The organism is Curtobacterium sp. MCJR17_020, from assembly GCF_003234365.2.
Taxonomy (GTDB): domain Bacteria; phylum Actinomycetota; class Actinomycetes; order Actinomycetales; family Microbacteriaceae; genus Curtobacterium.
The window spans coordinates 1,706,723-1,818,949 of the sequence record NZ_CP126260.1 but is presented as its reverse complement, the minus strand read 5'-3'; the positions used below and the strand labels follow the sequence as shown (position 1 = coordinate 1,818,949).

The window sequence follows — 112,227 nt, the reverse complement described above, 5'->3', positions numbered from 1 at the left end:
GCCGGACGCGTGCGCCAGGCGGAAGAAGCCGATGAGCCGGATCGGCATGAGGAAGAACGTCGACACGATGATGAACATCGGCAGGCGGAAGAAGTCACTCGGCTTCTCGGCCAGGTGGCGCATCTGCCGGATGGCCATGCTGAGCACCGACGAGACGACCATCAGGGCGGCGACGTACACGAAGCCCGTCGAGAAGCCGTACTGCGACAGGATGCCCTGGTACAGGTTCTCGCCCTGCCCGGTGAAGGCCCGGTAGATCCAACCGGCGATCACGCCGAAGAGCATGAACGGCAGGATGATGTCGGTGATGAAGAACGCCGCGAGCACCGGGGCGTGACCGAGCATCCACGGCAGCATGCGCAGCGTGTTGTACTGCGAGCCACGGGCCCAGCGGAGCTGCTGCTTGAACAGCTTCTTCACCTGCAGCGGAGCGTCCGTGTAGACCAGCGAGGTGTACTGGTAGACGGTCCGGTACCCCTCCTTGAGCGTGAGGTTCGTGAGCGTGCGGTCGTCGGAGACCTCGAGGAACACGCCCATGAACTTCTCGTGCATGAACTTGTCCATGACGCGCATCAGGATGCTCCGCCGGAAGGCGATCGTGCGCCCGGGCAGGCAGCCGATCTGCCCGAGGACGCTCTGCGCGGGCATCGAGTAGAGCGCACGCGAGTTCTCGAGCCAGTCGGCCCAGCGGGTGATCCAGCTGCGCTCGGGTTCGAGGATGCGCTGCCGGGTCGTGACACCGCCGACGGACTCGTCGGCGAACGGCTTGAGGAGCTCCTCGAGCGCGCCGGGGGTCCAGACGGTGTCCGAGTCGACGAGCACCGTGATGTCGCCGTTGGACATCTCGGTGCCGACCTTGACGGCGTTGCGCTTGCCCGGGATGGGCGTGTGCGTCCAGCGGACGAGCGGGGCGAACTCGTCGCAGACGGCTTCGAGCGCCTCGTTGCGGGCGCCGTTGATGACGACGATGATCTCGCCGGGTCGCTGCTCGACCATGCGACCGATGACGTCGCGGAACAGGTCGAGCGGTTCGTCCACGACCGGGACGACGACGCTGGTGGTGCCGACGAAGGTGCCGGTGAACGGGCGGTAGCGGGCGGAGATGACGACCTTGACCAACCAGAGCAACCAGATCACCGCGGAGTACACGGCGAACAGGTAGAACTCGGGGTGGCCTTCGACCATCTGCCTGATCTGCAGAATGAAGGTGAACACTGATCCCTGCTTCAACGTTCGAGGTGGAGATTCCGCGACGTTGGGGAATCAGGGTCGGTTCGGGTGACCCAATTGACGCAGAAACCTGAACCCCCGCGCAACGCGACCCCCGTCCGGGGGCGTTACGAGCGCGTTACGGGGTACACACTTGTCCCCATCTCCACCGAGACCGGTGGTCCCCCCTCGTGCTGACAGCACTCCTGCGGACCACCTGCCCGACATCGGCCGCCGGTACACCCGTGGACCGGGGCCGGGAGGCGCGGGTCGGCTCGGACGGAAACCCCCGGTCAGCAGGTGGTCGCGTGGCGTGTCGGGGGGCACCGGAAATGAGCGCCTGGAGGTCCGGTGGGAGTTCGGTCACGACGTGGTAACGGTACCGGCGCGGTCCGAACAGGGGTACGGCCGGCGTCGCAACGGGGGACACTGCGCGACACGGAGATTTAACCTCCGACGACTGCTCGGTTCCGTGCCGTGCGTGCGACCTCGGGCGTGTCGCCGCTGGGTCAGGCGCCGTAGAACTCGCGCTCGAAGACCTGTCGTGCACGCCGCGTGACGCCGAGGTAGTCCTCTTCCAGCTCGCTCGCCGAGCCGGGCGGGTACTCCATCAGCCGCGCGACGCCCTCGAGCTGGACGCGGTCGACGGGCAGGACGTCGGTCGTCTTCCCCGACCAGAGCACCAGCGCACTGCGCGTCCGCGAGGCGAAGCGCCAGGCCGCCCCGAGCCGCTCGCCGTCGTCGGCACTGATGAACCCGGCGGCCACGGCGCCGTCGAGCGCCTCGAGCGTCGAGGTCGTGCGGAGCGCGGGGACCTCGAGCGCGTGCTGGAGCTGCAGGAGCTGGACGAACCACTCGACGTCGCTGAGCGATCCGCGCCCGAGCTTCAGGTGGCGAGCCGGATCGGCCCCGCGTGGCAGCCGCTCGGACTCGACGCGGGCCTTGATGCGTCGGACCTCGCGCACCTCGTTCTCGTCGATCCGCTCCGGGTACCGCGTGCGGTCGGCCAGGTGCTCGAAGTCCCGGAGCAGCTGGGCGTCGCCGACTGCGCCGCGGGCACGGAGCAGCGCCTGCGCCTCCCACGTCAGCGACCACCGGGCGTAGTAGGCGCCGTAGGACTCGAGCGTGCGCGCCACCGGGCCGTTCTTCCCCTCGGGGCGCAGGTCGATGTCGAGGTCGAGCGGGTGGACGGTGTCCTCGGTGAGCCGGTTCAGCTCGCGCACGATGGTCTGTGCCGTGCGGGAGGCCACCTCGGTCGCCAGGTCCGGCGCGCGGTACACGTAGAGGACGTCGGCGTCGGAGCCGAAGCCGAGCTCGCGCCCGCCGTAGCGTCCCATCGCGATGATCCCGAACTCGAAGTCCGCGGGGGCGTCCCGTCGGGCGAGCGCGAGCGCCCCGGCGAGCGTCGCCTCGGTCACGTCGCTGAGTGCAGCACCCAGGGCATCCACGTCGAGGTGGCCGAGCACCGCGGCCATGCCGAGGCGGAGGGTCTCGCGGCGGCGCGCCGAGCGCAGCAGGCTGGCCGCACCGTCGACGTCGTTGCCGTGCCGCGCCGTCGTCGCGGTCATCTCGGCGAGCAACGAGTCCATCGGGCGGGCACGCAGGAGCGACTCGGGCTCGTCGAGCCAGGCGACGGCCTCGGGGAACCGCTCGAGCAGACCGGACAGGAACGCCGACTCCGACAGCACGGTGGTGAGCGAGTGCGCAGCCCCGGACGAGTCGCGGAGCATCCGGAGGAACCAGCTGGACTCCCCCAGGGTGTCGCTGAGCCGTCGGAACGCCAGCAGGGCCCGGTCGGGCGCCGGCCCCTCGGCCATCCACCGCAGGAGCACCGGCAGCAGGTTCCGCTGGATCGCCGCGCGTCGACTCGTGCCCTGTGTGAGCGCCCGGATGTGCCGCAGCGCACCGGGCGGGTCGACGAACCCGACGCCTGCGAGCCGGTCGACGACCTGGTCGTCGGTCAGCACGATCTCGCCCTCGGTCGTGGCGACGGCGGACAGCAGCGGACGGTAGAACAGCCGCTCGTGCAGGCCGCGGACCTCGAGCTTGACCGCACGCCACCGGGTCTCGAGGGCTGCGGCCGAGGTGGCCAGACCGCTCGACCGGGCGAGGACGCGGAGTTCTTCCTCGTCGGTCGGCATCAGGTGCGTCCGCTGTAGCCGGCGGAGCTGGATGCGGTGCTCGAGGACCCGGAGCAGCGCGTAGTCCGGACCGAAGTGGGCGGCCTCGGCGCGTCCGACGTACCCGGCGGCGGTCAGGGCGTCCATCGCCTCGAGGGTGGAACGGACCCGAACGGACTCGTCGTCACGACCGTGCACGAGCTGCAGGAGCTGCACGGTGAACTCGACGTCGCGCAGGCCGCCCGGACCGAGCTTGAGCTGCCGGTCGACCTCGCCGTCGGGGATGTGGTCGGTGACGCGCTCGCGCATCCGCTGCACCGACTCGACGAACCCGGGGCGCGCCGACGAGCTCCACACGAACGGTGCGACGGCCTCGGCGTAGCGCGCACCGAGGTCGGCCGAACCGGCGATCGGCCGTGCCTTGAGGAGCGCCTGGAACTCCCACGACTTCGCCCAGCGCTCGTAGTACGCGACGTGCGAGTCGAGCGTGCGGACGAGGGCGCCGTCCTTGCCCTCCGGTCGCAGGTTCGCGTCGACCTCCCACAGACCGGGTTCGGCAGCCAGGTCGGTGATCGCGTGGGTCGCGGCGATCGCGATCCGCGTCGAGATGAGGACGGCACGGTCGGTGCCGATGTCGTCGGTGGCCTCGGTGACGAAGATGACGTCGACGTCGCTGACGTAGTTGAGCTCGCGTGCACCGGCCTTGCCCATCGCGATCACCGCGAGCGGGGTCGCGGCGACGTCAGCGGCCGGGAACGGCACCTCGCGCCGGGCGACGTCGACCGCGGCGTCGAGCGCTGCCCCGGCCAGGTCGGCCAGTCCGGCAGCGACGGCCGGGAACGCCTCGGTCGGCGACGAGTGCAGCACGTCGTACAGGGCGATCTGCGCGAGGTGCCGGCGGTACCGCACCCGCAGGCACATCCGTGCGTCCTCGCCGGTGGCACCGTCGATCGCCTCGAGCAGGGACGCCGTGTACCGCTCCTGCGACCACGGCGCGACGACGGGCTCGAGCAGCAGTGCGAGCTCGGCAGGACGACGGTGCAGGAACTCACCGAGGCCGACGGAGGCACCGAGCAGGCGGATCAGCCGCTCCGTCGCGGCCTCGTCCGCCAGGACGGGGCGGAGTTCATCCGGAGCACGCTCCAACAGCCGTTCCAGCAGCCGCAGCGCGCCGTCGGGATCCGCGGTGATGCCCCAGAGCGCCGGGGTCCCGCTGACCGGCAGCGGCACGACGGAGCCGAACCGCGCCTCCAGGTCGGCGATCCGCTCCAGGCTCTCCGACAGCTCGGCGAAGCCCAGGCGGGCCAACTCGGAACGCGACGACGTCGTCCGACCGGTCATGTGGTGCGCTCGCTCAGAGGGCGCCGAGGTTGGTGTCGAGCTCGAACGGCGTGACCTGGTCGCGGTAGCGCTTCCACTCCTGGCGCTTGTTGAGGAGCACGAAGTTGAACACGTGCTCGCCCAGCGTCTCGGCGACGAGTTCGGAGTCCTCCATCAGGCTGAGGGCGTGGTCGAGGCTCGACGGCAGCTGGCTGTAGCCGAGGGCACGACGCTCGGCGTCGGTCAGGCTCCAGACGTCGTGCTCGGCCTCGGCCGGCAGCTCGTACTCTTCCTCGATGCCCTTGAGCCCCGCAGCGAGCAGCAGCGAGTACGCGAGGTACGGGTTCGCCGCCGAGTCGATGCCGCGGTACTCGATGCGCGAGGACTGCCCCTTGTTCGGCTTGTACAGCGGCACGCGCACGAGCGCCGAACGGTTGTTGTGGCCCCACGTCACGAAGGACGGGGCTTCGTCGCCACCCCAGAGGCGCTTGTACGAGTTCACGAACTGGTTCGTGACCGCGGTGATCTCCGGTGCGTGCTTGAGCACACCGGCGATGAAGTGCTTGGCGGTGCGGGACAGCTGGTACTCGCCGCCGGCCTCGTAGAACGCGTTCTGGTCGCCCTCGAAGAGCGAGACGTGCGTGTGCATGCCGGAACCCGGCTGACCGGAGATCGGCTTCGGCATGAACGTCGCGTAGACGCCCTGCTCGATCGCGACCTCCTTCACGACCGTGCGGAAGGTCATGATGTTGTCCGCCATCGTCAGTGCGTCGGCGTAGCGGAGGTCGATCTCGTTCTGGCCCGGGCCGGCCTCGTGGTGGCTGAACTCCACCGAGATGCCGAGGTCCTCGAGCATCCGGACGGAACGGCGACGGAAGTCGTGCGCGCTGCCGCCGGGGACGTTGTCGAAGTAGCCGGCCTGGTCGACGGGCTGCGGTCCGCCGTCCTTCCACTCGCGGCTCTTGAGCAGGTAGAACTCGATCTCGGGGTGCGTGTAGAACGTGAAGCCACGCTCGCTCGCCCGGGCCAGCGTGCGCTTCAGCACGTTGCGCGGGTCGGCGACGGCGGGCTGGCCGTCCGGCGTCGTGATGTCGCAGAACATCCGCGCGGTCGGGTCGACCTCGCCGCGCCACGGCAGGATCTGGAACGTCGAGGGGTCCGGGTGCGCGAGCACGTCGGCCTCGTACGAACGCGACAGGCCCTCGATCGCGGAGCCGTCGAACCCGATGCCCTCGGCGAAGGCACCCTCGACCTCGGCCGGGGCGATCGCCACCGACTTCAGCGTCCCGATGACGTCCGTGAACCAGAGTCGGATGAACTTGATGCCGCGCTCCTCGATGGTGCGGAGCACGAAGTCCGTCTGCTTGTCCATGCACGACCTTTCCGTGTATCGGGTGGCCGCGGGCGGGCCTCGTCCCAGGCTAGTGGTCCCGCGGCGTGCGCGGGGCCGTGCGACGCGTCAGTGGTCCGTCACCGTGCCATCGCAGGTCCGTCACTGGTCGTCGGCGTCCCACTTCTCGTTGTTCGCCGCGATCCGGTCGAGCGCGTGCTGCGCTTCCTCGCGCGTGTCGAACGGGCCGATGCGGTCGCGCTGCGGGGACTGCGGACCCTGCTCGACCTGGCCGGTCTTGTCGTTGAACCACCACTGGGACTCGATGCGTTCGTCGCTCATGTCGCCCACCGTACCCAGGTGACGGCCTGGAGGCCCGGTGCCGGTCCGCCGGACCGGCACCGGGCCTCCAGGCGGTCACGCCCACCCCGTCGGGCCGCACCGTGAGGCGGTTGCGCTCGGCGCGTCGCGCCGCGGCTAGAGTGGTCGGCATGCCCCGGGACGAACACGGACACCTGACCGCCGGCCGCATCTCCCCGCTCCGGACCGTCCCGAAGGACATCGAGCGCCCGGAGTACGTCGGCAAGGTCGAACCGCACGAGCACGGCCTCGGCGACACGTACTCCCCCGACGAGGTCGAGCGCATCCGCACCGCCGGCCGCATCGCCTCCCAGGCCATCGACGCCGTCGGCGCAGCGATCCGTCCCGGCGTGACCACCGACGAACTCGACCGCATCGGCCACGAGTTCGTCGTCGCACACGGCGCCTACCCGTCGACGCTCGGGTACCGCGGCTACCCGAAGTCACTGTGCTCGAGCCTCAACGAGGTCATCTGCCACGGCATCCCCGACGACACCGTCCTGCAGGAGGGCGACCTCGTCAACATCGACATCACCGCCTACAAGGACGGGATGCACGGCGACACGAACCGCACGTTCATCGTCGGGCAGGCGTCGCAGGAGGTCCAGGACCTGGTGACGCGGACCGAAGAGGCGCTCCGACGCGGCATCAAGGCCGTCGCCCCCGGCCGGCAGGTGAACGTCATCGGCCGCGCCATCGAGGCCTACGCGAAGCGCTTCGGCTACGGCGTCGTCCGCGACTACACCGGCCACGGTGTCGGTCGTGCCTTCCACTCCGGCCTGATCATCCCGCACTACGACGCGCCGCAGTACGACGACGTCATCGAGCAGGGCATGGTGTTCACCATCGAGCCCATGTTGACCCTCGGCGGGATCGAGGCCGACATCTGGTCCGACGACTGGACGGTCTCGACGCGCGACAAGTCGTGGACCGCGCAGTTCGAGCACACCCTCGTCGTCACCGAACGCGGCGCGGAGCTCCTCACCGTCTCCTGACCGGACACCCCTTCCTGACCGGGCACTCCGGCAGGCAACCGAAAGGCACGACAACCTCATGACCTCCCTCGCAGTCGGCGTCGACATCGGTGGTACGGGCATCAAGGGCGCGATCGTCGACGTCGCGTCCGGTGAACTGACCACGGACCGCATCAAGAAGGCCACCCCGGAGGGCGGGAAGCCCCACGACATCACCGCCGTCGTCGCCTCGATCCTCGACGAGCTCGCCCCCGCGGCCGACGTCCCCGTCGGCGTGTGCTTCCCCGCGATCGTGCGGGACGGCAAGACCATGTCTGCTGCGAACGTCTCGAAGAAGTGGATCGGCTTCGAGGCCGAAGCGCTGTTCGAGAAGGAGCTCGGCCGCGCGATCCACTTCGTCAACGACGCCGACGCCGCCGGGTTCGCCGAGCAGCAGTTCGGCGCGGCGAAGGGCAAGGACGGCCTGGTGATCGTCACGACGCTCGGCACCGGGATCGGCAGCGCACTCATCAACGACGGTGTGCTCATCGTGAACTCGGAGCTCGGACACCTGGAGATCGACGGTCATGACGCCGAGTCGCGCGCGTCCTTCGCTGCCAAGGAGCGCGACGACCTGTCGTGGAAGCACTGGGCGAAGCGCCTGCAGACCTACTACTCGACGCTCGAGGCCCTGCTCTCCCCCGAGCTCTTCGTCGTCGGCGGCGGCGTGTCGAAGCAGTACGAGGAGTTCCTGCCGCTGCTCGACCTGCAGGCAGAGATCATCCCCGCGACCCTGCGCAACAACGCCGGCATCATCGGCGCCGCGACCCTGGCTGCCCGCAGCGCCTGAGTCGTCGGTTCGAGCAGATCGCACACCGGCCCCCACCGGCCTGCACCGTGCGGCGTGGGAGTCGTTCGGAGCGGTCCGGCGCGCCCGGCCGCTGGCGCCCAGGTTCCACGACTCGCCGTCTGCGGTGCGCCGAGGTTCCACGGAGCCCCCTCGTGCGCGCCGACATGCCGAGATCTCGGAACCTCGGGGGCCGGGCCGGGCGGGGCCGGGCGGGGCCGGGCGGGGCCGGGGCACGGGCCGGGGCACGGGCGCGGGGCCGGTAGACTCGCAACTGCGAATGGGTCGGTGAGACGGTCGCGTCACTCCTCCGGGAGTGCCGAGGAACGTCCGGGCTCCACAGAGCAGGGCGGTGGGTAACACCCACCCGGAGCAATCCGCGAGACAGTGCCACAGAAAGCAGACCGCCGGCGGCAACGTCGGTAAGGGTGAAACGGTGGTGTAAGAGACCACCAGGGGTCCGGGTGACCGGATCCGCTCGGTAAACCTCGCCCGGAGCAAGGTCAGACAGAGGACGCTGAGGCTGCTCGCCGAGTCCTCGGGTAGACCGCTGGAGGCCGACGGCAACGTCGGTCCGAGAGAGATGGCCGTCACCGCCGTGCAAGCGGCGGGACAGAACCCGGCGTACGGCCGGCCCATTCGCCCCACTGCTCGTCGTCCGCTCCCTCGCACCGTGCGAGGAGCGGACGATTCCGTGCGGGGTTCCGTACTCCGTGCGGCGCCGGCCGCCTCTCACCGAGTACGGAACCTCGCACCGGACGGGCTCCTCGCACCGGACGGGCTCCTCGCACCGGACGGGCCCCTCGCACCGTGCGGGGCTCGCACCGTGCGGGCCCCTCGCACCGCGCGACCGCCGCGGCGCGCTACAGCCCCGACTCGGCCGTCCGCACCAGGATCGCGTCGCTGTCCGGGCACAGCACCACGTCGTCCGGCGCGGCCCGGCGGATGTCCTGCAGGTCCGAGTTGTTCAGCGCCACGCCCGACGCCGTCGACACCCCACCCTGCAGCAGCGACGCACCGAAACCGTAGCGGGCACGCTGCCGGTCGTAGAGCGCGAGCAGCTCGGCCGGCACCTTCGCGGCGACGTCGGCCCGGGCCTGCTCGGCAGAGGCGCGGTCGGACGACAACCGCGCGATCTCGGCGTCACGCTCGGCGACCAGGCCGGAGCGCGCTGCCTCGACGTCGGCGAGCTGGGCCTCGACGTCGCCGACCCGGGCGCGGAGCCCGTCGAGGTTCTCCATGACCTCGAGCTCGGCGGTCTCGAGGCCACCGATGCGGCGCTGGAGCGACTCGAGCTCGTTCTGCAGCCCGGTCGCGTCCTTCGAGTTCGACACGTTCTGCAGCATCGTGGTGTCGCGTTCGACGCGGGCCTGCGCAGTTGCGGTGTCTGACTCGAGACGGGCGAGTTCGCGTTCGGCGTCCTCGACGAGGCCGGTCGCGGCGACGAGTTCGCTGCGCAGCCCGGCCGCCTTGGTGCCGAGTTCGGTGAGCTGGTCGCCCTTCTGCAGCGACGTGATCCGGTGCGCGATGCGGGTGACGTCGTTGTCGAGTCGTTGGACGTCGAGGAGGATGACCTGGTCCTCGGGTGCTGCCTTCATGGTCAGACTCCTTCAGTGGGGGTGGTGGGTTCGGCCGCCGGCAGGACCGCGAAGTCCCACGGGTCGGTGCGGAGGTCGCTCACGGTGACCCGGACGCCGGCGGCGTCGCGCAGTTGCGCGGCCGCGACGTCGAGCCAGAGCCACTCGGTGGCCCAGTGCGAGGTGTCGATGAGTGCGGGGCCGCCGCCGAGCAGGGCCTGTTCGCGGAACTCGGACGCCGGGTGGTGGCGGAGGTCGCTCGTGATGTACACGTCGGCCGCGAGGACGGCGGGGTGCCCGAGCAGCGAGTCCCCCGCGCCGGCGCAGAGCGCCACGCTGCGCACGGGCTGGTCGAAGTCGCCGGAGACCCGCACGCCGGTCGCGGTGGGCGGCAGCAGGTCGACGAGCTTCCGCGCCAGTGCCCCGAGCGTGGTGCCCTCGGCGAGGACGCCGACGCGGCCGATGCCCGTCGCGGGGTCGGAGCCCGGGTCCGAACCGGGGTCGAGGGGGCGCTGGTCGGTCAGCCCGATGCGGTCGGCGAGCACCGCCGAGGTGCCGGTGGTGACGACGTCGGCGTTGGTGTGGGCCGCGATCAGGGCGCTGCCACCGCGCACGAGGGTCGCGAGGACGCTGCCCTTGTAGGTCGACTCGGCGATCGTCGTGACGCCGCGCAGCAGCAGCGGGTGGTGCGTGAGGAGGAGCCCGGCACCGAGCTCGACCGCTTCACGTGCGGTCGCGGGGACGGCGTCGACGGCCAGGTGGACGTGCTCGACGGTGGCGTCCGGGTCCCCGGCGACCAGTCCGACGGCGTCCCACGACTCGGCTCCTGCGGCGGGCCACAGGTCTTCGATCACGGCCTGGAGTTCGCGGAGCGTCGGCATCCGGTCAGTCTACCGAGGCGACCGCGTCGGCACCGGCAGCCGGTCCGCGCGGGGTGATCCGGGCCTCCCGGTCAGCGGCGACCGAGCGCACGGAGCAAGCCGGCGACGAGTCGCGACCACCAGCCGGCCCGGGCCGGCTCGTCGGTGTCGGTGCCGGTGTCGACGCTCACCGGTGCGGCCGACTCGACGACGGGAACGGCGATCGCGTCCGGCAGCACGACGGGCGTGCTCGCGGTCGTGCCCTGGTGGGCGGTGAGCGCGGCCGCGAACGCGGCACGGTCGATGACCGTCGGCCCGGTGGCGGGCTGGACGAGCGGCGTGGGTCGCGTGGTCGCAGACACCGGCGACACGGCCGGGAGGCCCAGCACCGGTCGCACGGGCTCGTCGCGTTCCGGGGCGACCAGCGCCACGGCCGGGGTCGCCGTGACGACGTCGGCTTCGGGTGCGGCTGCTGCCGCCGGTGCGGGGCGGACCACGGCCACCGCGGGAGCGGGGGCGCCGCCGGTCACGACGGCGACCGGAGTGGTCGCGCCACGGCGGGCGGCTGCACGGTCGCGTCGGTCCGACTCGGCGGCGGCGTCCTCGAGCAGGTCCGCGAAGACGGTCTGGGCGAAGGCGCGGGCTGCGGTGACCTCGGGGCCGTCCGCGCCGTCGACGGTGGCCTCCCAGGCGGCGAGCCGGGCGAGGTCCTCGTCGCGGCGACGGACCTCGTCCTCGAGCAGGACGATCCGCTCGATGGTGCTGCGACCGGTGGACGACGAGACCTCGATCGCGAGGTCCTCGATGCGCAGGGCGAGGCGCTCCGGAGGTTCGGGGAACGAGGGTGCGCAGACGGCGGCGTGCCGGGCACGGTCGCGGCGGAACGCGGGGGCTGCGGGCGCGGTGCTGGCTGCGGGCGCAGTGCTGGCTTCGGGCGCGGGGACTGCTGCAGCCGCGGTGCTGGGGTCCGGCGTCTGGACGGCGGTGGTGTCAGCCACGGCGCCGGGGCGCTGCACCGGGCCGGTGACGGGCGGGACCACGAGGTCCGCCACGTACGGCGTGCGCGTCGCCGGGGCGTCGCGGAGCCACTCCTCGACCTCGCGACCGAAGGGGTCGACGAGGGGGGTGCGTGCACCGGACTGGGTCTCCATGTCCGAAGGGTAAATATCGCGCGCGCCGGAACTGCGGACATCCGCGGTGTGTCGCCGGAATCCCTGCCATATCGCCCCGAACGTGAACGGCGTGTCGCCCGTCGCCCCGGGGCTCGGGTCAGAGCGTCTGCTCGAACGCTCCGAGGAGCTCCCGACCTGCGGCCCAGGTGCCGACACCGCTGGCGACGTTGACGTGGCCGAGCGGGCCGACCCGCAGCACCGCGGCACCCATCGTCTCCGCGAACGCCAGGGCACGATCGGCGGTGCAGTACGGGTCGTCGTCGCTCACCACCAGGCGGGTCGGAACCCGGGCCGCGGCGGTGCCGGCCGGGATCGGACGGGGCGCGGGGAACCCGGAGGCGGCGGCGGGGAAGCCGGGTGCCGCGGGGTCCGGCGGCGCGACGAGGAAGGCGCCGGCGACGGTGGGACCGGCGGTGTCCGCGGTGTCCGCGGCTTCTGCTGCGAGCCAGTCGGCGACGGCGAGCACCCCCAGGCTGTGCGCCACGAGCACCGGCGGTTCGGTGCACGAGGCGACCGCACGGGAGATGGCGTCCCGCCAGCCCTCCGGGTCCGGCTCACCCCAGGACGCCGGCGCGATGCGGACGGCGTCGTCGCCGTGCTCCCGCTGCCACACCGATTGCCAGTGCTCCGCGTCGGAGTTCCAGATCCCGGGCACGATCACCCACGGTCGACGTCTGCTCACCCGGGCAGCGTAGCGAACCCCGGACAGGGCTACCGCTGCAGGGTGTCGCGCGGGTACTCGGAGAAGCGCGCTGCGTACGCCGCCGAGAACCGGCCGAGGTGCGCGAAGCCCCACCGCATCGCCACGCTCGCCACGGTCAGGTCGCCCGCAGACGCACGGCGGAGCTCCTCCCGCACGCGGTCGAGACGGATCCCGCGGAGCATCGCGTTGGGGGCGGTGCCGACCTGCCGCTGGAACACCTGCTGCAGGCCGCGGACGCTCAACCCGACGTGCTCGGCGACGTCGGTGGTCGAGATCGGCGTGTGCGCGAAGGCGTGCATGTACTCGACGGCCTCGCGGACGCGACCCGTGGCGCCCTGCGGCAGGGGGACGTCCGGGGCCAGCAGCTTGTGCGGGAACGTCCGGAGCAGGGACTGGGCGGTCTCGCGTGCGACCTCGGCCAGGGCGAGGGGGCTGACGGAGGAACGGCCGAGGACGGTCTCGGCGGCGCGCTGCACCTGGGTGTTCCAGTTCCGAAGGTCCGCTTTCCGGGGCGTCGCCGTGTGGTCGAACACCAGCGGACCGGGCTGCTCCCCGTGGACCTCGGCGGCGATGCGCTCGAGGGCGGTCCGCTCGAACTGCACCAGGCTCTGCCGGACGTCGCGCAGGTCGAACGCGAAGGGGCGGCCGGTCGGGAACATCATCGGGGTGCCGGGTGTGAACGCGACCTCTTGCCGGCCGACGTCGACGCGCCCGCCGCCGTCCGTGGTCCACATGACGACGTACTCGTCGCGGACGTCCAGCTCGCCCTGCATGCGGGCGTCGAACCGGGTCGATCGGAACGACATCACGTCGTCGCCGACGACGCGGAAACGGTACGCGAACGGTCGCTCCGTGCGGGTCGCGGTGAAGCCCACACTGGCGTAGGCGTCCTCGTACATGTGCACGGCAGCGTCGAGATCGGCCCCCGACGTCTCGAAGCTGATCCTGGGATCCGGTTCGGCTGTCATCGCGCGAATCGTGACACGGCGGCCAGGAACCCCGGGAATCCTCCGCGGCACCTTGCGGATTGTGGCCCGCGGAGTGCGCGAGACGGACGAAGCGACGGTTCGCCGGGGGGTGATGCCGGTCAGTGACGGGCGCGCAGGACCGTCCACCGGTTCTCGTCGGCGATCCGCTCGTACCGCAGGTCGTCCACGACCATCCGGACCAGGGCGAGTCCGCGGCCGCTCTCGGCGAGTCCGTCGGGCAACTCGGCCGACTCGGTGTCGACGGTGGCGGCGACGCCGTCGTCGGAGAGCAGTGCGGCGAACCGGTCTGCTCCGATCTCGAGGCGCAGGCGGCAGGAGACGCCCTCCGGGCGTGTCCCGTGCTCGATCACGTTCGAGGTCAGTTCGACGATCGCGAGCTCGAGGGCCATCCGGTCCTCGACGGAGACCGAGGGTTCGTGCTGCCACACGCCCGCCAGGAACTCGTGCACGGCGGACACGTCGTCCGGCGGGCACGACAACGCGAGCGTGTGCTCGGCGGCCGAGGCGGTCATCACCAGTCGGTGACCGCAGCGTCCCCGTCGGGGTACGTGCGGAGGATCTTGTCGATGTTCGAGAGCTGCAGGACCATCTGCACCTGCTCGGACGGCGCTGCGATGCGGAGGTCGCCGCCCGCCTGCCGCGCGGTCTTCAGGCTGCCGACCAGCGCGCCGAGCCCGGACGAGTCCATGAACTCGACACCGGAGAGCTCGACCACGACGCGGGCACGTCCGTTGTCGACGACCTGCGCGACCGCCTCGCGGAACGCCGGGGCGGACACCATGTTGAGGCGCCCGCTGCACTCGAGTACCGCGGTGTCGGGCTGCGCTTCGTGTACGACGATGTCCATGCCGGGTGGTCTCCTCTGATCGGTGCGCCTTGCAACCAGCAACCTACCGGCTCTGCCGCGTCAGGTCCCGCTGCGGTCCCGACGCGTCGCGGTGACCTGCACCACGACGGCTGCAGCCATGAGTGCCGCCATGACCCCGCCCATCGCCAGTGCGGTCCCGCCGAGCGCGCCGGCGAGCGGTGTCCCGAGGCCGCCGATGCCGAACGTCAGGCCGCCCTGCAGGGCCGCCGCCGTCCCCGGGTGCGCCGCCCCGACGTGCTGCGTCCGGGTCATCGCCGCGGGCAGGACGAAGCCCCACGCGCCCGTCACGACCGCGAGGGCGCACCAGACCGGCACCGGACCGAGGCCGAGCAGCGCCGAGACGAGGACCGCCGCCGCGCCCGCGGTGCCGACGAGCAGTCCGACGGTGAGCAGGGAGTCCTCGGAGAACCGTCCGACGACCCGACCGAACACCAGCGTGGTGACGATCATCATCGAGGCGTTCGTGGCGAAGACCAGCGTGTACATGCCCTCGGAGAAGCCGAACTGGGTCTGGAACACGAACGAGCTGGTCGCGATGTACGCGAAGAACCCCACGGTGGAGAGCACCCCGCTCAGCACGTAGGCACGGAACCGCGGGATCGCCAGCAGTTCGCGGATGCGTCGACCGTTCGCGGCGAAGCCCACGCCCCCGCGTCGCTCCGGCGGCAGGGTCTCGCGGAACCGCAGCACCACCATCGCGAAGAACAGCGCGCCGAGCACCGCGAGCACGACGAACATGATCCGCCACGTGCCGAAGGTCAGCACGGCGCCTCCGGCCAGCGGCGCCACGACGGGGCCGATCGCGTTGATCGCGGCGAGCGTGCCGAAGACCTTCGCCATCCGGGTCCCGCTCGCCACGTCCGACACCATCGCCCGGCCGGCGACCGCTCCGGCCGCTCCGCCGAGCCCCTGGGCGATGCGGGCGAGGACGAGCGTGACGACGTCCGGCGCGAGTGCGCACCCGACCGAGGCGAGCGCGAAGACCGCGGTGCCGGCGACGAGCATCGGCCGCCGACCGACCCCGTCGCTGACGGGCCCGACGAGCAACTGCCCGACCGCGAAGGCGACGAGGAACGCCGTGAGCGACAGCTGCACGGCACCGGGGGTCGTGCCGAGGTCGTGGGCGATCTGCGGCAGCGCCGGGATGTACATGTCCGTGGCGAACGGCGACACCCCGACGATCAGGGCCAGCGGCACGATCGGCGGCAGGGTGGTCGTGGTCGGCTTCCGGGTGCGCTCCGTCGTCACGACCGACACGCTACGCGCACCCGAATCGATTCGACGGGGGTGCGGGGTGCGCTCAGGCGGACAGGAGGGCCGCGGCGGCACCGCCACGGGCCTCCTGTCCGCCTCGGCGGCGTCAGCCGGTGTTCTGCAGGCCGGCGGCGATCCCGTTCACGGTGAGCAGGAGCAGACGGTGGTCGGCGTCGGTCGGGTCGGTGCTGCCCGTCGTCCGGATGGACCGGAGCGCGCGGAGCTGCAGGTGCGACAGGGCGTCGACGTAGGGGCTGCGCAGGCGCACGGCCCGAGCCAGGACCGGACGGTCCTCGAGCACGTCGCTGCCACCCGAGATCCGCAGCACCCAGTCACGGGTCCGCGTCATCTCGTCGAGCACCTTGGCGGCGAGGTCGTCGCGGTCGGCGAGCTCGAGGTACCGGCGGGCGATGTGCTCGTCGGTCTTCGCGAGCGACATCTCGACGTTCTTGATCATGGCGCCGAACAACGGCCACTCGGCGTACGCGGCACGCAGGACGTCGACGTCACCGACCGCCTCGAGCGCGGAGCCGAGCCCGTACCAGCCGGCCAGGTTGATCCGCGCCTGGGTCCACGAGAACACCCACGGGATCGCCCGGAGGTCCTCGAGCGACTCGACCGACAGCCCGCGGCGGGCCGGGCGGGAGCCGAGCGGGAGCAGCCCGATCTCCTCCATCGGGGTGACCCGTGCGAACCACGGAGCGAACCCGTCCGCCTTGACCAGCTCGTAGAACGCGACGCGCGAGACGTCGTCCAGCTGCTGCGCGAGGTCGGCGAACCGGGTGGCCGCAGCGGCCGTGCGCGCCTCGTTGGACGGCGACGACGCGAACAGGGTGGCCGAGGCCATCTGCTCGAGGTGACGGGCCGCGATGTCCTGGTCGCCGTACTGCGCGAAGATGACCTCGCCCTGCTCGGTGAGCTTCAGGCGACCGTCGATCGATCCCGGCGGCTGCGCGAGGACGGCCTCGTTGGCCGGCCCGCCGCCGCGGCCGAGCGAACCGCCGCGGCCGTGGAACAGGGTGAGCTCGACCTCGTTGTCCCGCGCCCAGTCGGCGATGCGAGCCTGGGCGTCGTAGAGCGCCAGGTTCGCTGAGACCGGGCCGACGTCCTTCGACGAGTCCGAGTAGCCGAGCATGACCTCGAGCCGACGGCCGGTCGCGGCCAGGCGACGCTGGAACGTCTCGGTGCGGACGGCCTCGTCGAGGATGTCGACGCTGGCGTGCAGGTCGGCGAAGGTCTCGAACAACGGGATGACGTCGAGCACCGGCGCGGCCTCGGGCGAGCCGAGTGCGGCGACGGCGAGCTCGTGCACGTTCGCCAGGTCCGCCGCCGACTGCGTGAAGGACACGATGTACCGGCTGGCGGCACGGACCCCGTAGCGGTCCTGCAGGTCGGCGATGGTCCGGAAGACCGCGAGGACCTCTTCGGTGGTCTCGCTCAGCGCGCCACCGGCCCGGATCTCCGCCAGGGCCGTGCGGTGCACCTGCGAGTGCTGCCGGACCTCGAGCTCGGCCAGGTGGAACCCGAAGGTCTCGACCTGCCAGATGAGGTTCTGCAGCTCGCCGTTCGCCGGCCGGATCGCGCCGGCGGCGACGAGCGACGCCTGGATCGTGCGGAGGTCGGCGAGCAGGGCGTCCGGGCCGTCGTACGCGAGCGGCGTCGTGCCCTGCCTGGTGGCGTCGATGCGTGCCGCGACGAACAGCAGTGCGCGACGGTGCGTCTCGTTCGGGGCGCGGACGCCGATGCGCTCGGCGATGCCCGGGTCGAGCGACTCCTGCGCCGCCACGAGCGCGGTGAGCCCGGCGTCGGCCGGGGTGTCGCTCGCGTCGAGGGTCAAGGCACTGCCGATGCGGGTGGTGGCACGGGTGAGCCCGATCAGGATGTGCTCGGCAGCGATCTCCGCAGCCTGGCGCGTGATGTCGGCGGTCACGTGCGGGTTGCCGTCGCGGTCGCCACCGATCCAGGTGCCGAACCGCACGAACGCGGGCGCCGTCACCGGTGCACGTCCGGCGTCGTCACCCTGCAGCCGGTCGTCGAGCAGGCGGTAGACCTGCGGGACGATCTCGAACAGCGTCTGGTCGAAGACGCTCATGGCGGTGCGGACCTCGTCGAGCGGGGTCGGGCGCGTCGTGCGGAGCGGCGAGGTGCGCAGGAGCGTCGTGATCTCCTCGAGCAGCCGTCGCTCGTTCTCGGCACGCGCGGTGGCGTTCTTCGCGCGGTCGCGCTCGTCGATGAGGTCCGTGATGCGCCGCACGCCCGTGGTCACGGCACGACGGCGGGCCTCGGTCGGGTGTGCGGTCAGCACCGGGTGGAACCGCAGCGTCCGGAGTCGCTCGGCCGCCTCGGCCTCGCCGACCTCGGCCACGAGTTCCGCGTAGGTCGCCGGGAACGAGTCGCCGGCCAGGCCGCCGTCGTCGCCGCGCTGCCGGAGCACCCGCACGCGGTGGTGCTCCTCGGCCAGGTTCGTGAGGTGGAAGTACGTCGTGAAGGCCTGCGCCACCGCTTCGGCGCGCTCGGCCGACATCGCGGACACGAGGGTCTGCGCACGGGCAGCACCCTCGGCGTGGTCGCCCTCGTAGGCGTCGATCACGGCCGCACGCAGTGACTCCACGTCACGCAGCAGCTCGTCGCCACCGTTCTCGCGCAGCACCCGGCCGAGCAGGTTGCCGAGGTAGCGCACGTCGGCGCGCAGGTCACTGTCGACCGCGCCGCTGACGTCGTCCCGAGCGCGCTCATGGCGCGCCGATCCGTCGATCGCCGTCATGGGGTCCTTTCGGGGTCGTCCGGGAACACCGTCCCGGCTCCGAGCAGCGTATCGGCCCGCGGCCACCCGTGACGTCGACCGTCCGGACGGACCAGCGGGCACGGCACCCGGAACGCGAACGCGCGCAGCGCGAGCCTGCGGGGGGGGGACGCCGGGATCGCGACGCGTGGCGGGAGCACCCCTGCAGTTGCGACGCGGTCCACGATCCCGGCGGGTCTGTGGTCGGCGCGGATCGACTCGGATCAGCGCGGATCGGATCGGTTCGGTTCGGTTCGGCTCAGCTCGGTTCAGCGAGCTGGGCCTGCGCGGCGGAGTGGACCTCGACGATCTGCACCCGCGCCGAACGGCGGTCGGTCAGCGGCGACGTCCAGGGCACGATGACCTGTTCCTCGTCGCCGTCGTCGAGCCGGGCGAGCCAGACACCGGCGATCGCGTCGATCTCGGTCATCGTCGCGGCCACGGCGGTCGCGGCCCCGTTCGCGCGGACGATCGCCAGGTTGTCGACCGCGTGGTCGGCGTTCATGTGCCGGAGGATCGCTCGGCGCGCCTCGTCGTCGAACGGCTCGGTCACGCGGTCACCGCCACGTCGCCGGCGCCGTCGGTCACCGGACGACGCCGGGCGTCGAGCCCCTCGAGCAGGCCGTTGTTGAGCGAGTACGCCAGTTCGACCTCGGCGATCACCCGCTCCTGCTCGTCGGCCGTCCAGGGCGCGGCGTCGAGCTGCGCGCGGTAGGTGTCCTTGAAGGCACTCGGGTCCGCGACCTGGTCGAAGATGTAGAAGAGGACGCCGTTCGTGTCGAAGCCGAACTGGTCGGAGAGCATCCGACCGATCATCTGCCCGCCGGACAGGTCACCGAGGTACCGCGTGTAGTGGTGCGCGACGAAGCCGCCCGGCCACTCGGCCGCGACCTCGTTGAGCCGCCGCACGTACGCCGTCGTGGCGGGGAGCGGGCAGACCAGCTCGGACCAGTCCGGGCCGATCAGGTACTCGAGGTCGGCGCGGATCGCCGGCATCCGGGTGAGCTGCGAGGTGACGAACGGCGCCGCCACCGGGTGGTCCGTCATCCGCTCGGCCGCACGTTCGAGGGCGTCGTAGACGAACGAGTACTGTCCGAGCAACGCCGCGTAGTCGGCGACGTCGCACTTCCCGCCGAGCAGGTCGTGCATGAAGCCGTTCCCGGCCGAGGAACCGTGCGAGCGACGCGTGCGCTTGCGCAGCAGCTCGGAGAACGGGATGACGGTCGTGTCCATGAGGTAAGGCTAACCTTAGTTCGACAAACGTCAAGCAGGAGAGAGGACGCTCGTACCGATGAGCTCCAAGCCCAAACGCCCCCAGCACGTCTTCGTCGTCGCCCGCACCGAGCGACTGTCGCCCCACATGGTGCGCGTCCACCTCGGCGGACCGGCCTTCGACGACTTCGTGGGCACGGCCGACCCGGACAAGCTGGCCGCCACCGACAAGTACGTCAAGCTCCTGCTCGCCAAGCCGTCGCTCGGCCTCGAGCCCCCGTACGACCTCGAGGAACTGCGCGAGACGCTGCCGAAGCAGGACCGACCGGCCCGCCGCACGTACACGGTGCGGGCCGTCGACCACTCGGCGAAGACGATCGCCGTCGACTTCGTCGTGCACGGCGACGACGGGCTCGCCGGGCCCTGGGCCGCAGCGGCGCAGCCCGGCGACAAGCTCGCGCTGTCCGGTCCCGGCGGCGGCTACGCGCCCGTCGACGACCCGGACGTCACCCACGTCCTGCTCGGCGACGACAGTGCCCTGCCGGCCATCGGCGCCGCGCTGGAGTCGATGTCCGACACGGCCACGGGCGTCGCCCTGGTCGAGGTCGCCGGCCCTGCCGACGAGCAGGACATCGCGCACCCGGCGGGGGTCGACCTGCGGTGGCTGCACCGCGACGCCACCGGCGCCCAGCCGGGCACGCTCCTGCTGGACGCGGCCCGGGCGCTCCCCCGTGCCTCCCGGCCGGTCCAGGTGTTCGCACACGGCGAGCGGACCGCGATGAAGGCGATCCGTCGGCTGCTGCAGGACGACTGGGGGCTCGAGAAGCGCGAGATGTCGCTGTCGGCCTACTGGGCGCTCGGGCGCGGTGAGGACCAGTTCCAGGAGGAGAAGCGCGAGCCGGTCGGCGTGATCTTCACCGACTGACGGGTCTCGGCCTGCACGGTTCTCCCCAGAGCGGTTGCGAGGGGAAGCGGAAACGGGCGTACCTGGTCGTTCCGACCGACCAGGTACGCCCGTTTCCGGCAGGTACGCACCGGCCCGGCGCGGGTGCGCAGGTGCGCAGGGCGGACGGGAGGCCCGGGGCGCGTCGGTGGGTCCGGCTAGCGTTCCGGACATGGTCACCTCGTCGTGCTGCGTGCCGGGTTGCGCAGGCCCCGCTGCGGACGCGCTCACGGGCGTGCCCCTGTGCACGACGCACGTCACGCTGGTGACCGAGTTCGCGGCCGAGCACGTCGGCGTCGAGGACGCCCTGCCGGGGCCGTGCCCGGTGTGCGGCGCCCGTGTCGGGGTACGGTTGCCGACGGCGTTCGTCTGCGCACGGTGCGAGTGGCGGTGGGGCGACGTGCCCGACGGTGACCTCGCTCCCCCGCGGGTCGACGTCGTGTACTACCTGCGGATGCGCGACGACTTCGGCGACCGGGTGAAGATCGGCACGACGATGAACCCGAGGCAGCGGCTGGCCGTGATCCCGCACCAGGACCTGCTGGCGTTCGAGCGGGGCGACCGGTCGCTCGAACGCCGGCGGCACGCGCAGTTCGCGGCCACCCGGTTCCCCGGCACCGAGTGGTTCCGGGCGACACCGGAGCTGCTCGCGCACGCCGCCGCCGTCGGCGCCGGTGTGGACGACCCGTGGGACCTGCACGCCCGGTGGACGAGCGAGGCGCTCGCCCTGCGCGGCTGACCGAGCGGGCCCGAGAGCGTCCGCGCCGTCGGCCCGCCCACGCCGTCAGCCCGCCCACGCCGGTCAGGCCGCGCGGAGCATCCGGTCGGCGGTGCGCAGGGACAGCGCCATGATCGTCAGCGCGGGGTTCGCGATGACGGCGCTCGGGAACACCGAGTTGTCCGCGATCCACAGGTTCGGGACGTCCCACGAGCGGCCGTCCGGGTCGACGACCGAGGTCTCGCGGTCCGTGCCCATACGGGCCGTGCCGATGGTGTGTGCGGTGCGCTCGAGGACCCGGATGTCCTTGCCTCCGGCAGCCTCGACGATGGTCGTCATGGTGCGGACCGCGTGGCGGCGGATGGCGTCCTCGTTCGCGCCCGGGGTGAACGAGACCCGGGCGCGTGGCACGCCGTGCTCGTCGACCTCGTCCGCGAGGACCAGCCGGTTGTCGTCGTAGGGCACGCACTCGGCGTTGATGCCGACGCCCGCCGAGTGCGGGTAGTCCTGCAGCGCCCGCACGAGCTCGGCGCCGCGCAGACCGCCGCCCCGGATGAGCGTGTTGGCGAAGGTCTGCGGCTGCACGCCGAGGCTCTGGATCAGGTACCCGCCGGCGAAGTCCGCGTCGGCGGGGCGCACGAAGTCCTCGGTGATGATCGACGACGGGTAGCCGCGGTAGGACCGCATCGACTCGTCGAACCGCGCCCAGACCTGGGTGGCGCCGTGCGCGGTGAAGTTGCGGCCGACCTGGTCGTTGCTGTTCGCGAGCCCGGTGTGCAGCAGCAGGCGCGGGGTCTCGATGCCGCCGGCGGCGAGCACGAGGGCACGGCAGCGCTGCCGGTGTTCGCGGCCGTCGTGGGTGTACAGCACGGCGCTGACCTCGCCGGCGGCGTCGAGCTCGATGCCGTGCACGAACGAGTCCGGCCGGATCTCGGCGCCGAACGCCACCGCGGCGGGCAGGTAGGTCGTGTCCATCGAGACCTTCGCGCCGTTGCGGCAGCCCTGGTGGCACGACCCGCAGGAGACGCAGGCGTGCCGCAGGCCGTGGTGCTCCTGGTGGCGGTCCTCGGTGGTCAGCCCGACGGGGGCGTCGGTCGCGGTGATGCCGGCGGCCGCTGCCCCGCGCATCATCATGTCCGACGAGGCATTGCGCGCCGGCGGACGCATCCGGTAGCGGCGCGACGGGTCCCACGGGTAGTGCTCGGGTCCGGCGACCCCGACGTCGTGCTCGACCTGCTCGATCCATTCGGTGAGCTCGGCGTGGCTGATCGGCCAGTCCTCGCCGACACCGGACGCGGAGCGGAGCGACAGGTCGTGCGTGCTCGGACGCGGGGTGAACGCGCCCCAGTGCAGCGTCGAACCACCGACCCCGGTGCCGCTGTTGTTCGGGCCGAACGCCGTCGGTGCGCCGCCGCCACTCAGCCGCTCGTCCATCCAGTTGATGTCACCGGGGGCGGCGACCTCGTCGGGCACGTGGTCGTCCGGCTCGGTGTTGCGACCGGCCTCGAGGGCGACGACCCGCAGGCCACGTCGGGCCAGGGAAGCCAGCAGGGGCGCTCCGCCGGCTCCGGTGCCGACGACCACCACGTCGACCACCTCGTCCGTGCCGTACGTGCGCTGTCCGTCGAGTCTCATCGTGCTGCTTCCGTCGTCGTGGTGCCGTCGTGGGTGTCGTCGTGGGTGTCGTCGTGCGTGTCGTCGCGGGTGCGCTCGCGGCGGTCAGGTGCCGCCGGTTCCCAGGCCTCGCGCTGGTCGGCGGCGAGCAACTGGAAGCCCTGCTTGCGGACGCCGTCGCCCCCGTTCGCGAAGCCGTCGAAGTCGATCGCCGCCATCGTCGCGGGGTGCGCGAGCCAGTGCTTCACGAGGTCGACGCTGGCGTCCTCGTACCAGGCGCGCAGCTGCTCGGCGTCCAGCACGGCGTCGTGTCCGGCATCGGGCACACCCTCGGCACGGTACCGACCGGCGGCCACGTCGCGCAGGGCGCTGTTGAGCACGCCGTCCTGTGCCGGGCCGGCCAGCATGTCGAGCGCTGCCCGGTACGCCTCGAGGTCGGTGGGCATGCCGTCGACGCGCCATCCGTCACCGAGCCCCGCGGCGAGCTGGTCGTCGACGCGCAGGGCGAGGTCCACCTGACCGTCGCCCGGCTGCGGCACGACGATGCGCGCGACCGCACGGAGGGTGTCGAGTTGCCGAGCAGTGAGCGCTCGCGGCTCGGCGGTCGGGTCGTCGGGCAGCGCGCGGGCCGCCAACAGGGAGCGCATGCGGGCGCTGACCCGCGGCGAGGCGATCACGCGCGCGAGCTCCATCGGGACCGCGGGCGCCCCGGCGAACCGGCGGGTCCAGAAGTCGCGGATGCGGTCCGCCACCGCCTCGGGCTGCTCCCACGGCAGCAGGTGGGCAGCTCCCTCGACGACGTGGAGCTCCGAGTCGGGCCAGTGCGGCAGCGTCAGGCGACGCTGTGCCTCGGCGTCGAGGTCGCCGTCCTCGGCACCGGCGAGCACGAGCGCCGGCACGGGGTTCGGGGCCGCGTCGGACCAGTCCTCGCGGCTGCCACGCGTGAGCCACGCCGTCCACGCGCCGGGGTCGGCACGCTCGACGTCCTGCACGGCCGTCGTGTGCCGCTCGGGTGCCAGGGTGGACGCGGTGTTCGCATCGACGAACTCGGCGGCGTGGGCGGCACTGATCGGGCCGTCCGCCGCCCAGGACAGCATCGCGGCGCGGCGGTCGTCGTCCATCGGTTCGGGCGCCAGCGGCGAGGCCGCCAGCAGCACCACGGCGCGCAACCCGAACAGGCCGTTCGCGCCGGACATCGTGCGGTCCGCGACGACCGTGGCGACCTTGCCGCCCATGGAGTGACCGACCAGTACCCACTCGCTCGCGCCACTGGCGCCGATCGCGCGCTCGACGAGCACGGCCATCTCCTCGACGGTCGTGCCGGACGACGCCGGGCTGCGGCCGAAGCCGGGCAGGTCGATGCCGATGAGTTCGAGGTCGTCGCGGATCAGGGCGCGCCGGAGCAGGGCGAACTCCTCGGAGCTCGCACCGAGGGCGTGGAGGCAGAACGCAGGGGTCACTCCTCTTGCCTACCGGTCGCTCCGCGGTGGACCCAGGCGGGGTGTACCCCGTCGGCCGGTCTTGTCCCCCGATCGGTCACCGTGCGTACGCGTCCACGAAGAGGTCCCCACGGATCTGCCGCAGGGTGTCGGCGAGCCGATCGACGGTCCGGCCGGAGATGCCGAACACCTGCAGGTCGTACGGCCCGAGCGCCGGCAGGCGTCCGGTGCGGATGCGCACGACCTCCCAGCCGACGGCGCGGACGGCGCGGTCCTTCCTGCGGTCGGTGTCCTGCCGCGGGCCGACGTGCTCGAGGCCGTGGCGGCCGGTCGAGTCGTACTCGATCGCGACGCGCAGCTCCGGCAGGATGATGTCCGGCCAGACCTCGACGTGGTCGAAGAACGGCCGGTCGAGGCGGATCGCGGAGTGGTCGTAGGTGAACGCGAACCGGTCGGACAGTGCGGCACGCAGCTCGGCCTCGACCGCGGAGGCCGTCGCCGGGGCGCAGACGCTCGTGAAGGACTCGCCCGAGGGCAGCCGCGGAGTCTTCGGGCAGATCGTGCGGGGCACCGGCTGGCTCGGACGTCGCGGCGTACCGAGCACCGGTCGACGTGCGCGCGTGCGGCTCGAGGCGACGGCACCCGCCGGGGTCCCGCGGGAGGGCGCTGCCGGCAGGGTCTGGCGACCGGTGGCCCGGACGACCCGCTGCGGGACCGGCACCTGCGACGGCCAGTCGGACGGCAGGACCGGCCAGCGCTGGGGCTGCGCCTGCACCGCGCACTCCGGGCACCACACCGAGCGCCGGCGTTCACGACCCGGTCGGGACCGCTGTTCGGCCGGCGTGGCGACGAAGACGTGGCCGACGTCGCACTCCCACGTCAGCAGGACCTCGGCCGCCGGCGGGACTTGGGTCAGGACGACGCCGTGGTTCCAGTCCGGGTGGTACTGCCGGATGAGCACCGGGTACGGCGCCCAGTCGGCGCGGAACTGTCCGACGGCGTAGGGAACGGCCTCGCCGCGCGACCACTGTCGGCGGCGCCACCACGCGTCAACGGGTTCGGCCACGTCCACACGCTAGGCACCGCCACCGACACTGCGGCAGACCGGGGTGTGCTCAGCCCGCGAGGGCCTGCTTCGCGGAGGCGACGAGCGCGTTCGCATGGCCGTGGCCGAGCCCGTGCTCGGTCTTCAACCAGGCCACCACCTGCATGTGCGGGTGGTCGTCGAGCTGCTCGGCGACCAGGTCGAGCCACTCCTGGACCGGGCGGCCGGAGGTCTTCTCGATGCTCGGGAAGTACGACGCCGGTCCCTCCGGCTTGCTGCCGTCCGCCGGGGACGCCGGAGCGGTCACGCGGTGCGCTGTCATGGCAGAACAGTACTGCGCACCCGGCGTCACGGAACGTCATGCGCGCGGCGACTGTGACGCAGCGTTCCGCCCCGTAGCGATGTGTTTCGCGGTGCGTTGTCCAGGTTCCGCGACCCTTCTACGGTCGCGACATGACCGACACCAGAACGGGACTGCCCCGCGACGCGACCAGCGCCGTCGCCGGCACCGACGGGGTCGACGCGACCGGCGTCGACCACGCGGCCGGAACGCCGGGCGCACCACGGGCCTCCCGGCCGACCGTCGCGCCCGACGCGACCGACACGTCCGTCGACGCCGCCGGACGCGCCGCACTCGACCGACCCGTGCTCCCGCTGCGGCACCCGCTGCGCTGGATCGCCGCGGCCGTCGTACTGGTGGTGCTCCTGAACTTCGTCGAGACGCTGTTCACGAACGAGTCGTGGGGCTGGCCGGCCGTCGGGAAGTGGCTGTTCAGCCCGGCGATCCTGACCGGCCTGCAGCTCACACTCGTCGCGACGGCGCTGAGCGCGGTCATCAGCTTCACCGGCGGCATCGTCGTCGCGATCGCCCGGCTCTCGCGCAACCCGGTGTTGTCCGGGCTGGCGTGGGGGTACGTCTGGCTGTTCCGTTCCGTGCCGCTCATCCTGGTGCTCGTCTTCCTGTACAACCTCGGGTCGCTGTACCCGACGATCGGGATCGGGATCCCGTTCGGGCCGCAGATCGAGGTCACCACGGCCAACGTCCTCGGCGACCTGGCCATCGGTGTGATCGGCCTGAGCCTGAGCGAGATCGCCTACGCGTCCGAGATCGTCCGCGCCGGCGTGCTCGCCGTCGACCACGGCCAGCACGAGGCCGCGCAGGCCCTCGGGCTCCCCCGACGCCGCCAGTTCGTGCGGGTGATCCTGCCGCAGGCGCTGCGGTCGATCGTGCCGGCGTTCGTGAACCAGGTCGTCGGGCTGCTCAAGGCGTCGTCGCTGCTGTTCTACGTGTCGCTGCTCGACCTGTTCGGCGTGGTGCAGAACCTGTCCAGCACCTACCCGACCGACATCATCCCGCTGCTCGTCGTCGCGACGCTCTGGTACCTCGCGCTCACCAGCGCGGTGTCGGTCGTGCAGTACTACGTCGAGCGGTGGACCGCCCGCGGCTCGGTCCGGGCGTTGCCGCCCACGCCGTTCCAGCGGGTGCGGGACGCCGTGCGTCGCGGCTCCGGACGTGGGCCGGGACGGCCTGGAGGCCCGGATCGCGCCCGGCAGGCCGCCTCCGCCGCGCGCGGGGTCGCGTCCGGCCCCGGTTCCACCATCGACGACAGGACCATCTGATGAGCGCAGCGATCAGCATCCGCGGAGCCGTCAAGGCGTTCGGCGACACGGTCGTCGTCGACGGTGTCGACCTGTCGTTGCCGTCCGGCAGCGTCACCGTGGTGCTCGGCCCCTCGGGGTCCGGCAAGTCCACGCTGCTGCGCGCGATCAACCACCTCGAACCGCTCGACCGCGGCGTCGTCACGGTCGGCGGCGAGACGATCGGCGTCCGGCTCCGGACCGGGCGCGACGGGGTCCCCCGGTACAAGGAACTGCCCGAGCGCCTGATCCTGCGGCAGCGGTCGCGGATCGGGTTCGTGTTCCAGCACTTCAACCTGTTCCCGCACCTGACCGCGCTCGAGAACGTGGCCGAGGGGCCCATCGCCGCTAGGGTCCCCCGTGCCGTGGCGCGCGACCGTGCGGCGGCCCTGCTCGAGCGCGTCGGACTCGGCGACCGTGGCGACACCCGGCCGCGGCAACTCTCCGGCGGGCAGCAGCAGCGCGTGGCCATCGCGCGGGCGCTGGCGCTCGAGCCGTCGGTCGTCCTGCTCGACGAACCGACCTCGGCGCTCGACCCGGAGCTCGTCGGCGAGGTGCTCGGGGTCATCCGGGGGTTGGCGGACACGGGCACCACGCTCGTCATCGTCACCCACGAGATCGCCTTCGCCCGCGAGGTCGCCGACCACGTCGTGTTCCTCGACCACGGCCGGGTCGTCGAGCAGGGCTCCCCCGCCCAGGTGCTCGACGATCCGCAGCACGCTCGCACGCGGGACTTCCTGTCCCGCGTGCGCTGACGCCGTCCCCTCGACGTTCCTTCTTCCCCTTCCACCCGATCCCAGGAGAACCATGTCCCCCACCACCCCCGCACGCTGGCGGAACCGCGCCGGAGCCCTCGTCCTCGCCACCGGAGTCGTCGTCGCCCTCGCCGGGTGCGCCACGTCGGCGACGGCCGGCTCCGGCTCCGGCTCTGGCGCGTCCGACGGCACGGTCACGATCGGCGCCGCGTCGAACGGTGCCGCCACCGAGACGAAGGTCACGGTCGACGCGGACGAGAAGCTGCACGACGAACTCCCCGCCTCGATCAAGAAGTCCGGCAAGCTCGTCGTCGGCATCGGTGCCCTGCCCGCCGGGTTCCCGCCGCTCGCGTTCACCGGCGACGACCAGAAGACGCTCACCGGGTCCGAACCCGACCTCGGCCGGCTCGTCGCCGCGAAGCTCGGCCTCGAGGCCCAGGTGCAGAACGCCACGTGGGACAACCTGTTCGTCGGGATCGACGGCGGCAAGTACGACGCCGGGTTCTCGAACATCACGGTGACCGAGCAGCGCAAGGAGAAGTACGACTTCGCCTCGTACCGTCAGGACAACCTCGCGCTGCAGGTGCCGGAGGACTCCTCGTTGACGTTCGACGGCGACCCGTCCGTGCTCGCCGGCAAGACCGTCGCGGTGAGCTCGGGCACCAACCAGGAGCTCATCCTGCTCGGCTGGAAGGCCGACCTGGCGAAGCAGGGCAAGACCATCACGATCAAGTACTACCCGGACGGCAACGCCGTGAAGCTGGCGCTCGACTCCGGCAAGATCGACGCCTACTTCGGGCCGAACCCGACGGTCGCGTACCAGAACACGTTGAGCGCGGACGGCGCGAACCCGACGAAGACCGCGGGCACGTTCTCCGGCGCGGGCGGGGACCTGCAGGGGCTCATCGCCGCGACGACGAAGAAGGACAGCGGGCTCGCCGAACCCATCGCGGACGCCATCGACGAGCTGATCGACGACGGCACGTACGCGAAGTGGCTGGGGGCGTACAACCTGTCGAACGAGGCCGTGGAGCACTCCGAGGTCAACCCCGAGGGGCTGCCGCTCGACGCGAGCTGAGCCGGGTCAGCCGGGTCGGACTCGGCTCATCCGACGCGGAACGACTCCCTCGATGTCGCACGACGTCGAGGGAGTCGTTCTGTGCGCGCGGGGGTGGTCGGCGCCGATGCGGAACGACATCGTCGACGTCGGACGACGACCACGGTGTCGCTCGTTGCGCGTGCATCGTCCGACAGTCCACGAGGTGATCGACGCGTGCGTCGTCGGAACATGCACACGCACTCGATGCATGCGCAAAGGACGACGATCCACCTGACGATCAACGGGTGGATCGTCGGAACATGCACGTGCACCGACCGCTCGGGCCGCACGGGCCCCGACGCCGACCCCGACGCCGAACAACATTGTCGACGTCGCACGACGACCACGATGTCGCTCGTAGCAGGCGCCACTGGTTGCACGCGCGCACGAACGACGAGCCCGATGTCGTGCGACATCGAGCTCGTCGTTCCGGGTCGACACGGACCAGTACGGTCAGCGCACCCCGGCACCCACGCCAGCCCCCGCACGCGCAGCACCAGCACCAGCACCAGCACCAGCGTCACCACCTGCAGCACGCGCCGCCCACTCCGCCGCGAGCAGCTCGTACGAACGCACCCGGGCGTCGTGGTCGTGCGTGATCGTCGTCACCAGGAGCTCGTCCGCGCCCGTCGCCCGCTGCAGGACCTCGAGGCGGTCCGCGACGGCCGCAGCGTCGCCAACGAACCGGGTGGCGAGCCGATCGGCGACCGACCCTGCCTCCGCCGCAGCGAGCGGCGTAGCACGTGCCGCGGACGGCGTCGGGTACTCGATCGCCCCGACGCCGGAGCGGATCGAGTGCACCCACTCGGCGTACCCGAGCGCCAGCTCCGCGGCCTCGGCCTCCGTGCGCCCGACGACGACGTCCGCCGACACGATGACGTGCGGTACGTCGAGCACCCCAGGGCGGAACGCGTCGCGGTAGGCCTGCACCGACGCCAGGACCGTGCCGGGCGATGTGTGGTAGTTCGCGCCGTAGGGCAGTCCGAGTGCTCCGGCGACCCGGGCGCTCTCGCCGCCGGTCGACCCGTGGATCCACAGTTCGACGGACGCTCCTGCTGCCGGCGGTGCCTCGACGACGGCGCCGTCACGCGACCAGGTGCCGGCGAACAGCGCCCGGATGAGCGACAGCTCGCCCTCGAACCGGTCGACGTCACCGGGGACGCGTCCGAGCAGCTCCCCCTGCAGGGCGAACCGGCTGCCCGGTGCGATGTGGAAGTCGAACGGCGCGGGTACGAGCAGTCCGTCGACGACCTCGTCCGAACGGGGCGCGAGCGACGGCGGCTTGGGGGTACCGGGTGCCGGCGCCCCGGAGCGGCCGAGCCCGAGGTCGATCCGCGGCCCGTACAGCGCAGCGAGGGTGCCGAAGGTCTCGGCGATCTGCAGCCCGCGGACGTTGCCGACGAGCGTGGCCGCACTGCCGACCCGGATCGTCGACGTGGCCGCGGCGACCGCTCCGATCACGATGGTCGGCGCGCTGCCCGCGACACCGGGGTTGAGGTGGTGCTCGGCGAGCCAGTAGCGGGCGTACCCGGCACGTTCCGCGGCGACGGCCAGGTCGACGGTGCGGTGCAGCGCCGTGGCTGCTGACGACCCGGCGGTGACCGGCACCAGGTCGAGCACCGAGAGCGGGACCTGTCCAGCGGCGCTCACGAGGCGTCCTTCCACGCGCCGGTCAGCTGGTCGAGCCGGGTGTCGGCGCCGAAGACGATGCCGTGCACGTCCGTCGCCGGCGCGATGATGCTGGTGAGTTCGTGCACCGGGACGAAGTCGACCTGGGACGCGACGCGCTGCTGGATCTCCCCGAAGGTGGCCGACCGGTCGGACGCCGACGACTGCGACAGCTCCTTCGTGAAGAGCGCGTCGAGCGTCGTGTCCGACGCACCGATGGACTGGGCACCCGAGCTGGAGAACTTCGACCGCAGGACGTCACCGTCGGCGCGCGAGCTGTTGTCCCACGACAGGTCCCAGTCGCCGCTCGTCAGGTTGGCGAGGTACTGCGGCACGGTGCCGCTCTCGAGGGTGACGCCGACGCCGATCTTCTTCAGCTCCTGCTGGATGAGTTCGAGCGAGGTCTGGTTCGGCCCGAAGTTCGTGATCCAGACGAGCTTGAGCTGCAGCTTCGTCCCGTCCTTCGAGCGGATGCCGTCGGAGCCCTTCTCCCACCCGGCGGCGTCGAGCGCCTTCTTCGCCGCGGCGGGGTCGTACGAGATCGTCGACGACGTGTCCGTGTACCCGGGCGTCGTCGACCCGAGGACCGAGTCCGCGACCTTGAAGAGGCCGTTGAGCGAGGTGTCACGGACCGCCTTCGGGTCGACGGCCTGTGCGATCGCCTTCCGGACGACCAGGTCGGACACGATCGGCCGCTTCTGGTTGAACGTCAGGCCGAACACCTGGCCCGGGTTGGCGCGGGTGACGAGGTCGTACTGCGACTGCAGGGTGTCGACGTCACTCGGCTGCACGCTGCTGATCGCGTCGAGCTGCCCCGACTGCAGGCTGCCGGTGCGGACGCTCGCCTCGGGTACGACCTGGAACGTGACCTTCGACAGGTGCGCCGCTCCGGAGCCGCCGCGGGCTGCGGGACCCCAGTCGTAGTCCTTTCGCTTCGTCAGGATCGTGGACGTGTTCTTCGTGTACGACTGCAGCGTGAACGGTCCGGTGCCGATCACGGCTTTCCCGTCGGCGCGGTCCTCGAACGGGGTCTCGGTGGTCTTCGGGGCGACGATGCCGAGGGCGACCGACGACGTGGCGTTCGGGAACGCGGCGTTCGGCGCCCCGAAGTCGACCTCGACCGTGTCGTCGTCGACGACCTTCGTCCCCGTGTAGCCGGAGAAGTACGCGGCGGCCGTGCTCGACGCGCCGGCCGAGGCGATGTCGTCGAAGGTGTCCTTGACGGCCGTCGCGTCGAACGCGGTGCCGTCCGAGAACGTGACGCCGGAGCGCAGGTCGAACGTGAACGCGGTGGCGTCGGCGTTCGCCGAGTACTTCGTCGCCAGCCACGGCTTGAGCGAGCCGTCGGACGGGTCCTGCCAGAGCAGCGAGTCGACGAGCTGCCGGGTGATCGCGAGCGTGTCGTTGCCCGCGCCGGTGCCCGTCGGGTTGAGCGTGATCGGGTCGTTCGCGATGGCGTAGGTGAGCGAGCCGCCGTCGACGGGCTTCGACGACGAGGACGTCGACGCGGTACCGCCCGACGAGCAGCCCGCCATGACCAGGGCCGCCGCGGTGCCGGCCGCGATCGCGGCCACCAGACGGAAGGGGGTGCGGTGGGTGGTCATGAGACTCCTTCGGTGGTGGGGACGCGCCGGGATCGTCCCGGGATCGCGTCGAGCAGTGCGCGCGTGTACTCGTGCTGCGGGTCGTGCAGCACCTGTGCCACGTCGCCGTGCTCCACGACGCGGCCGCCCCGCAGGACGGACACCTCGTGCGCGATGCGACGGACGACGGCGAGGTCGTGCGAGATGAACAGGTAGGAGACGCCGAGCGTCGACTGCAGCTCCGCGAGCAGGTCGAGGATCTGCGCCTGGACGGACACGTCGAGTGCGGAGACGGGTTCGTCGAGGACGATGAACGACGGGTCGAGTGCGAGCGCGCGGGCGATCGCCACACGCTGCCGCTGTCCGCCGGACAGCTCTGCCGGTCGACGACCGAGCACGGACGACGGCAGCGCGACGAGGTCGAGCAGCTCCGCCGCCCGTACCGCGCGGGACCGCCGGGTGCCGATGCCGAAGGCCGCGAGCGGGTCCGCGATCACCGCACCCACCGACAGCCGCGGGTGCAGCGCCGCGTACGGGTTCTGCTGCACGATCTGCGCCTGCCGCCGGTACGCCCGCAGCGCCGCACCGCGGGCTCCGCCCACGTCGGCACCGTCGAACCGCACGCTGCCGGCGTCCGGGCGTTCGAGCCCGAGCACGAGGCGCGCGGTGGTCGACTTGCCCGAACCGGACTCCCCCACCAGCGCCAGGGTGCGGCCCCGCGGGACGGTCACGTCCACCCCGTCGACGGCGGTCACGCGGTCGAAGGACTTCCGCAGTCCGGTCGCGACGACGAGTGGGTCGCCGTCTGCCGGGAGGCCCGTGCGGAGTCCGACGGACACGGTCACGTCGTCGAGACTGGGCGCCGCTGCGATCAGTGCGCGCGTGTACGCCTCACGGGGTGCGCCGAGCACCTCGGCCGGGGTGCCCTGCTCGATGATGCGCCCCTCGGACATCACGACGATGCGGTCGGCCCGGTCGGCGGCGACCCCGAGGTCGTGCGTGATGAACAGCACGCTCGTGCCCCGTTCGGCGACGAGCCGGTCCAGGTGGTCGAGGATCGTCCGCTGGACCGTGACGTCGAGCGCGCTCGTCGGTTCGTCCGCCACGAGCAGCTCGGGGTCGCCGATCAGGGCGATCGCGATGAGTACCCGCTGCCGCATCCCGCCGGACAGCTCGTGCGGGTACTGCCGCGCGCGGAGCTCAGGACGGTCGATGCCGGCCCGGCGGAGCTCCTCGACGGCGCGTTCCCGAGCCTCGGCACCGGTGGCGAGCCCGTGGATCCGGAGCACCTCGGCGACCTGGGTGCCGATCCGCGTCACGGGGTTGAGCGACACCGTCGGGTCCTGCGGCACGAAGCCGATCCGCACGCCGCGCACGGACCGCACCTGGCGGTCGGTCGCGGTGACCAGGTCGAGGTCCCCGGAACCGTCGGCCGCCCCGGAGAGCCGCACCGTGCCTCCTGTCAGGTCCGCCGCTGCGGGCAGGAGCCGGAGGACCGCGTGCGCCGTCGTCGACTTGCCCGAACCGGACTCACCGACGATGGCGACGCGCTCGCCGCGGCCGACCTCGAGCGTGACGCCGTGGAGCGCGGTGCGCGCACTGCTCCCGCGGCCGTAGGTGACGGTCAGGTCCTGGATGCTGAGCAGGCTCATCGGACGGCCCTCCGTTCCGTGTCGAGCGCGCGGGCGACGCGGTTGCCGGCGAGCACCGTGACGGCGATCACGAGGCCGGGGATGGTCGTGAGCCACCACGAGGACGCGATGTAGTCGCGCCCGGTGGCGACGAGCGAGCCCCACTCGGGCTGCGGTGGCTGCGCGCCGTAGCCGAGGAAGCTCAGGCTGGAGACGGCGAGGATCGCGGTGCCGAACTCGAGGGCGGCGAGCACCAGGACGGGGCCGGCCGCGTTGGGCAGTACGTGCACGGCCAGCACGCGCCACCAGCGGTTGCCGTTCGCGCTCGCCGCCTCGACGTACGGCGCGGTGCGGACCCGGACGACCTCGGAGCGCATGATGCGGGCGATCGTGGCGATGCTCGCGACGCCGACCGCCACCGCGACGTTCACGGTGCCGAAGCCGAGCACGGTGACGATCGTCAGCGAGAGCAGCAGGCTCGGGATCGCGAGCAGGACGTCGGCGACGCGCATGAGGACGGCGTCGACGACCCCGCCGATGAAACCGGCGACGAGCCCGACGAGCGAGCCGCCGACCAGGCCGATGACGATCGCGACGACCGCGGCCTGCAGTGTGACCGCGGTGCCGTGCACGACGCGGGCGTACAGGTCGCGGCCGAGCTGGTCGGTGCCGAACCAGTGCGCGGCGTCGGGAGCGGTGAGCTTGGCGGCCGGTTCGGCGGCGAGCGGGTCGTGGTGGGTGAGCGCTCCAGGCAGGAGCGCGGCGAGGACGACGAGGGCGAGCCAGACGAGGGCGACGGTGAGCGTCGGCCGGGCGACGAGTGCACGGAGCGCTGTCGGGGTGCCGCCGGGGACGCGGTCGGTGGCGAGCGACGCGGGGCGGCCGATCGCGAGCTGCGTGGTCTCGGTCATGCGGGGACCGCCTTCGGTTCGGTGGCGCTGGAGGGGGTCGCGCCGGACGGGCTGGCGCCGGGCGTCCCGCCGGGCGTCGCGCCCGGTGTCCCGCCGTCCTGGTCGCGGAGCTTCCGACGGCTGCCGGCGACGACGACGCGCGGATCGAGCAGCGGGTACACGAGGTCGACGACCAGGTTCACCACGACGAAGATCGCGGCGGCGAGCAGCACGATGCCCTGCACGACGGGGATGTCCTGCTGCTGCACGGCGGTGGCGGTGACCCGGCCGAGGCCCGGACGGGAGAACACCGTCTCGGTCACGACGGTGCCGGAGAACAGCTGCCCGACGATGAGTCCCGTCACGGTGAGTGCGGGCAGCGCAGCGTTCTTGAGCGCGTGCCGGAGCTGCACCCGCCACCGCCCGGCGCCCTTGCCGTACGCGGTGTCCACGTACGGCTCGCGGAGCGTCTGGACGAGGGACTTCGACAGCAGCTGTGCGATCGTGGCACCGGTCGGCAGAGCCAGGGTGATCGCCGGCAGGACGACCGACGCTGGGCCCTCGCCACCGAACGCCGGGAACACGTGCAGCCCGAACGAGAACCACTGCACCAGCAGCAGCGCGAACCAGAACCCGGGGACGGCGACGCCGATCGGGGGCAGCTGGAGCAGGAACTGGCCGAGGGCCCGGTTCCGGGTCCACGTCGCGAGGACCGCGATCCCGCCGCCGAACACGATCGCGAGCACGAGGCCGGCGACCGCGATCTGGGCGGTCGGCGCGATCGCTTCGCCGATGACGTCGGCGACCGGTCGACCGACGCCGATCGAGCGGCCGAGGTCGCCGGTGAGCAGGGCGCCGAGGTGCTGGACGTACTGCACGAGCACCGGCTGGTCGAGGCCGTACTGGTGCCGGAGCGCGTCGAGCTGCGCCGCCGTGACGTCGGTGGCGTCCGGGCCGACCATGATGCGGGCCGGGTCGCTCGGCAGCACGTAGAGGACGAAGAACGAGATCGTCCACGCCGCCCAGAGCACGAGCACGGCCTGGCCGATGCGGGAGAGCACGTAGCGGGTCATGCAGCCACCGCCGTCCGGGCGCGCGTCCACCCGAGCGCCGGTGCCACCTTCGCCACGACGTCCGAGACGATCTGCTCGTACTCGTCACCGGCGAACTCGTAGGGCAGCTCGACCCGGAACTCGTCGACCTCGGCGAGCGTGGCGTCGTGCACGAGCTGCTCGACGATCTGCTCGGCGGGCCCCACCAGGTCGGCCGAGAACAGGGTCCGCCGCGGTCCCTGGGGCGCGGTCTGCCGTGCGAGACGGGACTCGTACCAGGTGCGGTACCGCTCGCGCGAGACCCGGTCGGCCGAGTCGGTCGGCACGACGCACCGGCCCCAGGCCACGCGGGGCGTTCGCCCGGTCGGCAGCGCGGCGCGGTACGCGGCGAGCTGGTTCCGCTGGGCGGTGCCGTAGTCGTCGGTGCCCTCGCCCGAGGTGAGGTTGCCGAGCAGCAGGTTGAGCCCGGAACTGCCGGCGAAGGAGGCCGACCGGAGCGACCCGCCGCCGTACCAGACCCGGTCGACCAGACCTGGCGCGTAGGGCTGCAGCCGGGGGCGCTGGACGTTCCCGGGGCTCTGGATGACGGTGTCGTCCGCGCCGAGGAACGCGCCGCGCAGGTTCTCCACGAACCGGGAGACCCGCCCGTACCCACGGTCGAAGGCGCGCCAGTCACCGTCGAACACCAGGTCGCCGAGGATCTCGGCGTGCGGCGACCCGGTGGACAGCCCGACCTGCAGCCGACCGTGCGACAGGACGTCGGCGAGCGAGAAGTCCTCGGCCAGGCGGAAGGGACTCTCCCACCCGATCGGCACGACGGCGACGCCGAGCTCGATGGACGTGGTGCGCTGCGACGCCGCCGCCAGGAAGACCGCGGCCGAGCCGATGCCGTGCTCGAGGTGCCGGTGCCGGACCCAGGCGCCGTCGACGCCGAGCCGCTCGGCCGTGGCGAACAGGTCGAGGGTGGCCTCGAGACCGTCGGCTGGGGCGTCGTCCTCGAAGTTGCCGGGGACCAGGATCGCGAGGCTCGAGATCGTCACGCGAGCACCCCGGCGGACGCTGCCGCACGCGCCGGACCCGCCGCAGCGGCCGTGCGTGCGGCGGCCGAACGGTCGCGGATCGTGCCGGGCAGGTCGAGCGTCTGCCGGAGGGTCGCCCCCTCGTCGTAGGACTGCCGGTAGACACCGCGCTCCTGCAGCAGCGGGACGACCGTGTCGACGAACTCGTCGAGGCCGTACGGGTTGGTGTGCGGCACGACGACGAACCCGTCGGTGGCGCGCTCCTGCACGTACCGGTCGATCTCGGCGGCGATGTGCGACGCCGTCCCGACGAACCCGCCGCGGGTCGAGGCGCGGATGACGAGGTCGCGGATGGACAGGTGCTCGGCCTCGGCCAGGTCCCGCCAGGACTGCACCAGGGCGGGGACGTCGCGGGTGTGCCGTGCGCGCCCGCGGGTGATCGCGGTGCCCTCGTAGTCGGGTTCGATCGTCGGCAGCGGGCCGTCGACGTCGTAGGACGACAGGTCGCGGTTCCAGACCTGCTCGAGGAACGCGATCGCCGTGGCCGGGCTGACCTGGGCGCGACGGATGGCGTTCGACCGTTCTTCGGCGTCCTCCGCCGACGAGCCGATCACGAACGTCGCGCCGGGCAGGATCAGCAGCTCGTCCTTCGACCGTCCGACCCGTTCGAGCCGCTCGGTGACGTCGCGGTGGAACGCCTGCGCGTCGTCGAACTCGGTGTGCAGCGAGAAGATCACCTCGGCGTTCGTGGCGGCGAGGTCGCGCCCCTCGTCGGAGTCACCGGCCTGCACGATCACCGGGTGCCGCTGCGGACTGCGGGGCACCGGGAACGTCCCGGTGACGTCGAACTGCGCGCCGTGGTGGTCGACGTCGCGGATGCGGGACCGGTCGGCGAACACGCCGTCCGCCAGCGCGCCGCCCGCGCCGGTGCCGGCGACGACGGCGTCGGCCTGCCACGAGTCCCAGAGCTCGCGGGACAGCGCGATGAACTCGGCAGCCCGCGTGTACCGGTCGGCGTGGTCGAGGAACCCGCCGCGGCGGAAGTTCGCGCCGTGGAACGCGTCCGAGCTCGTCACGACGTTCCACCCGGCACGACCGTCGGTCAGGTGGTCGAGCGTGGCGAGCTGCTTCGCGAGCTCCACGGGCTCGTTGAACGTCGTCTGCAGGGTGCCGACCAGACCGATGTGGTCGGTGACCCCGGCCAGGGCGGCCAGGACCGCGAGGGTGTTCGGGCGCCCGACGACGTCGAGGTCGTGGACGCGGCCCTTCTGCTCGCGGAGCCGCAGGCCCTCGGCGAGGAACAGGAAGTCGAAGAACCCGCGCTCGGCGTTGCGGGCGAAGTGCTCGAACGACGAGAACGCGATCTGGCTCTCGGCGCGGTCGTCGCTCCAGATCGTGGTGTTGTTGACGCCCGGGAAGTGGGCGGCGAGGTGGACCTGACGCTTGGTGCTCATGCTGAGACCTCCAGAGAGGACGGACGGGCGTACCGGCTGACCGCCGGGGCGATGCCGAGCCGCGTGCGCAGGTCGGCGGTGGGACGGGACGCCACGTCGGCGCGGAGGCCGGCGGTGACGAGGGCGGGGACGAGCTGCCTGGCGATGGCGGTGCTGTCGATCGGGATGCGCAGGGGGCGGAGCCGGACGCCGGCGAAGCCGAGGCCCCGCAGGTCCCCGATCAGCGACACGAGTTCGGGCACCGTCGTCGCGAACACGGACGTGTCCGATCCGGAGCCGACCGCGTACGGGGTACCGGCAGCGGCGTCGAGCGCGGCGAGCTCGTCGGCCGCCGCAGCGGTCGAGGACCCGATCAGCACCGCGAGGTCGGCGAGGACCGGGCGACGGACGTCCGACCCGGCCACCTGCTCGAGGTGACGGACCTCGTCCAACAGGTCCCGCGCCTCTCCCCACCAGCTCGGCCCGCCCGCCGCTTCGCGACGGTCGGGTACCGGCTGGCGTGGGCCCAGGCCGTCGTGGCCGGGCGTGACCAGCACGACGTCCGCGGCGTCCACGGCGAACGCCGCAGCGTCGGCGCGGTGCGCCAGCGAGAAGACCGGTGGACGGCCCTGCGGCGACCGCGGCACGATCGACGCGCCGTGGACGGACAGGTGGCGGCCTTCGTACTCGGCGTTGTGGATGCGGTCACGGTCGATGAACCGGCCGGTCGTGACGTCGCGGACGATCGCGTCGTCGTCCCAGCTGTCCCAGAGGCGGGACACGACCTCCGCCGCCTCGCGGGCCTCGTCGAACAGCGTGGCCGCGTCGTCGCCGCCGGGTCGACGGCCGAACAGGGCCGCCTCGCGGGTCGTCGGACTCACCTGGATCCGCCAGCCGGCTCGCCCCAGCGAGACGTGGTCCAGGGTCTGGAGGCCCGTGGCGACGTGGAACGGTTCGGTGTGCGTCACCGAGACGGTCGGCACCAGACCGACGGCGCGGGTCGCGGGGGCGACCGCGTTCGCGACGAGGAGGGCGTCGAGGCGTCCGACGACGGTCGTGGTGTCGAGGTCGTCCGCCGCGTCCACCGGGCCGGCGGTGAACGAGTCCTCGATGGTGACGGCGTCGATGCCGAGCCGGTCCTGCTCGACGACGACCTCGCGCCAGTGCCGGAGGCTCGACAGGCGCTGCGCGGCCGGGCCGGCGACGCGCCAGGCGGCGGGGTGCCAGCCGGCGCCCTGCAGCGCGGTGACGAGGGTGATGCGGTCGGGCATGGCAGTCCTCCTAGTGGGTGTGCGCGGCGTGGTCGGCGGCAGCCGGCGCGGGGGACGCGTCGGCGCCGAACTTGAAGCCGAGTCGGCCGTGCGCGAAGCCGCCGCCGGCGCGGACGGCGGTGGCGACCCAGGCCGCCTCGGCGAGTTCGGCCTCGGTCGCTCCGGCCGTCACGGCGCGCTGGCTGTGGCCGTCGATGCAGTAGACGCACTGCGTGGTGATGCCGACGGCGAGGGCGATGAGCTCCCGGTACTTGAGCGGGATCGCGCGGCCCTCGGCCTGGAACACCGACTCGTCGAACTGGACGAAGGCCTTGAGGATGTCCGGGGTCTGCTGCTTGTAGACCTTCGTGAAGGTCTTGTCCTGTTCGCGGTCGAGGTAGTCGGTCATGTCGGCGACGCTAGGGCGGTCGGGGCCCCGAGGCGACGGGTGTTGCGGACCGTGACCGGCGGTGTCGCCGTGTGACACGGTGCCGCCGGCTGGCCGTCACACGGCGTCACGCGCGGCGCCGGGCGCAGGTGTGGTGCGAGGTTCCGTACTCGGTGCGGGGCCGCGCGGCTCGCACCGTCTCCGGAACCTCGCACCGTTCGGCGGGCGGCTCGCACGGTGCGAGGTCAGAGCCCCCGGGCACGCGCCGCGAACCGCCCGCGCAGCGTCACGTCCTCGTACGACCGGTGGAACACCCCGCGGCGCTGCAGGATCGGCACGAGCTCGTCCACGACGGTCTCGAGGCCCCGCGGGAACTCGTCGATCATCAGGTTGCAGCCGTCGGCGGCACCGGTGCGGTACCAGTCCTCGATGGTGTCGGCGGCCTGTTCCGGGGTCCCGACGACGATCCGGGCGCCGTACCCGCCGAAGCCCCGCAGCACGTCCCGCAACGAGGTGTTGTTGGCGCGCACCCACCGCACGACCGTCTCGTGGTACCCGAGCGACGGCCCGTAGGTGACCGGGTCGACCTCGCGGTCGAGGATCGCCGACGGGATCGGCGCGTCCGGGTCGAGCCCCGACAGGTCGGCGTCGAGGTGCGTCCCGAGCGCCCGCAGCGAGTAGCCGTCCGGCGCCAGGGACTCGAGCTCGTCGAAGCGGCGCTGCGCCTCGGCCTCGGTGCTCCCGAGCACGAGCGACAGTCCGGGCACGATCGCGACGTCCGACGCGCTGCGCCCGTACGTCTCGGCGGCGGCCTTGACGGCGCGCCGGTGCTCCCGCGCGGGTTCCGGGGTGAGTTCGACGGCGAAGACGCCCTCGGCGACCCGCGCCGCCAGGTCACGACCGTGCGGCGATCCCCCGGCCTGGAACACGACCGGGTGGCCCTGCGCCGACGGCGGGACCCGGAGCACGCCCTCGAGGTCGAGGAACTCGCCGTGGTGCACGACCGGCTCCCCCGTCGCGGCGGACCGCCAGAGCGCCGTCACGAGGTCCACGAACTCCCCCGCGCGGGCGTACCGCTCGGGCCGGTCGGGGTTCGTCGCGACACCGAAGTTCGCGGAGACCGAGCAGTCGTAGGTGGTGACGGCGTTCCAGGCGACGCGCCCGCCGGACACGAGGTCCAGCGACAGCAGCCGCTCGGCGACGTCGAACGGGTCGTTGTACGTCGTCGATGCGGTGCCGACCAACCCGAGGTGGCTCGTCGCGTCGGCGATCGCCCCGAGCGCCACGAACGGTTCGAGCAGTCCGTAGGCCCGGACGTTCGGGTCGCCGAACGCCGGGTGGTCGGCGAAGAAGACCATGTCGAGCAGGCCGCGTTCGGCGGTGCGCCCGAGGTCGCCCCAGAACTCGGCCGTGAGCAGGTCGGTCGGGTCGACGTCCTGCGTGCGCCAGGCCGCCGGACGCTGCCCGAAGCCCTGCAGGTTCACTCCGAGGATCAGGCCGGCGTCGCCGCCTGCGCCCGTCACGCCGTCACCGCCGCGGCGTCCGGCACGGCGAGCCCGAGCAGGGCGCGGAGCGTCGGACGTGTCGGTCGCGTCGGTCGTGGAGGTCGCGTCACGGTCGACCGGGAGGCCCGGTGCGGCTCCGCCCCGTCCGTCTCCCCCGGCAGCGGTGCGAGCGGGTGCGCCGCGCCCCCGAGCACGAGGTCCGCTCCGGGCACGTCGACGTCGTGCCAGACCGCGAGGAGGGGTTCGCCCTGCCGGCTCGACGGCGTCGTGAGCGGTCCCCGGACGCGGTAGCCGTCCGGTCCGCCGTCGTGGTCGAGCGGTCGGATCCGGTCGGTGTGCGCGAAGACACCCGACGCGCGGTCACCGACGATGCTGTCGAGCGGCCAGGTGCGCCACAGCCCGCGGAGCACCCGGGCGAACTCGGCAGGGTCGTGCGGTGCGCCGGTGCTCGGGGCTCCGGTGCTCGGTGCGCCGTGGTCCCGGGCGCCGACGACGATGCCCACCCGGCCGTCCAGGACGTGGTCGAGCGAGAGCACCCGACGGGCGACGTTGTACGGGTGCTCGCGGGTCGGTGCCACGGCGACGAGGAACCCGTGCTCCGGCAGGGCACGGCCGAGGGTGAGCGCCGCGGTCGTCGGGTCGAGTCGGTGGCCGGTGCTCGTCGCCGCGTCGAGGCGATCGGTGCCGATCGCCACGACGGCGGCTCCGGAACCGACGATGCGGACCGCGAGTCGGGCGATGCCGCCGGGTGTGGCGGCCGCCGCTGCGAGGTCCGCGTCGGGCACGGCGACGATGAGCGGTGCGGGGGTGCTGGGCGCGGTGGTCACGGTGGTCCTCCCGTTCGAGGTGCGCAGAACGGCCCGCCACGGTCACCTCCCCAGCGTCCGTGGCGAGCCGGTGCACCGACCGTAGGTGCTCACCTCGGCACGCTGCACGCAGGTGTCGGCGGGTTGCGCCCCGTGACGGTCCGTTACGGCGGAGCGCTCAGCGGTCTGCCGTCAGCGGTCGAGTGGACTCGCACCGTTGACGAGCAGGTCGGCGACGATGCGGCGCTTGTGCACGCGCGGGTTGTGCGACGCCAGGGTGCGGGCGTTCCGCCAGTGCCGGTCGAGGCCGAGCGAGCGGAACGTCCCCGAGGACCCGAGCGCGTCGAACACGAGCGTCGTCGCGTCGAGCACGGCGTCCGTGACGATGGTCTGGGCGCGCGCCACCGCGACCCAGCTGCGCTCGAGCGCCGCACGCAGCGCCGGGTCCGTCGACGGGTCCGCACCGGCCGCACGCAGGGCGGTGTGCCGGTCGACGGCCGCGTCCACCGGGCCGAGGCTCGCGGCGAACGCGGCGTCGGCGGCGTGCACCCGGGCGTCGACGGTGCCGATCACGCCCAGCAGCTCCGGATCGTGGGTCGGATCCGCCGCGGTGCCGTTGTGGTGTCCGCGCGCCCGGGACCGCAGCGCCTCGACGCCCTCGCGCAGGGCAGCTCGGCCGATGCCGACCAGGATCGCGTGCATCACCGTCTGGTAGTACTGCTCCTGGTACGGGTACCGGGTCGCGTACGGCAGCACCCGCTCGTCGGGCACCGGCACGTCGGTGTAGGTCACGCTCCCGCTGCCGGTGATCCGCTGGCCGAAGCCGTCCCAGTCGTCGCCGATCAGCACACCGGGGTCGGAAGCGTCGACGAGCGCGACGGACTTCGCGCCGGTGTCGTCGACCGCCAGCACCGTGATCCACCGGGCGTACACGCTGCCCGTCGAGTAGAACTTCCGACCGGTCAACCGCCAGGACCCGTCCGGGTCACGGACGATGCGCGTGGTGAGGTCGACCCCGGTCGTGTTCGGCGACTCGCTCCACCCGCCGCCGACGAACTCGCCGTCGCCGAGCCGCGTGACGATCGCACGGTCGAACGCGGTGCCCTCGGCGTGCACGCGGTCCTCGACGAACGAGAAGTGGTTCCGCCACACGTGCGCCAGGCTCGGGTCGACCTCGGCGATCTCGGCGATCGCCCGGAACACGTCGGACAGACGGGCACCGACCCCGCCCCACGCGACCGGCGTCCGCCACCGTGCGAAGCCGGCGTCGACGAGCCAGCCGAGCTGGTCCGTGGCGAGACGCTCCTCACGTTCCCGTTGGCGGGCGTCGAGACCGATCCGCTCGATGACCGGCCGGAGCGGCGCGATCAGCGCGTCGTAGCGGTCGTCGGCCGGGAGCTCACTCGGACACATGGCGGCACGCTACCCAGGTGCGCGCGGCGATCGGCAGGGCGACGCAACGCGGGGCAACCGAGCGCAACCGGACGTCACACGGTGCGCGGACGGCCTCACCACACGATGCGCGCGAACTCCTCGCGGAGCCGTCGGGCCCGGCCCGGGTTGGCCTGCTCGACCCACCCGATGCGCCCGAGCAGGTGCGCCCGGAACTCCGGGTGTCCCGCACGGTTCTGGGAGGCCGGCCCGTGCACCACGGCGTTGTGCAGGACGGCGTGCAGCCGGTCGACCTCGCGGCGCCCGGGCGAGGTCCGCTCGTTGACGACGACGCCCGTGACCGACTGCCGGACCCCGCGGCGCCGCACCCGGGTCTTCGACGGGTTGAGGCGGTGTCCCTGTTCGGTCACGATCCGGTCGACGCCTCGCAGGAACGCGTCCGGTCGCGCGGCGAGCTGGTCGCCCCCACTGAACGTCAGGTCGTCGGCGTAGCGGGTGTACACCGCGTCGACGGCGCCTGCCCACCCGGCCAGCCGGGCGTCGAGGTGCCGGAGCGAGGTGTTCGCCAGCGCGGGCGACGTCGGTGCGCCCTGGGGCAGGTGCGCCGTCGCCAGCGCCTGGCGGAGCGCGTGGCGCTCCTCCGGCGAGCCACCGGCGGGCATCGCGCTGAGCACGTGCACCGGAACCCGGTGGGTGCACAGCCCGGTCAGCACGTGCGCGAGCGGTTCGGCGAACCCAGCGGCCCGGAAGACGCCGTAGGCCGTCGGGGCGCTGACGCTCGCGAAGAACGTCGTGAGGTCGGCGGTGACCACGACCTGCTGGCCGGTGTGCACGGCCGCTCCCGTGACGACGCTCCGGCCGGCCACGAACCCGTGCGCGGCGTCGTGCACGGGCAGCATCGTCAGGAGTTCGTCGAGGATCGTCCGTTGCGTGCGGCGGAGCATGTCCATCGGCTTCTCGAGCAGGCGCGGTGCTCGACCGGGTCGGGTGATCCACTCGTGTCGGTAGTGGTGGAGCGGGCTCGAGGGCCCGGAGCGACGGTTCCACGCGCGGGTGTCGGCGAGCCAGAGCAGCCGGCCGACGGTTAGGTCGAGTGCCCGGGCGAGCTCGGGCAGGGTGTCGACGAGCAACGGGCTCGCGGTCTCCGGACGGGCACGCACCGCGGTGGCCCGGCGCACGAGCACGCGGACCGGCCGGCGGTCCTCGCGCGACCGGTGCAGCGCCACGAGCCGAGGCGCGACGGCCAGCACGGCGGCGAGCTGGCGCGGAGCGTCCACCGGTGGCCGGGGGTACGCCTCGAGCGCGGCGGCGACCGCGAGCCCGACGTACGCGCGCTCGACGCCGACGACCACGTACCCGACGGCCGTCAGCTCGTCCGCCTCCCACCGCTCGGCGGTGAGGAACGCGTCGGCCAGCGCCGCGGTGACGACGGAGCGGGGCGTGGGGTTCCCGGAGGACCTGTCGGTGCCTCCGTGCAGCGGCGCGCGCGGAGCGCGCTCGCCTGCTCGGGGCGTGTCGTCCTGCTGGTCCTGCGTGCCCCGGGGTGACCCCGGAGAGGTCGACGCGTCACGCGCGCCGGCCGCCTCCCCCGGGAACTCCACGCGCTCACCCTACGGCGACGCGGTGACACCCGGCACCGGTCAGAGGGTGACGAGTGTGCCGTCCGCGGTGCGGACGGTCAGGCGGAGCGCGTCGGACTCCCCAGCGACGATCGGCGCGAGGGACCCCTCGGGCAGGCCGAGGGCCGCGGTCGCCGCAGCGGTGGGCGCCGGGTCGGCACGGACGACGTCGAGTGCGACGAACTCGACGGTGGGCAGCTCGCCGAGGCCGGGCTGCTGCGTGCTCCCCCAGTCGATCAGGAACGGCACGTCGAACCGGTCGCTCCGCGCCAGCCGCCACTCGAGCAGCGTGCCGTCCGGCGTGCGGCGCGACAGGTCGGCGACCTCGCCCGCGTCGTGCCCGGCGGCGTGCGCAGCGGCCACCGTCGCGGCGACGTCGTCGGGGTGCACGGCGTACGTGACGACCGTCGGCTCGGTCAGCCCGTCGATCCCGAAGGTCGTGGGGACGACGTCGCGGGACGGGTCCGGCCCGATGAGCTCGACGTAGTGCGGCGCCCGCTGCCCGTCCACGGTCAGGGCCACGAGGGCGTTCGCGGTGCCCGTCGGGTGCACGCCACCGGGGGCGGCGGTCACCCCGGTGCGGTCCGCGAACCAGGCGACGACGTCGGCCAGCACCGGGCCGGCGATGACGACGTGGTCGAGCAGGCCGGCGGCGCTCACGAGGTGGCCCGTCGGCGCGCCGGGACCTCGGGTTCACCGAGGGACAGCATGAGCCGGTTCGCCCAGTTGAAGAACGCGGCGCCGTTCACGACGTCGACGATCCCGGCGTCGTCGAACCCGGCAGCGCGGAGCCCCTCGACGTCGGACGCGCCGAAGCCGAGCGGCGTGTCCGCCAGGGCCGAGGACGCTGCGGCGACGGCGTTCCACCGCTCGTCGCCGAGGTCGGCGTCCACGCCGTCGTCGAGCAGCCGCTGGACGTCGTCCTCGCGACCGGATTCGCGGGTCGCGGCGGCCGCGTGCACCGAGGCACAGAACACGCAGCCGTTGCGGCGCGAGGTGACGGCAGCGGCGAGTTCCCGCTCGGCGCGCCCGGCGCCGGCGTCGATGTTGTGGAAGATGTCGAGGTCGGTGCGCGTGCGTGCCTCGAGCGCCGCCGGGTCGCGTGCCAGCAGCCGGAAGTACGGATTGGCGGCACGCGCCGGTTCGACCAGGGCCGCCACGTGCTCCCCGGTCAGCGCATCACGCTCGAGGGGCGACACCCACGGCACCCAGCCGAGGCCCTGCTGGGTGAAGGCGTCCGGGCGGTGCAGGTCCGGGTACTCGTGGACGATGCTCATCGGAGGACTCCTTCGACGGGGACGGGAGCGCTCTGCAGCACGGACAACGCCCATGCGGAGCGGAGCTGGAACGACAGGAACGCGACGAGCTGCGACAGCGTGACGATCCCGTCCGCGTCCCACCCGGCGTCGACGAGCGCGCGCACGGCGTCCGACGACGCCTCGCGCGGCCGCAGGACGAGCAGCTGCGCGTGCACGAGCGCCGCCGTCAAGCGCGCACCGAACACGTCAGCCTCCGACGCCTCCGGCGTCCACACCGCGGCGACGGTGCTGTCCGCTGCCAGGCCGGGTTCGCGGTAGGAGCCGGCCGGTCCCGCGGCCGCAGCCTGCGCGACGGACCGGTGCAGGGCCTCCAGGACGGCTGCGTCGGCCTCGTCGGCGAGCAGGTCGGCGTAGAACGCGGTGGCGCGGTCGAACCCGTGCAGTCCCGCGACGAACGCGGCGACCACGTACCGGTCGACGAGCGGGAACGCGCCCGGCGTGGCGGGTTCGAGCAGGGCGGCGAAGCTGCGCTGTGCGTTCGCGCGGGCCTCGGGGCGCCGCGCGCGGATCGTGTCCAGGTGGCTGCCGGGCGCGATGCCCGCCAGCAGGTCGATGACGTCGGCCGTGGGCTGGGTCATGCTGTCCTCTCGGGGGTGCGGGTGCGGTGGGCGTCGCGGAGCGCCGCGGCGGCGTCCGGGCCGGTGGCCAGGCCGAGGCGCGGGGCGACCTCGGTCGCGAGCAGTTCGATCGACCGCAGGGTGGTCTCGTGCCGCGGTTCGACGGAGTGCACCTGGAACGTGACGTCGGTGGCGACGGTCAGGGTCTCGTCCCGCGCGAGCGAGGCGACGACCTCGTCGACGGTGCCGACGTGCGTGTCCGTCACCCGGACGAGGCCGTCGAGGTCGAGCTCGGCCGCGCGGTCGGGCCCGACGATCGTGGCCGCGAACCGACGGAGGTGCGGCTCGGCCTCCTCGAGCACGCGCGTGCGGTCGGACTCGTCGACGACCACCGCGGACCGGGACGCCAGCACCCGGTACGGCGCACCGTCGGGCAGGGCTGCGCGGTACGCGTCGACGATCGGCAGCTGCAGGTCGTGCAAGAGCAGGTCGGGGGTGCCGTCCGGGCGGGGCTGGCTGCGCGAGAGCATCAGGCCGTGGCCCGCTGCGCCCGCACGGGTGCCGCCGCCGACCGAGAAGGTGCCCTCCCACAGCCGGTCGACGAGTCCGTCGGCCGGCGGGTAAAGGGTCGCGTCGGTGCCGCGGATCCCCCGTCCGGCGAGGGCGTCCGTGAAGACGCCGAGGTGGTCCGCGAAGACCGCCCGGCGGTCCGCCGCATCGCGCCCGAACGGCGGGAACGAGGACGGTGTGCCGCCCGCGGCGACGCCGAGCTGCATGCGACCGCCGCTGATCGCGTCGAGCACGCTGGCGTCCTCGGCTGCGCGGAGCGGGTCGTCGATCGGCAGCGTCACCACGCCGGTCGCCAGCGCGATGGTGCTCGTGCGGCTGGCGGCCGCGGCGAGCAGGACGAACGGCGAGGGCAGCCCGCCCTCGTGCTCGTGGAAGTGGTGCTGGGCCACCCAGGCGCTGGCGTGGCCGAAGCGCTCGGCGGTCTCGATCTGCTCGAGCGCGAAGCGGTAGCGGTCGGCGGCGGGGGCGTCCTCGAGGATCCTCGTGAAGAACCCGGTGCGTGCGGGGGCGGGCTGCTCGTGGTCCGTCATGCGTGTGCCTCCTGTTCCTGCGGTTCTTGCGTGGCCGGCGTGGACGGCTGGTTCGACTGGGCCGACGCCCTGCCTGCGCGCCCGGGGATCGCCGCCAGCAGCTGGCGTGTGTACTCGTGCTCCGGCTGGTCGAACACCTGCTCGGCGGTGCCGTGCTCGACCTGCACCCCGCGGCGCAGCACCGACACGGTGTCCGCGATCTGCCGCACCACGGCCAGGTCGTGCGAGATGAACACGTAGGTCAGGCCGAGCTCCTCCTGCAGCCGCGCGAGGAGTCGGAGGATCTGCGCCTGCACTGTGACGTCGAGCGCCGAGACGGCTTCGTCGAGCACCACGAGCCGCGGTTCGAGCACCAGGGCGCGGGCGATCGCGACGCGCTGCCGCTGTCCGCCGGAGAGCTCCCGGGGCAGCCGGTCCGCGATCTCTGGTGCGAGACCGACGTGCCGCAACTGCTCCGCGACGCGGTCGCTCCGCTCGGCCGCGTCCCCGATCCGGAAGTTGTCGAGCGGCTCGCGCACGATCCGCCGCACGCTCTGCCGGGGATCGAGCGAGCCGTACGGGTTCTGGTACACCAGCTGCGTCGTGCGCCGCAGGTCGCGGAGCGCGCGTCGCGACCGCAGCGCGGTCACCTCGGTGTCGCCCACCGTGACCGTGCCGGCGGTCGGCCGGGCGAACCCGGCGACCACCCGGCCGGTCGTGGTCTTGCCGGAGCCGGACTCCCCCACGATGGCATGCGTCGTGCCGACGGCGACCCGGAACGACACGTCGTCCACGGCGACGAGCGGCGTGGCGCCGCGCCGGGGGAACTCCTGTCGCAGGTCGCGGACGACCAGCAGGTCGCTGCGGACGGGAGGCCCGGATCGCCCGGCCGTGTCCGTCGCGTCCGCGCGTGGCCGGTCCCGGACCACCACCTGCATCAGCGACGGAGCGTCCGTCAGCAGCGTGCGGGTGTAGTCGGACTGCGGTGCCGAGAACACCCGGTCGGCGGGGCCGGACTCCTGCACGGTGCCGTTCCGCATCACGACCACGCGGTCCGCCCGCTCGGCGGCGACGGCCAGGTCGTGCGTGATGAACAGCACGCCCGTCCCGGTCTCGGTGCGCAGGCGGTCGAGCAGGTCGAGGACCCGCTGCTGGACGGTCACGTCGAGCGCGCTGGTCGGCTCGTCGGCGATCACGAGTGCGGGCTCGAGGGCGATCGCCGCCGCGATGAGGACCCGCTGCCGCATGCCGCCGGAGAGCTCGTGCGGGTACTGGCGGATCCGGGTCTCCGGGTCGTCGATGTCGACGCGCTCGAGCAGTTCGAGCACACGTGCCCGGGTCTTCACCCGGTCCTTCCACCCGTGGATCCGCAGGACCTCGGCGATGTTCGCGCCGATCGTCGCGACGGGGTTGAGTGAGTTGCCCGGGTCCTGCGGCACGAGCCCGATCGCGCGACCGCGGACGCTCCGGAACTCGCGCTCGGACAGGCCGGTGAGCTCGCGGTCGCCGAGGCGGATCGACCCGTGGGCGACCCGACCGTTGCTCGCGAGCAGCCCGATCACCGACTGGGCGACCGACGACTTGCCGCTGCCGGACTCGCCGACCAGGGCGGTGACCTCGCCGGGGGCGACCTCGAGGTCCACCCCGTCGACGGCGGTGACGTCGCCGCGGGCCGTGCGGTAGGCGACACGCAGGTCCTGGACGGTGAGCAGGGCGGTCATCGGACGCCTCCTCGGATGGCCTGGCTGAGCCGGTTGGTGGCGAGGACCACCAGGACCACGACCACCCCCGGCAGGACGGTGAGCCACCAGGCGGTGGCGACGTAGTTGCGGCCCTCGGCGATGAGGAGCCCCCACTCCGGCGTGGGCGGCGGTGCGCCGTAGCCGAGGAACCCGAGCGTGGAGATCTGCAGGATCGCCGACCCGAACTGCAGGGCGGCGAGGGCGATCACCGGGGTCAGCGAGTTCGGCAGCACGTGGCGGAGCAGCACGACGACACCGCGACCACCGGAGCCGTAGGCCGCCTCGACGTACTCGCTCACCCGGACACGGACGACCTCGGACCGCGACAGTCGAGCGAACACCGCGATCGAGGTGACGCCGACTGCGATCGCCGCGTTCGTGGTGCCGAACCCGAGCAGGATGACGACGCTGAGCGACAGCAGCAGGGCGGGGATCGCGAGCAGGACGTCGACCACGCGCATGAGCACGTCGTCGAGGACCCCGCCGGCCGAACCCGCCGCGACGCCGATGGCGGTGCCGACGACCAGTCCGACGAGCACGGCGACCAGGGCACCGACCACCGACTGCGATGCGCCGTACACGACGCGCGTGTACAGGTCGCGTCCGGTGGAGTCGGTGCCGAACCAGTGTGCGCCGCTCGGAGCCTGCAGCGAGGTGCCGACCGAGGTCGTCGGGTCGCCGTGTGCGAAGAGCTGCGGGAACACCGCCGCGACCAGTGCGACGGTGATGACGAGTCCGGGCAGCACGAGTCCGGGGACGAGTCGGACGGCGACGCGGGAGCGCCCGAGCGTCCCGGTGGCGATGGTGGCCGCGGTCATCGGGCGCCTCCCGTGCGCAGGCGTGCGTCGAGCACCGGGTAGAGCAGGTCGACGACCAGGTTGATCACGACGAAGACGACGGTGGACAGCACGACGACCGCGAGCAGGACGGGGGTGTCCCGGTTCGCGACGGCCTGTGCGGTCAGCTGGCCGATGCCCTCGCGAGCGAAGACAGCCTCTGTGACGACCGCGCCGCCGACGAGCTCGCCGAACAGCAGGCCGCCCATCGTCAGCGTCGGCAGGAGCGCGTTCCGGCTGACGTCCTTCCAGAGCAGCCACGAGGTGCTCGCGCCGCGCGCCCGGACGACGGCCACGAAGGGCTGCTCCGACACCTCGTCGATGCTCCGCATGAGCACCTGGGCCAGCGGGGCGGCGATCGGGATGGCGATCGTGATCACCGGCAGGATGAGCGACTGCAACGGGTTCGCGTTCAGCACCGGCACCAGGCCGAGCCGGAACGAGAACACCTGGATCAGGATGATGCCGATCCAGGCCACGGGCAGCGACACGAAGAACGGCGGCAGCGAGCGGAACACCCGGCGCAGCCACCGGCCGCGGCCGTACGTCGCCGTGAAGGCGATGGTGCCGGCCAGCAGGAGCGCCAGCGCGAAGCCGAGGGCGGCGAGCACGAGGGTGGCCGGCAGTGCGGTCGCGATCAGGGTGGACACCGCGGCGCCGCTCTGCACGGAGTAGCCCCAGTCACCGGTGAGGAACCCGCGGGCCGACCGCCAGAGCCGCACCGGGAACGCGTCGTCCGCGCCGTACGACGCCCGGATGTCGGCGAGCTGGTCCGGCGACAGCCCGAGTTCGGGGCTGCCGTACCGGGCGAGCACGGCGTCTCCGGGCAGGAGCGCGAGGAGCACGTACGCGGCGACGAACGCCACGACGAGCACGACGAGCGCCTGCCCGGCACGCCTGGAGAGGAAGGTCATCGGGTCGGCGTCCTCGTCAGTTCGACTTCGAGACGTCGTAGAACGACGGACGGCCGACGGACTCGGTGGCGAAGCCCCGCACGGTGTCACGGAGACCGAACACCTGCGGCTCCTCGAAGATCGGCAGGATGTACGCCTGTTCGGCGAGCCGCTCCTGGGCCTTCTTCGACGCGGCCGCGCGCTCCTCGGTCGTCGGTTCGGACGCGATCGCGTTCAGGTCGTCGTCGAGCTGCTCGTCGCCGATGCTCTCGTCCGCGGTGTCGAGGTTGAGCAGGGTGTTGCGGTTCTTCGAGAAGTACTGGGACTTCAGGACGTCGAAGTCCGCCCGGCCGACCATCGAGTGGTACACCTGGATCGTGTCCGGGTCGAGGGCTGCCTCGGTCTGCGCGGCCTGGTCGCCGGAGAACAGTTCGACCTGCACGCCGATCTCCTTGAGCTGCTCTTGGATGAGCGTCACGACCTCCTTCGAGCGGGGCTGCGGGAGCGCCTCGTTGAAGGTCAGGCTGAGCGTGACACCGTCCTTCTCGCGGACACCGTCACCGTTCTCCTTCCACCCCGCGTCGTCGAGCAGGTCCTTCGCCTTCGCCGGGTCGTACTCGTAGTACTCCGACGTGTCCACGTAGCCGGCGGCGGTCTTCGCGAGCGCACCGGTCGCGAGCGTGTAGTTGTCGGTGAAGAGCTTTGACAGGATGTCCTCGCGGTCGATGCCGGCGATGATCGCCTTCCGCACCGCGACGTCGGAGAGCTCCGGCGTCCGGAAGCGGAAGCTCAGACCGTTGTTCACGCCGTTCGTCGGGGCGGCGACGATCGACAGGCCGCTCGCGTCGAACTGCTTCTCGTCCGGGGCTGGGATCTGCCGGGCGACGTCCGCCTGGCCGCTGGTGACCGTCCCGACGCGCACGCTGTCCTCGCCGGCGAGCACGATGTCGATCCCGTCCAGGTGGGCGCGACCGTCGTGGTCCGCCGACTCCGGCGCCCAGTCGTAGTCCTTGCGGACGGCGAGGTCGATCTCGGTGCCGACCTTCTCCTTCGCCACGACGAAGGGGCCGGAGCCGATGACGTCCTCGGCGTTGCCCGGGCCGAACTCCTCACCCGTGCGGTCGAGCGTCTCGTTCGAGACGAGCCCGGAGTTGATCGTCGAGGTCGCCTGCGCGAAGCCCGGGGCGGGCGCCGAGAAGAAGAACTTCACCGTGTGGTCGTCGAGGGCCTCGCCGTGGTCGTAGTTGTTGATGGCCTCGGAGACGGTGAGCGCGCGATCGGTGTCGCCCTTGCCGTACAGGTCGAAGTTCTTCACGACGTTCTCGGCGTCGAGCGGGGTGCCGTCCGAGTAGGTGACGCCGTCACGGAGGGTGAAGGTGTACTCGGTGGCGTCGGCGTTCACCTTCGGCAGCGCCGTGGCGATCCACGGCTCGAGCTCGAGCGTCTTCGGGTCCTGGTACAGCAGACGGTCCGTGATGTTGTTCACGATGCCGCCGTTCGGGTAGAAGCCGGCCGACGGCGGGTACAGCGTGTTCCAGGTCTGCGGCTCGAGGTACGTGAGCGTGCCACCGTCCTGCGGCGTGCTGCTGCTCGACGCGGTGCTGCCGTTCGAGCAGCCGGCGACGAGTGCGGAGACGGCTGCGACGGACAGGGCCGCGAGGAGTGCGCGACGGGTTCGGGTCATCGGGGTTCGCTTCCGGGCTGTGGAGCGGTCGGGGGAATGCTTCACCTCATCACAGGAACGCTCCCAGGAAGCGACGGAGCTTCACGGTCCGTAACACGGCTGCTCGGCGCCGCTGTGGGTCCGTGCCAGGATCGGCGGATGGTCTCGTACTTCCTGAGCCACGCCGAGGTCGTCGTGGAGCCCGCCGAGCCGATCGAGTCGTGGGGGCTCTCCGCAGCGGGACGCGCACGCGCAGCGCGGTCGGGTCCGCTGGCCTGGGAGCCGGGCGTCCGGACACTCGTGTCGAGCACGGAACGCAAGGCCGTCGAGACCGCCGAGCTGCTCGGGGCCGCGGTCGGGCTCGTGCCCGCGCAGGATCCCCTGCTCGGCGAGATCGACCGCAGCGCGACGGGCTACCTGCCGCCGACCGAGTTCGAGGGTGTCGTCGACCGGTTCTTCGCGGAGCCGACCCGATCGGTCCGCGGATGGGAGCGGGCCGTCGACGCCCAGGCCCGCATCGTCGGAGCGGTCCGGCGGCTCACAGCGGCGGGCGACGCGACCATCGTGTCGCACGGTGCCGTCGGGGCGCTCCTGCTCGCCGACCTGACCGGAGCGCCGGTGGCACGCGCGCTCGACCAACCCGGTATGGGCAGCGTGTTCGCGTTCGATGCGCGGGCGTGGCGGGCGACGAGCACCTGGCAGCGCGTGCCCTCCGGCTGACGCACCCGCCGACCGGCGCGCCCACGGCCGGTGCGCGTGCATGTTCCGACGTTCCACTCGTTGATCAACGGGTGGATCGTCGTCTCGTGCGCACGCATCGAGTGCGCGTGCATGTTCCGACCAACCACGAGTCGATCACCTCGTGGAATGTCGGACGATGCACGCGCAGCGAACGACGCCGAGGACGTCGTTCCGCGGCACTCCGCGGCGGCGGGGTCAGACGGGCAGGCACTCCCCCGCCTCGACCGCGACGTCGAGCCGGTTCTCGGCCGGCGGCAGCGGGCACGTCGCGTGCGCGGTGTACGCGCACGGCAGGTTCGTCGCGCGGGTGAAGTCGATCCGGGTCGCGCCGGCGGCATCCGGGGCGGCGATGTCCAGGCTCCGGTTCGCGGCGGAGGTCGTGACGCCGCTGGTGCGGTCGGTGAACAGGACGTGCAGGCCGTCGCCGTGCCCGTTGAACGCGAGCAGCGACCGCGGCCCGTCGAGGTCGAAGGTGAGGACGCCGGGCGCCGAGTACACGTGCTGCAGCCCGTCGACGACCGAGCCCACGGTGACCTCGCGCGGTTCGTCGAACGGTTCGAAGTGCGCGTCGACCACGAACCGGTCCGACGGCTCGTACGTCGGGGTGCCGGGGTACTCGGTGCGGGTCGGGTTGCCCGGGTGCCGGGGCCGGATGACGTCGCTGCCGCCACGACGGGCGACCTCGATCACGACGGTCTCGTCGCCGTCCTGCCACACGACGTTCGTGCTCGAGCGCTCGGGCAGTGGTCCGAAGCGGTGGGTACCGGTGGTCGACTGCCCGTCGACCGTGATCGTCTCGCCGTCCGCGAGCTCGACGACGGGCCCGTCATCGCCCGTCGACCACGTGCCCGGGGCGTCGTCGAACCGCTCGGGCGTGCTCGTCAGCCACCGGATGCTCGTGATGGCGAGGAAGCCGTGCTCGCTCGCCCGGGCTCGTTCGTGGGCGTCGTGCCAGGCCGCCCACTCGGTGGCGGAGTCGGGTGCGGTCGGCGTCGTCGTGCTCATGCCCCGACGCTACGACGCCCGGGCCGCGAACGCGACGTCGCCGTCGCGCGACGTCACGCGCACGGCCGACCCGACGCCCTGGACGGTCCCGCTCACCAGGGGTGGGCGATGCTGCGGACGTGCACCGGGCCTCCTGGTCGACGCCCCGTACCGACGTCGGTACCGCGGCCGACGGGGGCAGGCACGGCGAGGTCGGCCTGCAGCACCGCGCAGGCGGCCCCGCGGGCCACCGAGGCCTCGCCGAAGGCGGTGGCGGCGACCGTCGGGAACGGCCCGTGCGGCAGGCGGACCGCGAGCCGCTCGCGGACGGCCGCGATGAAGACGTCGCCGCCGGCCAGAGCTGCACTGCCACCGATCACGACGCGTGGCACGTCGAGCAGCTCGACGACGTGGGCGAGCGCGGATCCGAGGGCGGCGCCGGCCTCGGCGACCAGCGGCACCGCGGACGGCGTCGCGCAGAGCCGCTCGAACGCGTGCCGGACGTCGCTGGCGCGGTCGAGCGGGATGCCCCTGGGGAGCAGGCCGGCGTCGGTGGCGCGCCGGACCTGCTGCAGGGGCTGGCAGGCTTCCCACACCTCGGTCCAGCGGCCGTGCGCCTCGACGGGCATGCCACCGAACTCACCGGCGTTGCCGGTCGCGCCGCGGACCACCTCGCCCGCGGCGACCGTCGCGGCGCTGATGCCGTGGCCGAGGAACACGGAGACCAGGTCGTCGGCGCCGGCAGCGGACCAGACCTCGCCCAGGGCACTCGCGACGCCGTCCTTCTCGAGCCGCACCGGCAGACCGGTCCGGGCGACGAGCTCGTCGGTGACGGGCAGCGACCACCAGGCGGGCAACTGCGCGGGGGTGCCCATCCGCACGCCGTCCGGGTCGATGGAGCCGGGGACGGCGAGGCCGATGCCGACGGGAGCGGGCACGCCGGTGCGCGAGCGGGCCCGACTGCCGTCGCCACGGACCCGGTGCACCGCCGCCGCCATCGTGTCGAGCGTCCGCGCCGGGTCGTCCGTCGCGTCCAGGTCGACGTGCTCGACGGCCAGCACGGCTCCGGTCAGGTCGGTGCGCACGACGACGAGGTGCGCCGGGTCGAGGTGGACCCCGATCGCCGACCGCGACCCCGCGACGATCTCGAGTCGTCGTCCGCCGCCCGGTGTTTCGCGCACGAGTCCCGCTCCCACGAGTCCGGCCGCGATGTTCGACACCGTCTGCGCGCTGAGCCCGGTCGCACGCATCAACTCGGCGCGGGCGAACGGTCCCCGGCGACGGACGAGATCGAGCACCAGGGCACGGTTCTGGACCCCGACGCGCACGAGGTTCGTGCCGCCCGTTCTGCCCTGCACCACGGTGTCAGGAAGGGGTTGACGCGGCTCGGACATGGTCCCTAGCATCTCTGGTCATACGAATTTGTCAATCAATTGGATTGAAACCGCGACGGAGCGATCGGTTCGCCCGTCCGACGACGGATTCGCCCGTGCCACACCGGCGTGGCACGGGGTCGGAAGGGACGCTCGTGACGACGACCGCACGATCCGGAACCACTGCACCACCACGGACGCGCACGGGCGGTGACGTCGCGGTCCGTCGACGACCACGCGAGAAGCATCCGTGGACCCCGGCCGAGAAGCGCCGGCTGCGCGTCGGCATCGCGTTCATCTCGCCGTGGATCCTCGGCGTGCTGGTGTTCATCGCCTACCCCCTGATCTACTCGTTCGCGATCAGCCTGACCCGGTACTCGGGCATGGCCGACATCACCTGGGTCGGGTTCGCCAACTACGTCGCCGCGTTCATCGACCCGCTCGTGCACACCGCGGTCGGCAACACCCTGTTCTACGCCGTCATCGCGGTGCCCGTCGGGATCGTCATCGCCATCGTGATCGCCATCGCGATGAACCAGGACGTCCGCGAGATCGGCTGGTACCGGACGGCCCTCTACATCCCGTCGCTCATCCCGACCTTCGCGCTGGCGTTCATCTTCGTGGTGCTCGTCAACCCGCAGACCGGCCTCGTCAACCAGGTCATGAAGCTCGTCGGGATCCCGGCGACGAACCTGCTCGGCGACCCGACCACGGCGAAGCTCGTCATCGTCGCACTCGCGCAGATGGGTGCCGGCAACGCGGCACTGATCTTCCTCGCCGGGCTGCGCGGGATCCCGAAGACCCTGTACGAAGCCGCTCGCGTGGACGGGGCCGGACCGCTCCGGCAGTTCTTCGCGCTGACGCTGCCGCTGCTCTCCCCCGTGATCCTGTTCAACCTGATCACCGGCATCAGCAACGGCCTGCAGGTCTTCACCGAGGCGTACGTGATCTCGTCCGGCACCGGAGGACTCGGCAGCCCGGACAACGGGACGTTGTTCTACATGCTCTACCTCTACAAGAACGCGTTCAGCTACGCGCAGCTCGGATTCGCCAGCGCCATGGCCGTGCTGCTGTTCCTGGCCGGCATGATCCTGTCCGGGCTCGTGTACTGGCTGTCCAAGCGCTTCGTCAACTACGACGTGACCGGGGAGTGACCGATGACACTGCGCACTGAACGACACCCGGACCGCGACACGGTCACCTCGTCGATCGAGTCCGTCCGGCCCCGCGGTCGCAAGGGTGCCGACGACCGATCCCGGAACGCCGACGGCTCGATCCGCTCACCGTGGTCGTCCGTCCTCGCCCGCGTGCTCCTCATCGCGATGAGCCTGCTGTTCCTCATCCCCATCTACTGGATGGTCATCTCGGCGCTGAAGGGCAACTCCGAACTCGGTGCCTTCCCGCCCACCTGGTTCCCGCAGTGGCTCGACTGGTCGAACTTCGGCAAGGCGATCGACGCGATGCCGTTCTTCACGTTCTTCCGGAACACGCTCATCATCACGGTCTGCGTGACGCTCTTCTCGATGGTCTCGAACCTCGTGATCGCGTACGGGTTCTCGTGCCTCGAGTGGCGCGGCCGCGACAAGGTGTTCTACGTCGTGCTCGCCACGCTGTTCATCCCGTTCCCCGTCACGCTCATCCCGATGTTCGACCTGTACGCCCGACTCGGCTGGATCAACACCTTCCTGCCCCTCATCGTGCCGAGTCTGTTCGGGTCCGCGTTCTACGTGTTCCTGCTCCGGCAGTTCCTGCTGCAGATCCCGAAGGACCTGCTCAACGCAGCGCGGATGGACGGCGCCTCCGAGTGGGGCATCCTCTGGCGCATCGTGTTCCCGCAGGCCAAGGCGGCGCTCGTCACGGTCGGGATCTTCGCGGCGGTGGGTGCATGGAACGACTTCCTCGGGCCGCTCATCTACCTGCAGGACGAGAACGTGCAGACGCTGTCCATCGGGCTGCAGATCTTCCGCCTCAACAACTCGCAGGACTTCCAGTTCAACCAGCTGATGGCGGCATCGGTGCTCATCATCCTGCCGCTCGTGGTCCTGTTCTTCGTGTTCCAGCGGACGTTCATCAAGGGCGTCCAGATCGGGAGCTTCAAGTGAGCAGCGCATTCGACCGACGAACGTTCCTGCGCGGTGCGGCCGCGACCGGCGGTGCGGGGGCGCTCGCACTCCTCGCAGCATCGTGCGCCTCCGGCTCGAGCGGCCGGAGCAACCCGAACCAGGTCACGATCTGGGGTGTCACCGGCACGTTCGTGCCGTTCCAGACGAAGGTGATCAAGGACTTCAACAAGGTCCACCCCGAGGTCGACGTCAAGGTGAACGTCGTCCCGTCGCAGGGCACCGGCGACGCCACGAGCATCATCACGGCCGTGCGCGGCGGCACCGCCCCCGACCTGTGGCTCCTCGACCGGTTCAGTGCGGCGCAGTACGCGGCGATCGGGCTCATCGAACCGATCGACGACATGATCGAGGAGTTCGAGGACCAGCCGAAGGACGAGGTCCTGGCGCAGTGGCTCGGGTTCACGATCGGCGAGGTCAGCTACCAGGGCAAGACCTACGGCCTGCCCCACGACACCGACGCCCGCGGCATGTTCGTGAACCGGAAGATGCTGACCGGCGCCGGGATCGACCCCGACGAGTTCGACTGGGAGCACAACGGCCCGGTGAGCATGGACCGGATGTGGGACGTCAGCGAACGCATCACGAAGAAGTCCGGTGGCGACTACACCCACATGGGACTGCTCCCCTGGTACGGCGAAGGCTGGCCGTTCACGTGGGGGCTCGGCCTCGGTGCGTCGTACTTCGACCAGCAGGACTCGAAGATGACGATGGACTCGAAGAGCGTCCGCAGCATCTTCGAGTTCTACGAGGACTGGGCGAAGCGGTACGGCTACAAGGACGCCGACACCTTCATCGCCACCTACGAGCCGACCGGGCACCCGCCGGGACAGACCGCGTTCATGGCGGACCGGATGGCGTTCATGGTCAGCGTCCCCTCCACCATCCAGACCTTCGACAACTACGGCCCGAAGGACCTCGACTGGGGCACCGCGTACCTGCCGACCCAGCAGGACGGCGGCGACAAGTACACGTGGTCCGGTGGCTTCGCGCTGTGCGTGCCGAAGGGCTCGAAGAAGAACAAGGCCGTGTGGGAGCTCATGAAGTACTTCACGAGCAAGCAGGGCCAGGAGACCTACATGGTGCCGGCCACCAGCGTGCCGTCGAACATCGCGGCGCTGAAGGACCCGAAGGGCTCCGCGAAGTCGATCCGCTTCTTCACCGAGTCGATCGGCGCGTCCACCTGCCGCCCGCCGTTGCCCGTCGGCGGCGCGTGGTGGGACTCCCTCGCGGACGCGCGGTCGAGTGTCCTGCTCGGCACCGCGAGTCCGCAGGAAGCCGTCGAGCGGGCGCAGAACCGCGTCGACCCGATGATGCAGACCTACTCGCCGTTCACGTTGCCGAAGGACTACGACAAGGTCCGGATCTGAGCGGGAACGCTCTGGTCGTCCCCCACGAAAGGAACCACCGACACATGCCCTCCACCCCCTTGCGCGTCGCCGTCCTCGGCTTCTGGCACGTCCACGCCGGCGACTACGCACAGCAGACCGTCGACCACCCCGGCACCGAGCTCGTGGCCGTCTGGGACGACGACACCGACCGCGGCCGAGCCGGCGCCGAACGGTTCGGTGTCGAGTACACCGACGACCTCGATGCGTTGCTCGCCCGCACCGACGTCGACGCCGTCACGATCACGACCTCGACCGACGTCCACCGCGACGTGATCGAGCGCGCAGCAGCGGCCGGCAAGCACGTCTTCACCGAGAAGCTCCTCGCCCCCACCGTCGAGGAGTGCGACGCGGTCATCGCCGCCTGCGACGCCGCCGGGGTCAAGCTCGTGGTCTCGCTCCCGCGGCTCTCCCACGGCTACACGGCCGCGATCCGGCGCGAGCTCGACGCAGGCCGCCTCGGCGACGTCACGTACTCCCGCGTCCGGCTCTCGCACGACGGTGCCGTCGCACCGTGGCTGCCGGAGCGCTTCTTCGACCCGGCGACGGCGATCGGCGGCGCCCTCACCGACCTCGGCTGCCACCCCGTCTACCTGACGCAGCTGTTCCTCGGTGCCCGCCCCGACACGGTCGAGGCCGTCTACCGCTCCTACACCGGCCGCGCGGTCGAGGACCACGCGGTGGTCACCGTCGGCTACGCATCGCAGGCGATCGGCGTCATCGAGGCCGGCTTCGTCGCGGGCACGCCGTTCACGATCGACGTGGCGGGCACCCGGGGCTGGCTCGCGTACTCCGACCAGGAGGCCCGGCTCACCGCCGGCGGACCGGCCTACGGCGACGAGCCGGTCACCCTCGACGTCCCCGCCGACGCCCAGGACGCGTTCGGTCAGTGGGTGGACCACATCGCCGCCGACACGCGTGCCGACGACAACCTCGCCCGCGCCGTCGAGCTCACCCGCCTGGTGGTCGCCGCGAACGACGCCGCGGGCCAGTCCGCCACCAGCGACGCCCTCGTCGGCGCACCCGCCTGACCGCCCCAGCAGTCCAGCACCTCGAACCAACCACAGGAGCCACCATGTCCAGCGACATCATCCGCGTCGGCCTCATCGGCGGGGGCGGCATCGCGTCCGCGCACATCGCCGGCTACGCCGAGCACCCCGACACGATCCGCATCGCCGCGGTCGCCGACGCGTTCGCGGCCACGGCCGAGGAACGCGGGGCGGAGCTCGGCGTCCCGTTCTTCACCGACTACCTCGCGATGCTCGAGCAGGCGGACATCGACGCCGTCGACATCTGCCTGCCGCACCACCTGCACCGCGACGCGATCGTCGCCGCGGCGAAGGCGGGCAAGCACGTGCTGTGCGAGAAGCCGCTGTGCCTGAGCCCCGACGAGGCCGCCGACGTGCAGCGCGCGGTGTCCGAGTCCGGCATCACCCTGATGTGCGCGCACAACCAGCTGTTCATGCCCGCGGTCGCCAAGGCCAAGGAACTCATCGACGGCGGGGCGCTCGGCACGGTCTACGAGGTCCGCACCACCGACTCGTTCCGCAACGAGTTCGACCCGTCGAACATGGGGTGGCGTGCCCACGCGTCGACGAGCGGCGGCGGTGAGCTCATCGACACCGGGTACCACCCGAGCTACCTGCTCATGCACCTGGCCGGTGGCGTCCCCGTGCAGGCCACCGCGATGCTCTCCACGCACCGGCTGGCGTTCATGGAGGGTGAGGATTCGGCACAGGCCCTGTTCCGCTTCGACAACGGCGCCGTGGGCCAGCTCGTGACGAGCTGGGCGTACGACCCGGCCGCCGGCACCGAGCGGTTCAGCGTCGTCGGCGAACACGGCGCCCTGACGAGCGACGGCACGACGCTGCGGTGGGACCTGCGGGACGGCACGAGCGAGTCGGTCACCTTCGACGAGGTCGACACCTTCGCAGCCGAGATCGGCGCGTTCGGGGCGTGCCTGCGCGACGGCACGCGACCGATCCACACGGAGCGCGAGGGCATCGCGGTGCTCGGCATGATCCTGGCGGCGTACGAAAGCGCCCGGACGGGGACGATCGCCCCGGTGCTCACGGCGGACGAGACCGTCAGCGCCTGACCCGCGCGGATCCGTCGCACCGCGCACCCGTTCCGCGACGAGCCACGAGTCGTTCGACGCGTGGTTCGTCGCAGAACGGGTGCTGACGCACCGCGACACCGTCGGCTCCGCATCACCGTCAGCGCCGCGTCAGTGCGTCGCGGGTGCCGCGTCCTCGTCGTCGGCGGCGTGCAGCACCGACTCGGCCTGCCCGAGCAGGTGCCGCGCGGCCAGGCTCAGGGACCGCACCCCGACCACGAGCACGAGCACGTTGAGCAGCACGAGCAGCACGGTCGTGGGCACCCACGCCACCGGCAGGTCGAGCACCCGGAACCACTCGATCGCCGCCGTCGCGACCGCCGCAGCCGGGAACACGAACGACCAGAACCCGAGCGAGAACCCGAGCCGGACGTACCGGGGCAGCAGGGCGAGCTGCACGAGGAGCATGAGGACACCGAGGCCCGCGATCGCCTGCACGGGCAGGGTTCGGGCGTCGTCGGTGAGCGCGAACAGGGACACCGTCGCCACCGCGGGCGGAGCCACGAGGATCGCCATCGTGGGGACGAGCGGGTCGGGCAGTGCGGGGCGGAACGACAGCCGGATGAGGAGCAGTCCGGTCATCACGCCCCAGAAGAACACGCCGACGCCGAAGCACGCCCAGGACAGCCAGACCACACCGACCTCGTGCGTGGCGACGGCGGCGACGAGGGCCGCGGCGACCGTCGGCAGCAGGTAGCCGCCGTGCACGGCCTCCAGGGTCAGGCGCCCCTCGAACCACGTGCTCAGCAACCACGCCGCGAACCCGGCAGCGACCGCCACCGCGAGCAACACGAGGACCTGCCCCCCGATCTCCCAGAACCGCGCGAGGTCGACGCCGAGGAGCATCGCCGTCGCGGGAACCAGGGCCGCGATCGGGCCCTGCGCGGGGTGGCGGAGCTGGTCGACCAGGCGTTCGTCGACCCGGACGCCCCGCAGGACGTGCGCGCCGAGCAGCCACGACCACGCCACCGCCGCGACCACCCAGAACACCTGCGGGACGACGGGCGGCAATCCGAGGACGGGTGCCGCGTACGACCAGGTCTCCGCGAAGCCGGCCAGGCCGAACGGTGCGGCGAGGGTGTTGAGCGGGATGCGGGAAGTCGGGCGCGCGCTGGGCATGGGGTCCCATTCTCTCCGGCTCGCGTCGTGCCACGTAACGGAGCCCGGCTCGGAGGCGGCCCGTGGCACATTGGGCCGATGCCCTTCGAGAACAGCGACCACGTCCAGGCCACCACCGCCGGGTCGCTCCCGCGCACGCCGGAGCTCATCGCCGCGAACGCCGCCCGCCCCGTGGGCGCCGACGGCTTCACGTTGGAGACCACCGACGAGGTCCGCTCGATGACGAGCGCGGCCGTCGATGACATCGTCGCGCGCCAGACCGCCCTCGGCATCACGCAGCCGGGTGACGGCGAGTTCGGCAAGGCGATGTCGAACAGCGTCGACTACGGCGCGTGGTGGGGGTACTCGTTCCAACGTGTCAGCGGACTCTCGCTCACGGACGCCGACATCTTCACGCAGCAGCCGGTCCGCTCGAGCCCGGGCAACGTGCAGCTGACCAGCTTCCCGGACCGTCGCGACTGGACGATCTTCCGCGAGGCCTACACCGACCCGGCGTCGGGCATCGGCACCGGCAAGAACGCCACCGCGTTCCCCACCACGACCGGCCCGATCGCCTACACCGGACACGAGGCCGCACGCACCGACGCCGCCAACCTCGGGCACGCGGTCGAGGCCGCCGGTGCCGAGAACGGCTTCATCACGGCGCTCTCCCCCGGCTCCGCGGCCCGGGTCGCGAACGAGTACTACGCCACCGACGAAGAGCACATCTGGGCCTGGGCCGACGCCCTGCGCGAGGAGTACCGGATCATCCTCGACGCGGGCCTCGTGCTGCAGATCGACGACCCCTCGATCGCCGAGAACTGGGACCAGATCAACCCCGAGCCGAGCCTGGAGGACTACCGCGCCTTCACCCGCATCCGCGTCGAGGCGCTCAACCACGCGCTCAGGGGCCTCGACACCAGCCGCGTCCGCTTCCACCTGTGCTGGGGCTCGTGGCACGGCCCGCACACCACTGACATCGAACTCCGCCACATCGTCGACCTCATGCTCGACATCGACGCCGGCGCCTACTCGTTCGAGGCCGCGAACGCCCGCCACGAGCACGAGTGGACCGTCTGGCAGGACGTCACCCTGCCCGACGGCAAGGTCATCGTGCCGGGTGTCGTCGGCCACGCCACGAACGTCGTCGAGCACCCCGACCTGGTCGCGCAGCGCATCGAGCGGTTCGCCTCGGTCGTCGGGCGCGAGCGCGTCATCGCCGGCACCGACTGCGGCCTGGGCGGCCGCATCCACCCGCAGATCGCCGCCGCGAAGCTCGAGTCGCTCGGTGAGGGCGCGCGCCGCGCGAGCGCGAGGCTCTTCTGAGCCGCCCGTTCCTTCCCAGAACGTCTGCGGTACCAAACGAGAACGGGCGTACCTGCCACGAAGATCACGGCAGGTACGCCCGGTTCCGGTCGGTACGCCCGCTACCGGCAGGTACGCCCGGTTCCGGTGGGACTAGCGCCGTGTGCGGCTGAGGACGACCGCGCCGACCGCCGCAGCCGCGCCGAGCCACACGAGCGGACGCGTGACGCGCCGTCGCTTCGCGACCCAGCCGCCGTTCGTGGCGTTGTCGGCGTCCGCCGGGGCGTAGAGGTTGCCGTCGGTCGGGTCGCCCTTCCCGCGCAGCGCGAAGGTCTCGACCATCGGCTTCGTGATCTTGTGGAACAGCCCCGGGAACACGTACTGCAGCGGGACGAGCGACGCCTGGATGCGGCCGACGTAGCGGTACCGCTTCGGGTGTGTGGCGGCGGTGACGACGGCACGACCCGCGCGCTCGACCGACACCGTCGGCGGCAGCGGGTGCGAGTTCTTGCCGGTGTAGTTCGCGCCGTTCTGGTAGATCGGGGTGTCGATCGTCGACGGCAGCAGCGTGGTGAAACGGATGCCGGTGTGCGCGAACTCGTCGCCGAGGACGTCGACCAGGCCGAGCGCCGCGTGCTTGCTCGTCACGTAGGCCGACTGGTACGGCGCTGACAGCAGCGACTGGATCGAGCCGACGAGCACGTACGTGCCCGTGCCGCGCTGCTTCCAGTGCGGGAGCAGGTGCGTGATCGCGTTGAGGTGGCCGTAGAGGTTCGTGTCGACGACCCGCTTGAACGCCTCGGTGGGGGTCTGCTCGAACAGGCCGTAGACGAACAGCGCGGCATTGCCGACGAAGACGTCGATGCGACCGTGCCGACTCGTCACCGTGCCGATGAGGTCCTTGACCTGGTGCTCGTCGGCGACGTCCGTCGGGATCGCGACCGCGTCGGCCCCGAGTGCACGGCACTCGGCGGCGGCGGCTTCGAGGGAGTCGTGGCCGCGTGCGGCGAGCACGAGCGTGGCACCCTGTCGGGCGAACTCGTGCGCCGCGGCCCTCCCGATGCCGCTCGATGCTCCGGTGACGACGACGATCTTCCCGCGGTACCGATGTCCCATGCGTCCTTGGTACGCGCCTGCTGGTCCGTTCCCGCACAGACGAGCCGTACCCCTCGCCCCGGTGCGAGGATGGAGCATGCGCAAGGACGACCTGACCGTCGACGAAGCCACGGTCATCGCCGAACACGCCCGGTCCGGTGCCCTCGAGCTGGACGACCCCGAGGTCCGCAAGGTCGTCGAGCAGGCCAACCGGGTGCTGGTCCGCGCGCAGATGTGGGGCGAGGAGCGGAGTCCGAAGCTGCGTCGTCGCCGTCGGTTCATCGCGATCGGTGCGCTCGTGATGGTGCTCGTCTGGGTGGCCGGGCTGCTCGTGCCGCTCGCGCTGCGCTTCGGCGCGTAGCCGGAACCGAGACCGGAGACGAAGCGGCGGCCCCCTCGGGTCAGCGGCCGGTTCGGGCGTTCCGGGCGAGCAGCCAGAGGTACGTGCTGTGCCCGACGAGCGCCAGGCCGAAGAAGATCGCGGCGACGGCGTAGACGCGGTCGAGCTTCCCCTGCCCGATCACGAGCATCACGATGCAGAAGGCCACAGCGATCGCCAGCACACCGACCTGCACGGTCGACCAGATCCGTCGGAAGCGCGGCATGCCCGTCTCGTTCACCCGGCCATTCTCCCCCATGCCGAACCAGTGCCGATGTCAGCCGACGTCAGCCCGCGGTACGACGCGGGCGAGGCGCGTCGGTACCGTGCTCCGATGTGCGGCCCCGCACGCCGGACCTAGCGTGCAGGCATGGACACGCACCACCCCACGGCCACCCCCACCAGCACCCCGGCCCGCCCTGCACGCCGGCGCCGTCGCCCGCTCCGGATCATCGGGTTCTCGCTCGTCGGGCTCGTCGGCCTCGGCGCCCTGACGCTCGGCGGCACGGCCACCTACGACGCGATCGCGACCGCTGCGGAACGGGACGACATCCGCCCGTACGGCGAACTCGTCCCCGTCACCGGCGGCCGGGTGAACGTCGCCGTCACCGGGTCCGGGGCGTCGACCGTCGTGCTGCTGCCCGGCTTCGGCACGGCATCCCCCGTGATCGACTTCGCCCCGCTCGTCGACCGGTTGCAGGACACGCACCGGGTGGTGGTCCTCGAGCCGCTCGGGTACGGCCTGAGCGACGGCACCGACCGGCCCCGCACCAGCGCGAACATCGTCGACGAGGTGCACCAGGCGCTGTCGACGCTCGGCATCGACCGGTACGTGCTCGCGGGGCACTCGGTCGCCGGGATCTACGCGCTCGAGTACACGAACGCGTACCCGGACGAGGTGCAGGCGTTCGTCGGCATCGACAGCAGTGTGCCGACGCAGCCCGGCATCGACGAGGCCGCCGGATCTGGCCTCTTCCGCTTCGTGAAGGCCACCGGGCTCGCCCGCGTGCTCACTGCCGTGTCCGGCGACGCGTACGCCGGGCTGCCCTACACCGATGCGCAGAAGGAGCAGATGACCCTGCTGTCACACCGCACCAGCATGCGCGCGACGTACCTGGACGAGTACGAGCACCTCAGCGCGAACTTCCGGCACGCCCGCAGCCGAACATTCCCCACCGACCTGCCGGTCCGCCTGTTCGTCGTGGGCGACGACCCGGAGGTGCCGGGGTGGGAGCGCCTGCACCGTGAGCAGGCGGCGTCGGTCGCCGACGGCCAGGTCGTCCTGCTCGACGGCGGGCACTACCTGCACCACACGCACGCGGCGGAGATCGCCGAGGGCATCGACGCGGTCGCCGACCTCGGTCAGTGATCCCGGAGCGCCTCGACGAGCTCGGCCTTGCGCTTCGACGAGTACCCGGTCAGGCCGAGCTCCTTCGCCCGCTCCCGGAGGTCGGCGACGGTCCAGTCGTCGTAGGAGCCGGACTCGCCGCCCTTCTTCCCGACTGCCTCCTCGCCGCGGGCCGCTGCGGCGTTGCTGATCCGCGCGGCCTTCTCCTTCGAGTTGCCCTCCTTGCGGAGTCCCTCGTACATGTCCGGCTTCTTGAGTTGGTTCGGCATGGTGCGTCACGGTACGCGCGCCGGCCCGGCGTCGTTCCGAGCCGGCGGCGGCTCAGCGCTTCTCGGGGTCGTGGCCCCAGTTCATCAGCGACCACCGCCACGGGGTGTCATGCACGTCACCGTCCGGCCGCTGTTCCGAGTGCCGGGCGACGTAGCCGACCACCTTCCGCATGTGGGCGTGGTCGTCGTCGGTCCGGTCCGCCTTGTGCTTCTCGAGGATCCGGATGACGTGCCGCCCGCTCTCGTGCCCGGTCGACTCACCGCCGCCCGGGGGCTTCTGCCCGACGTGCTTCGACTCGTCGGTGTCGAGCCACTCGCGGAGCTCCGACGGGGTCATGTTCACCGCATCGGCGAAGTCGCGCTCGGTCTGCTGGTCGTCGTCGTCACTCATGGTCCCGAGGCAACCCCGCGGTCCTGGACGGGTGCGCAGGGCGGATGGCGCTCCGCCGCCGTCCAGCCGGGACGGGTTCCGTGGAGGCACGAGCAGGAAGGAACTCGCATGCCCACCGACCAGTACGAACACGGCGACCCGCGCACCCGCTACCCCGATGTCCAGCCGGAGCCGCAGACGCAGGACGAGCCGGGCCTCCAGTCCGCCATGGACCCGGTCCCCGACCTGGGCGAGACGAGCTACCGGGGCACCGGCCGGCTCGCCGGCCGCAAGGCCCTGATCACCGGCGGTGACTCCGGCATCGGCGGCGCCGTCGCGATCGCGTTCGCCCGCGAGGGCGCCGACGTCGCGATCGCCTACCTGCCGGAGGAGCAGTCCGACGCCGACCACGTCCTCGAGCAGATCCGTGCCGCCGGACGCACCGCCGTGGCGATCCCCGGCGACCTGCGTGACAAGGCGTACGCGCAGGAGCTCGTCGACCAGGCCGTCGCCGGACTCGGCGGTCTCGACGCCCTGGTGAGCGTCGCCGGCAAGCAGCGCTGGCAGCCGGACGTGCTCGACATCACCGACGACCAGTTCGAGGCGACCTTCGACGTGAACGTCTTCGGGCTGTTCCGCCTCGTCAAGGCGGCGCTGCCGCACCTGGAACCCGGTGCGACGATCACCACGACGGCGTCGATGGAGGCGTACAAGCCGGCACCCGACCGGCTCGACTACGCGGCGTCGAAGGGCGCGATCAACAACCTGTCGAAGGGGCTGTCGCAGCTGCTCGTCGAGCGCGGCATCCGCGTCAACGTCGTCGCGCCGGGGCCGACGTGGACGGTCCTGCAGCCGAGCGGCGGCGTCGACCCGTCGACGCTTCCCGAGTTCGGCAGCAGCGAGTCGCCGATGGGGCGCGCCGGGCAGCCAGCCGAACTCGCACCGGCCTACGTGTTCCTGGCGTCGGACGAGTCGAGCTACGTCGTCGGCGAGACGCTCAACGTGAACGGCGGCATGGTCACGCCCTGACCGGGACCGCACTCCACGGCAGCGGGTGGGAATGGATCGGACCCGCCCGCTGTCGAACTCTGCACCGATCACGAAGACCACGAAGGAGCACACCATGAGCCTGGAACCCCACAAGTGCGCAGCGATCGTCGACGAGCGCACCTGCACGCCGAAGCCCGTCCTGACCAAGCTGCACGACGCCCGCACTCCGGCGTTCGGCCGGTGGCTCGGGCAGATCAACCGCCAGGACTGAGGCGCCGCCCGGCGCACCGCGTCGCCCTGCTAGCGTGCAGACGTGTCCTGGGGCCGGCTCTACTTCGCACTGCAGGCCATCGGCGGCGCGGTGTGGTGGATCACCGTCGCGACCGTCCCCGCCGTCCGGACGCTCACGCTCGGCTCGCTGGACCCGGTGGCCGTCGCGGCCCTCGACGTCCCGCTCTTCGTCGTGGCCTCGGCGCTCGCAGCGGTCTCCGCGGGCACGGTCGGACGGATCGCGGCGACCGTCGCCACCGTGTGGACCGCGCTCGTCCTCGCCGGACTCGCCGTCTGGGCGACCGTCACCGGCGAGGCCGGCTGGGGCGTCGTCGTCATGACCGCGGCGACCGTCGGCTCGGCGCTGGCCCTCGCCCTCGTCCTGCTCGGTCGGGTACCGACCGAGTGGTTGACGTCCGGTCCGCTGCGGTTCCGCACCGCCGACCCGGGTGCCGCGACGTCACGGCACGTGGTGGCGACGACCGTGCAGATCGTCGTCTTCTGGGGGCTGTTCCTCGGGGTGTTCCCCGTGGCCATCGCCGTCGCCGAGCACCGCTGGCGGCTGCACCCCGCACTGCCCGAACCGGTCGTGACCGCGCTGCTGGTGGTCGGGCTCGTCGTTCTCGCGCTCGCCAGCGCGCTCGGCATCGCGTCGGCGGCGGCGATGTCGACCAAGGGCGCTGGCACCCCGCTGCCGTCCGCCAGTGCGAACCGCTTGGTCGTCGCCGGCCCGTACCGCTCGGTGCGCAACCCGATGGCGCTCGCCGGCATCACGCAGGGCGTCGCCGTCGGGCTGCTGCTCGGGTCGTGGATGGTCGTCGTCTACGCGCTCGCCGGGTCGATCGTGTGGAACTGCGTGGTCCGGCCGCTCGAGGAGGCCGACCTCGAGGCCCGTTTCGGCGACGACTTCCGCCGCTACGCCGCGCGTGTCCGGTGCTGGGTGCCACGGTGGCCGATCGCCGCGAGCGTGGGCGCGGTCCCCGTCTCCGTCAGCTCGCCGGACCGCTGATGTTCACGAGCCACGTGACCCGGAACCGGTCGGTGAGCATCCCGAAGGTGTCGCCCCACGGGGCCGTCGTGAGCGGTTCGATGATCGACGCGCCGTCGGCGAGTCCGTTCCAGTAGCGGGTCAGGGCCTCGTGGTCGTCGCCGCTGAGCGAGAGCGAGATCGTGCTCTCCGACGGCGTCTCCATGCCCGTCGGCGCGTCCGAGGCCATCAGCAGCAGGCCGTTCTCGCCCTCGAGCTGCCCGTGCATGACCTTGTCGGCGTCGGCGGGGTCCTGACTCATGCCGGCTTCGCCGAAGGTGCCGATCGTGAGCTCGCCGTGGAACACCGAGTGGTAGAAGTCGAGGGCTTCGCGGGCCCCCGAGCGGAAGCCGAGGTACGGGTTGAGACGCACGGACATGGTGGACTCCTCACGACGGGCGGGCGTCGTCGCCCGCTGCGCGCCCATCGTCGCAGACGCGACGTGCCCGCGGAAGGGCACGGTGCCCTGGACGGGCGTGCGATGCGGCCTGGAGGCCCGTAGCGGCGCCGCCACGGGCCTCCAGGCCGTCAGGCGGTCGCTCTGCGGTCCGTGGCCGGTTCCGCCCCGGCCAGGTCGCGGATGCGCTTCGCCGGCACGCCGGCGTAGACGCCGTGCGCCAGCAGTCGCCCGGTGACGACCGCGCCGGCCGCGACGACCACGTCGTGCTCGATGTGCGCGCCGGGCAGGATCGTCGCACGGCCGCCGATCCACACGCGGTCCTCGATGACGACCGGACGGCCGGTCGCGGTGTCGCTCCACCGGCCGTCGGCGTCGATCGCGTGGTGGCTCGTCATGATGAGGACCTGCATGCCGATCGCGGCGTTCGCACCGATGCTGACGGGGGCGATGGCCTCGATGGTCGTCCCGCGGTTGAAGTAGACACCGCGCGCGACCGACAGGTTGCGCGGGTCGCCGGTCAGCGAGAACCCGGGGCCGGGAGCCGACTCGGCACGGGCGCCCGCGGCGGTCAGCAGCAGCCGTCGCACCACCCGCGGCAGGAACGGCGAGCCGAGCAGGGCCGTGAGGAGGACGTGCTCCCGGGCGTGCGCGACGTCCTCGCGGAAGCGTCGGGAGAACGTGGAGGGGACGGGGACGGCTGGCGTGGCCATGCGGCCTCCTGGGCTCGAGGGAGTCGTGCGGCGACACCACACACCGGAAACGTAAGCGCTCCCCAGGAGACCGACAACGGACTCTCGGGCCGTTGCGTGATCCTTGCGGTAATGCCCCGGACCGCTACTCCCGCGCCGCCAGCGCCGTCTGCCGCGGCAGCTCCCCGAACTCCTGCCGGTAGCTCCCGGCGAACCGGCCCAGGTGCGCGAACCCCGTCGCCCGGGCGATCTCGGCGACGCTGCGGTCGTCGCCGGCCTCGAGCTGCTCCCGGGCGAGCAGGAGCCGGATCCGACGCAGGTACATCGTCGGCGTGATGCCGTGGTGCCGCTGGAACGCCGCCTGCACCCCGCGGACACTCAGCCCCGCGGCCTCGGCGACGTCGTTGACGGTGATCTGCTCGGTCGCGTGGTCGAGCAGGAACGTCTCGGCGCGGGCGAAGCGCGCGGTCGACGCCATCACCGGTTCGTGCTGCCCCACCGGCCAGTGCGGGATCGCGGTCAGCAAGCCGCCGGCGGCGAACCGGGCGAGCTCGCGCTCACGCTCGAGCGGCACGTCCGTCGGACCCTGCAGGACCTCCTGCGCGACCGACCGGACCATGAGCCACCAGGCGGCGAGCGGCGCCCCCTCCGGCACGTGTCGGGGACGGAACTCCAGCGGACCCGGAGCCCAGTCACCGCGCTCGGCGGCGACCTGCTCGACGATCGTCCGGTCGATGCGCAGCACGTCGTGCTGGAAGTCCACCCACCGGAACCGCTGCGGGTCCTGTCGGTAGAGCACGGGGCGGCCGATCTGCACCGGGTTGTCGTCGACGTGCGCCGAACCGGACTTCACCCAGACGATCATCATCGCCCGCCCGGGCTCGACCGCGCCGCTCAGGGCGCCCGTGCACCGCGTCGACTCGAGGGAGAGCAGGGCGGTGCCCCGCACGCGTTCCTCGAAGACGAAGCCCGCTCCGGTCGCCTCGACGGTGAGTCCGTGGGTCACGTGGGTCACCGACAGCGCCTCGGCCGCGACCGACGGCTCGTCTGTCCTGATCTCCCGCTGCGTGCGGTGCATCATCTCGGGCACGTGATGATCCTCGCGACATGTCGGCATCCGCGCAACGCACGACGCGCCGGGTTTCCTGGACGTCGACCAGCATCCGCGCGTTTGACTGATCCGACATGAAGTACATCCAGTACGACCGCTCCACGTTCCTGACGAGCGACGACGTCGCCGACGCCGTGATCGAGTACGCCGCAGCGCTCGCAGGCGGCAGCCGCGCGGACGCGATCGCGATCCCGACGGTGGCGGAGGACGGCACGATGACGACCACGAAGATGCTCATCGGCCCGTCGAGCGAGATCGTCGTCGTCGATGCGGACGACGACGAGCTCGAGGTCGAGAACGGTGAGTTCGTGGAACGTCTGCGGGCGGCAGCGCGGACGTTCGACCACCCCGAGACGATCCACGCCGACACCCGCTCGGACCTGACGGGCGACGGACCGGTCGCCTGACCGCAGCGCGGTCGGAGCGACGCGCACCGCGCGCACCGCGCTCACCGGCCGAGGTCGGTCGGGAACCTGCTGGAGTCGACCGCCAGGACCGCCTCGGTCCGTCGGCTCAGTTCAGCCAGGAACGCCCCGCCCTCGGGTTCCAGGTCGTCGTCCGGCGCCGGTTCCAAGGCGACCGCCACCGCGGGTGCGAGGAGCAGCTCCACCGTGCTGGCCGCGCCGAACTCGTCGGTCGTCGGGACCGACACGACGTCGCTCAACCGGCTCTGGTGCAGGGCGGCCGCGTACCGGATCACCGCGTCGGCGACCGTGTCGCCGGTCAGGACCCGGACGGTCCCGGCGTAGTTGACGTACTTCATCGGCGCTCCCTCGTGACGAGGGGCACCCGCCGCGGTGACGGTTCCCTGATCCTGCTGGACAGTAGGCCGTGGTCGCCGCGCGCGTCACAGACACCGACGCCGGAGACGGCGCCGAGGGGTCTGTCCAATCCGCGCTGTCGCTCGGGATCCCGCTGGTAGCAACGAGGTGCGTGCCGCCACCCGTGCGGCGCGGGAAGGAAGCGACTCTTGACCGAGATCACCGCCCACCACGGGCTCTTCAAGGACACGAACCTGCACGTCGACGACACCGGCGGCTCCGGCCGCACCGTCGTCCTGATCCACGGCTGGCCGCTCTCCGGCGAGTCCTGGAGCAAGCAGGTCCCGGCGTTCGTCGACGCCGGACACCGCGTCGTCACCTACGACCGTCGCGGCTTCGGTCGCAGCGACAAGCCGAAGACCGGCTACGACTACGACCACCTCACCGAGGACCTGCACACGATCCTCACCGAGCTCGACCTGCAGGACGTCACGCTCGTCGGCTTCTCGATGGGCGGCGGCGAGGTCGCCCGCTACTTCTCGAAGTACGGCACCGAGCGGCTGCACAGCGTCGTCTTCGCCTCGGCTGTGCCGCCGTACCTGCTGCAGACGTCGGACAACCCGGACGGCCCGCTGCCGAAGGAGCAGGCGGCCGAGATGACCGCGGGCCTGACGAAGGACGAGGACGCGTTCTACGACCAGTTCACGACCGACTTCTTCTCGGTGGACGGCACCCTGGTCGTCTCCGAGGAGGACCGGCAGCAGGCACTCACGCTCGCGAAGCAGGCGTCGAAGACCGCCGCGCTCGAGGCGATGGCCTCGTTCGCGAACACCGACTTCCGTGACGACCTGTCGAAGGTCACCGTGCCGACGCTCGTCATCCACGGCGACGGCGACGCGACCGTGCCGTTCGAGGGCTCGGGTGCCCGTACGCACGCCGCGATCGCCGGCTCCGAGCTGCACGTCGTGTCCGGTGGTCCGCACGGCGTCAACGTCAGCCACCCCGACGAGTGGAACCGCGTGGTGCTGGAGTTCCTCGCGAAGTAGCGCGGAACGCTCGGCGTCCGCGGCGGTGAACGCGACCGACAGGGCGCACGTCTCAGGCCCCGCTCAGGCCGCGGGAGCCACCAGACCGGCGCGCCGGCGCAGGTCGAGCGCGGCCGCGACGAGCTCGCGGGTGCGCGGGTGCGCGTCTGCGTCGAACAGCCGCTCCGCGGGGCCCACGTCGACGACATGACCGCCGTCGAAGACCGCGATGCGGTCGGCGACCCGGCGCACGACGGCGAGGTCGTGCGAGATGAACACGCAGGTCGTGCCGGTGGTGCGCTGCAGGTCGAGCACCAGGTCGAGGATCCGCGCCTGCACCGAGACGTCGAGGGCGGACGTCGGTTCGTCGCACACCACGAGCGGCACCGGTCCGGCGAACGCCCGGGCGATGGCCACGCGCTGCTTCTGCCCGCCGGACAGCTGCGCGGGCCGGCGGTCGAGGACGTCGGCGGGCAGCCCGACACGCGCCGCGAGCTGTTCGGCGGTGCCGTCGCCGTGCAGCAGCCGGATCGCCCGTCCGAGCACCTGTCGGACCGTGCGCCGCGGGTTGAGCGAGGCGTCCGCGTTCTGGAACACGACCTGCACGGGTGGGGTACCGGTCGGCGTCTCGTCGCCGGCGTCCAGCCTGATCGTGCCGTCGTGTCGGACCAGTCCGGCGAGGGCTCGGCCGAAGGTCGTCTTGCCGGAGCCGGACTCCCCGACGACGCCCAGCACCTCACCGCGGCGCACCTCGAGGTCGATGCCGTCGAGGGCGACGGCGCCGTCGTACTCCTTGCGGAGGCCCCTGATCGTCGCGAGGACGTCGTGCTGCGCGGTCTCGGCGGTCGTCCCCGTTTTGCCCGCCGTTCCCGCCTTGCCCGTCGTGATGTCGGGCAGGGCGTCGACGAGCTGCTTGGTGTACGGCTCCGTGGGGTGGAGCAGCACCTGGGCCGCGGTGCCCTCCTCGACGAGCACCCCGTGGCGGAGCACCCCGACCCGGCCGCAGTGCGCGGCGACCAGCGGCAGGTTGTGGCTGATGAGCAGGGTCGCGAAGCCGATCTCGGTCCGGAGCTCGTCGATGAGCGCCATGATGCCCGCCTCGACCGTGCTGTCCAGGCCGGTGGTGGGTTCGTCGAGCACGAGCAGGCGCGGACGGGCCACCAGGGCCATGGCGATCGCCACCCGCTGCTGCTGACCGCCGGACAGCTCGTGCGGGTACCGCACGCCGATCGTCGTCGGTGACGGCAGGCCGACCCGCGTGAACGACTCGATCGTCGCGGTGTCCGCAGCCGTGCGGCCGGAGCCCGTGGCGCGCAGGACCTCGGCGACCTGGCGCCCGACCGTCATCGTCGGGTTGAGGGCGAGGCCGGGTTCCTGGTGGACGACCGCCACGACGTCGCGGCGGAACCGCCGGAGGCGCTCACCGCGCAAGGACGCGACGTCGACGCCGTCGACGACCAGCGCCGACGACCCGACGGCGGCGTCCGGGCCGAGCGACGCCGTCAGCGTGCCGGCCACGGTGCTCTTGCCGGAGCCGGACTCGCCCACGAGCCCGTACGAGCCACCGGGCTCGATCGCGAACGCGACGTCGTCGACCACCCGGGTGCCGCGGTACGACACCGTGAGCCCCTCGACGCGGACCAGTGCGTCGGTCGTGCCGGTGGTCCGGGGCTGCTCGCGCGTGCCGGTCTGCTCGGTCACTCGGAGACCTCCTTGAGGTTGTCGGCGATCAGGTTCGCGGACACGACGATCGACGCCACGGCGACACCCGGGAACACGACCGTCCACCACGCGGCCTGCAGGTAGGCGCGGTTCGCGTTGATGTCGAGCCCCCAGTCGGCGGCCGGTGGTTGCGAACCGAGCCCGAGGAACGACAGCGACGCGGTGATGAAGATCGCGGCACCGAGGCTCAGGACCGCCTGGACCACGAAGACCCCGACCACGTTCGGCAGCAACTCGGTGACCATCGCCCGGAAGGCGCTCTCGCCCTGCAGCCGTGCGGCCTGGACGTAGGACTTGCCCATCTCGACGAGCACCGCGGCGCGGACGATCCGTGCGATGCCCGGGGCGAAGAGCACGCCGACGATGAGCACGAGCGCGGGCGTCGACACGCCGAAGGCGCCGACGAGGACGACCAGGAAGATCAGGCTGGGCAACGCGAGCAGCACGTCGAAGAACCGCATCAGTGCGGTGTCGACCCAGCCGCGGTGGTAGCCGGCGAGCAGGCCGAGGGTGCCGCCGACGACGGTCGCCAGCGCCGCGCCGAACGGACCGATGACGAGCGCCGGCCGGGCTCCGGCGGCGACACGGGCGAAGACGTCGCGACCGAGCGAGTCGGTGCCGAACCAGTGCGCGGCGCTCGGTGCCTGCAGGAGCTCGCCGGTGCGGGCGAAGGGCTGCAGGCCGAGCAGGTGCCAGCCCACGGCCAGGACGACCCACCAGAGCAGGACCGCCACGGAGACCAGGAACGTGGGACGCCGGAGCAGTCCGCGCCACCCGCGGCGGGTGACCCGTGCGGTGCCCGTGGTGGTCGACGCCGGCGGACGTCCGGCGAGGGCGTCGGTCTCGACGGCGCCGGGGACGACGGCGGTCATGCGGTGGCCGCCCGTTCGAAGCGGATCCGGGGATCGACCACCACGAACAGCAGGTCGGTGAGCAGGAGCGCGCCGAGCGAGAGCGCCCCGGCGAGCATCACCCCGCTCTCGAGCAGCAGGGCGTCCTTGCGCTCGGCGGCCGACACGAGCAACGCGCCGAGGCCCGGGTAGGAGAACAGGGTCTCGACGATGACGCTGCCGCCGAGCAGGGTGCCGAGGTAGATGCCGAGCACCGAGAACGTCGGGATGAGCGCGTTCCGGACGACGTGCCGGCGGACGACCTGACCGGTCGTCAGGCCCTTGAGCACGGCGGTGCGGTGGAACTGCGACCGGATGGTCTCGATCGTCCCCGCACGCACCATCCGGGTCAGGACGGCGAGGTACGCCAGGGCGAGCACCACGGCGGGCAGTGTGAGCACCCGGAGCCGCTCGCCGAACCCGGCGTCGAGCGCACCGGACGCCTGCACCGGCACCACCCGCAGCCAGACCGCGAAGACGAGCAGCAGCACGATCCCGACGACGAACTCCGGCACCGCCGAGATCGTCAGCAGCCCGACCGTGACGGCCCGGTCGGAGCGGCGTCCCTGCCGGTACGCCTGCACGGCGCCGAGCGTGATCGCGACCGGCACCATGATGACGAACGCGTACGCGCCGAGCAGCAGGGAGTTGCCGAGGCGGCCGAGCACCAGGTCGCGGACCGGCTCGGAGTAGACGAAGCTCGTGCCCCAGTCCCCCGTGACGAACCCGCCGATCCAGTGCAGGTACCGGCTGACGAGGGACCCGTCGAGCCCGTGGTCGACGTTCCACGCGCGCACCTGCGCCGCCGTCGCGTACTGCCCGAGGGCGTTCCGGCCCGGGTCACCCGGCACGACCTGGACGAGCCAGAACGTCAGGACGGAGACCACGACCAGGACGAGCGGGATCTGGACGACCCGTTGCCCGACCAGGGTCAGCAGACGACGGCGGCGCGCGGTGCTCATGACGCGGTGACCCCGATGCCCCGGAAGTCGAACCCGCCCGAGAAGTCCTGCCCCGACCGGAAGGTGCCCGTGACGCGCTTCTGCAGCAGGATGCTGCTCGACGCGAACGCGGGGACGATCACGGGCAGGTCGGTCCACTCGATCTCGGCGATCTGGTTCGCCAGGTCCTGCCGCTCCGAGTCGTCGGTCGTCGACTCGTACCGGTCGGTCAGCTGCTCGAGCTCCGGGCTCGAGTACTTCGAGGCATTCCAGACGGCGCCGTCGCGGTAGATCAGGTCGACGTACTGCGCGGGCAGGCGCTGCGCCCAGTTGGTGATCGTCACCGGCGCGTTCAGCCACGGGGTGTCGTCGCCGTCGGCGTAGTACTGCGCGCTCGTCAACACCTTGAGGGTGACGTCGAACCCGCCGACCGCCTCGAGCTGCTGCTGCACCACCTGGGCGAGGGCCTTCTCGGCGTCGAGCGTCGTGATCTCGAAGGACACGGTCGTGCCGCCGAGCAGGTCCGCGACCTTCGCCTTGTCCTGCTCGCGCTGTTCGAGCCCCTTCGGCTGGATCGCCGAACTCGGGAAGAACGTGGTGTCGTTGCCGACCTCGGCTGCGCCGCCGTAGACCGTCTTGACGATCTCCTCGCGGTCGAGCGCGAGGGCGAAGGCCTCACGGACCTTCGGGTCGTCGAACGGCGCCTTGGTGACGTCGAGGAAGATGCCGTCGAACTTGTTGAAGTACGGCTCGGTCTCGGTGTAGTCCGAGGCCTGCAGCGTCGACGTCGCGGTGGGGCTTGCGGCGATCTGGTCGATCTCCCCGCTCTGGAACGCGAGCAGCTGGGCCTGGTCGTCAGCGTAGAACTTCACGTCGACCTCGTCGAGATCGACGTCCTTCGCGTCCCAGTAGTCCGGGTTCTTCGTGAACGTGGCGCCCTGGCCGGCCGAGTACTTCGTCAGCACGAACTGCCCGGCGCCGACGGGCTGCTTGGCCCAGTTCGTCGAAGCGTCGAAACCGGCCGGCTGGATGGTCGTGTTCGAACCCGTCAACAGGTACGGGAAGTCGGCGTACGGCTTGGCGAGCGTGAAGTCGATGGTCGAGGCACCGTCGGCGGAGACCGACTGCAGGATGCCGTCGAAGCTCGACTTGCCGGGCGACTGGCTGTCCTTGCCGATGATCGAGTCGAACGTCGCGACGACGTCCTTGCTCGTGAGGGCGGCACCGTCGGAGAACTGCAGGTCGTCGCGGAGCTGCACCGTCCAGGTGCGTCCGTCGGACGACGCCTTCCACGAGTCGGCCAGACGGCCCTCGAGCTTGCCCTTCGCGTCCTGGCTGAGCAGTCCCTCGGACGCCAGCCCCACGATGAACATCGCGTTGTAGTCCGAGGTGGTGAGGGGGTTGATCGTGCTGTCGGGCTCCTGGAGTCCGAGCGTGTAGGTGCCGCTGTCCGAGGACGATCCGGGCGAGGCGTCGCCGCCGGACGAGCACGCGGCGAGCGTGAGGGCGAGGGCGGACGCGGTGGCCGCGAGGGCGAGGCGCTTGAGGCGACGCCGCCGCGACGTGAGGTCGACGGTCACGGATGACTCCTAGGGGGTTCGGGGTGCAGGGGTGCGGTGCTGGGAGGGGGTGGAGCGGTCAGCGGTGCGCGCGGTCCGGCACCCGAGGGTGGCCGAAGCGCTCGCGCAGGGTGAGGTCGTCGTACGCCGTGGCGGTCCGGCCGCGGCGCTGCAGTTCCGGCACGACGTGGTCGACGAACCGGTCGATCCCGCCGGGCAGGTACGGGAACTGCACGATGAAGCCGTCGGCGCCACCGTCGTCGGCGAGCTCCTCGAACCGGTCGGCGATCTCCGGTCCGGTGCCCGTCAGCAGGCTGCGGCGGTACGACCACGCGTAGACGTCGCGGGGCGTCGCCGGGCCGTCGGCGAGCAGCCGGTCGACCGCGGGCTTCGGCGAGCGGGTCTCGTTCGAGGTGTCGAACTCCTCGGCGTAGTCGAACGGCACGTCGACGTCGCGGCCGGACAGGTCCTGCCCGATCTGGTGCGACACGTCCTCGAGGATGAGGGCGTCCGGCGTCAGGGCGAGGATCGCGTCCGCCTCGGCTCGGGCATCGGCGGCGGTCTCCCCCACGACCGGCATCACCGACGGCATGATCTTCACCGCGTCGGCGGAGCGGCCGTGCCGGACGGCCCGGGCGCGCAGGTCGTCGACGAAGCGTCGGACGTCCGCGGTGGAACCGCCCCGGGTGAACACCGCGTCGGCCGTGTCCGCGGCGAGTTCCAGCCCGGACTCGGACCCGCCGGCCTGGAACAGCAGCGGGTGGCCCTGCGGCGGCCGGGCGATGTTGAGCGGCCCGCGCACCCGGAAGAACTCGCCCTCGTGGTCGAGTCGGTGCAGGCCGTCGCGGTGCGCGAAGACCCCGGACGCCGGGTCGGCCACGATCGCGTCGTCGTCCCAGCTGTCCAGCAGCCCGTTCACGACGTCGACGAACTCGCGACCGCGCTCGTACCGCCGAGAGTGGTCGATGTGGGCGTCACCACCGAAGTTGCGGGCCTCTTCGTCGTAGCGGCTCGTGACGAGGTTCCACGCGGCTCGCCCCCCGCTGAGGTGGTCGAGCGAGGCGAGGGTCCTGGCCACGTGGTACGGCTCGTTGTACGTCGTCGACACGGTCGCGGCGAGGCCGATCCGCGACGTCACCTGGGACAGCGCGGCGAGCAGCGTGAACGGTTCGGGCCGCAGCGCCCCGTAGTGGTCGACGCCCGACGGGTACCGGTCCCAGAAGTACAGGCCGTCGGCGAGGAAGAGCGTGTCGAACACCCCGCGCTCGGCGGTCTGCGCGATGTGCCGGTGGTGCCGGATGCTCAGGTGCTCGGCGGGACGCGAGGACGGATGCCGCCACCCGGTGACGTGCGCGCCGCCCGGGTGGAAGGCGAAGGCTCCCAGCAGGATGCGGCCGCTCATGCGGACGCCTCCTGGTCGACGGCCGCGGGCGCGGGAACGGCCGCCGAACCGTCGTACCGGCTCTCCGGTCGCGCCAGCCCGAGGTGATCCCGCAGGGTGTCGCCGCGGTACGCGCGGTCGTACACGCCACGACGCTCGAGCTCCGGCACGACCTGGTCGACGAACCGGTCGACGCTCACCGGGATCGACGAGAACGCGAGCATGTAGCCGTCGGCGGCGTCCTGCTCGTACCGCTCGGTCAGCCAGTCGGCGATCTGCTCGGGCGTGCCCGGCAGGAACCGACGGCGCAGGATCGTCCGGTAGACCTCGCGCAGCGTGGTGGCCTCGGCGGCGATGCGGCGGATCGACTCGTAGACGGACTTCGACTGGTTGATCGCCGTCTCGTCGAAGACGTGCTCGAACGGTGCGTCGAGCGGCCGGTCGGACAGGTCGGTCTGCAGGTAGTGGGACAGCAGGTCGAGCGAGACGCGGTCCGGGGTCAGCTCCTCGATCTCGTCGAGCTGCCGCAGCGCGTCGGCCTCGGTGTCGCCGATCACCGGCGACACCGCAGGCAGGATGAGCATCGACGACGCGTCACGTCCGTGCTCGACGGCGCGGCGCTTGTAGTCGGCGTACAGGGCCTGCGCGTCGGCGAGGTCGTCCTGCCAGAGGGTGAAGACGCCCTCGGCCTTCGCACCGGCCAGCGCACGGCCGGCCTCGGACGCCCCGGCCTGGAACAGCACCGGGTGGGCCTGCGGCGGCCGGGCGATGTTGAGCGGCCCGCGCACGCGGAAGAACTCGCCCTCGTGGTCGAGCACGTGCAGTCCGTCGCGCTTCGCGAAGTACCCGGACTCCTGGTCGTAGAGGAACGCGTCGTCGTCCCAGCTGTCCCAGAGGCCCTGCACGACGTCGACGAACTCTGCGCCCCGGCGGTACCGGACGGCGTGGTCGAGGTTCGCGTCGCGACCGAAGTTCCAGGCCTCTTCGTCCGAGGCGCTCGTGACGAGGTTCCAGGCGGCCCGGCCCTCGCTCAGGTGGTCGATCGACGCCAGCTTCCGGGCCACGTGGTACGGCTCGTTGTAGGTGGTCGAGACCGTCGCGGCGAGCCCGATGTGCTCGGTCCGCTGCGACAGGGCGCCGAGCAGGGTGAAGGGCTCGGTGCGGATGTTCACGGCGTGGTCGATGCCCGACGCGAAGCGGTCCCAGACGTACAGCTCGTCGGCGATGAACAGCGTCGCGAACCCACCGCGCTCGAGCGTCTGCGCGAACCGGACGTAGTACTCGACGTCCAGGTAGGCGTCCGGTTCGCTGCCCGGCAGGCGCCAGCTCGTGACGTGCTCGCCGCCGGGGTAGAACACCATCCCGCCGAGCACCAGGCCGCCGTCGCGGGTCATGCCGTCACCGCCTCGTGGGCCAGGACGGCGCCGAGCCGCGGGGCCACCTGCTCGGCGAACAGCGCGAGGGCGTCCGTCCGTGCACCGACGTCGGCGTAGCCGTCGTCGACCTGCACGTTGAGCTGCGTCGCGTAGCGGGAGTACGGCTTCGACGCGATCGACTCCGCGATGTCGTCGGCCGTGCCGTAGTGCAGGTTGAGCGACGCGGCCTTCTCGGCCAGGGTCGTCGCCGGCGGCAGGAACGACTCGCCCCACGCGTACTTCGCCTCGATGCCCGCACGCGCTTCGCGCAGCGCGGTCTCGCGGTCCGGGGCCGGGTAGATCGCCGTCGAGAGTGCGACGCGGGGAACGGCGTCGTCCGGCAGCGCGGCGTAGTAGGCGTCCGCGGTGACCTCGGCCGGCACGGTCTGCGTGGTGCCGATCAGCACCCCGTGCCCACGGTGGGCGGCGATGGCGGCGCTCTCGGCGCTGAGCGTGGCGTCCCAGATCCGGTCGAGCAGCCCGCTGCCGTCCGGGTTGAGGCGTGCGGTCCCCGTGCCGAGTGACGCACCACGCAGCGCGTCGAGCAGCCGTGCGAGCTGCTCGTCGAACGCTGCACGACGGGTGTCCTGGTCGGCGCCGACCAGACCGGGCGCGAAGACGTCGAGGGTCTCCGGGCCACCACCGTTCGCGACGCCGAGTTCCACCCGGCCGTCGCTGATCGCGTCGAGGACGGCGGCGTCCTCCGCGACCCGGACCGGGTCCTCGTGCGGCAGCGTGACCGCGCCGAGCCCGAGGCGCAGGAAGGATGTCCGTTCAGCGAGGGCGGCGAAGAAGACGAACGGGGACGGCAGTCCGCCGCGAGCCGGTGCGTCGTCGTGCCGGAAGTGGAACTGGCGGACCCAGGCCCCGTCGTACCCGAGGCGTTCCGCCGCGGTGAACAGCTCGAGCTCCTCGCGGTAGGCCCGGGTCGCCGGCGGCGCCTCGGTGCCGTGCGAGAACACCGCGATCCGCAGCGGCACCGTGGCCGCGCGGGCGGTGCGTTCGACGTGCGTCATGCAACACTCCCTCGTCAGTGGAGCGATGCAAACACGAGCGAGCGACGCGCACGAGCGGCGACGTAACGCAGCGCAGTGATTCGTCACGGAACGTAGGAGAGCGCGCGCAGCTCGGGACAGGAGCATCATCCCCGCTCTTGTGCCCGGAGCAGGACCGACGTAGCTTTGCGGCAGCTGCCCCGGACCCCGGTCGCCGGAACTCCTGTGTTCCTCGAGACGATCAGGGATATTCACCGTGCCGCAGCAATCCGTCGACGAGACGTCATCCGCGAACACCCCCGAGCGCACCACCGTGACCGCGGTCACGCCGGTCCGCCTGGAAGCCTCGGCGTCCACGCCCGAGCAGGCCCTCGAGCAGTTGCCGGGCCTCGTCACGGGCACCGCCTGGCAGACGCGCCCGACCACCGGCGCGTACTCGTTCCGGTACCTGGCCGTCGGCGACGGCAACGTGACGCTCCGCCGGTCGCAGATGCGCGGCTACGTCCGCGGCACCGTGGCCCCCGACGACGCGTACGTCGTCGTCCTGGTGCTCGGCGGTGTCGTCTCGCTCGACCTGCTCCGCGGCGGTGGAGCGGTCGACAACGGCACCCCCGCACTGATGCCCACCGAACGACACGCCGTGGTCGAGGCCCGCAACCACGACGCGGTCATGGTCCACCTTGACCGCGCCTTCGTCCGCTCCGTCGCCGAGGAGCGCCACGGCCTGCCCTCGGGCGGCCTGCACCTCGACGAGCATACCGCACCGACCGCGGACGCCGTCACCCGGTGGCGTCAGGTCCTCGAGTCCGCGCGGCGGGTGCTCGCCGAGCACGGTGTCGCGACGACCGCGTGGTCGGACGCCACACGCGCCGTGGCCGTCGCGTTCCTCGCCCTCTACCCGCCGAAGGCCGCCGAACCGTCGAGCGCCCTGTGGGCACCGCGGAACGCCCGTATCCGCCGCGCGGTCGACCACGTGCACGAGCACGCCGCGGAACCCATCGCCGTGTCGGACCTCGCGGCCGTGTCCGGATTGAGCGTCCGCGCCGTGCAGGAGTCGTTCCAGCGGCTGTTCGGGATGCCGCCGTCTGCGTACGTCCGCTCCGTCCGGCTGCAGCGGGTCCGTGGCGACCTGCTCCGCCTGGACGCCGCCAGCAGCTCGGTCAGCGAGGTCGCCCGGCGCTGGGGCTTCGCGCACCTCGGCCGGTTCTCCGCCGAGTACACGACCCGCTACGGGGAGTACCCGAAGACGACGCTGCACCGCTGACCGGCCGGACGCACCTGGGTCGCTGTGCACCGACCGTCGCCTACCGTCCCGGCCATGTCCCCGCGAACGAAGTCCACCGCCGCGCTGTTCGGTGCCGCCACCATCGCCTTCCTGCTGACCGGCTGCGACCCCGGCGGAGCCCAGAACCCGAACCCCGTCGGGCAGCTCCCCGGTTCCGAGGAGAAGTCGCAGGCCGCCGAGTGCGACCTCGCCTCGGGTGCCGCGGTCGACCTCATCGCGGACGCCGTCGGCCCGGACGACACCGTCACCGCCGCCAACATCCAGAAGGGCGACGGCGGCTGGTACCTCGGCGCGACGATCATGCCGAAGGGCGACGACGACACGAACGAGGACGACGAGGAAGACGCCGTCTCGGTCTGGGCGAGCACCGCCGACCCGACCGCCGACGACTTCGACGGGCCGCTCTACGCCGTCAACGACACCGCGCAGGACGCGGTGTCGGACACCGCCGCGACCGCGGCGCCGAACTCCTTCAGCGACGACTCGCAGCTCGCGCAGCAGGTCGAGGACTGCGTCGACGGCGAGACCGACGGCTGATCCTGCCACGCGCCTTGGGCAGGGCCGACGGGCGGACGGGAGGCGCGGGGCGGGCCCGGACCGCGCCTCCCGCCCGTCAGGTCGTCCCGTCCACCGCCCTGGCGGACGTCACGCAAGCGGTGTCGCGTCGAGCGCGATGACCGCGACCTGGACCACCGCGTCGTCCGGCATGTCCGGGTAGTAGTTGGCGCGCAGCTGCCGGGCGAACTCGACCATGTCGGTGTCGGCCGGCTGGTGCGCCGCCCGAGGGGTGAGTTCCGTCAACCGGTGGTCGGTCACCTCGGTGACCTGGCCGGCCAACGGGGTCGCCGAGGGGTGCTCGTCGAAGACGAACACCGCGGGGCCGGTGCGGACGTCCTCGTTCCATCGCACCGTCGTGACCTTGTCGCCGCGCTGGACGGCGTCGTGGTGCTTCTGGTGGAAGTGGATCGTCTGGGACACGGATCAAGTCTGGTCGATGTCGACCAGGTCCGCGTGCCGCGCGGCGTAGGCCGTCGCACGGCGGATCCGGCGGAGCGTCAGCGGGACGATCCAGACGAGCACAGCCACCATGAGCACGAGGAACACCGGCGGCAGGATCCCGAGGTCGCCGCGGATCCACGTCGACACCATCTGGAACGCGAGCGCCGTGTAGAGCAAGCCGATGTACACGAGCTGGAACCGCAGCGCGAGTGGGACAACCGTGGCGTACCGGACGGCGCCGACCTGCTCAGCCGGGTCGAGCGGCAGGTCCGCGCCGCGGAGCACGATCTTCGAGAACCGGCGGAGCCGACCGAGGTCGTGGCCGGCGGACGCCCGCAAGAGCCCGTTCAACGGCAGCGACTGGAGCAGGGCCGCGAACGCGGTCGCAGTGAAGACCAGCTGGCCGGCGAGGAAGGCCGCCTGGGTGAGTCCAGCGGGGTCGTCCCCGGTGAAGGCGGCCAGGACCACCACGCCGATCGTCACGACGACGATGGACACGCCGAAGGTCACCGCCATCACCACGATCGTGTGGCGGAGTTCGGCCGGTCCGAACCGGTAGCCGACCGGGTACGCCGACGGCGACGGCTCCGTGCGCCGGAACAGCGCACCGAGTGGCCGCGCGATCACCAGCAGCACCGCCGCTCCCCCGATCAGCACGACCGGCACCCAGACCGGCGCGCCGGCCGAGACCGACGCGAGCACGACGACCACCGCACCCGCCACGTCCACGGCGACCACGCCCAGCAGCCACCACCGCAGGTACCGGGAACTGTCCGTGGACGACCGGTGGTCCCAGTAGCCCGCCAACGACCCGACCACCGCAGGTCCGACGACGAACATCGGGATGCTGACGCTCACCGCGATGATCAGGACGTCCGGAACGTCGCTGAGTTCGAACACCGCCAGCAGGGTGCCCCCGAGGGTGAGCGCCGTGATCAGCACGATGAGCAGGACGTAGCTCAGGACCCGCATGGGGTGACTCCTCTTCCGGCAGGACGACGCCTCCCAGTGCATCCTGGCCGAGCTCCGACGGGCCGGCCCACATCGTGCGGAGAACCGCAGCACGTCAGGTCGGCGAGGTCGCCGTCCCTACGCTGAGGACATGGCGCATCTGCGAGCGGTCGGGTTCGACCTCGACGGGACGCTGTTCGACCACCGTGGCGCAGCGACCGCCGGTGCCGCCCGGTTCCTCGAGTCGCTCGACGTGCCCGCCTCGGCGTTCGCCATCGCCCGCTGGTTCGCCGCCGAGACCGAGCAGTTCGAGCGGTGGCGAGCCGGGCAGATCAGCTTCCCCGAGCAGCGGCGCGAACGGCTGCGGGCCGTGCTGCCCGCGCTCGGCGTGCCGATCCCCGCCGACGACCGGAGGCTCGACGAGCTCTTCGAGGCGTACCGGCACCACTACGAGGCATCGTGGCGCGCGTACCCGGGGTGCCTGCCGCTGCTGCGGACGCTCCGTGTGCGGGGGTACCGCATCGGCGTGCTGACGAACGGCACCGAGACGCAGCAGGTCGACAAACTGCGCCGGACCGGCCTGCTCGACGCGGTCGACGTCGTGTGCACCTCGGAGCGGATCGGAGTGCAGAAGCCGGACCGTCGAGCGTTCGAGACCCTGTCCGCCGAACTCGGCGTCGAGCCGAGCGGCTGCTTGTTCGTCGGGGACAGTGTCGCGCACGACGTGGAGGCGGCCCGGTCGGCCGGGATGCACGGGCTGTTGATCGACCACGGGGCCCAGGACGGCCCCGACATGGAGACCCTGGTGCTCACGGCGCTCGGCGACCGCCGCGGGTGACTTGGCCGCTCGGCCGCTCGGCCGCCCGGCGGCTCGGCGGCTCGGCGACTCGGCCGCTCGGCGGCGGCAAGCGGCCGTAGAGTGCACCATGACCCAAACACCGGCAGCATCGCCGCTGCTGCACCTCGGGGTGCTGGCCGAGTCGCGGAAACCCGACGAACGCCGCCTCCCGATCCATCCCGCCCACTTCGAGCGCATCGACCCCGATCTGCGCGCGAACATCATCCTGGAACGCGGGTACGGTCGCCGCTTCGGCGTCACGGACGACCAACTCGAACCCCTCGTCGGCGCCGTGGCGGACCGTGACGAAGTCATCGCCGCGTCGGACGTCGTGCTGCTGCCCAAACCCCAGGTGTCCGACCTCGAGGACCTGCGGGACGGACAGGTCCTGTGGGGCTGGCCGCACTGCGTGCAGGACCCCGCCCTCACCCAGGTCGCGATCGACAAGCGCCTGACCCTCATCGCGTGGGAGTCGATGAACCACTGGCGGTCGGACGGCGGCTTCAGCCTGCACGTGTTCCACAAGAACAACGAACTCGCGGGCTACTGCTCCGTCATCCACGCCCTGCAGCTCTGCGGCTCCACCGGGGACTACGGCCGCCGCCTCACCGCGGTCGTGATCGGCTTCGGGGCCACCGCCCGCGGTGCCGTCACCGCGCTGAACGCCCACGGGATCCACGACGTCCGCGTCCTGACCAACCGCGACATCGCGGCCGTGGGGTCGCCGATCCCCTCCGTCGACATGCTGCAGATCAGCCAGGACGACCACGACCCCAGCGGCAACACGGTGAAGACCGAGGACGGTCCGGTGCCGCTGGCGCCGTACCTGGCCGAGAACGACATCGTCGTCAACTGCACGCTCCAGGACCCGAACGCTCCGCTCACGTACCTGCGCACCGAGGACCTGGGCGTGTTCCGTCCGGGCAGCCTCATCGTCGACGTCTCGATCGACGTGGGGATGGGGTTCGAGTGGGCGCAGGCGACGACCTTCGCGGAACCGATGATCACCGTCGGCGAGAGCACGAACTACTACGCCGTCGACCACAGCCCGTCGCTGCTCTGGAACTCGACGACGTGGGAGATCAGCGAGGCGCTCATGCCGTTCCTCCGACCGGTCATGGAGGGCCCGTCGTCGTGGGCCGACTCGGACACGATCCGACGCGCCGTCGAGATCGAGGACGGCCACGTGCGCAACCCGGCGATCCTCGCGTTCCAGGGGCGCTCGGACGAGTACCCGCACGTGGTGGGCGGCTGACGCGGGCGCTGGGGGCGCTGGTCGGCGCTGACCCGATGCGGAACGACGAGGTCGACGTCGTTCGACAACGACCTCGTCGCACCGCGTCGCATCCTGATCGCGGTGTGGGTCAGTCCCCGGGCGCCGACACCCAGACGTTGGGGGCGAGCTCCTGGAGCGGGTCCGGTCCGCCACTGGTGTAGCCGTCGGACACCAGGAGGGTCTGGTGCTCCTGCTCGTCGATCATGCTCGTGATGACCGATGCCGGCTCGAGATCCTGCCCGCCGGCGCACACCGCGTAGTTGTCGACACTGTCGGGGTCATCGTTCCGTGCGATCAGGCACGCTCCGCCGTCGGCGACGGCAGCGATCCAGTACTTCGTGCCGTCGCGCTCGACCGCGAACCGTGCACTGTCCGGGACCATGTCGGCAGCAGCGGTCGTCCGGTCCTCCTCGGCCAGCGCGTCCGCGGCGGTGGCCGGCTGCCGCAGGATCGAGAAGTAGTCTGCCGCGTCGGTCGTCGGGTTCGGACGCGGCGTCGTCGACGCTCCGGTCGGGTGCGCACTCGGCGATGCACGTGGCGCGGCATCACCGTCCGAGCAGCCGGTGAGGGCGACGGCCGACACGATCACCGCACCGATCAGTCCAGCGAACAGTCGGACGAACCCGGGTCGACCGTTCACGAGGTCAGTTCCCCCACACGAAGAACGCGATGACCCCGCCGATCAGGACCGCGCCGATCGGGACGAGGTACACCCAGTCGTGACGGATCGGACCCTGTCCGGGCTGGTGGTCGCGCTGGAACGGCGCGACCGGGTTCCCACTCGTTCCCGGCAAGGAGTCGACGGAGTGCTGTCGGACCGGCTCGTGTCGTCGGCTGTTCATCGGACCCCCCGTGATCGCGTCTGCGGTGGGCTCTGGCGGGCTCGAACCGCCGACCACTTCGGTGTAAACGAAGTGCTCTACCAACTGAGCTAAGAGCCCGCGACACGATCCTAGAGGTCGATCCCCCGTATCGTTGCGCTGGACAGCCCGGCTGCTGGCCAGTTCAGCGCTCGGCTTCATTTCGCCGATAGTAAGCCGTACACTTAACCCATGTCCGACGAGCCCGTCTACGCCGTGATCCTCGACCTCGTCGACTCACGCACGCTCGACGACCGCCCCGCCGCACAGCGCGACGTCGAGCAGGCGTTCCGCGAGACGACCGACGTCACCCCGGTGGACCCGGTGCACGCGACCGTCGGCGACGAGTTCCAGGTGATCTACGCCACGCTCACCGACGCGCTCGTCGCCAGCACCGCCGCGATGCTCGCGCTGCCACCGACGGTGCAGGTCCGGCTCGGGATGGGTCGCGGGACGGTGCGGACGGTGGGGTCCGGCACGAGCGGTCCGCTCCAGGACGGCCCGGCCTGGTGGTCCGCCCGCGACGCCATCAACGAGACGCACCGCCGTGAAGACGGCAGGACGTCCTTCCTCCGGTCGTGGTTCCACGCGTCCGACGATCGCCACGGCACCGAGGAGCGACTCGTGAACGCCTACTTCCTCAGCCGCGACCACGTCCTGGCCCGCTTGACACCCCGGGCAAGACGCATCGCGCTCGGCCTCGTCCAGGGCCGGACCCAGGCGCAGATCGCCGCGACCGAGGGGATCACCCCGTCAGCGGTGTCCCAGTCGGTGCAGAAGTCGGGCGTGGCCGCGATCGTCGAGGGCCTCCGGGTACTCGTGGGACAGGAACGCTGATGCTCGCCGGGGTCCTCCTCGCACTCATCGGTCTGGGCGACGTCGTCCGGGCTCGTACCGGTGCCGACGCGCACCAGCAACGCACGCTGACCACCATCTCGGTCGTCGTGCTGTGGGCCGGGGTGTCCGCCGTGGCGTGGCTCGGTCTCGGCGTCCCGGTGTGGAGCGTCCTCGTCACGGTGGCGCTCGGGGCGGCGTGGATCGCCACGACCGCGCCGGTCCGAGCCGGTGCCGGGACCGCCGACGACGACGACCGTGACGCGCCGACGACCCGGGGGCGGCTGCGGCGGTCCGGGTCCTGGCCCGCGGTCCTGCTCGCCGTCGCCGTCGCCGTGCTGCTGCTCTGGGGGCCGCTGCCCGACGGCGCGGGCTTCGTGGTCGACTGGCACGACGGCTCGGGCCTGGCGTTCGTCGACGCCGTTCCGCTCGCCGCCGTCGTGGGCGGTGTCGGCTCGGCGCTGTTCCTCGTCGACTCCGCGAACGTGGTCGTCGCCCAGGCACTCCCGCCGGGACTGCAGCGCGGAGCCACCACGGGCGCCGAGGCCGATGACCTCCGCCGCCGGTTCGGGCGACGCCGACGCTCCGACGCCGACGCCGAACAGTCCGGGGACAGCACGGTGCGCCTCAAGGGCGGACGCCTGATCGGCCCGATCGAACGGCTGCTGCTGGCCGGGTTCGCGGTGGCGGGAGCCTTCCCGGTGGTCGCCGCACTGATCGCGGCCAAGGGCATCGTCCGGTTCCCCGAGATCCGACGCGAGACGACCGGCTACCAGGCGGAGTACTTCCTGATCGGCAGCCTGGTGAGTTGGGCGATGGCCTTCGCCGCCGCCGGCATGTGCTGGCTCCTGGCGCACAGCTGACGCGCGCGGAGCCCGTCGCGTCCCCGTCCCCGTCCCCGTCCCCCGAGGTTCCGAAATCTCGGCATCTCGAGGCCCCGAGCGTGTCGCCGTGGAACCTCGGCGATGAGCGCACGGCGAGTCGTGGAACCTCGGCGCAGTAGGTCCGCCCGGCATCGGGGTGCTTCGGAGCCTCTTCAGGCCGCGCGGCGGGCCCGACCCTCGACCTGGCGTTGGACGAACGCCTGTCGGAGTCGCTCGAACAGCACGGCCGGACGCCCGGTGTCGGCAGCTGTCGCGTGGATGACGATCCAGCCGTTCACCGCGAACCCGTTCGACCGGCGCTGATCGTGCTGGAAGGTCCGGCGGTCACGGTGGTGGTCGCCGTCGTACTCGAGGGCGATCCGGAGCGTCGGCCAGGCGAGGTCTGCTCGGCCGAGGAACGAACCGTGGTCGTCCACGACGTCGACGTTCACCTCGGGTTCCGGGAACCCGGCGTCGACGACTCCGAGCCGGAGACGGGTCTCCATCGGCGACTCGACCCCCGCCCGCACCTTGTCCAACGCCGCTCGTGCTCGTCGTGCCGAGCGACTCCCCGCGACGACCGCGGCCGCCAGTCCGTCGATGGTGGCGAGCCCGCTCGGGCCGACGAGGTAGTCGCCGAGGACGACGAGCTCGACCGGGGTGAGCAGCGATGCCGACTCGAACCACGCGCGGGCCGGAGGGCTGACCGGGATGCCACGGACGAGATCCGGCCGGAAGCCCTCGACGCGTGTCCGGTGCGGGACGACCTGCGGCCGACGCATGATCGGCGCGGTCCCGATCGCCGTCACGTGCACGAGTTCGTCGTCGAGACGCGACGGAAGTGGTGCTCCCCAGAGCCGAGCGGCCGTGGTGTGGCTGACGAACTGGTCGCTCCGGAGGACGACGGCGATCGCTTCGACGACCGTCACGGGCACGTCCGCTCCGACGCGGACACCGTGGATCGGTGCCCTGAGGTCGCGACGGGTCAAGCGTGACGGTTTCGCTCCGGCGGCCAGTGCCTGCCGCACCAGGAACGGCCTCGGCGAGTGGTCGTGTCGTGCTCGGCTCCCCATCACGAGAGCATTGCGCACGAGGTGCCGGGCCCGACCACGATCGGGCGCATCTGTGGAGAACGACGCCGGACGGGCCTCCAGTCCGAACCCGAAGGACGCGGTGAGGTTCCAGGACACGCCGCGCGACGATCGCCGAGGTGCCGATCCCGATCGAACGGGGCCACGAGATGCCGAGATTTCGGAACCTCGGGGCGCACCGCACCCGAGAACCCCGGGGGTGGCGCGTACCGTATCCCTCGTGAACGGTGCCGGTGTCCTCGACGAATCCGGGCGGCTGCGGCTCCTCGGCTCCGGGGTGACGGGTGCCGCCTTCGCGGTCGTCCTCGTCATGCTCGTGCTGTCGTCGTGGACCGAGGCGACCACCACCGTCCTGGTCTCCGTCGGCATCCCGTCCGCGGCGGCAGGTGCCGCGATCGCCGTGTACCTGCAGCTGCGGTCGTGGCGCGCCGAGGGCGGGTACGAGAACTCGGTCCTGGTCCGCGACTGGGTCGCCGAGGGCCAGATCCCGGTCGGAGTACCCGCCGAGCTGTGGATCCCGCTCGTGCAGGCGCAGGCCGACCGCGAAGGAGCCGGCTGGGGCAAGGTCGTCCTCGGCACGCTGTGGATCGCGATGACGTGGTCGATGCGTGACCAGCACGACGCCCTCATCACGACGATGCTCATCCTGCTCTGGGCCGGCATGGTCCTGTGGGCGGCGGTGTGGGTCATCCCCCGCGCTCGAGCGGCCCGCGCGCTGCTCCGCCGCGGCGTCTCCACGATCGGCTGAGCGACCGCCGGAACCCACTGACTACGCTCGGCGGCATGCAGAGTCGCACCCTCGGTCGCACCGGCCGCGAAGTCTCCCCCATCGGTCTCGGTACGTGGCAGTTCGGCGGTGACTGGGGTCCGGTGAGCGAAGCGGACGCGAACGCCGTGATGGACGCCTCGGTCGAGTCCGGTGTCACCCTCTTCGACACCGCCGACGTGTACGGCGACGGTCGCAGCGAGCAGCTCATCGGTTCGTGGCGCGCATCGAACCCCGACGTGCCGCTGACGGTCACGACGAAGATGGGTCGCCGCGCCGGTCAGGTCCCGGCGAACTACGTCGCGGCGAACTTCCGCGAGTGGGTCGACCGCTCCCGCACGAACCTGCGACAAGACACGCTCGACCTGGTGCAGCTGCACTGCCCGCCGTCCGAGGTCATCGGCGACGACGCCGTGTACGACGCCCTCGACGCGCTGGTCGCCGACGGCTCGGTCGCCGCCTACGGCGTCAGCGTCGAGACCGCCGACCAGGCACTCGCCGCGATCGCCCGGCCCGGCGTCGCGAGCGTCCAGATCATCCTCAACGCGTTCCGGCTCAAGCCGCTCGACCGCGTGCTGCCGGCGGCCCTGGAGGCAGGGGTCGGCATCCTCGCGCGCGTCCCGCTGGCCTCGGGGTTGCTGTCCGGCAAGTACACGACGGAGACGTCGTTCGCCGAGGGCGACCACCGCAACTACAACCGCCACGGCGAGGCCTTCGACCAGGGCGAGACGTTCAGCGGTGTGGACTACGACGACGGCGTGCGCGCGGCGCAGACCTTCGCAGCGTCGCTGCCCGACGCCGTCTCGGTGCCGCAGGCGGCGCTCGCGTGGGTCATCGCGCAGGACGGCGTGACCGCGGCGATCCCCGGAGCACGGAACCCGGAGCAGGCCCGGTCGAACGCGGCGGCCGGCGACCTGCCGGAGATCGACGGCCTGGACGCCACGGTGCGCGACCTCTACGACACGTGGTTCCGCGCCACGGTCCACGACCGCTGGTGAGGACCCGCGTCGTCGCGGTCGCGGTGGCCGCACTCCTCCTGCTGTCGGGCTGTGCCACGCCGGGGGCGGGGACGTCGCGCGACGCTCCGCCCTGGCCACGCCCGACCGACCTGTCCGCCCGTGCCGACGCGGCGGGGCTGCGGAACGTGTGGGGCGAGCGGCTCGCCGAGCACGTCCACACCCACCTGACGATCCTCGACGGCGACACCCCGGTGACGGTCCCGGCGAACATCGGGCACTCGGACCGGGGGAAGTTCGCCGCCGAGATCCACACGCACGACACCTCGGGGATCGTGCACGTCGAGTCCCCCACCGAGCAGACGTTCACGCTCGGCCAGTTCTTCGACGAGTGGGGCGTCTCGCTCGGTCCGGAACACGTCGGCGGCCTGCGCGGCGAGCTCACGGTGTGGGTGGACGGGCGCCGGACGATCGGCAACCCACGGTCCATCGAGCTGACGAACCGGCGCGAGGTCGTCCTGATCGTCACGACGATCGGCGAGGTCCCGCGCCTGCCGGCCCCCTTCGACTGGCCGCCGCAGTACGGCTAGCGCGAACGGTGCGGGGTTCCGTACCCGGTGCGCCCCGCCGGGAGTCGCACCGAAGACGGAACCTCGCACCGAACCGCACCGCACCGCCCCCGCTCACGCCTCCTTCGGCGCGACCCACGCCAGGTCGAGCTCCCACTGCTCCACCGAGCCGGCCGGCAACTGCCACACGTACTCGTTCTTGAGCTTCTTGCCGTCCTCGCGGAACGGCCCAGTCCGGTACGGGTAGAACGCCACCGTCGGCAGCGTGCCGGGCGGCGCCGTCCGGATCGCGTTCGAGAAGTCCTTGTTCAGCCGCCGCAGTTCGGCGATGACCGCGGGGCGCGCCGCGTCCGAGTCGAAGGACCCGGCGCCCGCAGCGAGCTGGAACGCGATGTGCAGCTGGCGGTCGCCCCGGTCGTCCTCGTAGCTGATGAGCCGGTGGTTCTCGACGGCCTCGAGCAGCTCCGGGTCGCCGTAGACCACGTCGCGCACGACGTCGGGTGCGACGACCGCGCCGTTGTAGTCGACGGACAGGTCGGACCGGCCGTAGTGGAACAGCAGCGGCAGGTCGAGCTCGGCGGCGTCGGCGAGCTCGTCGAAGCCGTGTGCGCGGAGCGTCTGCCGCAGTGAACGCATCCGCACGACGTGCCCGCGGTCGTGGATGTTGTACCGGATCCGCGGACTGATGTTCTCGGATCGGGTGATGGTCACGACGAGTTCGCCGAGTTCGTTCGTCTCGATCAGGTACCCGAACGGGTTGAACTGGAACACCATCGGCAGCACGCCGTACTCGGCCTGCTTCGTCAGCGCGGCGGACAGCTCGGGCGACGTCGCGATCGCCCGGCGCAGCTGCACGCTGAACGGCGTCTCGATGCCGAGGTTGATCTCCAGGTCGCTCGCCCCGTACGACCCGAGGACGGCCTGCGCGTACTGCTCGATGTGGGCGCGCATGTTCTCGCTGATGCCCTCGCCACCGAACGCCGCGACGATCGTGTACTCGCTCCAGTCGAGCCGGTCGTCCTCGAACAGCGCCTTCAGGAACGGCGGGTAGCTGCAGATGATGTACGTGAAGTCGGTGCCGAACTCGCGCATCGTCTGCACGATCTTGTCGCGGTCCGGCCCGATCGACTTGATCATCGACGACTCGGTGAGCGACGCCGTCACGTTCATGCCCGTGGCCCACGCCCCGAGCGAGAACGCGTTGAGCACGAACGGCTGCTTCGGCAGGTCCTTCGCGGTGCGCGAGAACCCGAGCTGCAGCAGTTGCCGTGTGGCCTGCCGTTCGTCGGGCCCGCGCACCCAGCTGGTCGGCGTGCCGCTCGACCCGCTCGACTCGTCGACGACGACCCCGCGCCGCGGCAGCCGCCCGTCGACGCACCGCTCGGGGATGCTCCACCGCTTGACGTACGACTCCTTGTCCATCTCGGGCAGCCCCGAGATCGCCGCGGCGATCCCGCCACGCGTGTCGAGACGGAACGGACGGGAGGCCCGCCCCGCCTCCGCCAGGAACGCCCCGTACGCGGGCACCCGCTTCGCAGCCCGCTCCACGGTCCGCCAGGCACGCCAGCGTCCGAGGGTCCAGCGGAGCGGCTCGATGCCCGGCGTGAGCAGGAGCTTGTGGGTGCCGACCCGCGGCATGAACAGCGCCACGAAGGTCTCGACGACCCACACGACCGTGAAGACCGCCGCGCGCTTCACCGTGCACCCCCGACCGTCATCGCGGCCGCCGGTCTGCGGTGTGCCAACGGCGGTGGCGCGCTGTGCCCGAAGCGGAAGAGCATCCACGCCATCCGGCCGTCGGACTCGTCGACGCCGGCCCGCTGGACGAAGGCGGCGTGCGACCGCGGGTTCGTGATCACGGTGCCGAACGGGTGCAGGGCGATCCCCCGCGCGGTGAACTCGAGCCAGATCCGCATGAACACCCGGCCGGCCTCGACGTACTCTGCCGGGGTGCGGAACGGCCCTTCGAGCCAACCGACCTGCCGCACGCCGCGCATCGTCGACAGGTACACGCGCTTGAAGACCCCGCCGACGCCGGGTGCTTCCCAGAGCCCGCGGTGCTCCATCGCGAACCGGAGCACCGGTCCGGGCATGAGCATCGTCTCGGCCGACAGCCCGTCGCCGGTCGTCGCCGCCTGCCGCTTCGAGAACCGCAGCCAGTGCAGGATCTCGTCGTGCACGGCGTCGTGCCGCAGGTCGTCGAACAGGGTCTCCTGGTTGACCCGCACGATCTCGTCGACGGTCGCCCGGTCGGACGTGGTGCGGAAGCGCTGCCCGGCTGCCGTCGCGATGGCGGACGCGGCCTCGATCGCGGCGTCGTCCACCAGGGTGGCGTCGTAGGGCCTGCGTGAGGTGCGCCGCGCGAGGAAGCGGGCCAGGGCCTCCCGGTCGTCCGCCGTGACCGCCCGCGGACGCAGGGTCACGCTGCCCAGGCGGTGCAGGTGGTCGTCGTCCGCGCCCTGCGGCGAGCCGGCGTCCAGCCGGCCGAAGTCCATCTCGGCGTGGTCGAGCCGTTCCTGCACGGTGAAGCCGTGCGCCCGGGCGACGACCTCGAGCCCGGCCAGGAACACCCCCGCGCAGACGTGCCCGAACGGGATGCCGAAGGACTCTGCCGGCAACCCCCGTCGCAGGTCGTAGAACACGGTCGCGGTGCGGTCGTCCTCGACGCGCACGACGATCGGTTGCGAGTTGTGCGGCGACGGGTAGTGTCGCGCGTCCTCGATGATGCCGGTCCACGGTGATGCCATCGGTTCCCCCTCGGTGGTCTCTGGCACCGATCATACGAACCTCCGCCGACGCCCATGCCGCTGCGGGCATGCGGGGCCGCCGCGACCTGCGTAGCCTGCTGCCATGGGCACGATCCGGACCGGCACCGACCTCGCTGCGGTCGAGGACGTCGTGGCGGGCATCTCCGCCCACGGTGAGCGGTACCTGGACCGGCTCTTCACCGTGCGGGAGCGCACCGACGCGGGCGACGACCCGGAGCGTCTGGCCGCACGGTTCGCGGGCAAGGAAGCGGTGGTCAAGCTCCTCCGCCCCGCGCCGGACCAGGCGATCCCGCTGCGCGACGTGGGGATCGTCCTCGACGAGCACGGGGCGCCGACCGTCGAGCTGACCGGGGCCGCCGCCGCGCTGGCCGAGTCGGTCGGGTGCGGCCCGATCGCGGTGTCGCTCGCGCACGAGCGCGGGCTCGCGGTCGCGACGGCGGTCGCGCTGTCCGACCGCTGACGGGGCGCACCGGCGGCACCACCGCCCGCACTGCCGACTCGGAACGACGAACGCGATGTCGTACGACGTCGAGTTCGTCGTTCCGAGTCGACCCACCCCGCACCAGCCGTGCGGTTTCGCGCACCCGCACGGCGGTTTCCCGAGGCCCGGTCTTCCTTATCGTTGCCGTCATGGACCAGGAACCGAAGCACTCCGGCGCGACCGCGCCGACGTCGACGACCACCGCGACCCTCGCCGACCCGGCGATCGAGCAGGCCGTCCGCCGCGCCCTCGCCGACCACGGGCGTCTGACCGTGGATGCGCAGGACGTCGCGTCGATCGCCGACCTGTACGCGCTCGGGCTGTCGTCGCACGCCACGGTGAACGTCATGCTCGCCGTCGAGTCCGAGCTCGACGTCGAGTTCCCCGACTCGGTCCTGAACCGGTCCACCTTCGCCACCGTCGAGTCGATCGTGGCCGCTGCGGAGCTCGCCTCGTGACCCTGACCCTCCCCGCGACGTCCGTCGTCGACCGGTTCGCCGAGCGTGCTGCCGCCGTCGCCGCGGTCGCCGCGCAGTTCGCGGACGAGGTCGACCGCGACGCCCGTCCACCGCGCGAGGCCATCGCGGCGATGCGCGAGTACGGTCTGCTCGCCGCCGCCGTCCCCGCCGAGCACGGTGGCGAGGGCGCCTCGGTGTCCGAGCTCTCCGCGATCGCCACCGAGCTCGGGCGTGCCTGTGCCGCCACCGGGATGGTCTTCGCGATGCACCAGGGCCAGGTGATGGCGCTCTGGCGGCACGGCGGCGACGGTGCCGGCGTGCTCGAGACCATCGCAGCGGTCCGCGACGGCGCGCTCGTCGCCTCGGCGACCACGGAGCGCGGGGTCGGCGGCGACGCCCGTCGTTCCACCTGCTCCATCGAGGCCACCGACGACGGCCGGATCCGCCTGCGCAAGGACGCGCCGGTGATCTCGTACGCGACCGAGGCCGACGCGGTGTTCGTCACCGCCCGACGCGACCCGGACGCCCCGGCCTCCGACCAGCGGCTGCTCATCTGCCGGACCGACTCGATGGTGCTGTCGCAGACCTCCACCTGGGACACCATGGGGCTGCGCGGGACCTGCAGCAACGGCTGGATCCTCGACACCGAGACCACCGTCGACCGGGTGTTCCGCGACGACTACGCCGCGATCTCGGCGCAGACGGTCCTGCCGGTGTCGCACGTGCTCTGGGCCTCGGTGTGGCTCGGCATCGCCGCCTCGGCGAGCGAGCGCGCCCGGACCGCCGTCCGCAAACAGGCGCGCGCCGCGATCGGGACGACCCCGCCCGGAGCACTCCGGCTCGCCGAGCTCCTGGTCGACCTGCAGGCCGTCGCCGACTCCGTCCGGCACGCCGCCGAGCGGTTCGACGACGCCGCCGACGACCCCGAGGTGCTCGCCTCGAGCGCCTACGCCCTCGCCGCGAACGCCCTGAAGATCGGTGCGTCCGAGCGCGTCACCGACATCGTCACGAAGGCGATGCGGATCGTCGGGATCGCGGGCTACGCGGCCTCGGGTCCGATGAGCATCGCCCGACACCTCCGAGACGCCCACGGTGCCGCCGTCATGGTGAGCAACGACCGTCTCCTCAAGAACGACGCCGACCTGGCCCTCATGACGGGAGTGATCCTGTGACCATCACGGACCCCACCACCACCAGCACCACCGCCGCGCCGGACCTCGACGCGGCGCGCGCCGCGCTCCGCACCCGCTTGCTCGCCGACCGCGTGCTCATCGACCTCGGCTCCCCCGGGCTGTACGGCCGCACCGGCGTGTTCGAGCGCGTGTACACGGCCGTCGACGCCGCGGCCGTCCGCAGCCAGCAGGACCTCGACGCCGAGGTGCTGCGGTTCCCGCCGGTCGAGCCGCTCGCGGCGTTCGAGCGCACCGACTACATCGCCTCGTTCCCGGACCTCGCCGCGTCGATCTCCGGGTTCACCGGCGACGACCGCACGCACCGGGCACTGCTCGCCGCCCGCGAGCGGGGTGAGCGCTGGGAGGGCTTCCTCGAGCCCGCCGACCTCATGCTCACCCCCGCGGTCTGCCACCCGGTGTACGGCCTGGTCGGCGACACGATCCCGCAGGAGGGCCGTTTCTTCGACATCGTCGGCGACTCCTTCCGCCGCGAACCGTCGCTCGACCCGATGCGCCTGCAGGCCTTCCACATGCACGAGTTCGTGCACATCGGCACGCCGGCGTCGGCCCAGCAGCACCGCGACGGCCGGATCCCGGTGATGCGCGAGCTGCTCGAGTCGTTCGGGCTCGAGATCGACGTCGTCCCCGCCAACGACCCGTTCTTCGGCCGCGTCGGGCAGATGCTCGCCCGCAACCAGGTCGAGCAGGCGCTCAAGTTCGAGTTCGTCACGCCGGTCTACGGCGACGACCACCCGACCACGGCGATCAGCTCGGCGAACCTGCACGAGGACCACTTCGGCACCTCGTTCGCCCTCCGCACCGCCGACGGCGAGGTCGCCCACAGCGCCTGCATCGCCTTCGGCCTGGAGCGCATCACCATCGCCCTGTTCGCCGCACACGGCACGGACGTCGACGCCTGGCCGGCGTCGGTCCGCGCGGCACTCGAGCTGTGACGACGCTGCACGGATGGTCCGGTTCACCGGCCGTCCGCGCCGCCGTGCAGCTGCCGCCCGCGGCGCGGGCCGGCGTCGTCATCTGCCCGCCACTGGGACAGGAAGGCGTGATCGCGTACCGCACGCTCCGCCTGCTCGCAGACCGCCTGGAGGCCCGTGGCATCGCCTCGATGCGCTACGACCCGTCCGGACGTGGTGACGGCGCACCCGACACCGACCCCGACGCGCAGGTCCGGTCCGCACGCCACGCGGCCGCCGTGCTCCGCACGTCGGGAGTGCAGCACGTGGCGTTCGTCGGGCTCGCCTCCGCAGCCCTCGTCGCCGCAGCCGCCGCGGAGGACACCGACGCCCTGCTCGTCTGGGACGCCCCGGCGTCCGGTCGGGGCTGGCTCCGTCGGCAACGTGCCCTCGCGACGATCACCATCGGCAGCGAGCGGGTCGTCGACGGCGTCGAGAGCTTGATCGGCATCGAGGTCGAACCCGACGAGGCGACGGCGCTCTCCGCGCTCGCCTTCGCGCCGCGCACCGGTCCGACCGTGGCGCTGGTGCGGCCCGAGACCCGTGCGCCGAAGTCCCTCGGACCCGTCGAGACCGTCGAAGTGCCCGGCAGCGCCGAGTTGCTCGACGGCACCAGCATCCACGCCCGGATCCCCGGAGCCGCGGTCGACCGAGCCGTCGCCTGGCTCGATGCCTGGGCGCCGACCGCTGCGGCGCAGGTGGTGCCGCCCGTGCTCGACGAGGTCCTGGACGTCGACGGCCGCGTGTCGGAGCGCATCGTCCACCTCGGCCCCGACGCGTTGTTCGCCGTCGAGACCGTGTCGTCCGCCCAGCACCACGACGCCCCGCTCGTCGTCCTGCACAACGGCGCCGCCGAACACCGGGTCGGTGCCACCGACTACCAGGTCGACCTCGCCCGTGCGCTCGCGCGGGACGGCGCCCGCGTCGTCCGGGTCGACCGCCGTGCCACCGGCGAGAGCACCAGCGTGCGCGAGGACGAACGCAGCTTCCTGTTCGCCCAGGAGTGGGTGGAGGACCAGTCCGCCGTCGTCGCCGACCTCGGCACCCCCTCGGACCGCCTGGTGCTCGTCGGCATGTGCGCCGGTGCGTGGCTCGCCGGTCGGTCGGCGGACGAGGCTCCGCGCCTGGTCGTCGAGATCAGCCCGAACGACTACCGCCGGCAGCCGGCGGCACCGGGCAGCTACGAGGACGCCGTCCGCGCTGTCGATGCTCCCTCGGCCGGTCGGCTGTGGGTCCGCCAGCGGTACAACGCCGTCGTGCCGAAGGCCCTGCGCGAGTGGATCGCCCGGCGGGACCGCGTCGGCGGCGTCGTCGAACACGTCCGACCGCTCGTGGAGCACGGCACCGACGTCGTCGTGATCGCCGCCCCGGAGGACGCCGCGCTGTTCGACCGGCTCGGCGGGCAGAAGGCCCTGCGCCGCTACGGCGGTGTCGGTCGGCGCGGTTCGGTGTCGATCGTGCGGGTCGAGGACGGCGACCACTCGCTGTTCTCCCCCGTGATGCGTCGCGCCGTGCGAGCCGAGGTGCGTTCCCGCGTCGCGGCGACGTTCCCCGTCCCCGCCTGACCCGTCGACCGTGTCGGTGCGTGTGCATCGAGCGACGTTCCACGAGCGGACCGACTCGTGGTCTGTCGCAGTATGCGCACGCATCACGTGCGTGTGCATGTTGCGACGGTCCACCGGTCGATCGACGCGTGCTTCGTCGGAAGATGCGCGCGCAACGACAGCCCGCGCGAGGATCAGGCGAGTCCGAGCTCGCGCGCCACGGCGTCCGGGTGCTCGACGTGCGCGAAGTGCCCGCAGTCGTCGAGCAGCAGCGTGCGGACCTGCGGCACGAGCTCCCGCAGGGCCTCGAGGTCCGAGACGCGCGCGAACACGTCGTCGCGCCCGGCGATCGCGGTCACCGGGCAGGTGATCCCCCGCCAACGGTCGAGGTCGTAGCCCGCAGCGGTCCGCGCCGCGTCGGTGAACCGGGTCGGCCGGAGTTCCTGGACGAAGGCGTCGAGCACGCTGCGGTCGAGCTGCCGGACGTGCGTGAACACCGGCGCGGCGAGCAGCGGCAGCAGCCCGACGCGGGACAGCGCCCGGAGCATCGGCCGGGCGGCCTCGCCGGTGATCGACAGGCCAGCCCGCAGCAGGGTGAACGCCGGCAGCGTCCGGAGCCCTCGGAAGGGGTGCCGTGCGGCGTCCGCGGTCGCGACGGTCGTTCCGGACACCAGGGCCACCGACCGCACGAGCCGGGGCGCGACGACCGCCAGGTGCATCCCGACGAAGGCACCCATCGAGTGCCCGAGGACGTCCACCGCGGTGATGTCGAGCCCGTCGAGCACCGCGGTCAGCGCCACCGCGACGTCGTCGAGGTCGAACGGGTGCTCCGGAGCCGGGGACGAACCCCAGCCCGGCAGGTCGACGAGCACCAGGCCACGGTCACCGACGCCGTGCGCCGCGGTCAGCAGCGGGGTCCAGGTCGACCACGAGCCCGCGACGCCGTGCAGCAGCAGGAGCGGGTCCGGACCCGGCCGGTGGTGCACCACGACGGGCCCGGCGGGCGTCAGGACCTCGGTGCGCCGGAGGTGCCACGCGGCGGGCGTGGGCGACACCGGCTGGGGGGCGTAGGCCTCGGTGGTGACCACACGGTCACGTGCGTCCGTGTCGATGGCGTGCACCGGGCCTCCTGTCCGCTGTCGACGCGGAAGCGTCGCAGGAGGGATTCGGAACGCTAGCCGACCGGGACGGGTGCGGTGCAGGCGGCGAGGCGGTCGAGCGCGGCCTTGTACTCGGCGACGTCGCGCTGCAGGCCGGGCTCGGTGATGATCGAGGCCTTGATGCGCCCCTGCACGTCGATGACGAAGGTCGCGCGGGTGGCGAAGCCCTTGTGCTCGAGGAAGACGCCGTACTCCTTCGAGACCGCGCCGTGCGGCCAGAAGTCGGCGAGGAGCTCGAAGTCGTAGCCGTTGAGCTCGGCGAAGGAGCGGAGCGTCGCCTTGGAGTCGACCGAGATGCCGATCAGCTCGACGCGCTGGTCCTGGAACATCGCGACGTTGTCCTGCAGGGCGCAGAGCTCGTTCGTGCAGTTCGACGAGAACGCGAGCGGGAAGAAGACGAGTGCGACCGGGCGGTTGCCGCGGAAGTCGCTGAGTCGGACGTGCTCACCGAACTGGTTCGGGAGCTCGAAGTCCGGCGCGAGAGAGCCGATCTCGAGAGCCATCGGGACGTGTGCTTCTTCCTCGGGTGTGGGGTGTACCCGTCGGGTCCGTGCGCACGCGGGTCGCGTGTGCACGATCGGCCATGCTACGCCGACCGCACCCGAATGCAAGCACCCGCCACGTGCACCGCACCATCAGCATCACCGTCGGTGCTGGGGCCTAGAGTGGACGGGGCCCCATCCGGTCGTGACCCGACCACCGGAGCCACCATGTCCACCACCACGAGAACGAACGAGGTCAAGGGTGACGGTGAACGACCAGGACCCGTACAGCACCGGGGCGAACGACCAGGACCCGCAGGAGACCGCCGAATGGCGTGAGTCCCTCGACGGATTGGTCCAGACCCACGGACACCAGCGCGGTCGCGAGATCATGCTGAGCCTGCTCAAGCGGTCCAAGGAACTGCACCTCGGTGTGCCGATGGTCCCGACGACGGACTACGTGAACACCATCGCGCCGGAGAACGAACCCGAGTTCCCCGGCGACGAGGAACTGGAGCGCCGGTACCGCCGGTGGATCCGCTGGAACGCGGCCATCACGGTGCACCGCGCGCAGCGTCCGGGCATCAGCGTCGGCGGCCACATCTCGACGTACGCGTCGAGCGCCGCGCTGTACGAGGTCGGCTACAACCACTTCTTCCGCGCGCAGGACCACGCGTCCGGCGGCGACCAGGTGTTCTTCCAGGGCCACGCCTCCCCCGGCATGTACGCCCGCGCCTACATGGAAGGGCGTCTCGGCGAGGACCAGCTCGACGGGTTCCGTCAGGAGAAGTCCCACGCCGGCGGCGGCCTGTCGTCGTACCCGCACCCGCGCCTCATGCCGCACTTCTGGCAGTTCCCGACCGTGTCGATGGGCATCGGCCCGATCAACGCGATCTACCAGGCGCAGCAGGCCAAGTACCTGACCAACCGCGGCATCAAGGACGCCTCTGACCAGCAGGTCTGGGCGTTCCTCGGCGACGGCGAGATGGACGAGGTCGAGTCGCGCGGACAGCTCCAGGTCGCCGCGAACGACGGCCTCGACAACCTGAACTTCGTGATCAACTGCAACCTGCAGCGGCTCGACGGTCCGGTGCGCGGCAACGGCAAGATCATCCAGGAGCTCGAGGCGTTCTTCCGCGGTGCGGGCTGGAACGTCATCAAGGTCGTCTGGGGGCGTGAGTGGGACGACCTGCTCGCCCGCGACACCGAGGGCGCGCTGCTCAACCTGATGAACCAGACGCCGGACGGCGACTACCAGACGTACAAGGCCGAGAACGGCGCGTACGTCCGCGAGAACTTCTTCGGGCGCGACCCGAAGGCGCTCGAGCTCATCGAGGGCTACAGCGACGACCAGGTCTGGAACCTCAAGCGCGGTGGCCACGACTACCGCAAGGTCTACGCCGCGTTCAAGGCCGCGACCGAGCACAAGGGCCAGCCGACGGTCATCCTGGCGAAGACGGTCAAGGGCTACGGCCTCGGCCCGAGCTTCGAGGGCCGCAACGCGACCCACCAGATGAAGAAGCTCACGCTCGACAACCTCAAGCAGTTCCGTGACGAGATGCGCATCCCGGTCACCGACGCGCAGCTGGAGGAGAACCCCTACACGCCGCCGTACTACCACCCGGGCAACGACGACGAGGCGATCCAGTACATGCACGAGCGTCGTCAGGCGCTCGGCGGCTACGTGCCGGAGCGTCGCACGAAGTACACCTCGATCACCCTGCCCGAGGACTCGAAGTACCAGGTCGTGAAGAAGGGCTCCGGCAAGCAGGAGATCGCCACCACCATGGCGTTCGCCCGACTGCTGAAGGACCTGCTCCGCTCCCCGGACTTCGGCGACCGCGTCGTCCCGATCATCCCGGACGAGGCACGCACGTTCGGCATGGACGCCTACTTCCCGTCGGCGAAGATCTACAACCCGAACGGCCAGCACTACACGTCGGTCGACCGCGAGCTCCTGCTGGCCTACAAGGAGAGCCCGCAGGGCCAGATCATCCACGTCGGCATCAACGAGGCGGGCGCCCTGGCGGCGTTCACCGCGGTCGGTACCTCGTACTCGACGCAGGGCGAACCGCTCATCCCGGTCTACGTCTTCTACTCGATGTTCGGGTTCCAGCGCACGGGTGACGCGATCTGGGCGGCGGGCGACCAGATGGCTCGTGGCTTCATGATCGGCGCCACCGCCGGTCGCACCACCCTGACGGGTGAGGGCCTGCAGCACGCCGACGGCCACTCGCTGCTCCTCGCGACGACGAACCCGGCCGTGGTGGCGTACGACCCCGCGTACGGGTACGAGATCGGGCACATCGTGCAGGCCGGCCTCGACCGGATGTACGGCACGAACGAGGACGGCTCGCCGAAGCACAGCGACCCGAACGTCATGTACTACCTGACGGTCTACAACGAGCCGATCGTCCAGCCGGCCGAGCCCGAGGGCATCGACGTCGACGGGATCGTCAAGGGCATGTACCTGCTCAAGCCGAGCGAGCACGACGGCCCGAAGGCCCAGCTGCTCGCGTCCGGTGTGGCCGTGCCGTGGATCCTCGAGGCGCAGCAGCTCCTCGCCGAGGACTGGGGCGTCTCCGCCGACGTCTGGAGCGTCACGAGCTGGGGTGAGCTGTACCGCGACGGTCTCGACGCGGAGCAGCACGCGTTCCTCAACCCGAACGAGTCGCCGCGCACGCCGTACGTCACCGAGCGCCTGCTCGCCACCGAGGGGCCGGTCGTCGCCGTCAGCGACTTCATGCACCAGGTGCAGGAGCAGATCCGCCCGTTCGTGCCGACCGACTACGCCACGCTCGGCGCCGACGGCTTCGGCTTCTCGGACACCCGTCCGGCCGCTCGCCGCTTCTTCCACATCGACGGCCCCTCGGTCGTCGTGCGGACGCTGCAGCAGCTCGCCCGCCAGGGCAAGGTCGACGGCGCACTCGTCCAGCAGGCGATCGACAAGTACCGCCTGCACGACGTGACCGCCGGCACCACGGGCAGCGCGGGCGGCGAGAGCTGATCAGCAGGTGACGCCAGTCCAGCCGGACACCGAGGGCCTGTCGAAGGCCCAGAGCCAGGAGAGCGCGCGCGAGCGGGCGCTCTCCTGGCTCCGTCAGGTGTCCGGAGAACTCTCCACCGCCACGATCAAGCGGCTCGAGGACACCCTCCCCTGGTACAGCGAGATGCCGCCGGGGCGCCGCTCCGCCGTGGGCCTCGTCGCCCAGGCGGGCATCACCTCGTTCATCAGCTGGCTCGAGGGCACCGCGTCGACGCCGTGGATCGCCGCGGCCGACGTCTTCGGTTCAGCCCCGCGTGAGCTGCTGCGCTCGGTGAGCCTGCAGCAGACCCTGCAGCTCATCCGGGTGGTCGTCACGGTGGTCGAGGAACGCGCCGCCGACGACGAGATGCTGCAGGAAGCGATCCTGAAGTACTCGCGGGACATCGCCTTCGCGGCGGCGGACGTCTACGCCCGGGCGGCCGAGGCCCGCGGGCTGTGGGACGCCCGACTCGAAGCGCTCGTGGTCGACTCGATCCTGTCGGGCGAGTACGACGACGAGCTGCCGTCCCGCATCGCGGCCCTCGGGTGGCACGGGCACGGCGAGGTCGCGGTGCTCGTCGGCACGGCGCCGAAGCAGCTCGAGGTCGACCAGGTCCGCCGCACCGCCCGCCACATGGACGCCGACGTGCTCGTCGGCGTGCAGGGCTCGCGGCTCGTCGTGGTGATCGGGCGCTCGACCCCGCGGGACGACGTGCCCGAGGGCGAGGACCCGGTCTCGTTCACGGCCATCGCGCAGGCGCTCGAGCCGCTGTTCGGCGAGGGCCACCTGGTGCTCGGCAACGAGGTCCCCGGGGTCGTCGACGCGTCGACCAGCGCGAAGGCAGCCCTCGCCGGGTTCGCCGTCGCGCGGGCATGGCGCGGGGTCCCCCGTCCGGCGCTGGCCGACGACCTGCTGCCCGAACGCGCCCTGGCCGGCGACCCGCTCGCCCGGTCCGCCCTGGTGCAGCGCATCTACGTGCCGCTCAAGGACCAGTCCACCGAGCTCCTGCAGACCCTGTGGTGCTACCTGGACACCGGTCGGTCGCTCGAGGCGACGGCGCGGGAGCTCTTCGTGCACCCGAACACCGTCCGCTACCGCCTACGCCGCGTCGCGGACATCATCGGGTGGGACGCCACGCACGCTCGGGACGCCCTGATCGTGCAGTCGGCCCTGATCCTCGGCGCGATGTCCGAATCGGCCACGGGTCGTCGCCGGATCACCCCACGCCGGTAGGGAACCGACAATGTCACGCGGGGTTTCGTGTGGGAAGCCCACACGGGCCCCGCGGTGCATGAGCGACAGGATTGTCCGGTGATCGTCGTCGTCGCGCCCGGACAGGGCTCCCAGACCCCCGGCTTCCTCGCCCCCTGGCTCGAGGACGCCGCCGTTCGTGAACGTGTCGGGCAGTGGTCCGAGTCGATCGGGGTGGACCTCGCCGCACACGGCACCACGTCGGACGCCGACACCATCAAGGACACGGCGCTCGCGCAGCCCCTCATCGTCGCCGCCGGTCTCGTGACCGCCGACGCCCTGCTGGCCGACGGCCGCCGTGCGCTGGTCGGCGGGGTCGCCGGGCACTCGGTCGGCGAGTTCACCGCCGCCGCGGTCGCCGGGGTCCTCGAGCCCACCGACGCCGTGTCGCTCGTCGCCGAGCGCGGCCGGGCCATGGCGGACGCCGCTGCCCTCGAAGCGACCTCGATGGCCGCCGTGCTCGGTGGCGACGCCGACGCGGTCGCCGCAGCACTGCAGTCGCACGGGCTCGTCCCCGCGAACCACAACGGTGGCGGCCAGACCGTGGTCGCCGGCACGGCCGCCGGCATCGCCGCGCTCGTCGCCGACCCGCCCGCCAAGGCGCGCGTGATCCCGCTCGCGGTCGCCGGTGCGTTCCACACCCACTTCATGGCGCCCGCGGTCGAGCGCGTGGCCCCGGTCGCCGCGGCCGCCACGGTGCAGGACCCGACCCTGCCGATCTGGACCAACGCGGACGGTTCACGGCTCGACGACGGTCGCCGCTTCGTCGACCTGATGGTCCAGCAGATCGCGAGCCCCGTGCACTGGGACGCCGTGATGGAGTCGTTCGCGGCCGCCGGGGTCACCGGCATCATCGAGCTCGCGCCGGCCGGTGCCCTCGTCGGCCTGGCGAAGCGCGGCCTGCGCGGCACGCCGTCCGTCGCCATCAAGACCCCCGAGGACCTGCCCGCAGCGATCGACCTGCTGCAGCGCGCGGGCCAGGAAGCAGACGCATCCGCATGACCGAACGCCCCGCACTCTCCCAGCGCCGCGGCCACGAGTTCACCCGCATCCTGGCGTTCGGCGCCGCCCGCGGCGAGAACGTGGTGCCGAACGACGACCTCGTCGGCCCGATCGACTCGTCCGACGAGTGGATCCGCCAGCGCACCGGGATCATCACCCGCAAGCGCGCCGGCAAGGACGTCGAGGCCGTCGACCTCGCCGAGACCGCCGCGCGCGAGGCGATCGAGAAGGCCGGCCTGTCCCCCGACCAGATCGGTGTCGTGCTGGTCAGCACCGTGACGCACACCGTCGCGACGCCGTCGATGGCGTCGCTGCTCGCCGAGCGGATCGGCGCGACGCCCGCCGCCGCGTACGACATCAGCGCCGCCTGCGCCGGGTACGCCTACGGCATCGCCCAGGCCGACTCGTTCATCAAGTCCGGACTCGCCGACCACGTCCTGGTCGTCGGGGCCGAGAAGCTCAGCGACGTGGTCGACCCGACCGACCGTTCGATCTCGTTCCTGCTCGGCGACGGTGCCGGCGCGGCCGTCGTCGGCCCGAGCGACTTCCCCGGCATCGCCCCGACCATCTGGGGCTCGGACGGCTCGAAGTGGGACGCTATCGGCATGACGGCGACCTACAACGAGTGGGAAGCCGGTGCGCCCCGCCCGACCATGCGCCAGGCGGGCCAGACGGTCTTCCGCTGGGCCGTGTGGGAGATGGTGAAGGTCGCCCGCGAAGCGCTCGAGACCGCCGGTGTCCGACCGGAGGACCTCGCGGCGTTCGTGCCGCACCAGGCGAACATCCGCATCATCGACGAGTTCGCGAAGCAGCTCGGCCTGCCCGAGTCGGTCACGATCGCCCGTGACATCACCACCACCGGCAACACCTCCGCCGCGAGCATCCCGCTCGCCACCCACCGCCTGCTCGAGGAACACCCTGAGCTGTCCGGCGGGCTCGCCCTGCAGATCGGCTTCGGTGCCGGGCTCGTGTTCGGCGCCCAGGTCGTCGTGCTCCCCTGACTCGCCCGACCGGCGAACCCGAACCCACCCGGCCGCGCATCCCGCGCGACCAGCGACCACCCCGACGAGTCTCCGGGCGCGAGCACGCTGCGTGCCCTAGGCTGGTCCACGGTCAAACGACACCCCCCTCAAGGAGAAACTCATGGCCCTGTCCAACGAAGAAGTCCTCGCCGGCCTGGCCGAGCTGATCAACGACGAGACCGGTATCGCCACCGACACCGTCGCCGCCGACAAGTCCTTCACGGACGACCTCGACATCGACTCCATCTCGATGATGACCATCGTGGTCAACGCCGAGGAGAAGTTCGACGTGAAGATCCCGGACGAAGAGGTCAAGAACCTCAAGACCGTGGGCAACGCGGTCGACTACATCGTCAAGGCCCAGGCCTGACACGAGCTTCCTGAGCGCCGCGGCCAGCGGTCACCGTCGGCCGCGGCGCTCATCTTGTTCCCCAACGAAAGAACCGTCGTTCCATGACCAAGAAGACCGTCGTCGTCACCGGGATCGGTGCGATCTCACCCCTCGCCGCGACTGCCCCGGAAACGTGGGACGCGCTGCTCGCCGGCAAGTCCGGCATCACCCGCATCGAGGACCCGCGCTACGCCGAACTCGAGCTCCCCGTGGAGTTCGCCGGCCAGGCACGTCGGTTCCTCACCGACCAGCTCACCCGCCCCGAGTCGAAGCGCCTGGACCCCTCGTCGCAGCTGTCGCTCGTCGCGGCGCGTGAGGCGTGGGCCGACGCCGGCATCGACGCCGAGTCCGTCGTCCCCGAGCGCCTCATCGTCGACTGGGCGACCGGCATCGGTGGCGTGAACACCCTGCTCGACGCCTGGGACACCCTGCGCGAGAAGGGCCCGCGTCGGGTCCTGCCGATGACGGTCCCCATGCTCATGGCGAACGGTCCGGCCGCTGCCATCGAGATGGAGTTCGGCGCCCGCGGCGGCGCCCGCACCTACCTGTCGGCCTGCGCCTCGTCGACCGAGTCCCTGGCCGAGGCGTACCGCCACGTCGCTGACGGGGACGCCGACATCGTCATCACCGGTGGCGCCGAGGCCGCACTGCACCCGCTGCCCCTGGCGGCGTTCGCGGCGATGCAGGCCCTGTCGCGCCGCAACGACTCCCCCGAGACCGCGTCGCGCCCGTACGACGTCACCCGTGACGGCTTCGTCCTCGGTGACGGCGCCGCGGCGCTCATCCTCGAGTCGAAGGAGCACGCCGAGGCCCGCGGTGCGAACATCTACGCCGAGGTCGCCGGCGCCGGCATCACCTCGGACGCGTTCCACATCACGGCACCGGACCCCGAGGGCAGCGCGGCCGCCCGTGCGGTCCTGCAGGCCCTCGACCACGCCGGTGCCAGCCGCGAGGACGTGGTGCACGTCAACGCGCACGCCACCTCGACCCCGGTCGGCGACGTCGCCGAGTACCACGCCATGCGCCGCGTCTTCGGCGACCACCTCGACGACATCGTCGTGTCGGCGACCAAGGCGTCGACGGGTCACCTGCTCGGTGGCGCCGGTGCGATCGAGGCCGCGTTCACGGTCCTCGCGCTGCACAACCGTGTCGCGCCGCCGACGATCAACCTCAACGACCAGGACCCGGAGATCGTCATGGACGTCGCGCGCGAGCCGCGCGCACTGCCCGACGGTGGCCTGCTCGCGGTGAGCAACTCGTTCGGCTTCGGCGGCCACAACGCCGTGGTCGCGTTCCGCAGCGTCTGATCCGTCGCACCCTGCCAGGAGGCCCGTCCCGCGTCGTCGGGGCGGGCTTCCGTCGTTCCAGTGCCGGTCGGAGTGCCCGGCACGAGTCTCGCGGTGAGCGACACCTCCCGCGCGACGGGCCGCGAGGACTGTCGCACAGGCCGAGTCTCGGCCAGCGCGGCCCGAGTCTCAGCCGACGCGGTGCAACCAGACGACGGGGTTGCCCTCGGCCGCGTGGCGGAAGGGCTCGAGCTCGTCGTCCCAGGCCTGTCCGAGCGCGAGCCGGAGCTCACGGTGGAGTTCGAGCGCGTTGCTGCCCGCGACCTCCATGGCGTAGCGGACGCGGTCCTCGGGGATGACCATGTTCCCGGTCACGTCGGTCTGCGCGTAGAAGACGCCGAGGTCAGGCGTGTGCATCCAGCGGCCACCGTCGGACTCGGTCGTCGGTTCCTCGGTCACCTCGTAGCGCAGGTGCTCCCAGCCACGCAGCGCGGAGGCGATCGCGGCACCGGCACCGACAGCGCCGGTCCAGGTGAACTCGGTCCGCCGGGCACCGTCCTGTGCCGGCTGGTCGAGCCACGAGAAGTTCACGGCACGGTTCATCGCGCGACCTGCTGCCCATTCGACGTGCGGGCAGAGCGCGCGGGGTGAGGAGTGCACGTAGAGCACTCCTGTCGTCGTTCCGTTCACGGTTCCTCCGATACGTCAGGTGCGACTTCCCCATCGACCTGGTGCGGAGGATCCGAGCGGCGGTGAGCCGCGGAACCATTCGGTATGCGATTGTGATGTCCGGACAGGACACGCCCATTATGCAGCGTTCCGGCTGGGAACGGCAAGGACCCCGCCGAGCGCGGTCCGGTTCAGTGCAGGACGGTGCCCGCAGCGTCGACGGGGTGCCGCTCCCCCGCCGTGATCGGCACGGGCACGCGGTTCTCGGCCGGCGGGATCGGGCAGGCGAACTGGTACGAGAACGCGCAGGGCGGCAGCACGAGCAGGTTCCAGTCGAGCTCGACCGTGCCCGCGGTGCCAGG

Annotated in this window: 110 protein-coding genes, 1 tRNA gene and 1 other RNA gene (2 of these 112 only partly in view); 42 read left to right on the top strand and 70 right to left on the bottom strand. The window is 71.9% G+C overall.

Going from position 1 to position 112,227, the window contains the following annotated elements; translation table 11 throughout:
- The 4 genes from DEJ14_RS08635 to DEJ14_RS08620 all read right to left on the bottom strand — a co-directional run.
- Positions 1-1,215, bottom strand: partial view of a glycosyltransferase family 2 protein gene (locus tag DEJ14_RS08635; RefSeq protein WP_111087012.1) — the 5' portion only. 387 nt of this gene lie to the left of the window's left edge; the window shows 1,215 of its 1,602 coding nt (coding positions 1-1,215); the start codon lies at positions 1,213-1,215; its stop codon lies off the left edge, out of view.
- A 503-nt stretch (positions 1,216-1,718) separates the two neighbouring features.
- Positions 1,719-4,670 (bottom strand): bifunctional [glutamine synthetase] adenylyltransferase/[glutamine synthetase]-adenylyl-L-tyrosine phosphorylase, encoded by a 2,952-nt coding sequence (locus tag DEJ14_RS08630; RefSeq protein ID WP_111087011.1) that lies wholly within the window; start codon positions 4,668-4,670, stop codon positions 1,719-1,721.
- Between the two features lie 13 nt (positions 4,671-4,683).
- Positions 4,684-6,021: a type I glutamate--ammonia ligase gene (glnA, locus tag DEJ14_RS08625; RefSeq protein WP_111087010.1), complete on the bottom strand. Its 1,338-nt coding sequence runs from the start codon at positions 6,019-6,021 to the stop codon at positions 4,684-4,686.
- 120 nt (positions 6,022-6,141) lie between these two features.
- A complete protein-coding gene (locus tag DEJ14_RS08620) occupies positions 6,142-6,321 on the bottom strand; it encodes an SPOR domain-containing protein (protein WP_111087009.1) in 180 nt (59 codons plus the stop codon).
- Positions 6,322-6,470: 149 nt separating this feature from the next.
- Between DEJ14_RS08620 and map the strand changes: the two genes are divergently transcribed.
- The 3 genes from map to rnpB all read left to right on the top strand — a co-directional run bounded on the left by map (position 6,471) and on the right by rnpB (position 8,781).
- Entirely contained in the window at positions 6,471-7,334 is an 864-nt protein-coding gene (gene map / locus DEJ14_RS08615; protein WP_111087020.1) for a type I methionyl aminopeptidase, read from the top strand.
- A gap of 58 nt (positions 7,335-7,392) precedes the next feature.
- Positions 7,393-8,142 carry a polyphosphate--glucose phosphotransferase gene (ppgK, locus tag DEJ14_RS08610; RefSeq protein WP_111087008.1) on the top strand — a complete coding sequence of 250 codons (750 nt, stop codon included), beginning with the start codon at positions 7,393-7,395 and terminating at the stop codon, positions 8,140-8,142.
- Between the two features lie 278 nt (positions 8,143-8,420).
- Positions 8,421-8,781, top strand: an RNA gene (gene rnpB, locus DEJ14_RS08605) — RNase P RNA component class A.
- Positions 8,782-9,002: 221 nt separating this feature from the next.
- On the opposite strand, the gene DEJ14_RS08600 is transcribed toward rnpB, so the two are convergent.
- The 11 genes from DEJ14_RS08600 to DEJ14_RS08550 all read right to left on the bottom strand — a co-directional run bounded on the left by DEJ14_RS08600 (position 9,003) and on the right by DEJ14_RS08550 (position 19,577).
- Positions 9,003-9,737: a zinc ribbon domain-containing protein gene (locus DEJ14_RS08600; protein WP_111085609.1), complete on the bottom strand. Its 735-nt coding sequence runs from the start codon at positions 9,735-9,737 to the stop codon at positions 9,003-9,005.
- Between the two features lie 2 nt (positions 9,738-9,739).
- The gene (locus DEJ14_RS08595) at positions 9,740-10,597 is read right to left on the bottom strand and encodes a Nif3-like dinuclear metal center hexameric protein (RefSeq protein ID WP_111085610.1); all 858 of its coding nucleotides are present in this window, start codon (positions 10,595-10,597) and stop codon (positions 9,740-9,742) included.
- Positions 10,598-10,668: 71 nt separating this feature from the next.
- Positions 10,669-11,727: a hypothetical protein gene (locus DEJ14_RS08590; protein WP_111085611.1), complete on the bottom strand. Its 1,059-nt coding sequence runs from the start codon at positions 11,725-11,727 to the stop codon at positions 10,669-10,671.
- A gap of 118 nt (positions 11,728-11,845) precedes the next feature.
- Positions 11,846-12,430: an RBBP9/YdeN family alpha/beta hydrolase gene (locus tag DEJ14_RS08585; protein WP_111085612.1), complete on the bottom strand. Its 585-nt coding sequence runs from the start codon at positions 12,428-12,430 to the stop codon at positions 11,846-11,848.
- Between the two features lie 29 nt (positions 12,431-12,459).
- The gene (locus DEJ14_RS08580) at positions 12,460-13,419 is read right to left on the bottom strand and encodes an AraC family transcriptional regulator (RefSeq protein WP_111085613.1); all 960 of its coding nucleotides are present in this window, start codon (positions 13,417-13,419) and stop codon (positions 12,460-12,462) included.
- A 119-nt stretch (positions 13,420-13,538) separates the two neighbouring features.
- Positions 13,539-13,952 carry an ATP-binding protein gene (locus DEJ14_RS08575; protein ID WP_111085614.1) on the bottom strand — a complete coding sequence of 138 codons (414 nt, stop codon included), beginning with the start codon at positions 13,950-13,952 and terminating at the stop codon, positions 13,539-13,541.
- Positions 13,952-14,287, bottom strand: coding sequence for an STAS domain-containing protein (locus tag DEJ14_RS08570; protein ID WP_111085615.1), 336 nt, complete (start codon positions 14,285-14,287; stop codon positions 13,952-13,954). The genes DEJ14_RS08575 and DEJ14_RS08570 overlap by 1 nt, the downstream gene beginning before the upstream one ends.
- A gap of 60 nt (positions 14,288-14,347) precedes the next feature.
- Positions 14,348-15,556: a multidrug effflux MFS transporter gene (locus DEJ14_RS08565; RefSeq protein WP_258373284.1), complete on the bottom strand. Its 1,209-nt coding sequence runs from the start codon at positions 15,554-15,556 to the stop codon at positions 14,348-14,350.
- Positions 15,557-15,668: 112 nt separating this feature from the next.
- Positions 15,669-18,326: a phosphoenolpyruvate carboxylase gene (locus tag DEJ14_RS08560; protein ID WP_111085617.1), complete on the bottom strand. Its 2,658-nt coding sequence runs from the start codon at positions 18,324-18,326 to the stop codon at positions 15,669-15,671.
- Positions 18,327-18,603: 277 nt separating this feature from the next.
- Positions 18,604-18,897 carry a DUF2470 domain-containing protein gene (locus DEJ14_RS08555; RefSeq protein WP_200849248.1) on the bottom strand — a complete coding sequence of 98 codons (294 nt, stop codon included), beginning with the start codon at positions 18,895-18,897 and terminating at the stop codon, positions 18,604-18,606.
- Positions 18,894-19,577, bottom strand: coding sequence for a biliverdin-producing heme oxygenase (locus tag DEJ14_RS08550; protein ID WP_111085618.1), 684 nt, complete (start codon positions 19,575-19,577; stop codon positions 18,894-18,896). Before DEJ14_RS08550 ends, DEJ14_RS08555 begins: the two co-directional genes overlap by 4 nt.
- A gap of 58 nt (positions 19,578-19,635) precedes the next feature.
- On the opposite strand from DEJ14_RS08550, the gene DEJ14_RS08545 reads away from it, so the two are divergent.
- Both DEJ14_RS08545 and DEJ14_RS08540 read left to right on the top strand, forming a co-directional pair.
- Positions 19,636-20,481, top strand: a complete 846-nt coding sequence (locus tag DEJ14_RS08545; RefSeq protein WP_111085619.1) for a siderophore-interacting protein — start codon at positions 19,636-19,638, stop codon at positions 20,479-20,481.
- Between the two features lie 190 nt (positions 20,482-20,671).
- A complete protein-coding gene (locus DEJ14_RS08540; RefSeq protein ID WP_111085620.1) occupies positions 20,672-21,238 on the top strand; it encodes a GIY-YIG nuclease family protein in 567 nt (188 codons plus the stop codon).
- Positions 21,239-21,301: 63 nt separating this feature from the next.
- On the opposite strand, the gene DEJ14_RS08535 is transcribed toward DEJ14_RS08540, so the two are convergent.
- The 4 genes from DEJ14_RS08535 to DEJ14_RS08520 all read right to left on the bottom strand — a co-directional run bounded on the left by DEJ14_RS08535 (position 21,302) and on the right by DEJ14_RS08520 (position 25,637).
- Positions 21,302-22,852 carry a GMC family oxidoreductase gene (locus DEJ14_RS08535; protein WP_111085621.1) on the bottom strand — a complete coding sequence of 517 codons (1,551 nt, stop codon included), beginning with the start codon at positions 22,850-22,852 and terminating at the stop codon, positions 21,302-21,304.
- Positions 22,849-24,291: an alpha/beta fold hydrolase gene (locus tag DEJ14_RS08530; RefSeq protein WP_111085622.1), complete on the bottom strand. Its 1,443-nt coding sequence runs from the start codon at positions 24,289-24,291 to the stop codon at positions 22,849-22,851. The genes DEJ14_RS08535 and DEJ14_RS08530 overlap by 4 nt, the downstream gene beginning before the upstream one ends.
- 76 nt (positions 24,292-24,367) lie before the next feature.
- Positions 24,368-25,336: a putative endonuclease domain-containing protein gene (locus tag DEJ14_RS08525; RefSeq protein WP_111085710.1), complete on the bottom strand. Its 969-nt coding sequence runs from the start codon at positions 25,334-25,336 to the stop codon at positions 24,368-24,370.
- Between the two features lie 49 nt (positions 25,337-25,385).
- On the bottom strand, positions 25,386-25,637 hold the full coding sequence (locus DEJ14_RS08520) for a DUF4287 domain-containing protein (protein ID WP_111085623.1): 252 nt from the start codon (positions 25,635-25,637) through the stop codon (positions 25,386-25,388).
- Between the two features lie 131 nt (positions 25,638-25,768).
- Here DEJ14_RS08520 and DEJ14_RS08515 point away from each other — a divergent pair, with 131 nt between their 5' ends.
- From DEJ14_RS08515 to DEJ14_RS08505, 3 genes are read left to right on the top strand one after another with little or no spacing between them, the layout of a single operon-like run.
- Positions 25,769-26,935, top strand: a complete 1,167-nt coding sequence (locus tag DEJ14_RS08515; protein WP_111085624.1) for an amino acid ABC transporter permease — start codon at positions 25,769-25,771, stop codon at positions 26,933-26,935.
- Positions 26,935-27,708 carry an amino acid ABC transporter ATP-binding protein gene (locus DEJ14_RS08510; RefSeq protein WP_111085625.1) on the top strand — a complete coding sequence of 258 codons (774 nt, stop codon included), beginning with the start codon at positions 26,935-26,937 and terminating at the stop codon, positions 27,706-27,708. Before DEJ14_RS08515 ends, DEJ14_RS08510 begins: the two co-directional genes overlap by 1 nt.
- A gap of 52 nt (positions 27,709-27,760) precedes the next feature.
- Positions 27,761-28,786, top strand: a complete 1,026-nt coding sequence (locus DEJ14_RS08505; RefSeq protein ID WP_111085626.1) for a transporter substrate-binding domain-containing protein — start codon at positions 27,761-27,763, stop codon at positions 28,784-28,786.
- Between the two features lie 474 nt (positions 28,787-29,260).
- Here the strand turns inward: DEJ14_RS08505 and DEJ14_RS08500 are convergent, their stop codons facing one another.
- From DEJ14_RS08500 to DEJ14_RS08400, 21 genes are all read right to left on the bottom strand, one after another.
- Entirely contained in the window at positions 29,261-30,457 is a 1,197-nt protein-coding gene (locus tag DEJ14_RS08500; protein WP_111085627.1) for an LLM class flavin-dependent oxidoreductase, read from the bottom strand.
- A complete protein-coding gene (locus tag DEJ14_RS08495; RefSeq protein ID WP_258373285.1) occupies positions 30,454-32,079 on the bottom strand; it encodes an ABC transporter substrate-binding protein in 1,626 nt (541 codons plus the stop codon). The genes DEJ14_RS08500 and DEJ14_RS08495 overlap by 4 nt, the downstream gene beginning before the upstream one ends.
- A complete protein-coding gene (locus DEJ14_RS08490) occupies positions 32,076-33,710 on the bottom strand; it encodes a dipeptide ABC transporter ATP-binding protein (RefSeq protein ID WP_111085628.1) in 1,635 nt (544 codons plus the stop codon). The genes DEJ14_RS08495 and DEJ14_RS08490 overlap by 4 nt, the downstream gene beginning before the upstream one ends.
- The gene (locus tag DEJ14_RS08485; RefSeq protein ID WP_111085629.1) at positions 33,707-34,600 is read right to left on the bottom strand and encodes an ABC transporter permease; all 894 of its coding nucleotides are present in this window, start codon (positions 34,598-34,600) and stop codon (positions 33,707-33,709) included. The genes DEJ14_RS08490 and DEJ14_RS08485 overlap by 4 nt, the downstream gene beginning before the upstream one ends.
- Positions 34,597-35,652: an ABC transporter permease gene (locus DEJ14_RS08480; RefSeq protein ID WP_111085712.1), complete on the bottom strand. Its 1,056-nt coding sequence runs from the start codon at positions 35,650-35,652 to the stop codon at positions 34,597-34,599. Before DEJ14_RS08480 ends, DEJ14_RS08485 begins: the two co-directional genes overlap by 4 nt.
- A complete protein-coding gene (locus tag DEJ14_RS08475) occupies positions 35,649-36,671 on the bottom strand; it encodes an LLM class flavin-dependent oxidoreductase (protein ID WP_111085630.1) in 1,023 nt (340 codons plus the stop codon). The genes DEJ14_RS08480 and DEJ14_RS08475 overlap by 4 nt, the downstream gene beginning before the upstream one ends.
- On the bottom strand, positions 36,668-38,104 hold the full coding sequence (locus DEJ14_RS08470) for an NtaA/DmoA family FMN-dependent monooxygenase (protein ID WP_111085631.1): 1,437 nt from the start codon (positions 38,102-38,104) through the stop codon (positions 36,668-36,670). The genes DEJ14_RS08475 and DEJ14_RS08470 overlap by 4 nt, the downstream gene beginning before the upstream one ends.
- Positions 38,101-39,354: an LLM class flavin-dependent oxidoreductase gene (locus tag DEJ14_RS08465; protein ID WP_111085632.1), complete on the bottom strand. Its 1,254-nt coding sequence runs from the start codon at positions 39,352-39,354 to the stop codon at positions 38,101-38,103. Before DEJ14_RS08465 ends, DEJ14_RS08470 begins: the two co-directional genes overlap by 4 nt.
- Positions 39,355-39,364: 10 nt before the next feature.
- The gene (locus DEJ14_RS08460) at positions 39,365-39,742 is read right to left on the bottom strand and encodes a carboxymuconolactone decarboxylase family protein (RefSeq protein WP_111085633.1); all 378 of its coding nucleotides are present in this window, start codon (positions 39,740-39,742) and stop codon (positions 39,365-39,367) included.
- A 224-nt stretch (positions 39,743-39,966) separates the two neighbouring features.
- Positions 39,967-41,244, bottom strand: a complete 1,278-nt coding sequence (locus tag DEJ14_RS08455; RefSeq protein WP_220036435.1) for an NtaA/DmoA family FMN-dependent monooxygenase — start codon at positions 41,242-41,244, stop codon at positions 39,967-39,969.
- Complete coding sequence (locus tag DEJ14_RS08450) at positions 41,241-42,053, bottom strand: LLM class oxidoreductase (RefSeq protein ID WP_181437554.1); 813 nt, start codon at positions 42,051-42,053, stop codon at positions 41,241-41,243. Before DEJ14_RS08450 ends, DEJ14_RS08455 begins: the two co-directional genes overlap by 4 nt.
- Before the next feature lie 171 nt (positions 42,054-42,224).
- Positions 42,225-43,445, bottom strand: coding sequence for an acyl-CoA dehydrogenase family protein (locus tag DEJ14_RS08445; RefSeq protein ID WP_111085635.1), 1,221 nt, complete (start codon positions 43,443-43,445; stop codon positions 42,225-42,227).
- Between the two features lie 95 nt (positions 43,446-43,540).
- A complete protein-coding gene (locus DEJ14_RS08440; protein WP_111085636.1) occupies positions 43,541-45,025 on the bottom strand; it encodes a reverse transcriptase family protein in 1,485 nt (494 codons plus the stop codon).
- A 39-nt stretch (positions 45,026-45,064) separates the two neighbouring features.
- Positions 45,065-45,703: a VOC family protein gene (locus DEJ14_RS08435; RefSeq protein ID WP_111085637.1), complete on the bottom strand. Its 639-nt coding sequence runs from the start codon at positions 45,701-45,703 to the stop codon at positions 45,065-45,067.
- Positions 45,700-46,320 (bottom strand): alkylhydroperoxidase domain protein, encoded by a 621-nt coding sequence (locus tag DEJ14_RS08430; RefSeq protein WP_111085638.1) that lies wholly within the window; start codon positions 46,318-46,320, stop codon positions 45,700-45,702. The genes DEJ14_RS08435 and DEJ14_RS08430 overlap by 4 nt, the downstream gene beginning before the upstream one ends.
- Positions 46,317-46,940, bottom strand: a complete 624-nt coding sequence (locus DEJ14_RS08425; RefSeq protein ID WP_111085639.1) for a CMD domain protein — start codon at positions 46,938-46,940, stop codon at positions 46,317-46,319. The genes DEJ14_RS08430 and DEJ14_RS08425 overlap by 4 nt, the downstream gene beginning before the upstream one ends.
- Entirely contained in the window at positions 46,937-48,019 is a 1,083-nt protein-coding gene (locus DEJ14_RS08420) for a putative FMN-dependent luciferase-like monooxygenase (RefSeq protein WP_111085640.1), read from the bottom strand. The genes DEJ14_RS08425 and DEJ14_RS08420 overlap by 4 nt, the downstream gene beginning before the upstream one ends.
- Positions 48,016-49,719: a dipeptide ABC transporter ATP-binding protein gene (locus DEJ14_RS08415; protein WP_111085641.1), complete on the bottom strand. Its 1,704-nt coding sequence runs from the start codon at positions 49,717-49,719 to the stop codon at positions 48,016-48,018. Before DEJ14_RS08415 ends, DEJ14_RS08420 begins: the two co-directional genes overlap by 4 nt.
- A complete protein-coding gene (locus DEJ14_RS08410; RefSeq protein WP_111085642.1) occupies positions 49,716-50,558 on the bottom strand; it encodes an ABC transporter permease in 843 nt (280 codons plus the stop codon). Before DEJ14_RS08410 ends, DEJ14_RS08415 begins: the two co-directional genes overlap by 4 nt.
- Positions 50,555-51,490 carry an ABC transporter permease gene (locus tag DEJ14_RS08405; protein ID WP_111085643.1) on the bottom strand — a complete coding sequence of 312 codons (936 nt, stop codon included), beginning with the start codon at positions 51,488-51,490 and terminating at the stop codon, positions 50,555-50,557. The genes DEJ14_RS08410 and DEJ14_RS08405 overlap by 4 nt, the downstream gene beginning before the upstream one ends.
- A 16-nt stretch (positions 51,491-51,506) precedes the next feature.
- The gene (locus tag DEJ14_RS08400; protein ID WP_111085644.1) at positions 51,507-53,153 is read right to left on the bottom strand and encodes a TIGR04028 family ABC transporter substrate-binding protein; all 1,647 of its coding nucleotides are present in this window, start codon (positions 53,151-53,153) and stop codon (positions 51,507-51,509) included.
- A gap of 138 nt (positions 53,154-53,291) precedes the next feature.
- Between DEJ14_RS08400 and DEJ14_RS08395 the strand changes: the two genes are divergently transcribed.
- Positions 53,292-53,852 carry a histidine phosphatase family protein gene (locus DEJ14_RS08395; RefSeq protein WP_111085645.1) on the top strand — a complete coding sequence of 187 codons (561 nt, stop codon included), beginning with the start codon at positions 53,292-53,294 and terminating at the stop codon, positions 53,850-53,852.
- A gap of 216 nt (positions 53,853-54,068) precedes the next feature.
- Here DEJ14_RS08395 and DEJ14_RS08390 read toward each other — a convergent pair whose 3' ends face one another.
- Both DEJ14_RS08390 and DEJ14_RS08385 read right to left on the bottom strand, forming a co-directional pair.
- Positions 54,069-54,878: a DUF1684 domain-containing protein gene (locus DEJ14_RS08390; RefSeq protein ID WP_111085646.1), complete on the bottom strand. Its 810-nt coding sequence runs from the start codon at positions 54,876-54,878 to the stop codon at positions 54,069-54,071.
- Between the two features lie 92 nt (positions 54,879-54,970).
- On the bottom strand, positions 54,971-56,251 hold the full coding sequence (locus DEJ14_RS08385; RefSeq protein ID WP_181437555.1) for an ROK family transcriptional regulator: 1,281 nt from the start codon (positions 56,249-56,251) through the stop codon (positions 54,971-54,973).
- 134 nt (positions 56,252-56,385) lie between these two features.
- On the opposite strand from DEJ14_RS08385, the gene DEJ14_RS08380 reads away from it, so the two are divergent.
- From DEJ14_RS08380 to DEJ14_RS08360, 5 genes are read left to right on the top strand one after another with little or no spacing between them, the layout of a single operon-like run.
- Entirely contained in the window at positions 56,386-57,384 is a 999-nt protein-coding gene (locus DEJ14_RS08380) for a carbohydrate ABC transporter permease (RefSeq protein ID WP_111085648.1), read from the top strand.
- A 3-nt stretch (positions 57,385-57,387) separates the two neighbouring features.
- Complete coding sequence (locus DEJ14_RS08375; RefSeq protein WP_111085649.1) at positions 57,388-58,332, top strand: carbohydrate ABC transporter permease; 945 nt, start codon at positions 57,388-57,390, stop codon at positions 58,330-58,332.
- A complete protein-coding gene (locus tag DEJ14_RS08370) occupies positions 58,329-59,720 on the top strand; it encodes an ABC transporter substrate-binding protein (RefSeq protein WP_181437556.1) in 1,392 nt (463 codons plus the stop codon). Before DEJ14_RS08375 ends, DEJ14_RS08370 begins: the two co-directional genes overlap by 4 nt.
- Before the next feature lie 44 nt (positions 59,721-59,764).
- Complete coding sequence (locus DEJ14_RS08365; RefSeq protein WP_111085651.1) at positions 59,765-60,769, top strand: Gfo/Idh/MocA family protein; 1,005 nt, start codon at positions 59,765-59,767, stop codon at positions 60,767-60,769.
- A gap of 44 nt (positions 60,770-60,813) precedes the next feature.
- Complete coding sequence (locus DEJ14_RS08360) at positions 60,814-61,836, top strand: Gfo/Idh/MocA family protein (protein ID WP_111085652.1); 1,023 nt, start codon at positions 60,814-60,816, stop codon at positions 61,834-61,836.
- A gap of 129 nt (positions 61,837-61,965) precedes the next feature.
- Here the strand turns inward: DEJ14_RS08360 and DEJ14_RS08355 are convergent, their stop codons facing one another.
- Entirely contained in the window at positions 61,966-62,973 is a 1,008-nt protein-coding gene (locus DEJ14_RS08355) for an SLAC1 family transporter (RefSeq protein ID WP_111085653.1), read from the bottom strand.
- Between the two features lie 78 nt (positions 62,974-63,051).
- Between DEJ14_RS08355 and DEJ14_RS08350 the strand changes: the two genes are divergently transcribed.
- The gene (locus DEJ14_RS08350; RefSeq protein ID WP_111085654.1) at positions 63,052-64,278 is read left to right on the top strand and encodes a cobalamin-independent methionine synthase II family protein; all 1,227 of its coding nucleotides are present in this window, start codon (positions 63,052-63,054) and stop codon (positions 64,276-64,278) included.
- 132 nt (positions 64,279-64,410) lie between these two features.
- Here the strand turns inward: DEJ14_RS08350 and DEJ14_RS08345 are convergent, their stop codons facing one another.
- Positions 64,411-65,373, bottom strand: coding sequence for an SDR family NAD(P)-dependent oxidoreductase (locus DEJ14_RS08345; RefSeq protein ID WP_181437557.1), 963 nt, complete (start codon positions 65,371-65,373; stop codon positions 64,411-64,413).
- Positions 65,374-65,449: 76 nt separating this feature from the next.
- Here DEJ14_RS08345 and DEJ14_RS08340 point away from each other — a divergent pair, with 76 nt between their 5' ends.
- Positions 65,450-65,713 (top strand): hypothetical protein, encoded by a 264-nt coding sequence (locus tag DEJ14_RS08340; RefSeq protein ID WP_146249770.1) that lies wholly within the window; start codon positions 65,450-65,452, stop codon positions 65,711-65,713.
- Between the two features lie 40 nt (positions 65,714-65,753).
- Here DEJ14_RS08340 and DEJ14_RS08335 read toward each other — a convergent pair whose 3' ends face one another.
- Complete coding sequence (locus tag DEJ14_RS08335; protein ID WP_111085656.1) at positions 65,754-65,957, bottom strand: hypothetical protein; 204 nt, start codon at positions 65,955-65,957, stop codon at positions 65,754-65,756.
- A gap of 144 nt (positions 65,958-66,101) precedes the next feature.
- Here DEJ14_RS08335 and DEJ14_RS08330 point away from each other — a divergent pair, with 144 nt between their 5' ends.
- Positions 66,102-67,100, top strand: a complete 999-nt coding sequence (locus tag DEJ14_RS08330) for an alpha/beta fold hydrolase (RefSeq protein WP_111085657.1) — start codon at positions 66,102-66,104, stop codon at positions 67,098-67,100.
- Here the strand turns inward: DEJ14_RS08330 and DEJ14_RS08325 are convergent.
- Positions 67,094-67,348 (bottom strand): DUF7218 family protein, encoded by a 255-nt coding sequence (locus tag DEJ14_RS08325; protein WP_111085658.1) that lies wholly within the window; start codon positions 67,346-67,348, stop codon positions 67,094-67,096. The genes DEJ14_RS08330 and DEJ14_RS08325 overlap by 7 nt on opposite strands.
- A 52-nt stretch (positions 67,349-67,400) precedes the next feature.
- Entirely contained in the window at positions 67,401-67,739 is a 339-nt protein-coding gene (locus DEJ14_RS08320) for a DUF3140 domain-containing protein (RefSeq protein ID WP_111085659.1), read from the bottom strand.
- Between the two features lie 108 nt (positions 67,740-67,847).
- On the opposite strand from DEJ14_RS08320, the gene DEJ14_RS08315 reads away from it, so the two are divergent.
- The 3 genes from DEJ14_RS08315 (at position 67,848) to DEJ14_RS08305 (ending at position 69,987) form a co-directional block, all read left to right on the top strand.
- Entirely contained in the window at positions 67,848-68,747 is a 900-nt protein-coding gene (locus DEJ14_RS08315; protein WP_111085660.1) for an SDR family oxidoreductase, read from the top strand.
- Positions 68,748-68,841: 94 nt separating this feature from the next.
- Positions 68,842-68,979 (top strand): hypothetical protein, encoded by a 138-nt coding sequence (locus tag DEJ14_RS08310; RefSeq protein ID WP_181437558.1) that lies wholly within the window; start codon positions 68,842-68,844, stop codon positions 68,977-68,979.
- 42 nt (positions 68,980-69,021) lie between these two features.
- Positions 69,022-69,987: a methyltransferase family protein gene (locus DEJ14_RS08305; protein ID WP_111085662.1), complete on the top strand. Its 966-nt coding sequence runs from the start codon at positions 69,022-69,024 to the stop codon at positions 69,985-69,987.
- Here DEJ14_RS08305 and DEJ14_RS08300 read toward each other — a convergent pair.
- From DEJ14_RS08300 to DEJ14_RS08290, 3 genes are all read right to left on the bottom strand, one after another.
- Positions 69,968-70,384 carry a VOC family protein gene (locus DEJ14_RS08300; protein ID WP_111085714.1) on the bottom strand — a complete coding sequence of 139 codons (417 nt, stop codon included), beginning with the start codon at positions 70,382-70,384 and terminating at the stop codon, positions 69,968-69,970. The two genes, DEJ14_RS08305 and DEJ14_RS08300, sit on opposite strands and share 20 nt — an antisense overlap.
- Positions 70,385-70,533: 149 nt before the next feature.
- Positions 70,534-71,115: a DapH/DapD/GlmU-related protein gene (locus tag DEJ14_RS08295; protein ID WP_111085663.1), complete on the bottom strand. Its 582-nt coding sequence runs from the start codon at positions 71,113-71,115 to the stop codon at positions 70,534-70,536.
- A gap of 124 nt (positions 71,116-71,239) precedes the next feature.
- Positions 71,240-72,175, bottom strand: a complete 936-nt coding sequence (locus DEJ14_RS08290; RefSeq protein ID WP_258373288.1) for an AraC family transcriptional regulator — start codon at positions 72,173-72,175, stop codon at positions 71,240-71,242.
- 104 nt (positions 72,176-72,279) lie between these two features.
- Between DEJ14_RS08290 and DEJ14_RS08285 the strand changes: the two genes are divergently transcribed.
- Entirely contained in the window at positions 72,280-72,612 is a 333-nt protein-coding gene (locus tag DEJ14_RS08285) for a hypothetical protein (RefSeq protein ID WP_111085665.1), read from the top strand.
- 41 nt (positions 72,613-72,653) lie between these two features.
- Here the strand turns inward: DEJ14_RS08285 and DEJ14_RS08280 are convergent, their stop codons facing one another.
- Complete coding sequence (locus tag DEJ14_RS08280; RefSeq protein WP_111085666.1) at positions 72,654-72,968, bottom strand: hypothetical protein; 315 nt, start codon at positions 72,966-72,968, stop codon at positions 72,654-72,656.
- Positions 72,969-73,175: 207 nt separating this feature from the next.
- Here DEJ14_RS08280 and DEJ14_RS08275 point away from each other — a divergent pair, with 207 nt between their 5' ends.
- On the top strand, positions 73,176-74,012 hold the full coding sequence (locus tag DEJ14_RS08275; protein ID WP_111085667.1) for an alpha/beta fold hydrolase: 837 nt from the start codon (positions 73,176-73,178) through the stop codon (positions 74,010-74,012).
- 63 nt (positions 74,013-74,075) lie between these two features.
- Here the strand turns inward: DEJ14_RS08275 and DEJ14_RS08270 are convergent, their stop codons facing one another.
- From DEJ14_RS08270 to DEJ14_RS08240, 7 genes are read right to left on the bottom strand one after another with little or no spacing between them, the layout of a single operon-like run.
- Positions 74,076-75,692 (bottom strand): ATP-binding cassette domain-containing protein, encoded by a 1,617-nt coding sequence (locus DEJ14_RS08270; RefSeq protein WP_181437559.1) that lies wholly within the window; start codon positions 75,690-75,692, stop codon positions 74,076-74,078.
- Positions 75,689-76,585, bottom strand: a complete 897-nt coding sequence (locus DEJ14_RS08265; RefSeq protein WP_111085669.1) for an ABC transporter permease — start codon at positions 76,583-76,585, stop codon at positions 75,689-75,691. Before DEJ14_RS08265 ends, DEJ14_RS08270 begins: the two co-directional genes overlap by 4 nt.
- Positions 76,582-77,565 carry an ABC transporter permease gene (locus tag DEJ14_RS08260; protein ID WP_111085670.1) on the bottom strand — a complete coding sequence of 328 codons (984 nt, stop codon included), beginning with the start codon at positions 77,563-77,565 and terminating at the stop codon, positions 76,582-76,584. The genes DEJ14_RS08265 and DEJ14_RS08260 overlap by 4 nt, the downstream gene beginning before the upstream one ends.
- Positions 77,562-79,124 carry an ABC transporter substrate-binding protein gene (locus tag DEJ14_RS08255; protein ID WP_111085671.1) on the bottom strand — a complete coding sequence of 521 codons (1,563 nt, stop codon included), beginning with the start codon at positions 79,122-79,124 and terminating at the stop codon, positions 77,562-77,564. Before DEJ14_RS08255 ends, DEJ14_RS08260 begins: the two co-directional genes overlap by 4 nt.
- Positions 79,125-79,182: 58 nt before the next feature.
- On the bottom strand, positions 79,183-80,505 hold the full coding sequence (locus DEJ14_RS08250; protein WP_111085672.1) for an NtaA/DmoA family FMN-dependent monooxygenase: 1,323 nt from the start codon (positions 80,503-80,505) through the stop codon (positions 79,183-79,185).
- Entirely contained in the window at positions 80,502-81,878 is a 1,377-nt protein-coding gene (locus tag DEJ14_RS08245; protein WP_111085673.1) for an LLM class flavin-dependent oxidoreductase, read from the bottom strand. The genes DEJ14_RS08250 and DEJ14_RS08245 overlap by 4 nt, the downstream gene beginning before the upstream one ends.
- Positions 81,875-82,915: an LLM class flavin-dependent oxidoreductase gene (locus DEJ14_RS08240; protein ID WP_181437560.1), complete on the bottom strand. Its 1,041-nt coding sequence runs from the start codon at positions 82,913-82,915 to the stop codon at positions 81,875-81,877. Before DEJ14_RS08240 ends, DEJ14_RS08245 begins: the two co-directional genes overlap by 4 nt.
- Positions 82,916-83,150: 235 nt before the next feature.
- On the opposite strand from DEJ14_RS08240, the gene DEJ14_RS08235 reads away from it, so the two are divergent.
- Positions 83,151-84,158 carry a helix-turn-helix transcriptional regulator gene (locus DEJ14_RS08235; protein ID WP_111085675.1) on the top strand — a complete coding sequence of 336 codons (1,008 nt, stop codon included), beginning with the start codon at positions 83,151-83,153 and terminating at the stop codon, positions 84,156-84,158.
- Between the two features lie 54 nt (positions 84,159-84,212).
- Positions 84,213-84,716 (top strand): hypothetical protein, encoded by a 504-nt coding sequence (locus DEJ14_RS08230; protein WP_111085676.1) that lies wholly within the window; start codon positions 84,213-84,215, stop codon positions 84,714-84,716.
- A gap of 108 nt (positions 84,717-84,824) precedes the next feature.
- Here DEJ14_RS08230 and DEJ14_RS08225 read toward each other — a convergent pair whose 3' ends face one another.
- Positions 84,825-85,157, bottom strand: coding sequence for an ASCH domain-containing protein (locus DEJ14_RS08225; protein ID WP_111085677.1), 333 nt, complete (start codon positions 85,155-85,157; stop codon positions 84,825-84,827).
- A gap of 3 nt (positions 85,158-85,160) precedes the next feature.
- Positions 85,161-86,150: a hypothetical protein gene (locus tag DEJ14_RS08220; RefSeq protein WP_111085678.1), complete on the bottom strand. Its 990-nt coding sequence runs from the start codon at positions 86,148-86,150 to the stop codon at positions 85,161-85,163.
- A gap of 130 nt (positions 86,151-86,280) precedes the next feature.
- On the opposite strand from DEJ14_RS08220, the gene DEJ14_RS08215 reads away from it, so the two are divergent.
- Entirely contained in the window at positions 86,281-86,967 is a 687-nt protein-coding gene (locus DEJ14_RS08215; protein WP_111085679.1) for an HAD family hydrolase, read from the top strand.
- 88 nt (positions 86,968-87,055) lie between these two features.
- Positions 87,056-88,222 carry a N(5)-(carboxyethyl)ornithine synthase gene (locus DEJ14_RS08210; RefSeq protein ID WP_111085680.1) on the top strand — a complete coding sequence of 389 codons (1,167 nt, stop codon included), beginning with the start codon at positions 87,056-87,058 and terminating at the stop codon, positions 88,220-88,222.
- A gap of 109 nt (positions 88,223-88,331) precedes the next feature.
- Here DEJ14_RS08210 and DEJ14_RS08205 read toward each other — a convergent pair whose 3' ends face one another.
- The 3 genes from DEJ14_RS08205 to DEJ14_RS08195 all read right to left on the bottom strand — a co-directional run bounded on the left by DEJ14_RS08205 (position 88,332) and on the right by DEJ14_RS08195 (position 89,184).
- Positions 88,332-88,883 carry a hypothetical protein gene (locus tag DEJ14_RS08205; protein ID WP_111085681.1) on the bottom strand — a complete coding sequence of 184 codons (552 nt, stop codon included), beginning with the start codon at positions 88,881-88,883 and terminating at the stop codon, positions 88,332-88,334.
- Positions 88,884-88,887: 4 nt separating this feature from the next.
- Complete coding sequence (locus tag DEJ14_RS08200) at positions 88,888-89,085, bottom strand: hypothetical protein (RefSeq protein ID WP_146249771.1); 198 nt, start codon at positions 89,083-89,085, stop codon at positions 88,888-88,890.
- A 26-nt stretch (positions 89,086-89,111) separates the two neighbouring features.
- Positions 89,112-89,184, bottom strand: a tRNA-Val gene (locus tag DEJ14_RS08195).
- A 111-nt stretch (positions 89,185-89,295) separates the two neighbouring features.
- On the opposite strand from DEJ14_RS08195, the gene DEJ14_RS08190 reads away from it, so the two are divergent.
- Together DEJ14_RS08190 and DEJ14_RS08185 are read left to right on the top strand one after the other, a co-directional pair.
- Positions 89,296-89,940, top strand: a complete 645-nt coding sequence (locus DEJ14_RS08190) for a SatD family protein (RefSeq protein WP_111085683.1) — start codon at positions 89,296-89,298, stop codon at positions 89,938-89,940.
- Positions 89,940-90,800 (top strand): hypothetical protein, encoded by an 861-nt coding sequence (locus DEJ14_RS08185; protein ID WP_111085684.1) that lies wholly within the window; start codon positions 89,940-89,942, stop codon positions 90,798-90,800. The genes DEJ14_RS08190 and DEJ14_RS08185 overlap by 1 nt, the downstream gene beginning before the upstream one ends.
- A 173-nt stretch (positions 90,801-90,973) precedes the next feature.
- On the opposite strand, the gene DEJ14_RS08180 is transcribed toward DEJ14_RS08185, so the two are convergent.
- The gene (locus DEJ14_RS08180) at positions 90,974-91,729 is read right to left on the bottom strand and encodes a putative endonuclease domain-containing protein (RefSeq protein WP_146249772.1); all 756 of its coding nucleotides are present in this window, start codon (positions 91,727-91,729) and stop codon (positions 90,974-90,976) included.
- Between the two features lie 382 nt (positions 91,730-92,111).
- On the opposite strand from DEJ14_RS08180, the gene DEJ14_RS08175 reads away from it, so the two are divergent.
- The 3 genes from DEJ14_RS08175 to DEJ14_RS08165 are packed head-to-tail and all read left to right on the top strand — an operon-like array spanning position 92,112 to position 94,203.
- On the top strand, positions 92,112-92,639 hold the full coding sequence (locus tag DEJ14_RS08175) for a hypothetical protein (RefSeq protein ID WP_111085686.1): 528 nt from the start codon (positions 92,112-92,114) through the stop codon (positions 92,637-92,639).
- Between the two features lie 35 nt (positions 92,640-92,674).
- Positions 92,675-93,655, top strand: coding sequence for an aldo/keto reductase (locus tag DEJ14_RS08170; RefSeq protein ID WP_111085687.1), 981 nt, complete (start codon positions 92,675-92,677; stop codon positions 93,653-93,655).
- Complete coding sequence (locus DEJ14_RS08165) at positions 93,652-94,203, top strand: hypothetical protein (RefSeq protein WP_111085688.1); 552 nt, start codon at positions 93,652-93,654, stop codon at positions 94,201-94,203. The genes DEJ14_RS08170 and DEJ14_RS08165 overlap by 4 nt, the downstream gene beginning before the upstream one ends.
- A 93-nt stretch (positions 94,204-94,296) precedes the next feature.
- Here the strand turns inward: DEJ14_RS08165 and DEJ14_RS08160 are convergent, their stop codons facing one another.
- Both DEJ14_RS08160 and DEJ14_RS08155 read right to left on the bottom strand, forming a co-directional pair.
- Entirely contained in the window at positions 94,297-95,880 is a 1,584-nt protein-coding gene (locus DEJ14_RS08160) for a phenylacetate--CoA ligase family protein (RefSeq protein ID WP_258373286.1), read from the bottom strand.
- Positions 95,877-96,929: a nitroreductase family protein gene (locus tag DEJ14_RS08155; RefSeq protein WP_111085689.1), complete on the bottom strand. Its 1,053-nt coding sequence runs from the start codon at positions 96,927-96,929 to the stop codon at positions 95,877-95,879. Before DEJ14_RS08155 ends, DEJ14_RS08160 begins: the two co-directional genes overlap by 4 nt.
- A gap of 103 nt (positions 96,930-97,032) precedes the next feature.
- Here DEJ14_RS08155 and DEJ14_RS08150 point away from each other — a divergent pair, with 103 nt between their 5' ends.
- From DEJ14_RS08150 to DEJ14_RS08130, 5 genes are all read left to right on the top strand, one after another.
- Positions 97,033-97,410 (top strand): holo-ACP synthase, encoded by a 378-nt coding sequence (locus tag DEJ14_RS08150; protein ID WP_111085690.1) that lies wholly within the window; start codon positions 97,033-97,035, stop codon positions 97,408-97,410.
- Between the two features lie 170 nt (positions 97,411-97,580).
- Complete coding sequence (locus tag DEJ14_RS08145; protein WP_111085691.1) at positions 97,581-97,889, top strand: acyl carrier protein; 309 nt, start codon at positions 97,581-97,583, stop codon at positions 97,887-97,889.
- Positions 97,886-99,061, top strand: coding sequence for an acyl-CoA dehydrogenase family protein (locus DEJ14_RS08140; RefSeq protein ID WP_220036436.1), 1,176 nt, complete (start codon positions 97,886-97,888; stop codon positions 99,059-99,061). Before DEJ14_RS08145 ends, DEJ14_RS08140 begins: the two co-directional genes overlap by 4 nt.
- Positions 99,058-100,014, top strand: coding sequence for an amino acid--[acyl-carrier-protein] ligase (locus DEJ14_RS08135; RefSeq protein ID WP_111085692.1), 957 nt, complete (start codon positions 99,058-99,060; stop codon positions 100,012-100,014). Before DEJ14_RS08140 ends, DEJ14_RS08135 begins: the two co-directional genes overlap by 4 nt.
- Positions 100,011-101,597: an alpha/beta hydrolase family protein gene (locus DEJ14_RS08130; RefSeq protein ID WP_111085693.1), complete on the top strand. Its 1,587-nt coding sequence runs from the start codon at positions 100,011-100,013 to the stop codon at positions 101,595-101,597. The genes DEJ14_RS08135 and DEJ14_RS08130 overlap by 4 nt, the downstream gene beginning before the upstream one ends.
- A 173-nt stretch (positions 101,598-101,770) precedes the next feature.
- Here the strand turns inward: DEJ14_RS08130 and DEJ14_RS08125 are convergent, their stop codons facing one another.
- Positions 101,771-102,697 (bottom strand): alpha/beta fold hydrolase, encoded by a 927-nt coding sequence (locus tag DEJ14_RS08125; protein ID WP_181437561.1) that lies wholly within the window; start codon positions 102,695-102,697, stop codon positions 101,771-101,773.
- A 53-nt stretch (positions 102,698-102,750) separates the two neighbouring features.
- Positions 102,751-103,239 carry a peroxiredoxin gene (locus DEJ14_RS08120; protein WP_111085695.1) on the bottom strand — a complete coding sequence of 163 codons (489 nt, stop codon included), beginning with the start codon at positions 103,237-103,239 and terminating at the stop codon, positions 102,751-102,753.
- Positions 103,240-103,480: 241 nt separating this feature from the next.
- Here DEJ14_RS08120 and aceE point away from each other — a divergent pair, with 241 nt between their 5' ends.
- The 6 genes from aceE (at position 103,481) to DEJ14_RS08090 (ending at position 111,217) form a co-directional block, all read left to right on the top strand.
- A complete protein-coding gene (aceE, locus tag DEJ14_RS08115; RefSeq protein ID WP_111085696.1) occupies positions 103,481-106,225 on the top strand; it encodes a pyruvate dehydrogenase (acetyl-transferring), homodimeric type in 2,745 nt (914 codons plus the stop codon).
- 37 nt (positions 106,226-106,262) lie between these two features.
- Positions 106,263-107,477, top strand: coding sequence for a PucR family transcriptional regulator (locus DEJ14_RS08110; protein WP_111085717.1), 1,215 nt, complete (start codon positions 106,263-106,265; stop codon positions 107,475-107,477).
- A 78-nt stretch (positions 107,478-107,555) separates the two neighbouring features.
- Positions 107,556-108,497: an ACP S-malonyltransferase gene (locus DEJ14_RS08105; protein ID WP_111085697.1), complete on the top strand. Its 942-nt coding sequence runs from the start codon at positions 107,556-107,558 to the stop codon at positions 108,495-108,497.
- On the top strand, positions 108,494-109,498 hold the full coding sequence (locus tag DEJ14_RS08100; RefSeq protein WP_111085698.1) for a beta-ketoacyl-ACP synthase III: 1,005 nt from the start codon (positions 108,494-108,496) through the stop codon (positions 109,496-109,498). The genes DEJ14_RS08105 and DEJ14_RS08100 overlap by 4 nt, the downstream gene beginning before the upstream one ends.
- A 142-nt stretch (positions 109,499-109,640) precedes the next feature.
- Entirely contained in the window at positions 109,641-109,889 is a 249-nt protein-coding gene (locus DEJ14_RS08095; RefSeq protein ID WP_017886710.1) for an acyl carrier protein, read from the top strand.
- Positions 109,890-109,972: 83 nt separating this feature from the next.
- Complete coding sequence (locus DEJ14_RS08090; RefSeq protein WP_111085699.1) at positions 109,973-111,217, top strand: beta-ketoacyl-[acyl-carrier-protein] synthase family protein; 1,245 nt, start codon at positions 109,973-109,975, stop codon at positions 111,215-111,217.
- Between the two features lie 168 nt (positions 111,218-111,385).
- Here the strand turns inward: DEJ14_RS08090 and DEJ14_RS08085 are convergent, their stop codons facing one another.
- Positions 111,386-111,865, bottom strand: coding sequence for a DUF3145 domain-containing protein (locus DEJ14_RS08085; RefSeq protein ID WP_111085700.1), 480 nt, complete (start codon positions 111,863-111,865; stop codon positions 111,386-111,388).
- Positions 111,866-112,056: 191 nt separating this feature from the next.
- On the bottom strand, positions 112,057-112,227 hold the 3' end of the coding sequence (locus DEJ14_RS08080; RefSeq protein ID WP_111085701.1) for a DUF1684 domain-containing protein. 651 nt of this gene lie beyond the right edge of the window; only the last 171 of its 822 coding nucleotides appear in the window; the start codon falls outside the window, past its right edge; it ends in the stop codon at positions 112,057-112,059.

Bases quoted from the DNA above. Each gene is read 5' to 3' on its own strand.
- DEJ14_RS08630 (WP_111087011.1), bottom strand. From the start codon at position 4,670: ATGACCGGTCGGACGACGTCGTCGCGTTCCGAGTTGGCCCGCCTGGGC.
- glnA (WP_111087010.1), bottom strand. From the start codon at position 6,021: ATGGACAAGCAGACGGACTTCGTGCTCCGCACCATCGAGGAGCGCGGC.
- DEJ14_RS08620 (WP_111087009.1), bottom strand. From the start codon at position 6,321: ATGAGCGACGAACGCATCGAGTCCCAGTGGTGGTTCAACGACAAGACC.
- map (WP_111087020.1), top strand. From the start codon at position 6,471: ATGCCCCGGGACGAACACGGACACCTGACCGCCGGCCGCATCTCCCCG.
- ppgK (WP_111087008.1), top strand. From the start codon at position 7,393: ATGACCTCCCTCGCAGTCGGCGTCGACATCGGTGGTACGGGCATCAAG.
- DEJ14_RS08600 (WP_111085609.1), bottom strand. From the start codon at position 9,737: ATGAAGGCAGCACCCGAGGACCAGGTCATCCTCCTCGACGTCCAACGA.
- DEJ14_RS08595 (WP_111085610.1), bottom strand. From the start codon at position 10,597: ATGCCGACGCTCCGCGAACTCCAGGCCGTGATCGAAGACCTGTGGCCC.
- DEJ14_RS08590 (WP_111085611.1), bottom strand. From the start codon at position 11,727: ATGGAGACCCAGTCCGGTGCACGCACCCCCCTCGTCGACCCCTTCGGT.
- DEJ14_RS08580 (WP_111085613.1), bottom strand. From the start codon at position 13,419: ATGACAGCCGAACCGGATCCCAGGATCAGCTTCGAGACGTCGGGGGCC.
- DEJ14_RS08575 (WP_111085614.1), bottom strand. From the start codon at position 13,952: ATGACCGCCTCGGCCGCCGAGCACACGCTCGCGTTGTCGTGCCCGCCG.
- DEJ14_RS08570 (WP_111085615.1), bottom strand. From the start codon at position 14,287: ATGGACATCGTCGTACACGAAGCGCAGCCCGACACCGCGGTACTCGAG.
- DEJ14_RS08560 (WP_111085617.1), bottom strand. From the start codon at position 18,326: ATGACGGCGATCGACGGATCGGCGCGCCATGAGCGCGCTCGGGACGAC.
- DEJ14_RS08550 (WP_111085618.1), bottom strand. From the start codon at position 19,577: ATGGACACGACCGTCATCCCGTTCTCCGAGCTGCTGCGCAAGCGCACG.
- DEJ14_RS08545 (WP_111085619.1), top strand. From the start codon at position 19,636: ATGAGCTCCAAGCCCAAACGCCCCCAGCACGTCTTCGTCGTCGCCCGC.
- DEJ14_RS08540 (WP_111085620.1), top strand. From the start codon at position 20,672: ATGGTCACCTCGTCGTGCTGCGTGCCGGGTTGCGCAGGCCCCGCTGCG.
- DEJ14_RS08535 (WP_111085621.1), bottom strand. From the start codon at position 22,852: ATGAGACTCGACGGACAGCGCACGTACGGCACGGACGAGGTGGTCGAC.
- DEJ14_RS08520 (WP_111085623.1), bottom strand. From the start codon at position 25,637: ATGACAGCGCACCGCGTGACCGCTCCGGCGTCCCCGGCGGACGGCAGC.
- DEJ14_RS08515 (WP_111085624.1), top strand. From the start codon at position 25,769: ATGACCGACACCAGAACGGGACTGCCCCGCGACGCGACCAGCGCCGTC.
- DEJ14_RS08510 (WP_111085625.1), top strand. From the start codon at position 26,935: ATGAGCGCAGCGATCAGCATCCGCGGAGCCGTCAAGGCGTTCGGCGAC.
- DEJ14_RS08505 (WP_111085626.1), top strand. From the start codon at position 27,761: ATGTCCCCCACCACCCCCGCACGCTGGCGGAACCGCGCCGGAGCCCTC.
- DEJ14_RS08495 (WP_258373285.1), bottom strand. From the start codon at position 32,079: ATGACCACCCACCGCACCCCCTTCCGTCTGGTGGCCGCGATCGCGGCC.
- DEJ14_RS08490 (WP_111085628.1), bottom strand. From the start codon at position 33,710: ATGAGCCTGCTCAGCATCCAGGACCTGACCGTCACCTACGGCCGCGGG.
- DEJ14_RS08485 (WP_111085629.1), bottom strand. From the start codon at position 34,600: ATGACCGAGACCACGCAGCTCGCGATCGGCCGCCCCGCGTCGCTCGCC.
- DEJ14_RS08480 (WP_111085712.1), bottom strand. From the start codon at position 35,652: ATGACCCGCTACGTGCTCTCCCGCATCGGCCAGGCCGTGCTCGTGCTC.
- DEJ14_RS08470 (WP_111085631.1), bottom strand. From the start codon at position 38,104: ATGAGCACCAAGCGTCAGGTCCACCTCGCCGCCCACTTCCCGGGCGTC.
- DEJ14_RS08465 (WP_111085632.1), bottom strand. From the start codon at position 39,354: ATGCCCGACCGCATCACCCTCGTCACCGCGCTGCAGGGCGCCGGCTGG.
- DEJ14_RS08460 (WP_111085633.1), bottom strand. From the start codon at position 39,742: ATGACCGACTACCTCGACCGCGAACAGGACAAGACCTTCACGAAGGTC.
- DEJ14_RS08445 (WP_111085635.1), bottom strand. From the start codon at position 43,445: ATGTGTCCGAGTGAGCTCCCGGCCGACGACCGCTACGACGCGCTGATC.
- DEJ14_RS08430 (WP_111085638.1), bottom strand. From the start codon at position 46,320: ATGAGCATCGTCCACGAGTACCCGGACCTGCACCGCCCGGACGCCTTC.
- DEJ14_RS08425 (WP_111085639.1), bottom strand. From the start codon at position 46,940: ATGACCCAGCCCACGGCCGACGTCATCGACCTGCTGGCGGGCATCGCG.
- DEJ14_RS08420 (WP_111085640.1), bottom strand. From the start codon at position 48,019: ATGACGGACCACGAGCAGCCCGCCCCCGCACGCACCGGGTTCTTCACG.
- DEJ14_RS08415 (WP_111085641.1), bottom strand. From the start codon at position 49,719: ATGACCGCCCTGCTCACCGTCCAGGACCTGCGTGTCGCCTACCGCACG.
- DEJ14_RS08410 (WP_111085642.1), bottom strand. From the start codon at position 50,558: ATGACCGCGGCCACCATCGCCACCGGGACGCTCGGGCGCTCCCGCGTC.
- DEJ14_RS08405 (WP_111085643.1), bottom strand. From the start codon at position 51,490: ATGACCTTCCTCTCCAGGCGTGCCGGGCAGGCGCTCGTCGTGCTCGTC.
- DEJ14_RS08400 (WP_111085644.1), bottom strand. From the start codon at position 53,153: ATGACCCGAACCCGTCGCGCACTCCTCGCGGCCCTGTCCGTCGCAGCC.
- DEJ14_RS08395 (WP_111085645.1), top strand. From the start codon at position 53,292: ATGGTCTCGTACTTCCTGAGCCACGCCGAGGTCGTCGTGGAGCCCGCC.
- DEJ14_RS08390 (WP_111085646.1), bottom strand. From the start codon at position 54,878: ATGAGCACGACGACGCCGACCGCACCCGACTCCGCCACCGAGTGGGCG.
- DEJ14_RS08385 (WP_181437555.1), bottom strand. From the start codon at position 56,251: ATGTCCGAGCCGCGTCAACCCCTTCCTGACACCGTGGTGCAGGGCAGA.
- DEJ14_RS08375 (WP_111085649.1), top strand. From the start codon at position 57,388: ATGACACTGCGCACTGAACGACACCCGGACCGCGACACGGTCACCTCG.
- DEJ14_RS08365 (WP_111085651.1), top strand. From the start codon at position 59,765: ATGCCCTCCACCCCCTTGCGCGTCGCCGTCCTCGGCTTCTGGCACGTC.
- DEJ14_RS08360 (WP_111085652.1), top strand. From the start codon at position 60,814: ATGTCCAGCGACATCATCCGCGTCGGCCTCATCGGCGGGGGCGGCATC.
- DEJ14_RS08355 (WP_111085653.1), bottom strand. From the start codon at position 62,973: ATGCCCAGCGCGCGCCCGACTTCCCGCATCCCGCTCAACACCCTCGCC.
- DEJ14_RS08350 (WP_111085654.1), top strand. From the start codon at position 63,052: ATGCCCTTCGAGAACAGCGACCACGTCCAGGCCACCACCGCCGGGTCG.
- DEJ14_RS08345 (WP_181437557.1), bottom strand. From the start codon at position 65,373: ATGGGACATCGGTACCGCGGGAAGATCGTCGTCGTCACCGGAGCATCG.
- DEJ14_RS08340 (WP_146249770.1), top strand. From the start codon at position 65,450: ATGCGCAAGGACGACCTGACCGTCGACGAAGCCACGGTCATCGCCGAA.
- DEJ14_RS08335 (WP_111085656.1), bottom strand. From the start codon at position 65,957: ATGCCGCGCTTCCGACGGATCTGGTCGACCGTGCAGGTCGGTGTGCTG.
- DEJ14_RS08330 (WP_111085657.1), top strand. From the start codon at position 66,102: ATGGACACGCACCACCCCACGGCCACCCCCACCAGCACCCCGGCCCGC.
- DEJ14_RS08325 (WP_111085658.1), bottom strand. From the start codon at position 67,348: ATGCCGAACCAACTCAAGAAGCCGGACATGTACGAGGGACTCCGCAAG.
- DEJ14_RS08320 (WP_111085659.1), bottom strand. From the start codon at position 67,739: ATGAGTGACGACGACGACCAGCAGACCGAGCGCGACTTCGCCGATGCG.
- DEJ14_RS08315 (WP_111085660.1), top strand. From the start codon at position 67,848: ATGCCCACCGACCAGTACGAACACGGCGACCCGCGCACCCGCTACCCC.
- DEJ14_RS08310 (WP_181437558.1), top strand. From the start codon at position 68,842: ATGAGCCTGGAACCCCACAAGTGCGCAGCGATCGTCGACGAGCGCACC.
- DEJ14_RS08300 (WP_111085714.1), bottom strand. From the start codon at position 70,384: ATGTCCGTGCGTCTCAACCCGTACCTCGGCTTCCGCTCGGGGGCCCGC.
- DEJ14_RS08295 (WP_111085663.1), bottom strand. From the start codon at position 71,115: ATGGCCACGCCAGCCGTCCCCGTCCCCTCCACGTTCTCCCGACGCTTC.
- DEJ14_RS08290 (WP_258373288.1), bottom strand. From the start codon at position 72,175: ATGATGCACCGCACGCAGCGGGAGATCAGGACAGACGAGCCGTCGGTC.
- DEJ14_RS08285 (WP_111085665.1), top strand. From the start codon at position 72,280: ATGAAGTACATCCAGTACGACCGCTCCACGTTCCTGACGAGCGACGAC.
- DEJ14_RS08280 (WP_111085666.1), bottom strand. From the start codon at position 72,968: ATGAAGTACGTCAACTACGCCGGGACCGTCCGGGTCCTGACCGGCGAC.
- DEJ14_RS08265 (WP_111085669.1), bottom strand. From the start codon at position 76,585: ATGACCGCCGTCGTCCCCGGCGCCGTCGAGACCGACGCCCTCGCCGGA.
- DEJ14_RS08260 (WP_111085670.1), bottom strand. From the start codon at position 77,565: ATGAGCACCGCGCGCCGCCGTCGTCTGCTGACCCTGGTCGGGCAACGG.
- DEJ14_RS08250 (WP_111085672.1), bottom strand. From the start codon at position 80,505: ATGAGCGGCCGCATCCTGCTGGGAGCCTTCGCCTTCCACCCGGGCGGC.
- DEJ14_RS08245 (WP_111085673.1), bottom strand. From the start codon at position 81,878: ATGACCCGCGACGGCGGCCTGGTGCTCGGCGGGATGGTGTTCTACCCC.
- DEJ14_RS08240 (WP_181437560.1), bottom strand. From the start codon at position 82,915: ATGACGCACGTCGAACGCACCGCCCGCGCGGCCACGGTGCCGCTGCGG.
- DEJ14_RS08230 (WP_111085676.1), top strand. From the start codon at position 84,213: ATGTCCCCGCGAACGAAGTCCACCGCCGCGCTGTTCGGTGCCGCCACC.
- DEJ14_RS08220 (WP_111085678.1), bottom strand. From the start codon at position 86,150: ATGCGGGTCCTGAGCTACGTCCTGCTCATCGTGCTGATCACGGCGCTC.
- DEJ14_RS08215 (WP_111085679.1), top strand. From the start codon at position 86,281: ATGGCGCATCTGCGAGCGGTCGGGTTCGACCTCGACGGGACGCTGTTC.
- DEJ14_RS08210 (WP_111085680.1), top strand. From the start codon at position 87,056: ATGACCCAAACACCGGCAGCATCGCCGCTGCTGCACCTCGGGGTGCTG.
- DEJ14_RS08200 (WP_146249771.1), bottom strand. From the start codon at position 89,085: ATGAACAGCCGACGACACGAGCCGGTCCGACAGCACTCCGTCGACTCC.
- DEJ14_RS08190 (WP_111085683.1), top strand. From the start codon at position 89,296: ATGTCCGACGAGCCCGTCTACGCCGTGATCCTCGACCTCGTCGACTCA.
- DEJ14_RS08185 (WP_111085684.1), top strand. From the start codon at position 89,940: ATGCTCGCCGGGGTCCTCCTCGCACTCATCGGTCTGGGCGACGTCGTC.
- DEJ14_RS08170 (WP_111085687.1), top strand. From the start codon at position 92,675: ATGCAGAGTCGCACCCTCGGTCGCACCGGCCGCGAAGTCTCCCCCATC.
- DEJ14_RS08155 (WP_111085689.1), bottom strand. From the start codon at position 96,929: ATGGCATCACCGTGGACCGGCATCATCGAGGACGCGCGACACTACCCG.
- DEJ14_RS08150 (WP_111085690.1), top strand. From the start codon at position 97,033: ATGGGCACGATCCGGACCGGCACCGACCTCGCTGCGGTCGAGGACGTC.
- DEJ14_RS08145 (WP_111085691.1), top strand. From the start codon at position 97,581: ATGGACCAGGAACCGAAGCACTCCGGCGCGACCGCGCCGACGTCGACG.
- DEJ14_RS08120 (WP_111085695.1), bottom strand. From the start codon at position 103,239: ATGGCTCTCGAGATCGGCTCTCTCGCGCCGGACTTCGAGCTCCCGAAC.
- DEJ14_RS08100 (WP_111085698.1), top strand. From the start codon at position 108,494: ATGACCGAACGCCCCGCACTCTCCCAGCGCCGCGGCCACGAGTTCACC.
- DEJ14_RS08095 (WP_017886710.1), top strand. From the start codon at position 109,641: ATGGCCCTGTCCAACGAAGAAGTCCTCGCCGGCCTGGCCGAGCTGATC.
- DEJ14_RS08090 (WP_111085699.1), top strand. From the start codon at position 109,973: ATGACCAAGAAGACCGTCGTCGTCACCGGGATCGGTGCGATCTCACCC.